Origin of the sequence: Alkalibacterium sp. MB6 (genome assembly GCF_009935905.1) — a bacterium.
In the GTDB taxonomy this organism is placed as follows: domain Bacteria; phylum Bacillota; class Bacilli; order Lactobacillales; family Carnobacteriaceae_A; genus Alkalibacterium.
On the sequence record NZ_PREX01000001.1, the window covers coordinates 115344 to 217741 of the forward strand.

Annotated in this window: 108 protein-coding genes and 3 other annotated features (1 of these 111 only partly in view); of the genes, 13 read left to right on the plus strand and 95 right to left on the minus strand. The window is 38.5% G+C overall.

Annotated features, from left to right (window positions below):
* Window positions 1-630 carry the end of a replication-associated recombination protein A gene (locus C3945_RS00530; RefSeq protein WP_161877723.1) on the plus strand. 636 nt of this gene lie to the left of the window's left edge, so only the last 630 of its 1266 coding nucleotides appear in the window; the start codon falls outside the window, past its left edge; it ends in the stop codon at window positions 628-630.
* 385 nt (window positions 631-1015) lie between these two features.
* Window positions 1016-1474 carry a universal stress protein gene (locus C3945_RS00540; protein WP_161877724.1) on the plus strand — a complete coding sequence of 153 codons (459 nt, stop codon included), beginning with the start codon at window positions 1016-1018 and terminating at the stop codon, window positions 1472-1474.
* A gap of 122 nt (window positions 1475-1596) precedes the next feature.
* On the opposite strand, the gene C3945_RS00545 is transcribed toward C3945_RS00540, so the two are convergent.
* The 18 genes from C3945_RS00545 to C3945_RS00630 form a co-directional block, all read right to left on the minus strand.
* Window positions 1597-2796, minus strand: coding sequence for an acetate/propionate family kinase (locus C3945_RS00545; RefSeq protein WP_161877725.1), 1200 nt, complete (start codon window positions 2794-2796; stop codon window positions 1597-1599).
* A gap of 16 nt (window positions 2797-2812) precedes the next feature.
* On the minus strand, window positions 2813-3823 hold the full coding sequence (locus C3945_RS00550) for a class I SAM-dependent methyltransferase (RefSeq protein ID WP_161877726.1): 1011 nt from the start codon (window positions 3821-3823) through the stop codon (window positions 2813-2815).
* Window positions 3824-4057: 234 nt separating this feature from the next.
* Entirely contained in the window at window positions 4058-4342 is a 285-nt protein-coding gene (gene rpmA, locus C3945_RS00555; RefSeq protein WP_161877727.1) for a 50S ribosomal protein L27, read from the minus strand.
* 22 nt (window positions 4343-4364) lie between these two features.
* The gene (locus C3945_RS00560) at window positions 4365-4700 is read right to left on the minus strand and encodes a ribosomal-processing cysteine protease Prp (RefSeq protein WP_161877728.1); all 336 of its coding nucleotides are present in this window, start codon (window positions 4698-4700) and stop codon (window positions 4365-4367) included.
* 23 nt (window positions 4701-4723) lie between these two features.
* Window positions 4724-5035, minus strand: a complete 312-nt coding sequence (gene rplU / locus C3945_RS00565) for a 50S ribosomal protein L21 (protein WP_161877729.1) — start codon at window positions 5033-5035, stop codon at window positions 4724-4726.
* Between the two features lie 46 nt (window positions 5036-5081).
* Window positions 5082-5154: a sequence feature (ribosomal protein L21 leader region), on the minus strand.
* A gap of 52 nt (window positions 5155-5206) precedes the next feature.
* Entirely contained in the window at window positions 5207-5998 is a 792-nt protein-coding gene (gene minD / locus C3945_RS00570) for a septum site-determining protein MinD (RefSeq protein ID WP_161877730.1), read from the minus strand.
* Complete coding sequence (locus tag C3945_RS00575; protein ID WP_161877731.1) at window positions 5998-6675, minus strand: septum site-determining protein MinC; 678 nt, start codon at window positions 6673-6675, stop codon at window positions 5998-6000. Before C3945_RS00575 ends, minD begins: the two co-directional genes overlap by 1 nt.
* Before the next feature lie 16 nt (window positions 6676-6691).
* Window positions 6692-7258, minus strand: coding sequence for a rod shape-determining protein MreD (mreD, locus tag C3945_RS00580; protein WP_161877732.1), 567 nt, complete (start codon window positions 7256-7258; stop codon window positions 6692-6694).
* The gene (gene mreC, locus C3945_RS00585) at window positions 7258-8109 is read right to left on the minus strand and encodes a rod shape-determining protein MreC (protein WP_161877733.1); all 852 of its coding nucleotides are present in this window, start codon (window positions 8107-8109) and stop codon (window positions 7258-7260) included. The genes mreD and mreC overlap by 1 nt, the downstream gene beginning before the upstream one ends.
* A gap of 177 nt (window positions 8110-8286) precedes the next feature.
* The gene (locus C3945_RS00590) at window positions 8287-9297 is read right to left on the minus strand and encodes a rod shape-determining protein (protein ID WP_161877734.1); all 1011 of its coding nucleotides are present in this window, start codon (window positions 9295-9297) and stop codon (window positions 8287-8289) included.
* A 304-nt stretch (window positions 9298-9601) separates the two neighbouring features.
* On the minus strand, window positions 9602-9802 hold the full coding sequence (locus tag C3945_RS00595; RefSeq protein ID WP_161877735.1) for a cold-shock protein: 201 nt from the start codon (window positions 9800-9802) through the stop codon (window positions 9602-9604).
* Between the two features lie 149 nt (window positions 9803-9951).
* Entirely contained in the window at window positions 9952-10635 is a 684-nt protein-coding gene (gene radC, locus C3945_RS00600; protein WP_161877736.1) for a RadC family protein, read from the minus strand.
* Window positions 10636-10707: 72 nt separating this feature from the next.
* Window positions 10708-11364 (minus strand): HAD family hydrolase, encoded by a 657-nt coding sequence (locus C3945_RS00605; RefSeq protein WP_161877737.1) that lies wholly within the window; start codon window positions 11362-11364, stop codon window positions 10708-10710.
* Complete coding sequence (locus C3945_RS00610) at window positions 11365-14016, minus strand: valine--tRNA ligase (protein ID WP_161877738.1); 2652 nt, start codon at window positions 14014-14016, stop codon at window positions 11365-11367.
* 50 nt (window positions 14017-14066) lie between these two features.
* Window positions 14067-14300, minus strand: a binding site (T-box leader).
* 8 nt (window positions 14301-14308) lie between these two features.
* Window positions 14309-14812 carry a thiol peroxidase gene (tpx, locus tag C3945_RS00615; RefSeq protein ID WP_161877739.1) on the minus strand — a complete coding sequence of 168 codons (504 nt, stop codon included), beginning with the start codon at window positions 14810-14812 and terminating at the stop codon, window positions 14309-14311.
* 89 nt (window positions 14813-14901) lie between these two features.
* Window positions 14902-16119: a tRNA uracil 4-sulfurtransferase ThiI gene (thiI, locus tag C3945_RS00620; protein ID WP_161877740.1), complete on the minus strand. Its 1218-nt coding sequence runs from the start codon at window positions 16117-16119 to the stop codon at window positions 14902-14904.
* A gap of 13 nt (window positions 16120-16132) precedes the next feature.
* Window positions 16133-17290, minus strand: a complete 1158-nt coding sequence (locus C3945_RS00625) for a cysteine desulfurase family protein (RefSeq protein WP_161877741.1) — start codon at window positions 17288-17290, stop codon at window positions 16133-16135.
* 192 nt (window positions 17291-17482) lie between these two features.
* A complete protein-coding gene (locus C3945_RS00630) occupies window positions 17483-19198 on the minus strand; it encodes a septation ring formation regulator EzrA (RefSeq protein ID WP_161877742.1) in 1716 nt (571 codons plus the stop codon).
* Between the two features lie 137 nt (window positions 19199-19335).
* On the opposite strand from C3945_RS00630, the gene C3945_RS00635 reads away from it, so the two are divergent.
* On the plus strand, window positions 19336-19794 hold the full coding sequence (locus tag C3945_RS00635; protein ID WP_161877743.1) for a GAF domain-containing protein: 459 nt from the start codon (window positions 19336-19338) through the stop codon (window positions 19792-19794).
* Between the two features lie 110 nt (window positions 19795-19904).
* On the opposite strand, the gene rpsD is transcribed toward C3945_RS00635, so the two are convergent.
* From rpsD to C3945_RS00690, 11 genes are all read right to left on the minus strand, one after another.
* Window positions 19905-20510: a 30S ribosomal protein S4 gene (gene rpsD / locus C3945_RS00640; protein WP_161877744.1), complete on the minus strand. Its 606-nt coding sequence runs from the start codon at window positions 20508-20510 to the stop codon at window positions 19905-19907.
* 318 nt (window positions 20511-20828) lie between these two features.
* Entirely contained in the window at window positions 20829-21965 is a 1137-nt protein-coding gene (locus C3945_RS00645) for a baeRF6 domain-containing protein (protein ID WP_161877745.1), read from the minus strand.
* 128 nt (window positions 21966-22093) lie between these two features.
* Window positions 22094-22654: a sugar O-acetyltransferase gene (locus C3945_RS00650; RefSeq protein ID WP_161877746.1), complete on the minus strand. Its 561-nt coding sequence runs from the start codon at window positions 22652-22654 to the stop codon at window positions 22094-22096.
* Window positions 22655-22674: 20 nt separating this feature from the next.
* Window positions 22675-23316: a DUF1054 family protein gene (locus C3945_RS00655; RefSeq protein ID WP_161877747.1), complete on the minus strand. Its 642-nt coding sequence runs from the start codon at window positions 23314-23316 to the stop codon at window positions 22675-22677.
* Window positions 23317-23604: 288 nt separating this feature from the next.
* Window positions 23605-24591 (minus strand): siderophore ABC transporter substrate-binding protein, encoded by a 987-nt coding sequence (locus C3945_RS00660; RefSeq protein ID WP_237585431.1) that lies wholly within the window; start codon window positions 24589-24591, stop codon window positions 23605-23607.
* A gap of 20 nt (window positions 24592-24611) precedes the next feature.
* Window positions 24612-25373 carry an iron ABC transporter ATP-binding protein gene (locus C3945_RS00665; protein ID WP_202623254.1) on the minus strand — a complete coding sequence of 254 codons (762 nt, stop codon included), beginning with the start codon at window positions 25371-25373 and terminating at the stop codon, window positions 24612-24614.
* Window positions 25374-25395: 22 nt separating this feature from the next.
* A complete protein-coding gene (locus tag C3945_RS00670) occupies window positions 25396-25671 on the minus strand; it encodes an iron chelate uptake ABC transporter family permease subunit (RefSeq protein ID WP_161877748.1) in 276 nt (91 codons plus the stop codon).
* The gene (locus C3945_RS00675; RefSeq protein WP_161877749.1) at window positions 25668-26645 is read right to left on the minus strand and encodes an ABC transporter permease; all 978 of its coding nucleotides are present in this window, start codon (window positions 26643-26645) and stop codon (window positions 25668-25670) included. Before C3945_RS00675 ends, C3945_RS00670 begins: the two co-directional genes overlap by 4 nt.
* A 192-nt stretch (window positions 26646-26837) precedes the next feature.
* Window positions 26838-27527: a 5'-methylthioadenosine/adenosylhomocysteine nucleosidase gene (locus C3945_RS00680; protein WP_161877750.1), complete on the minus strand. Its 690-nt coding sequence runs from the start codon at window positions 27525-27527 to the stop codon at window positions 26838-26840.
* 24 nt (window positions 27528-27551) lie between these two features.
* Window positions 27552-27797 (minus strand): hypothetical protein, encoded by a 246-nt coding sequence (locus tag C3945_RS00685; RefSeq protein ID WP_161877751.1) that lies wholly within the window; start codon window positions 27795-27797, stop codon window positions 27552-27554.
* The gene (locus C3945_RS00690) at window positions 27797-28360 is read right to left on the minus strand and encodes an NUDIX hydrolase (protein WP_161877752.1); all 564 of its coding nucleotides are present in this window, start codon (window positions 28358-28360) and stop codon (window positions 27797-27799) included. Before C3945_RS00690 ends, C3945_RS00685 begins: the two co-directional genes overlap by 1 nt.
* A gap of 172 nt (window positions 28361-28532) precedes the next feature.
* On the opposite strand from C3945_RS00690, the gene C3945_RS00695 reads away from it, so the two are divergent.
* The 3 genes from C3945_RS00695 (at window position 28533) to C3945_RS00705 (ending at window position 30847) form a co-directional block, all read left to right on the plus strand.
* The gene (locus C3945_RS00695; protein WP_161877753.1) at window positions 28533-29243 is read left to right on the plus strand and encodes a 5-bromo-4-chloroindolyl phosphate hydrolysis family protein; all 711 of its coding nucleotides are present in this window, start codon (window positions 28533-28535) and stop codon (window positions 29241-29243) included.
* Between the two features lie 57 nt (window positions 29244-29300).
* Entirely contained in the window at window positions 29301-30506 is a 1206-nt protein-coding gene (locus tag C3945_RS00700) for a toxic anion resistance protein (RefSeq protein WP_161877754.1), read from the plus strand.
* A gap of 98 nt (window positions 30507-30604) precedes the next feature.
* Window positions 30605-30847 (plus strand): GlsB/YeaQ/YmgE family stress response membrane protein, encoded by a 243-nt coding sequence (locus tag C3945_RS00705; RefSeq protein ID WP_161877755.1) that lies wholly within the window; start codon window positions 30605-30607, stop codon window positions 30845-30847.
* A 71-nt stretch (window positions 30848-30918) separates the two neighbouring features.
* Here the strand turns inward: C3945_RS00705 and C3945_RS00710 are convergent, their stop codons facing one another.
* The 31 genes from C3945_RS00710 to C3945_RS00860 form a co-directional block, all read right to left on the minus strand.
* Window positions 30919-31119, minus strand: a complete 201-nt coding sequence (locus C3945_RS00710; protein ID WP_161877756.1) for a cold-shock protein — start codon at window positions 31117-31119, stop codon at window positions 30919-30921.
* A 260-nt stretch (window positions 31120-31379) separates the two neighbouring features.
* The gene (gene ileS, locus C3945_RS00715) at window positions 31380-34157 is read right to left on the minus strand and encodes an isoleucine--tRNA ligase (RefSeq protein WP_161877757.1); all 2778 of its coding nucleotides are present in this window, start codon (window positions 34155-34157) and stop codon (window positions 31380-31382) included.
* Window positions 34158-34433: 276 nt separating this feature from the next.
* Window positions 34434-35093: a DivIVA domain-containing protein gene (locus C3945_RS00720; protein WP_161877758.1), complete on the minus strand. Its 660-nt coding sequence runs from the start codon at window positions 35091-35093 to the stop codon at window positions 34434-34436.
* An 83-nt stretch (window positions 35094-35176) separates the two neighbouring features.
* On the minus strand, window positions 35177-35962 hold the full coding sequence (locus C3945_RS00725; RefSeq protein WP_161877759.1) for a YlmH family RNA-binding protein: 786 nt from the start codon (window positions 35960-35962) through the stop codon (window positions 35177-35179).
* Window positions 35963-35969: 7 nt separating this feature from the next.
* Complete coding sequence (locus C3945_RS00730) at window positions 35970-36269, minus strand: YggT family protein (RefSeq protein ID WP_202623255.1); 300 nt, start codon at window positions 36267-36269, stop codon at window positions 35970-35972.
* A 33-nt stretch (window positions 36270-36302) separates the two neighbouring features.
* Window positions 36303-36782, minus strand: coding sequence for a cell division protein SepF (locus C3945_RS00735; protein WP_161877760.1), 480 nt, complete (start codon window positions 36780-36782; stop codon window positions 36303-36305).
* A gap of 29 nt (window positions 36783-36811) precedes the next feature.
* Window positions 36812-38044 carry a cell division protein FtsZ gene (gene ftsZ, locus C3945_RS00740; protein WP_161877761.1) on the minus strand — a complete coding sequence of 411 codons (1233 nt, stop codon included), beginning with the start codon at window positions 38042-38044 and terminating at the stop codon, window positions 36812-36814.
* A 31-nt stretch (window positions 38045-38075) separates the two neighbouring features.
* Window positions 38076-39389 carry a cell division protein FtsA gene (gene ftsA, locus C3945_RS00745; RefSeq protein ID WP_161877762.1) on the minus strand — a complete coding sequence of 438 codons (1314 nt, stop codon included), beginning with the start codon at window positions 39387-39389 and terminating at the stop codon, window positions 38076-38078.
* A 304-nt stretch (window positions 39390-39693) separates the two neighbouring features.
* Window positions 39694-40530, minus strand: coding sequence for a cell division protein FtsQ/DivIB (locus C3945_RS00750; RefSeq protein ID WP_161877763.1), 837 nt, complete (start codon window positions 40528-40530; stop codon window positions 39694-39696).
* Between the two features lie 24 nt (window positions 40531-40554).
* A complete protein-coding gene (murG, locus tag C3945_RS00755) occupies window positions 40555-41661 on the minus strand; it encodes an undecaprenyldiphospho-muramoylpentapeptide beta-N-acetylglucosaminyltransferase (RefSeq protein WP_161877764.1) in 1107 nt (368 codons plus the stop codon).
* 28 nt (window positions 41662-41689) lie between these two features.
* Complete coding sequence (gene murD / locus C3945_RS00760; protein ID WP_161877765.1) at window positions 41690-43063, minus strand: UDP-N-acetylmuramoyl-L-alanine--D-glutamate ligase; 1374 nt, start codon at window positions 43061-43063, stop codon at window positions 41690-41692.
* 126 nt (window positions 43064-43189) lie between these two features.
* The gene (gene mraY / locus C3945_RS00765) at window positions 43190-44152 is read right to left on the minus strand and encodes a phospho-N-acetylmuramoyl-pentapeptide-transferase (RefSeq protein WP_161877766.1); all 963 of its coding nucleotides are present in this window, start codon (window positions 44150-44152) and stop codon (window positions 43190-43192) included.
* A gap of 36 nt (window positions 44153-44188) precedes the next feature.
* Complete coding sequence (locus C3945_RS00770) at window positions 44189-46375, minus strand: penicillin-binding transpeptidase domain-containing protein (protein ID WP_161877767.1); 2187 nt, start codon at window positions 46373-46375, stop codon at window positions 44189-44191.
* Entirely contained in the window at window positions 46372-46773 is a 402-nt protein-coding gene (gene ftsL, locus C3945_RS00775) for a cell division protein FtsL (protein ID WP_161877768.1), read from the minus strand. The genes C3945_RS00770 and ftsL overlap by 4 nt, the downstream gene beginning before the upstream one ends.
* A gap of 24 nt (window positions 46774-46797) precedes the next feature.
* Window positions 46798-47754, minus strand: a complete 957-nt coding sequence (gene rsmH, locus C3945_RS00780) for a 16S rRNA (cytosine(1402)-N(4))-methyltransferase RsmH (RefSeq protein WP_161877769.1) — start codon at window positions 47752-47754, stop codon at window positions 46798-46800.
* An 87-nt stretch (window positions 47755-47841) separates the two neighbouring features.
* Window positions 47842-48273 carry a division/cell wall cluster transcriptional repressor MraZ gene (gene mraZ / locus C3945_RS00785; RefSeq protein WP_161877770.1) on the minus strand — a complete coding sequence of 144 codons (432 nt, stop codon included), beginning with the start codon at window positions 48271-48273 and terminating at the stop codon, window positions 47842-47844.
* A 185-nt stretch (window positions 48274-48458) separates the two neighbouring features.
* On the minus strand, window positions 48459-48833 hold the full coding sequence (locus C3945_RS00790; protein ID WP_161877771.1) for a DUF3397 family protein: 375 nt from the start codon (window positions 48831-48833) through the stop codon (window positions 48459-48461).
* A 141-nt stretch (window positions 48834-48974) separates the two neighbouring features.
* Window positions 48975-49154 (minus strand): 50S ribosomal protein L32, encoded by a 180-nt coding sequence (rpmF, locus tag C3945_RS00795; RefSeq protein WP_161877772.1) that lies wholly within the window; start codon window positions 49152-49154, stop codon window positions 48975-48977.
* 59 nt (window positions 49155-49213) lie between these two features.
* Window positions 49214-49783 carry a YceD family protein gene (locus C3945_RS00800; protein ID WP_161877773.1) on the minus strand — a complete coding sequence of 190 codons (570 nt, stop codon included), beginning with the start codon at window positions 49781-49783 and terminating at the stop codon, window positions 49214-49216.
* 102 nt (window positions 49784-49885) lie between these two features.
* A complete protein-coding gene (locus C3945_RS00805; RefSeq protein WP_161877774.1) occupies window positions 49886-51091 on the minus strand; it encodes a nucleotidyltransferase in 1206 nt (401 codons plus the stop codon).
* 62 nt (window positions 51092-51153) lie between these two features.
* Window positions 51154-51876 carry a class I SAM-dependent DNA methyltransferase gene (locus C3945_RS00810; protein WP_161877775.1) on the minus strand — a complete coding sequence of 241 codons (723 nt, stop codon included), beginning with the start codon at window positions 51874-51876 and terminating at the stop codon, window positions 51154-51156.
* Window positions 51876-52235, minus strand: a complete 360-nt coding sequence (gene rsfS, locus C3945_RS00815; protein ID WP_161877776.1) for a ribosome silencing factor — start codon at window positions 52233-52235, stop codon at window positions 51876-51878. The genes C3945_RS00810 and rsfS overlap by 1 nt, the downstream gene beginning before the upstream one ends.
* Window positions 52216-52863, minus strand: a complete 648-nt coding sequence (gene yqeK / locus C3945_RS00820; protein ID WP_237585432.1) for a bis(5'-nucleosyl)-tetraphosphatase (symmetrical) YqeK — start codon at window positions 52861-52863, stop codon at window positions 52216-52218. The genes rsfS and yqeK overlap by 20 nt, the downstream gene beginning before the upstream one ends.
* Window positions 52847-53473 carry a nicotinate-nucleotide adenylyltransferase gene (locus C3945_RS00825; RefSeq protein WP_237585436.1) on the minus strand — a complete coding sequence of 209 codons (627 nt, stop codon included), beginning with the start codon at window positions 53471-53473 and terminating at the stop codon, window positions 52847-52849. The genes yqeK and C3945_RS00825 overlap by 17 nt, the downstream gene beginning before the upstream one ends.
* Window positions 53474-53518: 45 nt before the next feature.
* Window positions 53519-53836, minus strand: coding sequence for a ribosome assembly RNA-binding protein YhbY (yhbY, locus tag C3945_RS00830; protein WP_161877778.1), 318 nt, complete (start codon window positions 53834-53836; stop codon window positions 53519-53521).
* Between the two features lie 30 nt (window positions 53837-53866).
* On the minus strand, window positions 53867-54982 hold the full coding sequence (yqeH, locus tag C3945_RS00835) for a ribosome biogenesis GTPase YqeH (RefSeq protein ID WP_161877831.1): 1116 nt from the start codon (window positions 54980-54982) through the stop codon (window positions 53867-53869).
* Window positions 54975-55520 (minus strand): YqeG family HAD IIIA-type phosphatase, encoded by a 546-nt coding sequence (locus tag C3945_RS00840; RefSeq protein WP_161877779.1) that lies wholly within the window; start codon window positions 55518-55520, stop codon window positions 54975-54977. The genes yqeH and C3945_RS00840 overlap by 8 nt, the downstream gene beginning before the upstream one ends.
* A 128-nt stretch (window positions 55521-55648) precedes the next feature.
* The gene (locus tag C3945_RS00845) at window positions 55649-55900 is read right to left on the minus strand and encodes a YkuJ family protein (RefSeq protein WP_161877832.1); all 252 of its coding nucleotides are present in this window, start codon (window positions 55898-55900) and stop codon (window positions 55649-55651) included.
* A gap of 203 nt (window positions 55901-56103) precedes the next feature.
* Window positions 56104-56970, minus strand: coding sequence for an NAD(P)-dependent oxidoreductase (locus C3945_RS00850; protein ID WP_161877780.1), 867 nt, complete (start codon window positions 56968-56970; stop codon window positions 56104-56106).
* A gap of 152 nt (window positions 56971-57122) precedes the next feature.
* Window positions 57123-58847 (minus strand): phosphoenolpyruvate--protein phosphotransferase, encoded by a 1725-nt coding sequence (gene ptsP / locus C3945_RS00855; RefSeq protein ID WP_161877781.1) that lies wholly within the window; start codon window positions 58845-58847, stop codon window positions 57123-57125.
* Window positions 58847-59113, minus strand: a complete 267-nt coding sequence (locus C3945_RS00860; RefSeq protein WP_161877782.1) for a phosphocarrier protein HPr — start codon at window positions 59111-59113, stop codon at window positions 58847-58849. The genes ptsP and C3945_RS00860 overlap by 1 nt, the downstream gene beginning before the upstream one ends.
* A gap of 354 nt (window positions 59114-59467) precedes the next feature.
* On the opposite strand from C3945_RS00860, the gene C3945_RS00865 reads away from it, so the two are divergent.
* A complete protein-coding gene (locus tag C3945_RS00865; RefSeq protein ID WP_161877783.1) occupies window positions 59468-61729 on the plus strand; it encodes an ATP-dependent Clp protease ATP-binding subunit in 2262 nt (753 codons plus the stop codon).
* Between the two features lie 126 nt (window positions 61730-61855).
* Here the strand turns inward: C3945_RS00865 and C3945_RS00870 are convergent, their stop codons facing one another.
* From C3945_RS00870 to C3945_RS00880, 3 genes are all read right to left on the minus strand, one after another.
* Entirely contained in the window at window positions 61856-62485 is a 630-nt protein-coding gene (locus C3945_RS00870; RefSeq protein ID WP_202623256.1) for a cell wall hydrolase, read from the minus strand.
* A gap of 328 nt (window positions 62486-62813) precedes the next feature.
* Window positions 62814-64406 carry a peptide chain release factor 3 gene (locus C3945_RS00875; RefSeq protein ID WP_237585433.1) on the minus strand — a complete coding sequence of 531 codons (1593 nt, stop codon included), beginning with the start codon at window positions 64404-64406 and terminating at the stop codon, window positions 62814-62816.
* A 33-nt stretch (window positions 64407-64439) separates the two neighbouring features.
* Complete coding sequence (locus tag C3945_RS00880; protein ID WP_161877784.1) at window positions 64440-65549, minus strand: AI-2E family transporter; 1110 nt, start codon at window positions 65547-65549, stop codon at window positions 64440-64442.
* Between the two features lie 140 nt (window positions 65550-65689).
* Between C3945_RS00880 and C3945_RS00885 the strand changes: the two genes are divergently transcribed.
* Window positions 65690-66127 (plus strand): GNAT family N-acetyltransferase, encoded by a 438-nt coding sequence (locus C3945_RS00885; RefSeq protein WP_161877785.1) that lies wholly within the window; start codon window positions 65690-65692, stop codon window positions 66125-66127.
* Between the two features lie 4 nt (window positions 66128-66131).
* On the opposite strand, the gene C3945_RS00890 is transcribed toward C3945_RS00885, so the two are convergent.
* The 5 genes from C3945_RS00890 to C3945_RS00910 all read right to left on the minus strand — a co-directional run bounded on the left by C3945_RS00890 (window position 66132) and on the right by C3945_RS00910 (window position 70003).
* Window positions 66132-66383 carry a hypothetical protein gene (locus tag C3945_RS00890; protein ID WP_161877786.1) on the minus strand — a complete coding sequence of 84 codons (252 nt, stop codon included), beginning with the start codon at window positions 66381-66383 and terminating at the stop codon, window positions 66132-66134.
* A gap of 1 nt (window position 66384) precedes the next feature.
* Window positions 66385-67404 carry a ComEC/Rec2 family competence protein gene (locus C3945_RS00895; RefSeq protein ID WP_161877787.1) on the minus strand — a complete coding sequence of 340 codons (1020 nt, stop codon included), beginning with the start codon at window positions 67402-67404 and terminating at the stop codon, window positions 66385-66387.
* Between the two features lies 1 nt (window position 67405).
* Window positions 67406-68305: an RluA family pseudouridine synthase gene (locus C3945_RS00900; RefSeq protein WP_161877788.1), complete on the minus strand. Its 900-nt coding sequence runs from the start codon at window positions 68303-68305 to the stop codon at window positions 67406-67408.
* A 240-nt stretch (window positions 68306-68545) separates the two neighbouring features.
* Window positions 68546-69358: an NAD kinase gene (locus C3945_RS00905; RefSeq protein WP_161877789.1), complete on the minus strand. Its 813-nt coding sequence runs from the start codon at window positions 69356-69358 to the stop codon at window positions 68546-68548.
* 27 nt (window positions 69359-69385) lie between these two features.
* A complete protein-coding gene (locus C3945_RS00910) occupies window positions 69386-70003 on the minus strand; it encodes a GTP pyrophosphokinase (protein WP_161877790.1) in 618 nt (205 codons plus the stop codon).
* Window positions 70004-70109: 106 nt separating this feature from the next.
* Here C3945_RS00910 and C3945_RS00915 point away from each other — a divergent pair, with 106 nt between their 5' ends.
* Both C3945_RS00915 and C3945_RS00920 read left to right on the plus strand, forming a co-directional pair.
* Window positions 70110-70694 carry a CYTH domain-containing protein gene (locus C3945_RS00915; RefSeq protein ID WP_161877791.1) on the plus strand — a complete coding sequence of 195 codons (585 nt, stop codon included), beginning with the start codon at window positions 70110-70112 and terminating at the stop codon, window positions 70692-70694.
* Window positions 70695-70895: 201 nt separating this feature from the next.
* Entirely contained in the window at window positions 70896-71519 is a 624-nt protein-coding gene (locus C3945_RS00920) for a DsbA family protein (RefSeq protein ID WP_161877792.1), read from the plus strand.
* A 65-nt stretch (window positions 71520-71584) separates the two neighbouring features.
* Here the strand turns inward: C3945_RS00920 and pepF are convergent, their stop codons facing one another.
* The 21 genes from pepF to pepA all read right to left on the minus strand — a co-directional run bounded on the left by pepF (window position 71585) and on the right by pepA (window position 94824).
* Window positions 71585-73402, minus strand: coding sequence for an oligoendopeptidase F (gene pepF, locus C3945_RS00925; RefSeq protein ID WP_161877793.1), 1818 nt, complete (start codon window positions 73400-73402; stop codon window positions 71585-71587).
* Window positions 73403-73495: 93 nt separating this feature from the next.
* Window positions 73496-74578, minus strand: coding sequence for a competence protein CoiA (locus tag C3945_RS00930; RefSeq protein WP_161877794.1), 1083 nt, complete (start codon window positions 74576-74578; stop codon window positions 73496-73498).
* A gap of 89 nt (window positions 74579-74667) precedes the next feature.
* Window positions 74668-75303: an adaptor protein MecA gene (locus tag C3945_RS00935; protein ID WP_161877795.1), complete on the minus strand. Its 636-nt coding sequence runs from the start codon at window positions 75301-75303 to the stop codon at window positions 74668-74670.
* A gap of 209 nt (window positions 75304-75512) precedes the next feature.
* Window positions 75513-75920, minus strand: coding sequence for a transcriptional regulator Spx (spx, locus tag C3945_RS00940; protein WP_161877796.1), 408 nt, complete (start codon window positions 75918-75920; stop codon window positions 75513-75515).
* Between the two features lie 382 nt (window positions 75921-76302).
* A complete protein-coding gene (locus C3945_RS00945; protein WP_161877797.1) occupies window positions 76303-77322 on the minus strand; it encodes a lipoate--protein ligase in 1020 nt (339 codons plus the stop codon).
* A 15-nt stretch (window positions 77323-77337) separates the two neighbouring features.
* The gene (locus C3945_RS00950; RefSeq protein ID WP_161877798.1) at window positions 77338-78081 is read right to left on the minus strand and encodes an MBL fold metallo-hydrolase; all 744 of its coding nucleotides are present in this window, start codon (window positions 78079-78081) and stop codon (window positions 77338-77340) included.
* A gap of 147 nt (window positions 78082-78228) precedes the next feature.
* On the minus strand, window positions 78229-79626 hold the full coding sequence (hemG, locus tag C3945_RS00955) for a protoporphyrinogen oxidase (RefSeq protein WP_161877799.1): 1398 nt from the start codon (window positions 79624-79626) through the stop codon (window positions 78229-78231).
* A 279-nt stretch (window positions 79627-79905) separates the two neighbouring features.
* Entirely contained in the window at window positions 79906-80265 is a 360-nt protein-coding gene (gene rplT, locus C3945_RS00960; RefSeq protein ID WP_161877800.1) for a 50S ribosomal protein L20, read from the minus strand.
* A 41-nt stretch (window positions 80266-80306) separates the two neighbouring features.
* The gene (gene rpmI, locus C3945_RS00965) at window positions 80307-80507 is read right to left on the minus strand and encodes a 50S ribosomal protein L35 (protein WP_161877801.1); all 201 of its coding nucleotides are present in this window, start codon (window positions 80505-80507) and stop codon (window positions 80307-80309) included.
* 77 nt (window positions 80508-80584) lie between these two features.
* Window positions 80585-81088, minus strand: a complete 504-nt coding sequence (gene infC, locus C3945_RS00970; protein WP_161877835.1) for a translation initiation factor IF-3 — start codon at window positions 81086-81088, stop codon at window positions 80585-80587.
* A 255-nt stretch (window positions 81089-81343) separates the two neighbouring features.
* Window positions 81344-83278 carry a threonine--tRNA ligase gene (gene thrS, locus C3945_RS00975; RefSeq protein WP_161877802.1) on the minus strand — a complete coding sequence of 645 codons (1935 nt, stop codon included), beginning with the start codon at window positions 83276-83278 and terminating at the stop codon, window positions 81344-81346.
* A gap of 74 nt (window positions 83279-83352) precedes the next feature.
* Window positions 83353-83584: a binding site (T-box leader), on the minus strand.
* 86 nt (window positions 83585-83670) lie between these two features.
* Complete coding sequence (dnaI, locus tag C3945_RS00980) at window positions 83671-84603, minus strand: primosomal protein DnaI (protein ID WP_161877803.1); 933 nt, start codon at window positions 84601-84603, stop codon at window positions 83671-83673.
* Window positions 84603-86006, minus strand: coding sequence for a replication initiation and membrane attachment family protein (locus tag C3945_RS00985; RefSeq protein ID WP_161877804.1), 1404 nt, complete (start codon window positions 86004-86006; stop codon window positions 84603-84605). The genes dnaI and C3945_RS00985 overlap by 1 nt, the downstream gene beginning before the upstream one ends.
* A 95-nt stretch (window positions 86007-86101) precedes the next feature.
* A complete protein-coding gene (nrdR, locus tag C3945_RS00990; protein ID WP_161877805.1) occupies window positions 86102-86566 on the minus strand; it encodes a transcriptional regulator NrdR in 465 nt (154 codons plus the stop codon).
* A 36-nt stretch (window positions 86567-86602) separates the two neighbouring features.
* Window positions 86603-87223: a dephospho-CoA kinase gene (gene coaE / locus C3945_RS00995; RefSeq protein ID WP_161877806.1), complete on the minus strand. Its 621-nt coding sequence runs from the start codon at window positions 87221-87223 to the stop codon at window positions 86603-86605.
* A gap of 14 nt (window positions 87224-87237) precedes the next feature.
* Window positions 87238-88059 (minus strand): DNA-formamidopyrimidine glycosylase, encoded by an 822-nt coding sequence (gene mutM, locus C3945_RS01000; protein ID WP_161877807.1) that lies wholly within the window; start codon window positions 88057-88059, stop codon window positions 87238-87240.
* Window positions 88060-88184: 125 nt separating this feature from the next.
* Window positions 88185-90848: a DNA polymerase I gene (gene polA, locus C3945_RS01005; protein ID WP_161877808.1), complete on the minus strand. Its 2664-nt coding sequence runs from the start codon at window positions 90846-90848 to the stop codon at window positions 88185-88187.
* Between the two features lie 162 nt (window positions 90849-91010).
* Complete coding sequence (gene murC, locus C3945_RS01010) at window positions 91011-92339, minus strand: UDP-N-acetylmuramate--L-alanine ligase (RefSeq protein ID WP_161877809.1); 1329 nt, start codon at window positions 92337-92339, stop codon at window positions 91011-91013.
* A 139-nt stretch (window positions 92340-92478) separates the two neighbouring features.
* Window positions 92479-93072, minus strand: coding sequence for a hypothetical protein (locus C3945_RS01015; RefSeq protein WP_161877810.1), 594 nt, complete (start codon window positions 93070-93072; stop codon window positions 92479-92481).
* Between the two features lie 29 nt (window positions 93073-93101).
* Window positions 93102-93713 carry a YtpR family tRNA-binding protein gene (gene ytpR, locus C3945_RS01020; protein WP_161877811.1) on the minus strand — a complete coding sequence of 204 codons (612 nt, stop codon included), beginning with the start codon at window positions 93711-93713 and terminating at the stop codon, window positions 93102-93104.
* A 40-nt stretch (window positions 93714-93753) separates the two neighbouring features.
* Window positions 93754-94824 (minus strand): glutamyl aminopeptidase, encoded by a 1071-nt coding sequence (gene pepA / locus C3945_RS01025; RefSeq protein ID WP_161877812.1) that lies wholly within the window; start codon window positions 94822-94824, stop codon window positions 93754-93756.
* A 191-nt stretch (window positions 94825-95015) separates the two neighbouring features.
* Here pepA and C3945_RS01030 point away from each other — a divergent pair, with 191 nt between their 5' ends.
* Window positions 95016-95369, plus strand: coding sequence for a hypothetical protein (locus tag C3945_RS01030; RefSeq protein ID WP_237585434.1), 354 nt, complete (start codon window positions 95016-95018; stop codon window positions 95367-95369).
* A gap of 82 nt (window positions 95370-95451) precedes the next feature.
* Here C3945_RS01030 and trmB read toward each other — a convergent pair whose 3' ends face one another.
* The 4 genes from trmB to C3945_RS01050 all read right to left on the minus strand — a co-directional run bounded on the left by trmB (window position 95452) and on the right by C3945_RS01050 (window position 99079).
* The gene (trmB, locus tag C3945_RS01035) at window positions 95452-96093 is read right to left on the minus strand and encodes a tRNA (guanosine(46)-N7)-methyltransferase TrmB (protein ID WP_161877813.1); all 642 of its coding nucleotides are present in this window, start codon (window positions 96091-96093) and stop codon (window positions 95452-95454) included.
* 100 nt (window positions 96094-96193) lie between these two features.
* Window positions 96194-96982, minus strand: a complete 789-nt coding sequence (locus tag C3945_RS01040) for a phosphotransferase family protein (RefSeq protein ID WP_161877814.1) — start codon at window positions 96980-96982, stop codon at window positions 96194-96196.
* A gap of 157 nt (window positions 96983-97139) precedes the next feature.
* Window positions 97140-98342: an ABC transporter permease gene (locus C3945_RS01045; protein WP_161877815.1), complete on the minus strand. Its 1203-nt coding sequence runs from the start codon at window positions 98340-98342 to the stop codon at window positions 97140-97142.
* On the minus strand, window positions 98339-99079 hold the full coding sequence (locus C3945_RS01050; protein WP_161877816.1) for an ABC transporter ATP-binding protein: 741 nt from the start codon (window positions 99077-99079) through the stop codon (window positions 98339-98341). The genes C3945_RS01045 and C3945_RS01050 overlap by 4 nt, the downstream gene beginning before the upstream one ends.
* A gap of 142 nt (window positions 99080-99221) precedes the next feature.
* Between C3945_RS01050 and C3945_RS01055 the strand changes: the two genes are divergently transcribed.
* Window positions 99222-99653 (plus strand): HIT family protein, encoded by a 432-nt coding sequence (locus C3945_RS01055; protein ID WP_161877817.1) that lies wholly within the window; start codon window positions 99222-99224, stop codon window positions 99651-99653.
* A gap of 14 nt (window positions 99654-99667) precedes the next feature.
* On the plus strand, window positions 99668-100024 hold the full coding sequence (locus C3945_RS01060) for a YtxH domain-containing protein (protein WP_161877818.1): 357 nt from the start codon (window positions 99668-99670) through the stop codon (window positions 100022-100024).
* Window positions 100025-100100: 76 nt separating this feature from the next.
* On the opposite strand, the gene C3945_RS01065 is transcribed toward C3945_RS01060, so the two are convergent.
* The gene (locus C3945_RS01065; RefSeq protein WP_161877819.1) at window positions 100101-101102 is read right to left on the minus strand and encodes a peptidylprolyl isomerase; all 1002 of its coding nucleotides are present in this window, start codon (window positions 101100-101102) and stop codon (window positions 100101-100103) included.
* Between the two features lie 149 nt (window positions 101103-101251).
* A complete protein-coding gene (locus tag C3945_RS01070; RefSeq protein ID WP_161877837.1) occupies window positions 101252-102220 on the minus strand; it encodes a 3'-5' exoribonuclease YhaM family protein in 969 nt (322 codons plus the stop codon).
* Between the last annotated feature and the right edge of the window lie 178 nt (window positions 102221-102398).

The following is a 102398-nucleotide window of genomic DNA, read 5'->3' on the forward strand; positions in this document are numbered from 1 at the left end:
GGAACGGTTGTGATTACCTTGGATATAGCAGAAGAATGCTTGCAACGTAAAGCCCTCACTCACGATAAAGACGGTGATGGCCATTACAATGCGATTTCTGCTTTTCAAAAATCGATTCGAGGCAGTGATGTACACGCTGCCCTTCATTACTTAGCTCGCCTTTTAGAAGCTGGCGAATTAAAAGTAGCTATAAGGCGACTCATTGTGACGGCTTATGAAGATATCGGATTAGCCAATCCTGCCGGTGTCGCCAGAGTAGTGACTGCCGTCGAAGCTGCTGAAAAGATTGGCCTTCCAGAAGCGCGTATTCCTTTAGCTAACGCGGTTATAGAAATGTGCCTGTCTCCTAAGTCCAATAGCGCCATATCGGCTATAGACGAGGCCTTAAGTGACGTTAGACAAGGGATCAGTGGAGATGTGCCTAAGCATTTGAAAGACACTCATTATAAAGGAGCGACAACGTTAGGTAGTGGCGTGGGCTACCAATTCCCACATGATTTTGACCATCACTGGGTCAAACAACAATACTTACCAGAAAGGTTAAAAAAGCGTACCTACTATAATCCTGCCTCCACTTCCAAATTTGAAGATGCCTTATCTAAGCAGTTAGATAAGTTTAATAACAAATAAACTTTTTTACGGAGTGTAAGCGTCTGTATTGACGAAGAGACCTACCTGTGCTATTATAAGGATAAGAATTCTGAGGTGTGCGCATTGCCAGCCTACAGTGTTGACCGAACATTTTATTAATACATTGGGATTCTGATGGAAGATATCCAAGACATGCCTTATCACTTGGTAGTCGGGATAGATTCCTGTGAAGCCCACCTGCTTAGTAGCGGGTTCAACCTAACTTGGCATTAACCGGCACCATCGGAATTTCTTATACTTAGATACTAATTGAGCGGAGACTTTATGTCTCTGCTCTTTTTTTTGATGAAACCTTGTTATTATTACTAAACGACCACCTTTTGAGTTATAATAACTATAACAACAAGAAAGGACGTGTTTATTCATGTTACAAGAATATACAAGGATTTTAGTAGCTGTGGACGGATCTGAACAGGCAAAAAAAGCTTTTACAAAAGCCATCGAGGTGGCGAAACGTAACAATGCTGTCTTAGTCTTAGCTCACATCATTGATACCCGAGCGTATCAGTCGTTCTCCACATTTGATGGAACAATTGCCGATAATGCTCGTGTTGAGGCAAAAAATACCCTTCAAGACTATAAGGCGCACGCTGAAAAAGAAGGCGTGCAAGAAGTAAAAGTTGTACTGGAATACGGATCGCCAAAAGTCATGATAGCCAAACAAATTCCTGAAGCTGAACAGATTGACCTCATCATGCTAGGAGCAACTGGCTTGAACGCTGTCGAACGAATCTTTGTTGGTTCTGTATCAGAATACGTTATTCGTCAGGCACGTTGTGATGTGATGATTATTCGTACTGATTTAAATAATAAACTGAATTAACTCAGTCGAGTCGCATTCACTATCCCAATTTCTTTGGGTTTCTATGATACACATAGGCAAAAACAGCTCCCTTATCGACCGTAATGGTCAACAAGAGAGCTGTTTTTCTTATCTAACTCATATTAGTTAGATGAGTTTTTGAACTTCTCAACATCACGAGTAATTACTAATTCCTCGTCCGTTGGTACTAATAACACTTTAACTTTTGAATCGTCAGTAGAGATAAATCGTTCTTTTCCACGAACATTGTTCGCTTCTTCGTCAATGTCTGCTCCTAAGAAAGACAGGCCGTCAATCACGTTTTTACGTGTATCCACACCATTTTCTCCAATTCCAGCAGTAAAGACAATCGCGTCAACACCATTCATTGTCGCAGCGTAAGATCCAATGTATTTTCTAACACGGTCTTCAAAGATACGTAGAGCTAACTCTGCTCTTTCGTCCGTTGCTTCTGCATCTTCTAAGTCTCTCATGTCACTTGAAATGCCAGATAGACCCTTCAAACCAGATTTGTTGTTTAACACATAAATCATTTCTTCAATTGTTTCAATGCCTTCTTTTCTCATTAAGAAAGGTAAAAGTGACGCATCGATGTCACCAGAACGGGTACCCATTGTGACACCAGCTAAAGGAGTGAAGCCCATTGACGTATCAACAGATTTTCCGCCTTCAACAGCTGTGATAGATGCCCCATTACCTAAGTGGCATGTAATAATTTTTAAATCTTCAATGGGTTTACCCATCATTTCAGCTGCACGTTCAGCAACAAATTTGTGGCTTGTTCCGTGTGCGCCATATTTACGAGCGTTATACTTTTCATAGTATTCTAAAGGGATACTGTACAAGTAATTTACTTTAGGCATAGTCGTGTGGAACGATGTATCGAATACAGCAACGCTTGTAATATCTGGTAAAATCTTACGGAAAGCACGGATACCCGTTGCATTCGCTGGATTGTGAAGTGGCGCAAATTCGGCCAAGCCTTCAATTTGATCGATGACTTCATCAGTTACTAAAGCAGAATCTTCGAAGATTTCTCCACCAGCAACGACACGGTGCCCGACACCAGTGATTTCGTTAAAGTCTGCAATAATTTCCAATTCGCTTAGTTGTTTTAATAGCATTTCTACAGCTATTTCATGGTCAGCAATATCAACAATTGTTTCGTACTTTTGACCCTCACCGTATTTAATAGTAAAGATAGAATCGTTTAAACCGATACGTTCAACAATTCCTGATGCCAATACCTTTTCTTCTGGCATTTGGTATAATTTCCATTTTAAACTGGAACTCCCAGCGTTAATGGCCATTGTTTTTGTCATATAAATCGCTCCCTTTTTAAATAATTCCTTGTTCTGTTTTCCAGTGACGTATATCTGCAATAAACTTATGGTACGCTTCTTTGTCACTTGAAAGTGGTGCATTAGCAATCAGGACTTCTTGAGCCTGCTTACTGTTCTCACTCTTCTTCTGGACAATAAAGATTGACTTCTTGGACTGTTCATTTTTGAACCACTCACTTGGCAAATGGATAATCCCTTGAACGTGTCCTACTTTTTGTACATAAGACAGGAGGCTTTTTACTTCCTCTGCTTCAAAGGTACTGGTAGGCAAGAGATAAAAACCAAAGCCCCCATCCTTCATATAATTGATGGATTGTTCAATTAATAAGTAATGGCTGAAGGAATGTCCCTCTTCAAAGCTCGTTTGAAAGGACTCCTGGTCAATCGGTTTAGGGTAATAGCCAATGGGAAGATCCATGACCATGATGTCAGCCGGATTAATCAACAACGCTTGCAAGGAATCCTGCAGCTGAAGTTCAATCGGTATGCCTAGTAGGGCTGAAAATGTTGACGCTAGAGCAATGAGACTGTCATCATTATCTACACCCGTCAGCGTTAACGACTTGTCTCGTGAGACCAATGACGTATAGATAGTAAATAACAAATTCCCCGTGCCTACAGATAAATCTGTGAGGTGTAGGGATTGTTTGCCTTCAAAGAATAGTTCAATCATCATTGCGACCAATACACCGATGGCATCTGGAGTTGGCTGATGGTTTGGCTGAAGTAAATCTTCTTTGGCTGCCTTAATGAGTGCCAGTTGAACGACTTGCTTCTTTTCCTCAGGAGTTAAAGACATCCAATCCATTGACTGGTACAGCTTCGTTAACTGTTCTACTGTTTCGGGTCCAGGAAGTCCGTCTTCAACATGGACCTTGCCTTCATCGACAATGTTCTCACCCGTTTCTACGAGTCCTTCAATGAAAGTGCCATCCAAGTCCTGCTGAATAAGTAACGCTGATTGATTTAAAAGAGTATAAAACTGTTCTACCTTTTCAATGTTCAAGCCCGATAATCCTTTCGTCCGATGAATTGTAATCCTATCATGTGATAAAGCACGTTTGTGCAAAACGACTGTAAACAACAAGGCTTACTTCTTTTTATTTTAACCTATTTATGACCCGTTCACAAGTTGTAACCTGTTTGACCAGGGAGGACTAACCTATGACAGGTTGTCATATCCCAAGGCATAAAAAAAAGGAATCACAATCAATATAGATTAATGATTCCTTTGACTATATTAGTTTGCTACTGGATATACAGACACTTGCTTTTTGTTTTTCCCTTTACGTTCAAAACGTACAACACCGTCTATTTTAGCAAATAAGGTGTCATCTCCACCTCTGCCCACGTTTTCTCCTGGGAAAATCTTCGTTCCTCTTTGACGGAATAAGATTGATCCACCAGTTACAACCTGGCCATCTCCTCTTTTAGCTCCTAAACGTTTGGATTGAGAATCACGACCGTTTGAAGTCGATCCTCCTCCTTTTTTAGTAGCGAAGAATTGTAAATTCATTTTCAACATACTCGATGCACCTCCATTACTTTTAGGTTAACGTAACGACTTTGACATGTTTACCGTACTCTTCTTCTGTACTTATCAATGATAAATACAGGCTTTCAAGTAGAATATCTGCCGTTACTGCTTGTTTCTCGGTTAATTGTTTCGGTAAGGCAAATCTGAGATAACCACCATCTTCACCAGTTGTTTCCACATCCAGTGACAATTTACCGATTTGAATGAGACTGTTGACTGTTCCAATGCTTAAAGCAGAAACAGCGGCACAGACCAAATCGTATCCATAAGGTCCAGACTCAGCGTGTCCAGAGATCTCAACAGAGACGATTGTTGAATCTTCTCGAGTAAATTGAATGTTAATCATATCAGATTGTCTTCCTTCATCAATTAGTTAGCTTTAATAGATGTGATAGTCACTTTTGTATATGGCTGACGGTGACCTTTTTTGTTGTGAGAGTCTTTTCTACGACGATACTTGTAAGTCGTTACTTTTTTAGCACGACCTTGTTTTTCGATTGTTGCTTCAACAGAAGCTCCATCGATAAACGGGGCACCTACAGTAGTAGTTTCTCCTCCAACAAACAATACTTCGTCAAATGTAACCGTGTCACCAGCTTCGCCATTCAATTTTTCAACAAAGATCTCTTGACCTTCTTCAACTTTGAATTGTTTTCCACCAGTTTTAATGATTGCATACATGTTTGCTGCACCTCCTTTAATGATTGAATAAAACACGTGGCTTTATTCTTGCACTTAGACTCGCCGCTATGAGTGACCAATCGGTTCTTTAACTCATTAACGAGCGGTTGTAGCTGTGGTGCTGCACAAATACAACATTAGTATCATACCAAATTAGGCAAGCATAGTCAATTATTTTTTTCCAAATATCTTCTGCCAGATGGTTTTCTTCTCTTCTTTAAGGGTCATCAGTGGAACAGTGTCCCCTAATATACGACGAGCGATGTTACGGTAGCCTTGAGAGGAAATGTGATCAGGATCGAGAACAACCGGATTTCCTTTATTGGATGACCGAACAACTTCGTCATCTTCAAAAATAATACCGAGTAATTCAACGGATAAATGACGGGTAATTTCGTCAATATCCATGACATCCCCTCTCTCCATCATTCCTTTACGAATACGGTTAATAATTAATCTAGGCGCTTTAATAGGCGTTTGTTCAATCAAACCAATGATTCTATCCGCATCTCTTATGGCTGAGATTTCTGGTGTGGTAACTAAAATGGCATCATCGGCTGCAGCGATAGAGTTTTTAAACCCTTGCTCAATGCCGGCAGGGCAATCAATTAACACATAGTCATAATCCTTTTTCAATTCACCTATTAACTCTATCATCTGTTCTTCATTAATGGCATTTTTATCAGCATGTTGAGCAGCAGGTAGGAGAAACAATTGATCATTAAACCGTTTATCTTTAATAATCGCCTGATGTAATTTAGCACGGCCTTCTACTACATCAATAATGTCATAGATGATTCTGTTTTCTAATCCAAGAATAACGTCAAGGTTTCTTAGTCCAATATCCATATCGACTAAGCAGACTTTTTCACCTTGGAGAGCAAGGGCTGTGCCTATGTTAGCTGTTGACGTTGTTTTACCTACTCCACCCTTACCAGATGTTACTACTATTGCTTTTCCCATTATGTTAAACCTCCTGCGTATTTCCCAATTTCAGGGCGAATCACTTTCAACTGTTCTAGGGGCGATATTTCAATTATATGTAAGTCATTGACATACACGAACTCACTTTCATCGGTATGCCCCTCATCAGATTCCTTCTGTTCAATAATATGAACGTTGTCTCCAACTCTCACTTGAGCATTGTAGCGGAAATTGGCTACCACGACAGCATTTTCTTTTCCAGCAAACCCTGCATGAGCAATTCCCTTAAATTGCCCGATAATAAAAATACTTCCTGTAGCCCTAACAGTCCCTCCTGGATGAACATCACCTATTAAAAGTAAGTCTCCTTCGGTTTGCAGAAGTTGTCCACTTCTAACATTGCGTACTTCAAGCGTAGGGCTTGACTGGTTATGCCATTCCAATGCCTTCTCAATTGATACCACATTAGATTCAAACGAGTCTATTTTAAAATAATCATCTTCAACAATCTGAATGATTTGCTTTTGTTCTTCTTCATTTAACCTTCTGTCGCCAGTTTTTACAAAAAAACGAATCTGATGGTTAGCATGCGCATCTTTCTTCAATTGAGTCTTAAGTTCTGTTAACTCTTCCAATACACTGCGCAATGAGGCAGACGCTGGTATAATTAATTGATAGCCTTCTTTTATCCCCTTGAGTGATACCGCCTGTTTCAATTGATTCACCTCACCATTATTTTCTGATGTTTAGCATACGCTGTGTTTTTTTACTGTTTTCTTTTTCATCTTTATTAATGAATTGAACTGCTTTGATTAAAGGGTAACCTAACACTAACATGAGAATAGCATTGAATGTTAACGTGGCTCCCAATCTTTCGGCCATAAAGGTCTGAGCACTTATTGCTGTTAAGTCAATCACTCGATAAATAGCAAAAACGAAAAATTCATTTATCGTCAATAAAATAATACTTAGCAAGACCAGTATGAGCAAATGGGGCTCTATAACCCGACGAATGTGCAAAATGACATAGGTTAAAATCATAAGCACTGCCATGTAAATACCCAACACACCTGAATAATAACTGTCATAAATAAAGCCAAACAGTAGGCTTAAACTATACATGTGCCGAGGTTCAAGATGAAAGGCTAATATAATACTAGAGAGTATAAACAGCCTAGGAATCATCAGGCCGAATGAGGTCTGTAATTGATTCATCATGAAAGAAGTGATGGTTCCATCGACTAAAAGTGATACATATAGGATCACAATGGGTATGATAACTTTTTTCCATTGGTTCATTAGTCAGCCTCACTCTCCGCTAAGCGATGAATGATCGTTACAAACCGGATATTATTAAAATCTGCGGCTGGGGTCACATAAACTTGCTGTGCTAAGCCGAACGAGTCCATACTGACTTCATCCACTTCACCAATGACTAAGCCTCGAGGAATCGCTCCACCAAGACCGGACGTGGATACTAATTCTTCTTCTTCAATCTCAGTAGTCGACGTAATTTGTGACATGATTAATCGATTGGTTTCTCGGTCGTACCCACTAATCAGCCCGTAAACAACTTCATCCATTACAATCTCAGAAGACACTCGATTTGATGTTTGGTCGACATTCGTCAACAAAACAACTTTCGAACTGGTCGGATTCACTTCGGATATTCGTCCAATTAATCCATTACCTGACATAACCGGCATACCAACTTCCACTCCGTCCTGGCTACCGCGGTCAACAATGATTTGGTCAATCCATGTATCTGGGCTTCTGGATATGACTGTACCCGATATCGTCCGGTAATCAGTGAGTGAGCTTTGAAGATTCAACTCTTCTTCTAAACGTTTATTTTCATCTCTTAATACATTCAATTCTGCTTGTCTTTCATAAATTCGATCAATTTCTACTTTCAATCGCTGGTTTTCTTCGTACGTGTTTTGAAGGTCACTGACAGAGTCAAATAAACCCGTTACTGCATTGATTGGTCTGGAAAAAGCTCTACCCATAACAGCAGACACGTCATTCGTTACTTGTTGAAGAAAGGGATTGGATTCAGAACTTCTCAACGAAAGGGATAAGACCGATACAAACAAAATCACGCTGATAAGCAATATGATCATTTTTTTATTTGTAAAAAATTGGTTCAATTCGTACACCTCATAACCTTTAACTTTGCTTATTCTACCATACTTTCTTCTGTTATCGAAGAGGCATTTCACATTACAGAATAGGGGGTAAAAATAAATTGTATACGTTACTGTCTGCTTACCGATTTAATTCCATTCAAGAAATAAGCGGGAAGGTATCCTCCCCGCTTAACTCTCTTATCTAGATTGCTTTTTATAAAGGTCCATGTGATTCAGTGCCTCGCCTGTACCGATGGCTACACATTCCAATGGGCTGCTGGCCACGAAGACAGGGACATCTGTTTCTTTGGCGATAACGTCACTTAAATGTTTAAGCATTGCTCCTCCGCCTGTTAAGACAATGCCTCGATCAATCACATCAGCAGATATTTCCGGTGATGTGTCTTCAAGAGTGCCTTTAATCGCTACGAGGATGGCATCAACGACTTCTTTAATCGCTTCTGCTACATCCACTGCTTGAATCGTAATTGTTTTTGGTAGACCTGTCAGTAAGTCACGCCCTCTAATTTCCATAGAGTCCATATCTTTAGCTGCCTCAATTGAAGCACTACCCAATTCCATTTTAATGGCCTCAGCTGTTCGTTCACCAATTAAAAGGTTATAACGGCTTCTAATAAATTGGATAATCGAATGGTCCATTTGATCGCCAGCCATTTTAATGGTTCGGCTACTAACAATGCCGCCTAGAGAAATAGTCGCAACATCAGTCGTTCCGCCACCAATATCAATAACCATGCTACCCGTTGGTTCGTTTACAGGTAAACCTGCTCCAATCGCTGCTGCAAATGGTTCTTCAATTAAATACGCTTCTTTAGCGCCAGCCATTTTAGCTGCATCAATAATCGCTCGTTTTTCAACTTCTGTTCCGCCACCTGGTACACAAATCACGACTCTTGGTTTTGAGGCGCGCTTACCTACCGCTTTTTCTATAAAGTATTCAATCATAGACGCTGTAATATCAAAATCAGCAATCACGCCATCTTTCATAGGTCGAATTGCTACGATACTGCCTGGTGTTCTACCAATCATCTTTTGAGCGTCTTCCCCAACTGCTACCACTTCATCATTCGTTTTATCAATAGCTACAACGGAAGGTTCGCCTAAAACGATTCCCTTTCCTTCTACATACACATTCGTATTGGCAGTACCTAAGTCAATACCAATCCCTTTTTTTCCAAATAATGCCACTAGTCTTTCCCCTTTCAACTTGCGTTTCAACAGTCATTTTATATTAATTAAAACGTACCATTTTTTAATTGTACCTTTTTATTACGCTCGTTGCACTATTTCGAGCGCACTTTATTTGAATTTTAATATTTGCAACCTTATCTTAAAGGAAATACGCTAAGAAAAGGCTTTTATCACAAAATAAATGTGAATGAGATTAAATTAACTCTAATTAAAGGCAGCTATTTTTATTATTGCCTCTTTACAACACTAAAAAACCGAGTAGACATAGTCGTCTACTCGGTTGAAGGTTTAAGTTAAGTTATTACGCTTTTTCTACGTTAGCTGCTTGTGGTCCACGTGCGCCTTCTTCGATATCGAAAGTAACTGCTTGACCTTCTTCTAGAGATTTAAATCCTTCTTCGTTAATAGCTGAGAAGTGTACGAATACGTCTTCTGCACCTTCACGCTCGATAAACCCAAAACCTTTTTCTGCGTTAAACCATTTTACTGTACCTTGTTCCATGTTTCTTGTCCTCCTAGTGCCTAAGCACAATATATTTCACATATTGCTATTGGTTCGCTTGAATCCTCTAACAAAGTGCTAAATCTATATTATCATGGGAAATAGTTTAATTCAAGTGAAACCCCTTTTCTATAGGTATTTTATTCTCTTTAAATGGCACCATACTCTTTCAAACTGATATAAGACTCTTCACCGATAATAAAATGATCCAACAGCTCAATACCGATAATATTTCCTGCCTCTACCATTCGCTTAGTAAACGAAAAATCGGCCTCAGAAGGCTCGGGATTACCAGATGGATGATTATGAGCAATTATTAATCGGGCCGAAGAATACTTAATGGCTGCTTTAAAAATTTCTCTGGGATGTGCGACACTTGAGTTAAGGGAACCCTTGAAGATAACTTCTTTTTTAATAATTTGGTTTTTCGTGTTCAAAAATACACCCACTACTAATTCTTGCTGCAAACCTGATAGTTCTTCAAGTAACAATTTCCCGACATACTGACTGGAAGTGACCGTTCCTTCTTTTAACTGTGTGGTCTTAGCCATCCGTTTTCCCAGCTCTATCGTGGCTAATAATTCAATAGCTTTCGCTTTGCCAATCCCTGGAATTGTCAGCAACTCTTCCATCGATGCATGTTTAAATGTAAACAGATCGTCAAAGTAAGAAAAGACCTGCATACTTAATTGCAACACATTGTAGTCCTTTGTTCCTGTTCTAAGTAATATAGCCAACAGCTCATGATTAGCTAAGGCTGATGGGCCAAATTCTTCCATTCTTTCTCTTGGTCTGGATTGCTGTGGTACGTGAACGAATTTCTGATTTAACATAATACGCCTCCTAAAGATTTTTTCTAAAAAAAAGAAGAGGAGAAAAATCCCCCCCTCTATATATATTACCTTTTAATCTCGAAAAGCACTTTTTATCTCAGAAATAACTTCAAACAAATCCTTGCATATGGCAATTGTCTTGCTTTCAACTTCCTTGTCTGGCGCAATTAAATCAGGAACCATGATCACTTTAAAGCCGGCTGAATAACCCGCTCTGATTCCGTTTAATGAATCCTCTAAAACCATGATGTCAGAATGGTCTGGACCGGTTAATTCTGCTGCTTTTAAAAATATCTCAGGATTGGGTTTAGACTCTTCAACCTCATCCCCACCTACTATGGCATCAAAGTAAGGCGTTAATTCAGCCTTTTCTAATAACGTGTCAATCAGCTCATGGTGAGAACTGGATGCCACGGCAAGTTTCACCTTTTCTTCCTTTAAAAAGTCCAAGAGTTCTCGTAAGCCTGGTTTTAAAGTAGGCACTGTTGAATAAAATAAATCTCTTAAATCCTTTCTGCTTTCTTCTATAAACAAGTCTGCTTTTTCTTTAGAAACGGTTTGGTATATCGCGTCAAAGAAATCAGCATCACTTGCACCGATAAATTGTTTATAAAAGGCATAATCAAAGGGAATGCCTAACTTATCAGCCGTCCGTTGGTTCGCTTCATAGTACAACGGTTCCGTATCAAACATCAAACCGTCCATATCGAAGATAACTAATTTAGACATTTATCCATCATTCCTTAGTGAATGTAGTTTTTCAATTTGATTCTTAACAGAATTGTATTTATCCTCATATTCCTTGCCTTTATTTCTCTCTTCTTCAACAATGGCTTCTGGTGCGTTTTGAACAAATCGTTCATTGGATAGCTTTTTACTCACGCGGTCCATCTCTTGCTGCCACTTCTCTTTTTCTTTTTCGAGACGTTTGATTTCTTCACCGATGTCAACTAAGCCAGCAAGAGGAAGGTACACTTCTGCTCCTGTTATGACTGCTGTTTTTACTTCAGCTGGAACATCGACTTCTGTATCAATAACTAAATGGTCTGGATTGCAGAAACGTTCAATGAAGGATTGATTTTCCAGTAAGAAAGCTTTTTCTTTTTCACTCTTCGCTTTAATCATCATATCGACTTTCTTAGACAGTGGGCGGTTGGCCTCTAAACGGATGGAACGAACCGAACGAATGAGGTCAATCAGCATAGCCATGTTCTTCACTGCTTCAGGATTGTCAAAGGCATCATTCACTGTTGGGTAGTCTGCTTGAACCAGTGTTTCACCCTCGTGTGGAATATGCTCCCAAATCTCTTCTGTCACAAACGGAATAATCGGGTGTAATAGTCGCAAGAACTGATCCAAAACATGAATCAGAACAGATTTAGTCGTCAGTTTTTCTTCATCTGTTCCTTGCATGAGGATTTCTTTACTCATTTCTATATACCAGTCACAATAGTCATCCCATATGAAGGTATAAAGGGCACGGCCTGCTTCACCGAATTCAAACTTTTCAGTTAAGTCTGTGACTTGTTTTACTGTTTCATTTAATCGGGCTAAGATCCATTTGTCAGCCAACGATTGTTTTCTGCTTAAATCAATATCCTCGTATGAGAAATCGCCTAAATTCATTAAGACATAACGGCTAGCATTCCATATTTTATTAATAAAATTCCATGCAGCATCCATTTTCTCATAACTGAAACGAACATCTTGTCCTGGAGCTGATCCATTGGATAAGAACCATCTCAACGCATCTGCACCATATTTATCAATCACTTCCATCGGATCAATCCCGTTACCAAGAGACTTACTCATCTTACGCCCTTTTTCATCACGAATTAAGCCATGAATCAAGACATGTTTGAAAGGTGATTTGCCTGTAAATTCCAAACTTTGGAAAATCATTCGGCTTACCCAGAAAAAGATGATATCGTATCCTGTCACCAATGTGCTAGTCGGGAAGTATTTTTGGAAATCTTTACTGTCTTCATCTGGCCAACCCATTGTTGAAAATGGCCACAGAGCTGAACTGAACCATGTATCTAACACATCGTTGTCCTGAGTCCACTGGTCACTATCTTCTGGTGAATGTTCGCCTACATAAAGTTCTCCCGTTTCATTGTGAGACCAAGCTGGAATACGGTGTCCCCACCACAATTGTCTAGAAATAACCCAATCGTGAACATTTTCCATCCAGCGCGTATAGGTCTGTTCAAAACGATTCGGTACAAAATTAACTTTGTCTTCTGTTTCTTGGTGCTTTAACGCTTGTTCTGCTAAAGGTTGCATCTTAACGAACCATTGAGTAGATAAACGTGGCTCCACAACAACTCCTGTGCGTTCTGAATGCCCTACGCTGTGTTGCATCGGTTCAACTTTAACCAAGTAACCTTGATCTTCTAAATCCTTTACTAACGCTTTTCTCGCTACGAAACGGTCCATGCCTTCATAAGCACCAGCTAAATGGTTCATCGATCCATCGTTGTCCATAACGTTAATCTGTTCAAGTTCGTGACGCTGACCGATTTCAAAGTCATTTGGATCGTGAGCCGGTGTAATTTTTACTACTCCAGTTCCGAACTCCCTATCTACATAATCATCAGCGATAACATCTAATTCTCTATTCATAATAGGTAATAGGACTTTTTTCCCGATAAGGTGTTGGTAACGCTCGTCATCAGGGTGAACAGCAACGGCAGTGTCGCCAAGCATGGTTTCTGGTCTCGTTGTCGCAATTTCAACGGAACCTTCCCCGTCAACTACTGGATATTTAATGTGATAAAAGGCACCGTTTACTTCTTTGTGGTCCACTTCAATGTCTGATAAAGCCGTTTGTGCTTTTGGATCCCAGTTGATAATGTATTCACCGCGGTAGATGAAGCCTTTATTATATAAATCAACAAAAACTTTATTCACCGCTTTGTTTAAGCCTTCATCCAAGGTGAATCGTTCTCTTGAATAGTCGACAGACAAGCCAACTTTAGCCCATTGCTGTCTAATGTTATCAGCGTATTCTTCTTTCCAATCCCATACTTTTTCAAGGAACTTTTCACGCCCTAAATCATGTCTAGAGATATTGTCTTGAGCCAGTTTTTCTTCTACTTTAGCCTGAGTCGCAATGCCGGCATGGTCCATTCCTGGAAGCCATAACGTGTCAAAGCCTTGCATGCGTTTTTGACGGACAATAATATCTTGCAATGTCGTATCCCATGCATGACCTAAGTGCAATTTACCCGTCACGTTTGGTGGCGGAATAACCACAGAATACGGCTCTCCTCCTTTTTCATTCGGCTTGAAATAATCCTTCTCGAGCCATTTGTCATAACGGCCTTCTTCAACTTTCGTTGGTTCATATTTTGTTGACATATTTATTTCTTTATCCATTTTTATACACTCCTTTTCTATCGAACAAAAAAAGCACCCATCCTCTTGTGTAAAAGGACGAATGCTTCGCGGTACCACCTTAATTATCAATAAAACCTATGATAGTCTTATCAATCTCTTAAAACAGATATAATGGTCTGTTAGTCCAGATGTGGCTACTGTTTAGTTCCTGTTCACCACACAGCTCCCAAGCTACCTTCTGACAATCACTTGCAGGGTTTTCCACCAACCACCCATTCTCTTTAGCAAGCTTTTGCCATACTCCTCTTGTTCATTGCTGTTTATTATTCAACTAGTTTAATTCTGCTTCTTCATGTCTCGCAGCGGCTAAGGCTTCTTCGTAGTTTGGATCCTCAGCCATCTCTTTGACGACTTCTTTGTATACGACTTGCCCTTTACGGTTAACGACAAAGACGGCACGTGCCACTTTATCAAGGTCTTCAATATATAAACCATACGCTTTTGCAAAGGAACGGTCGGCGTCGTGCAAGAGTTCAGTATCCATATCTTTTGCCTGAGACCATTCTTTTTGCTGTTCAACTGTGTTGGCAGAAATAGAAATGATCTTTGTATTTTTCAGCTCGCCTGCTCGTTTGTTGAAGGTATCTGTCTGTCTTGAACACGTACTTGTTTCAATATCTGGGAATGTACTGATCAATAACACGTCACCTTCAAAATCTGATAGGCTGACTGTTTCATTATTTATATTTTTCACTTCAAAAGAGGGTGCTGTGTCGCCAATCTGTGGCACCGATCCATTTGTTTGGAATGCTTCACCTTTTAACGTTACGTCCATGTAAATCCCTTCTTTCTTCATAGTACCTCTAGTGTACCTGTTTATGAAGGGTTTATGCAACTATAAGATCATGAAAGCATCTGCAGGTATTATAAAAAGGTTTCAAACAAGTCACTTTGTTGATCCAATGTGTTGTCCGTTTCAGTGATTCGCTCTACATTCAAACGTGCCATCGCTCGCTCGATTAATCCATCAACGTCAATAGCGGCTTCAAATTCTTTCACCTTAGCTAATTTTGGTCTAGTTTTTGGTTTTGCTGGAGCAAAAATGGTACAACAGTCTTCAAATGGCTGAACAGCTAAGTTAAAGGTATCAATATCTTTTGCAATGGCAATAATATCATTTTTATCCACTGAAATCAACGGCCTCAAAACAGGTGTCGTAGTGACTTCATTTATAGCAAACATGCTGTCCATTGTTTGGGAAGCGACTTGTCCGAGTGATTCACCATTAACGATGGCCAACCCTTTTCTGAGCACTCTAATCTCATCAGTCAGTCTAAGCATCATCCGTCTAGTAACGGTCATGGAATACTCGTCGGGCACCTCTCGCTTAATTGTTTCTTGAATTTCTGTGAATGGCACTTCGATAAACTGAATCGGTCCAGTAAAACGAGCCAATTTCGCTGCTAAATCTTTTGCTTTTTGAAGGGCTTGAGGGCTCGTATAAGGCGGACTATGGAAATGCACTGCTTCTATTTCCATTCCTCTCTTCAAACTTAAATAGCCTGCTACAGGTGAATCTATGCCGCCTGACAGCATTAACATGCCTTTTCCAGCGGTCCTAACAGGTAAACCTCCACGACCTTGAATAGTTTGAACGGATAGGTAAATGCCGTCTTGTCTAATTTCCACGCGTGCTGTTAGGGAGGGTTCTTTCATTTTTACTGAAATACCCTCAAAGGCTTCTTCTACTGCAGATCCGAGAATACGATTCACCTCGTTCGTGTCATACTCAAACTCGTGATCGGCTCGTCTCGTATTGATTTTAAAGGTCATCCCCTTTTCAATATGGCGACCCATTAGACTAATGACAGCTTCCTTGGCACGGTCAATTGATTTATCTACCTTAATAACAGGTGAAATCGATTGAATTCCAAAGACATCGGTCAACGACTCAATCACTGCGTCCGCTTCTTCCCCATTTAATAAAATGTATAGTCTGTCTCTATTTGCGTCTACTTTTAAATTTGGGAATGGTGCCAATTTTTCTCTAACAGACTTCAGTAATTTTTTTATGAAATACTTTTTATTCTTACCTTTAGTTGATAATTCGCCGTAGCGAATCATGATTTCAGTTACCTGCAAGGGTCTCTTCCTTTCAATTTCCGAGAGTATGATCCGTATAAATCGATGCTAATTGTTGGTAGATTGGAGCAAAAGCTTGCTTGAACGCTTCAATATCGTTTAAGTTATTTTGATAACCAAGACTGATACGTACAACCGTTTCAGCGTCCTCTTTTGCATAACCCATTCCCATAATAGAATGAGTCTGTTCTTTTCGTTTACTAGAGCAAGCGCTAGTTGTTGAGACATAAATGCCTTCTTTTTCTAAAGCATGCACGACGACTTCTCCTTTAATCTGTTTCATACCAAAACAAATAATATGAGGTGAGCTGCCTTTTGGACTAAATAGTGAAACTTTATCAAAACCAGTTAAATAGTTGACCAGTTGATCTTTCAAATGACTTAAGTGTTGTTTCTTTTCTTCTGTATTTTCTAAGGCGAGTCTCAATGCTTTTGCCATGGCTGCATTTCCGGGTACATTTTCTGTTCCACTTCTTCCGCCTTTTTCCTGTCCACCACCGCTTAATAATGGTTGGATTTTGCGACCTTTTTTAATATACATAAAACCTGTTCCTTTAGGAGCATGAAACTTATGTCCTGAAAAAACGGCTAAATCAATTCTCGAGTGGTTTAAGTCTAAATCCATGATACCAACTGATTGAACGGCATCAACGTGAAAATGAATGGTTGGATAGTCTTTTAATACATCACCAATAGCTTTAAGTGGTTGAATGCTCCCCATCTCATTATTAACGGCCATGATGGAAACGAGAACGGTGTCAGGTCGGATGGATGCTTTTAAATCTGACGGATTGATTACCCCTTCTTGATTAATGGGTAGATAAGTCACGTCCCACCCCATCTGTTCCAACTGTGCCATTGTCTTTAATACAGCAGGGTGCTCAATAGCCGAGGTAATTAAATGCTTACCAAATGATTCTTTTTCAAAAGCGGTCCCTTTGATTGCCCAGTTGTCTCCTTCTGTTCCTCCACTTGTAAAGTAAATTTCTTCTGGATAAACGTTCATGAGGTCTGCAATTTGTTTTCTTGATTGATTAAGTAAACCCGAACTCATCTCACCTAGTTTATGAAGACTTGAGGGGTTACCGAATAGTTGTGTGCTGATATCCATATAAGAGGATAAAACCGATCCGTCTACTTGTGTCGTTGCTGCATTATCTAAATAAATCATATGCGTTCCTTTCTATACATGAACCCTTTAAAAACCTTTTTTATTATACCAGAATCAGCTGATGCTTCAAGGTAACTTTTTGATCGTTAGCTCTTTTCATGTAAAAACACGAACGGTCATCAAGTAGTCACATTAAGTCTACTTGTTGATCGTTCGTGTTTCATTCATAATGGTTTAACCTTGCGTCATTAGTTAGACTGCTTTTTCTTTATTGTATCTTTCTTGAACTTCTGAGTAAGCACCAGGTTCAATTGATTCCAATTTTTCTTTCACCATTTTTAGTGCTGTTTCGTAATCGTACTCATCTATAAATAGGTTTTCACTATACTTGATGGTTTCCATCACAGCTGGGTGCTCTTCTTTGTGTCTATACAAACGTTGACTGGTTAACTCAGTTAATAACGCCTGATCGACTATTTCTTCAGTTGCTTCTGCCAAATGATTTAAATCCTCTTCACACATATCATACAGTTTAACAACTTCCTCCATATTCAAACGAGGACGAGCCATTTCACTTGAAAGAGATTGAAGGTGGTTAGTTGTATAACGAAACAATTGCAAATACTCTTCCGGCAATCCAGGTAAATGCTTCGCTTCCACGTATCGCTTCATGTCCCTTAAGTCTTGTTCCATCTCTTCCAACTCATTTTTAATACTCAGCTCTTTCGTACGATAGGAATACAAAATGTCAGATAATGACTCGTATGATCGAGACAATTCTTCTAATTGATCGAATGCTTTTTCTAATAAATCATGAGCCTCTGAATAAGGAATTGACTGTTCTTCTAACTGTTCATCTATCCTGTCGACAATAACCTTTTGTTCTTTTAGATGACTAAATAGTTCTTTGTGGAGGTCTTCTTCATTTTTAAACAAGACATAACTTTGACTGATACGATCAAGTTCCAAAGAAAACTCTCTGTCCTGATTGGCTAAGAAATAGAAAATCTTAGTCAATTTATTCATTAACGTCGTCACTTGGGTCTTGGCTTTTATTTCCACTTCCATGACGTCAAACAACTCATCGATAGTCGATTCAATATTAGTTTTGTAACTATCCATCTCTTTCAAGTGAAGTTGATTGATAGCTTGTTTCATTCTTTCGATTTCTTGGTTAACCTCTTGAATATTCTCCTCCATATTGACATCTTCTGGGAAAATATACTTTTGGTTCAATAACGTCTGATAACCTTCCTGGACGTCTTCCATTTCGACAGAATAAACTGTATCAATCGTATTGAGAAGCTCAGGAATTTGCTCCATATGTGTTTCCATTTCAGTTAGTCGGGCATCTAGTTTATTAACAATTTTCTTCGCTTCTTCATGATCCCCTGAAGCTGTTAAATCTGAGAATGATGTAAAGTGATGCTCCATATCGCCAAGCTTTTCTTCCAATGCTTGAATCGCTTCACCAAATGAAAAGCTTTTTGCTAGCAATTCTTTTCTCATTTTATGGTATCTTTTTTTAATGCTGTCAATTTTCTTTAAGTTCGCTTCTTCTCTTTGCAATAACTCATCAATGGTTTGTCCAAGTCTGTTACTGTCTTCTTCAAGAGCCGATAGTTCTGCGTCTGCTTGCTCTTGAGCAGCTGTCGCTTGTTTAAATCGATACCGATCTGTTGCTTGTTCCGCATCAAATAACAAACTTTCAACGCTTGGCAGTCGTTTGACTTCAACATCATCAATCTCTTTTAATACTTTATCTGCCTGCTCTTTTGATTGCCCAGTCGTCATCATGCGATCAAGCGAATTGGCTTTATCAACCGGCACCATGGACTGCAGTTTTGTTTTGCGCTCATCCAACTCATCTATTTTGTTGTAATGCTTCTTTTTAATATAATATACGCCGATGTAAACACTAATAACCAGCAGAATAATAGCTAGTACTATATATAGTTCTGGTGCCATCTTTTCCCCTCCAAATATGAGCCCGAAATTGCTCTTCGAGTATCTTCTTTTACAGTATATCAAACTTATGAGAATTATGTTATACTAGCAAGCAAATTCAATCAATTAATTGCAAAGAAAAAAGAGAGGGTTGTATCATGCAAAGAGAAACGAAACATTTATTAAGCAAACAACTGCGTGCCATCATTGAAGATGAGCCAAATCGTATAGCTAATTTGAGTAATGCTTCTGCTTTGTTATTTGAAGAATTAAAAGATATTAACTGGGCTGGCTTTTATTTGTGGGATCAAACCGATGAGGAATTAATTCTCGGCCCTTTCCAGGGTAAAGTCGCTTGTATCCGTATCGAAAATGGAAAAGGTGTCTGCGGTACTGCATTTAAAACAGAGGAAACAATCGTTGTTCCAGATGTTCACGAGTTCCCTGGACATATCGCTTGCGACGCAGCGAGTGAATCAGAAATTGTTATTCCGTTGATTAAAGATGGCGAAAAAATTGGAGTCTTAGACATCGATGCGCCTATCAAGAATCGATTCTCAGACGATGACAAAGAACGGTTAGAAGAATTTGTCGATGTGTTACTTCAATACATCTAAAATATAACGAAAGACACGATGATTAGGTAGTTAACCTAGTATCGTGTCTTTATTTTTTTCTTATTAAAAAAGCCACCTGCGTAAGCAAGTGGCTTTCATTGTGACTATAATTATCTGTTGTAGAACTCAACGATGAATGATTCGTCGATTTCTGCAGGCATTTCTTCACGCAATGGTAAGCGAGTTAGAGTACCTTCTAATTTTTCATCATCAAATGATACGAAATCTGGACGTCCGAATAAAGATTCAACAGAATCTTTAATTAATTGAACGTTTCTAGATTTTTCACGAACGCCGACTACATCTCCAACCGCTACACGGTATGAAGGGATGTCTACACGTTTACCATTTACAGTGATGTGACCGTGGTTTACTAATTGACGAGCTTGACGACGAGTAGTAGCCAAACCAAGTCTGTAAACAATGTTATCTAAACGTTGTTCTAGTAAGACCATGAAGTTAACACCGTGTTTACCTTCACGAATTTTACCAGCTTGTGTAAATAGATTAAAGAACTGACGCTCGCTTAATCCATACATGTAACGTAGTTTTTGTTTTTCTTGTAATTGTAGTCCGTATTCAGACAGTTTTGTACGGCTTGTAGGTCCGTGTTGTCCAGGTGCATACGGGCGACGAGCTAATTCTTTACCAGTACCGGTTAAAGAAATGCCTAAACGTCTTGATTTTTTCCATGATGGTCCAGTATATCTTGACATTGGGTAATTCCTCCATTAATTTGTAATATGGAGTAAAATAACGGGTGGAAGTTCAGTAATACGTGCAGTGTCTTTTCAATCTTCGCCTGTTGCAGCCGCCGGTTACAAATTGCGCTCATAGATTATCTATGGCAAGAAACTGTTGACGCGGTTACCACTTCCTGCTGCATTATTTTACACAACTTCTAGTATACCCAATCACGGTTTAATAGTCAAGGAAATATCCGTTTCTCTCTAAAAAAAACACGAGTGATCCCCCCTTTAAATAGGAGAATCACTCGCGCTTTTAATTTATACCAGTCGGCATTAACAACATTTTTAGAATCTCAAGATAGCAGCAATACCGGTATCTGAAGGCATGCTTGCTTTTTCAAGAACATAGACATTCCCGTTCGTTTCAAGAACTTTATGAACCAGTTGATTGACGTAGACGTTGTTTTCCGGACCATGGTGATATTGTCCGTTCTCGTCCATCGTACCAAACACTTGGTAATCATCTTCCAGTAAAAGAACATCAATTTTCCCTTGAATACTCGCCATGGCTAGATCATCGTATTGGGCTTCTAAGCGGAATTCCGGTTTTGTTTCATTGAATCGTTCAACCAATGCTTTATAGCGGCGATTAATAATCTCATCCACCACTTCTTGCGTTTGCTCTTGAATCTCATTAAATGACAGTTGAGCTGGCGAAGCTTCAATTCGTGTTTCATCTAAATAGTCATTCTTAGAGAAGCGTTCAAAGTCAGCAATGTTTTTAGGCAATGCAAAGAGTACAAGCGGTAATTGAGATGGTTTAGAGAAATTCTCGTAAACGTATCGATCGACTTCTCGGAAGTAGTTCTCCTGGTCAATCTCCACTTCGCCACTCTTCTCATTATGTCCATGGAAGACACCTTGCCCCCCACCAACTTCTCCTCCATTGTAAGAGGCAACGTTTATTTGGCCACCTGTTAATTCATCACCCAATGCTTTTGTCAAAGTATCTGGCGCATCTTCAGGAAGATCAACTTGTTGCAGTTTGTTTTTACGACCATTATATAAGCTAAACTTGTCATGGTTTAAGGCTAACAAGTGGTAATAGCTAACATATTGGAAGTTTGAAATTAATGGTAAAATATAAGGACGTTTAGACACCACTGTTCCTGTGTGAATCGGCACACTTAAGCGGTAGTAATACACTTCTTCAGGTGTAATATAAAAAACAGCACTTTCAGTCATTGTTCTCCAAAAGTCCGTATGATCAACGAGTGTTTGGACCTTTTCCAATAAGGTGTTACAATACTTCTCGTCATATAATTCGCAAAGTTTTTCCTTTGCTTCTTTTAATAAATTAGAGAATTGAATCTGATTTGCATCTGTTTCAATGGGGTTGGATTCGTTACGCTGAGAAATCGAAACGACAACCTCGTATTCTTTGAGAAGTTCATCCGTTGGAAATGTTAACAATTCTTGCATATGCTTCACCTTCCGTACTTTATTTCTCCATAATCATACATTAATTGCTACAATCATGAAGAGGACTATATATACATGATAGCTAATCACTCAATAAAAGTCTAAAGATATGCAAGGGTTCTCTATTATTATGGGTGCTGATCAATCTCTTTGACCACTCGTGCCGGAACACCAGCCAAGAGGACATTATCTGGAAACGACTTCGTCACAACCGCTCCCGCAGCAACGACCACGTTATTCCCAAGAGTCACGCCTCCGACAATGGTGGCCCCCGTTCCGATCCAACAGTTATCACCTATGGTAATCGGGCGACCAAATTCATAGCCGGAATTTCGGCCCTTTGCATCCAATGGGTGTTCAGGTGTCACAATACTGACCCCGTTCCCGAGCATCGCATTATCCCCGATACGGACCGGACAGACATCTAAAATAACGGTGTTGAAATTGGCAAAGAAATTCTCTCCTACATGAATATTGTAGCCATAGTCTACTCTTAACGTTGGCTCGATATGAATGGAGTTCCCTGTTTTACCGAATAAGGATTTAAGGAGTGCCGTCCGTTCTTCTCTAGATACAGAGTGGTTAAACTGGTGAATCACGTCACGTGCGTTTGTTCTTTCTTTCATCAATAACTCATCAGAAGGGTCGTACATCTCACCCTGTATCATTTTATCTTTCTCAGTGCTCATCTTCCAAACCCCTTTCCTCATTAACCTCTATCCTTACCATCTTGATACACATGCTCATCAAGTAATTGTTTATATAATGGAAGCAGTGCGCGAATGGTATCTGTAAAAAAAGCTTTCTGCTTGTCTTGTTTATCAAGGAGATCACTGTCATGCGGAATGATTCGTCCAATCATGAATTCTGCTTTTTTTACCGAAAGCAACCTGTTTAAGGTATCAGTCACCACTTCTTCGCTGAATGGCTGAACGACCTCTTTTGTATGATCCCCAGAAATGTACATATCCTCAGGCAGTCCCTTCCACTGTTCTGGTTTGTCCAGTAGCAGTTGGCCCATTTCTTTTTCGTACACAGGATTATCAATAATAGATATAAAGATAAATACATGGTCGCTATTTATTCCTACTTGTAAATGAGGGTATTTTTTATACCCGCGCTTATTTCCACCAAACGCACTCCACGTCGACTCGGGTGCATAAGCCGTTCGTCTTCGGTGTTGAGCGATGTGAAAGTTCCCATTAAAACCCGTATACTCATTAATCTCTTCTATGTAGGTATCTCCAATCAATTGAAAGACTGGCTGAATGCGTTCTCTAATCAGTGCCATTCGCTCATCCAAACCGTCAACCTGGAATAAATTAAAATCGTCTTTAGTAAATAAGTTCACTGCAACATGTCTCCTCTATTAAACTGTCTTATCACATAAACATACTTGAACGACCTAACTGTTGTCAACTAGAGACTAGTGAGTTGGGGATGGGAAAAAAGTCACCTTTTAGTAATAATTTATAAATCTGAGTAATTAAAAACACCGTCAAATCAAGGATCATTTTTCCTAGATTTGACGGTGTCTTCTAATTCAGCTAGTTATTTCCCAGCCCCAACTTCTAAAACTATTAAAAAGCTGATAACAAAAAAGCGGACACGTATAGTAGTCCGCTTTTCCTAAGCACAATTAGTCAGTTGTCGATAAAGCTTCTTTTACTTCATCCATCATAATGTGGAAGGTTTCCACTCCACCTTCTGATAAATACCAAGCAGAAGGAGATAAATAATAAATATCATCTGTTGAGTAAGCTTTTGTTTCTTGAATGAGTGGATTATCGTTTAACGTCTCACTTGTCACGTCTCCACCAATGGCGGCCGTGCGGTCTAATATAAATAAGACATCTGGATCTTTTTCCAATACATATTCAAAAGATACTTCCATTCCATGATTGGATACCTCGATGCTGTCGTCAATTGGGGTAAATCCAAAGGCATCGTGAATCACTCCAAACCGTGACCCTGGACCATAAGCAGATAAGGAGCCTTCATTGAATAGAGTCATTAGCGTTGTCAATTCAGAGGCTTGAGCTTCCTCTTTGAGAGTGGTCATTTTTTCTTCTAGTTCAGTTAATAATGTCTCTGCCTGCTCTTCTTTTCCAAATATCGTTGCCAAACGGTTTAAATTGGTGTCAATAGATTCATAATAATGAGCGGTGTCATTGCTCAAATCAATCGTTGGAGCAATCATAGCTAAATCATCATAAGCTGTACGTGAACGACCGGCTACAATAATCAAATCAGGTTGCATAGCATTCGTCACTTCTAAATCAATCTCAAAAAAGCTACCGGCTACTTCTCTGTCACTAAAACCACTTAAATGCTCAGGTAAGTTGGGGGAAGCGGTCAATACGACTCGATCACCAAGCCCTAATGCATTCAGATTATCTAATTGCCCGTTATCAAACACTGCAATCGTTTCAGGATTAAATGGGACCTCTACCTCGTGCCCAGCAGAATCCGTTATAGTGACCATTTCGGGTTCAGCGTTCTCTGATATGATTTGTTCCGCTGTAGCATATTCCGCTTCTTTTGTTGTGCTACTAGCTTCCGCACACCCTGTTAATAAAAAGGCTGCTGTTAACACACTGCCTACTATCCATTGTTTCTTCATCATCAGTAACTTCCTTTGCCTATTTAATTTTTATAATATAAACAATACTTGGTTCCATTTTTTTCGATGATATCAATATCCATCTCATACAGTTCAGATAATACAGGTTCTGTTATGATTTCTTCTGTTGTTCCAGCAGCAAACAATTGACCATTTTTCATCGCAATAATATTATCTGCATAAGCAGCCGCAAAATTGATATCGTGAACAATTGTGATCACTGTCTTACCTAAGTCATCGGTTAACTGTCTTAATGTTTTCATCATTTGAACACCGAAGCTCATATCTAAATTGTTCAATGGTTCATCCAATAAGATATAATCCGTATCCTGACACAAAACCATGGCAATCATGACTCGTTGAAGCTGTCCGCCAGATAAGGTATCAATATAGCGCTCTTCTAATTCTTTTAGCCCTAGATAAGTAAGTGATTCATCAATCATCTTCAAACAATTGGCATTTAACCGCCCTTTTGTATAAGGGAAGCGTCCGAAAGACACTAATTCACGAACTGTTAGCCTCACATTCATATGGTTCGTTTGCCTAAGGACTGCTAAACGCTTAGCCAAGTCCCCATTCTTCCAGCTTTTCACTTCCCCCCCATCAATATAAATTTCGCCTGTATCATGAGGAATTAAGCTACTAATCATTTCAAGGAGTGTGCTTTTCCCTGCTCCATTTGGTCCGATACAAGCGGTCATTTTCACTTTTTCAACAGGAAGCGTAACGTTTTGCACGACCACTTGATCGCCATAGTGTTTGGATACATTTTCTATCGTCATCATGAATGCATCGACCTTTCTTTCATTAGAATAAAGAGGAAATAGATTCCCCCAACAAAAGGGAATCCAAGCCAATTATGCTTGGTGTAAGTATCGTATTTTGGGTCATCGTTTGAAAAACGATGGTAGCAACGGTTGTGGTCACTCCTGTCAATATAAAAGGAATCAGCCGCTTTCGCCTAAGCATAAAGGCAAAAGCCCAGTTACCTCTCGTATTGATGGTCATATAAAGCACGAGCGAGAGGACGACTGCTACTGCAAGAATAGATAATAATTGCGTGTGAGATCGTTTTTTACTCATCCTTTTCCTCCCTTTAGTAATAAATAAATGAACAAGACACTCCCCACTGCCCCTGTGACGACGCTTATAGGAATTTCATAAGGAAAGACAATCGTTCGTGCTAAGATATCCATCACCAGTAAAAATATGGCTCCTGCGAAAGCCGTTGGGAAAAGTGTATTGCCAAAATGATCTCCCAGCTTTATCGATATTAAATTAGGAATAATAATACCAACGAAAGGAATGCTTCCAGCTGTCAAGATAACCAGGGTTGTTCCTAAGGCTACTAAACTAATCCCCAAGAGTTCCATAACTCCATAAGGGATACCCAATTTTTCAGATGTCTCTTTTCCAAGTCCCATAATAGAAAAATAATGGCCAAATAGAGCAATCAGAGCTAATAGTGGTAAAGTGAGCAAGAGTAACGAGACATTCCCTGAATGGATTAACGAAAAATTCCCTTGCATCCATGAGGAGACGTTCTGTACGACTTCATATTGAACAGCTGCAAAGGTACTAATGGACGATACAATATTTCCAAACATCATCCCAACAAGTGGTACCATAATTGAATTCTTTAATTTTACAGTTCGTAAAAACAAGGTGAAAGCAATGGTACCCAGAGTTGCGAATAGAAAGGCTATAACCGTTTTATGTATAAGCGCTGACTGACTGAAAAAAATAATTGCTACAATAATCCCTAGTCGTGCACTGGCCATGGTGCCTGCCGTTGTAGGAGAGACGAACTTATTTTGAGTTAAGTGTTGCATGAGCAAGCCACATACTGACAACGTACTGCCAGCCATTATTAAACTTATTGTTCGAGGGATTCTCGAGTGCCATAAAATCATCCGCTGACTATCAGTCAATGAAAATAAATCGCCCAAATGTAATTCCTGAACACCGATAAATAGTGAGAGGACCGCTATTACAACAACAAGTAGAGCAAGAAAAAGTGGGTTAAACACCTTTCCCTTTCTTGCTGAGTGTGTCATGTGTATCATCCTATTCCTGATCATTCTCTTAATTGAGAATGATTATCATTCTCTACTACAGATTATACCGGGCTATGTTAACAAACACAATCATTCACATGAATAATTTCTAAAGCACGTTTACATAAAAAAAGCCTCTACTCATCTCTCGATTTGAACGAGATAAGTAGAGGCTTTTCAATAGCTACTATATTAAAGAGACTGGACAAATGTCAGCACTGTTTCAGCTGATTGCTTGCCTGCCAATTCAATAAATTCATCGAATGACATGCCTGCTTCTTCGTCTGCAGAATCAGATACTGCGCGGATCACTAGAAACGGTACATCAAACTGGTAACAGGTTTGGGCAATAGCCGCCCCTTCCATCTCAGTGACTAAAGCTCTTGGGAATTCCTCTTTTATCCTATTTAATTGGTCTTGATTACTTATAAAGGAGTCCCCTGTCACGATTAACCCCCGTTGAATACTCCATTCGTTTTTCTTTGCTGCTTGAGCAAATTGTTCTGCCAACACTTCATCGGCTTGATAACTGACTGGCATTTGAGGAACTTGTCCGAATGTATAGCCAAATGTTCGTGCATCCACATCGTTATAACTCAGCTCAGTAGATAAAACCAAATCTCCAATAGCTAAACCTGATTGAACTCCTCCTGCTGAACCGGTGTTGATGACAGCTGAAACGTTAAACTGATTAATTAAAAGAGTGGCAGCTATTGAGGCATTCACCTTACCGATGCCGGATTTAACTAAGATAACCTTTTGATTATACAAACGTCCCTCGTAAAAGGTTTGGTTTGCTTTTTCATAAGTTTTTACGTCACTCAATTCATTTACTAACCGATTAATTTCTTGTTCCATTGCTGCAATAATCCCTAATGTCATTCCTTTACCCCACTCATTAATAAATTATATGAAGAAAACAGTCGCTAAAACAATCACTAACAAAAGGACGACAATCACTATCGCCAAAGTGAGTTGCTTTTCAACACGTCTGTATTTCTCCATCTCTTCTTGTCTTGATTTTGATGTCTTTCCTTGCTTGGCAAGCTTTCTTTCGTATGTGCGTTCTGTACGTTTACGCCTAAATTCTTCTTTGCGCTTACGTTTTTCTTCTAATTGTTTTTGTTTTTGTATTTCACTTCTACTAGACATTATTCTACATCCTTATTCATCATAAGTCGCTTCATTTTCCAATAAAATAAGGCAAAGACACTCTTGGAGTCTCTTAATTCTCCTTTTTCATAGAGCTCCCATGCTTCATCGTACGAGGCTTCAATTAACTCAATCGTTTCATCTTCATCTTGATCCAATGGGCTATCTACTTTACTTAAATCTTTCGCTTCAAAAATTTCCAAGTATTCATCCGTAAAGCCAGGTGTACTGTAATAAGAAGTCACAGGTGACCACTCTTTTGCTTGATAGCCCGTCTCCTCTTCAAACTCTCTCTTTGCAGCTGATAAACCATTATCGTCCGTCTCATCTATAAGTCCGGCTGGTATTTCGACACTAACTTGTTCAATAGCCTTACGGTACTGCTTGACTAAGACAAGTTTATCTTCCTCTGTAAAAGCTATAATGGCTGCTGCTCTATCATGGCGTACTATTTCTCTTTGAGCGAGTTTTCCATTAGGTAATCTCACTTGTTCAACAACATATTCGGTGACATTGCCTTTAAAGACTGATTTACTTTTAACTGTCTCTTCATAAAAATCCATCTCATCTCTCCTCTCACACTCTTCTCTACCCCTATTATAAAGGTTCTTCATTTATATTACAGCTTAAAAAACGGGAAAGAAATCCTTCTTAAGTCCTATGTTAATTTTTTTATGATTTGTGATACTATATAACTATACTAGCAGATGCAATCCATAGACAGGGGGATTTACAATGAAACGAACACCATTAGCCACTATTCTCATATATGCTACTGTTTTATTTACAACACTTTTTCTATTTTTAATTATGATTGGCCTTGATGTTAATGCCTTTTTTGGACTGGTTTTAAGTATCGCAGCAGGTGTCATCTTGCTTTTAGGCGTGAACAAGCACAGCAGTGGTACAGCTCGATTGAAAGGACAAACCAAGCAGCGTCTACCAAAACTGACTCCTAAAAAAGATGCTTTTTATCAGTCTAAAGGATTATCTAAAGAAGACATTCACTACTTTAGAGAAACCATGCAAAAAGCAAAAGAACAAATCATAACTATCGAAACCAATATGAAGCAATCAGGGAAATTGCGTGCCATTGAGCATCGCAATAACACGGTCACTCTTTCAAAATCACTATTCAAAGAAATCACGAACGAGCCACAACGATTGCACGAAGTTGATAAATTCTTATACGTCCACCTCTCTTCTCTAGCCGATTTAGTCGTCAAATATAGAGAAATTGAGAATCACAAAGCGAAAAGTAAAGCGACCTATGATATCTTGGAAAAATCTGCTCGCACAATAGATAGAATGTGTGGACAAATTGCTGAAGATTATGTCAATTTTAAACAAGATGATATTGAAGATATGGATATTGAAGTCGAATTAGCTAAGCGATCAATCCACAACGCAAAAGCTAATGATGATTCATTTAATGAAGCTTTATAATAAACGTTACTCATTATACCAATGATTAGAAATTGAATAGAACAAGGAGTCTAAACTATGGCTAACAAAGAAAATGATTCATTTGATATAAATAAGCAAGCCTCAATTGATGATTTACTGGCCGATCCATTTGGCCATCAAAAAAATCCGTCTTCTATGACGTCGGATCTGCAAACTAAGGAAAAAGATGTCCCGGCAAGAAAGGTTATTGACACGTTAAGTGAAACGAGAAAGCAACAAGCCTATGAACTAGCTAAGCAATTGGACGTAAACGATAGAGAGTCTATTTTATCTTACGGTGCCCAAGCTCAGCAAAAGCTCGGGGAGTTCTCTCATTCCGTATTGAACCACGTCCAAAATCAAGAAACCAGTCATATCGGTGAAACCTTGAATGATTTGATGTTCCGTTTAAAAGAAGCAGATACCAATGACTTGAAAGCAGAAGATCAAAATATCTTCAAGAAAATGTTCCGTAAAATCAACCGATCCATTTATGAAACAACAGCCAAATACCAGAAGATTGGCGCCCAAGTGGATAAAATTGCTGTCAAGCTTGATAAAGAAAGAGATCTTCTTTTAAAAGATAATTACATGCTAGAGGACCTTTACGATAAAAACTATGAATACTTTGAAGCACTTAATGTGTATATCGCTGCTGGCGAAGTTAAAATGGACGAATTAAAGAATGAGATTATCCCTAAAGCGATTGAACACGCTGAATCTAGTGATAATCAGATGGAAGTTCAAAAAGTGAATGATTTAAATCAATACCTTAACCGTTTAGATAAACGTGTGTATGACTTGAAAACAGCTCGTCAAATGACGATTCAGCAAGCACCACAAATTCGGTTAATTCAAAACACGAATCAAGCTTTATCAGAAAAAATTCAAACGTCAATTAACACGGCTATTCCCCTTTGGAAAAACCAAATTGTTGTTGCCTTAACCTTATTGAGACAAAAAGAAGCGGTGACCGCACAAAGACAAGTGTCTGAAACAACGAACGAACTATTGACGAAAAACTCTGAGATGTTGAAACAATCATCTATTGAAACGGCCCGTGAAAATGAACGTGGAATTATTGATATTGAGACTCTTGAGAAAACTCAAGCTGACCTTATCGAAACCCTTCAAGAAACGTTGTCTATTCAAAAAGAAGGTCGTTCGAAACGTAAAGAAGCTGAAGTTCAGTTAACTCAATTAGAGTATCGATTAAGAGATCAACTTTTAGAATTAACAGATCCTGCCGATAACACTAAATAAAATCCGAAATGAATCTTTAAGCATATTACTTGAATAATGTATGACTTTTCTTTAATGTTGTAAGTGTAAGAAACATAAACACGAAGGAGAGAGATAATATGTTAGCATTTATTTGGTCATTAATTATCGGTGGCGTTGTGGGAGCAATTGGTCAAGCTATTGTAGGCGCTGATGTTCCAGGCGGCATTATTGGTAATATTATTGTAGGGTTTATTGGAGCATGGGTAGGTCATGCATTGTTCCAAATGGGACCTGAGTTAGGCGGAATTTATATTATCCCCGCTATTGTCGGAGCCATTTTAATCGTCTTTATTTACGATTTAATAGCTAGCCGTCTATAAACGTTCAAAATTAAAACACTCCAGTCAGATTATGACTGGAGTGCTTTTTAATTATGTTGTTTATACTACTCTTAAAGCTTAGTAACGTTAGCTGCTTGTGGTCCTCTTTCACCATCAACGACGTCAAATTCAACTTCTTGTCCATCGTCTAATGATTTGTAGCCTTCGCTGTCGATTGCGCTGAAGTGTACGAATACATCTTCTTGTCCTTCTACTTCGATAAAGCCGAAACCTTTCTCAGCATTAAACCATTTTACCTTACCTTGTACCATCCTATTTCCTCCTAATAGTGAACTTGCAACAGAACACAAACCGTTGATAATGATTTTACATATGTATAATGTGAATCGGTGAAACGCATTCATTCTCTGCTACACAGTTATTATACAAAAGTAAACGCTTTAAATCAAGGTCGTTCATCATTATTACTCATTATACATCTCTAATAGAGTGATGACATCCTTTATATAAGTCATAACTTTACAGAAAAAGACCTGACTGCTCTTCTCCCGAGCAATCAGGTCTTTTATGATTATTTAGTTAACGCTTCAGGGTAATGTGTTTCCACTATATCGTGGCAACGATGACACAATACCTCTTCTTCGTTCAGTTCGACATACTCTTCTGTGGTAATACGGCAACGTGTGCAGACTTTTCCTGGCATTCTTTCAACTTTTACAGAAAGACCGTCAAAGTCAAGAGTAGAATCATCTTCAGGTTTCTCACTTAAATCAGCAAATCGGATGTCTGAGGCAATTAAAATTTGGCGAATATCGCTGTTAAGTGAATCAAGTAACGCTCTCTTTTCTTGTGAGAGATACAAGGTCGTTCTTGCTTCAAAATCCTTACCAATAATCTTATTCTCTCGTGCGACTTCATTTGCCTTCAATACGTTATCACGTAATGACATGAAGGCTGACCATTTACTTAGAACCTCTTGTTCATTGCTGTAGTCTTCTACAGTTGGCATCTCAGCAAGTTGGACATACTCTTCTTCTTCCTCTAAATAGTTCCAGATTTCTTCTGAAGTATGTGGAAGAATTGGTGTTAATAGCTTCGTTAAATCTCTAACGATGTGATAGAAAACAGTTTGCATCGCACGTCTGTCATAAGCATCAGGTGCATCTATATATAACACATCTTTTGCAAAGTTAGCATAGAAGTTAGAGACGTCAAGGGTACAGAAATGATTAATTTCTTTAAAGATATCTGAGAAGTCAAAGCGCTCATAACCATCAATCACTTGCTTAACCGTCTCATTTAATCGATTCATCAAGTACTGATCAACTGGACGCAAGTCTTCGTATGCAATTCCATTTTCTTCAAGAGAAAAATCTTCAGTGTTTTGAATCAAGAAACGAAGTGTATTTCTGATTTTTCGATAAATTTCAGATACTTGTTTCAAAATATCCATACTGACCCGAACATCCGCTTGAGCGTCAACGCTTGATACCCATAGACGAATTAAGTCCGCCCCCATTTGCTGCATCACTTTGTTGGGATCAATGACGTTACCAATGGATTTACTCATTTTCTTGCCTTCACCATCTAAAACCATTCCTTGTGACAGGACAGCTTTATATGGTGCTTCCCCATTAATGGCAACAGACGTTGTGATACTGGAGTTGAACCATCCTCTGTACTGGTCTGATCCCTCTAAATACAAATCGGCTGGGAACGATAAGTTTTCTCGTGTTTTAAGCACAGCATGGTGAGAAGAACCTGAATCGAACCATACATCCATAATATCTGTTTCTTTTGTAAAGATACCATTAGGACTTGATGGGTGCTCGAAACCTTCAGGAAGAAGTTCAACCGCTTCTCTTTCAAACCAAATATTCGATCCATGCTCAGCAAATAAACTAGCCACATGTTCCACTGTTTCAGGAGCCATGATTGAATCGCCGTTTTCTCCGTAGAAAATAGGTAATGGAACTCCCCATGCACGTTGTCTGGAAATGACCCAATCACCACGGTCTCTAACCATATTGTAAATGCGCTGCATGCCCCATGGCTGTAACCATTCGACTTCTTCAATAGCGTTTAACACATCGTCTCTAAAACGGTGAATCGAAGCAAACCACTGAGGTGTTGCTCTAAAAATAACTGGCTTTTTCGTACGCCAGTCGTGTGGGTAGCTGTGAGTAAAGAAGTCTAGTTTTAATAATGCATTGTTTTCTTCCAACCACTCCGTAATGGTTTTGTTTGCTTTATCATAAAATTGACCTTCAAGACCCGGTGCTTCTGCTGTAAAGTGACCTTTCTCATCCACTGGAGATAAGATTGGCAACTCATACTTCTGACAAACAATGAAGTCATCTTCCCCATGTCCAGGAGCGGTATGAACTAAACCGGTTCCGTCTTCAAGAGTAACGTGGTCTCCAACGATGAGTAACGATTCTCTGTCGTAGAATGGGTGTTGGGCAGTCACACCTTCTAAATCTTTACCTGCTACTTCTTTTATCAATTCAACCTTTTCCCACTCAAGGGTTTCAGCTACTTCTTCAGCCAATTTCGATGCCACTACAAATTTTCTGCCGTCAGCATTTAAGACTGCATAATTCGTGTCTGGTTTCACTGCAATAGCCAAGTTAGCTGGCAGTGTCCAAGGTGTCGTTGTCCAAATGATAAATGATGTATCTGTCTCCAATACAGATTTGCCATTTTTTACATTAAAAGCAACATAAATACTTGGTGAACGGACATCATGGTATTCAATTTCTGCTTCAGCTAGTGTCGATTCACTAGATGGAGACCAGTAGATCGGCTTTAACCCTCGGTAAATATAGCCTTTTTCAGCCATTTTACCAAAGACTCGAATTTGTTCAGCTTCATAGTCTTTAGTTAAGGTAACGTAAGGATTGTCCCATTCTCCGGCAACACCTAGTCGTTTAAACCCTTCTCTTTGTCCTTCAATTTGTTCCCAAGCAAACTCGGCACATTTTTGTCTAAATTCGGCAACAGACATTGACTTTCTGTCTACGCCTTTGTTAGTTAAGGCCTGTTCAATTGGCAACCCATGTGTATCCCAACCCGGAACATATGGTGCTCTGAAACCAGACATTGATTTATAGCGAACAATAATATCTTTGGAAATCTTGTTTAGTGCATGCCCCATGTGAATAGCCCCATTAGCAAATGGAGGGCCATCATGCAACACAAATGACGGTTTGTCTTTGTTTAATTCTTGTCTTTTGTTATAAACATCTGCTTCTTCCCATTCTTTTTGTCTCATCGGTTCTTTATTGGGAAGTCCTGCACGCATAGGAAAGTCTGTTTTTAGTAAATTAAGTGTTTCTTTAATTTCCATACTCTCACCCTTTTCGTATTTTTTGTAAAAAAAAGAGACTTCTCCTGTAAAAGGACGAAATCTTCGTGGTACCACCTTAGTTTAGAAAGTATGAACTGTCTACTTTCCCTCATAGCCTTTAACGCAGGCACACGCCTTCAGTTACTTTTTTTCACTGCCGGGCTACTTGAATGATCAAGATCCTTTTTCCCTTATCAATGTCTCAGCTGCCATTGATTCTCTGTAAAGGGTTAAATAGGACAAGGTGTTTCAAGTCTTACTTATTGTATTATAAATTTAAATTGATGGCAATTCTACTGCTGGTGTCATACCTTCTTCGTACTCTTGTGACTCAACAACTTTTACTGAATCATCAGCGTCAACAGCTTGTTCATCTGTTTTGCTTTCCAAATCTTCATGCACAGCTTGAATCGTTTTTGTCTCAACATGTTCAGTGACAGGTGGCTGTAGGATATCATCCCACTCATCTTTCTTTACCAATTCCAACTGAGATTCTATCATTAATTGAAGTCTTTGTCTAAAGACACGGCTTTGTTTTCTTAGCTCTTCTGTCTCTTGTTCAATCTTTCTCGCTTTAGTCACTGCATCTTTTAGTAAGGCATCCGCATTGTTTTCAGCTTCATGTTTAAGATTAACTGCTTCATTATTAGCTTCTTTTGTAATCATTTCAGCTTCTTTTTCAGCATTCTTCTTCAATCGATCGGCTGCATCTTGTGCAACAATAATTGATTTATTCAAAGAGTCGTGCATTTGATCATAATTAGCTAGTTTTTCTTCAGCAAAGCTCAATCGTTTTTCGACTTCTTTTTTCTGTTTCAACAGCATCTCATAATCTTTTATAATTTGATCAAGGTAATCATTTACTTCATCTTGATCGTACCCTCTCATTTTGACAGGAAACTCTTTATTATGTATATCCATTGGAGTCAAAGCCATGGAAAACACCTCCATAATTATTTACCTGTTTAAACTGCTCCAGGCTCTCCGCTTTCTTACAAAAGCGTCAAGCCTAAATCAGTCTACTTGTTTCTGTCTAATACACCCAGGTTTAAGCGTATTTTTTCTTTTTTTGTCTTACCTTCTATTGATTGAACTCTTATTCGGCCGTACCCCCTGATGGAGATAATATCATAGATATCTAAAACGACATCCGGCCTATCAGTCTCATTCCAGTTTACTTTTACTTTTCCAGCAGCGATTAACTCTTTCGAGCGTTGCCTGGACACATTGAAAACACCTGATAACACTGTATCTAAACGTAGTGATGAGACGATTTCTGAATGTTCTTCCCATGTGTCTTTAGGGATAAGAATATCGGTATAGGGTGTTTCTTCAAGTTGAACGGCTATATTGCCAATCTTCTCAACGGATGTCAGTAAAAATGGCATAATTGATGTCTCTGTAATAAACTGCCATCTGTCGCCATCAGTAATAATATCGCCTATTGTTTCTCTCTTAATTCCTGCACCCATCAAGGTTCCCAAAATTTTCCCGTGGGATAACTCTGCGAACTTTTTGGGATACCTGACTTCTACGATCTCAATTTGAAAGTCATCCTGTTGAGGTTCAAAGTATGGTGGATAGAAAAAAAGTCGTTTTCTTTCGGCTGCTTCATAACCTCCGTACCCTTTAGACTCCACTTCAGGAAATTGCCCTAATAATGATTCAACAATATACTGTTCACGTGGATCTAAAAAAGGTGATAAATACGGTGCATAGTGAGACTCAACTTGATGCAACCAATCCAACACTTGATCGATGAACTGTTTTTCATTTTCTCTAAAATGTTGATACAGATTTTCCATATCTACCTCATCCAATAATCATTAATAAGTTGTAAAGTATATTAAAGACAGCTGCCACACCATATTCAATAAAATTCAATGCGAAAAACGCAACGAGTCCAGCTAGACTAATCATGCCTATCGGTGGAACGAATTGTCTGAATACACTAACGTATGGCTCACAAATCCGAGTAAGAAATTGACCGATTCCAGATTGATATCCACCAGGCATCCATGATAGCAAGAAATAGATGACGAGAGCATAGCGGTACAGAACTAGCCCTTGCATGACTAGGTTTTGAATAACTTGAAGTATTGAGACTATCATCTTGTTTTTCGTATCTCCGTTCTAAAATTATAATTAGAAACTATAATCGTTATTTTTTATAGCTTGTAAATCTGTTCCGTCCACTTCAAAAGACTGCGGTGTGCACATGAATATCTCATCACCTAAGCGTTGAATATCGCCCTTAATTGCATAAGTGGTGCCCATTAAGAAATCGATCATCTTTTTAGCTTGCTCTTTTTCCATTCTTCTGAAATTTAATACGACAGACTGATTGTTTAGTAATACATCCGCAATGGCTTGAGCATCAGAATACAGTCGCGGCTCCATAATTTTAATTTTAGGTTTTTTCATAGCCTGAGACTGATTGATAGCAACAACATTCTGACCTCCAACCGGTTTTTGTTCATTATAGGTATATGACGGTGTCGACATCGATTCAGCTGCTTTCTTTTTCTCTTTTTTTACTGGCTTTTCAACCACTACTTCTTCTTCATTATCAGTATCTGTATCATTCAAAGAAAAGTAATCGTTAAATTTCTGTTTGATACTCATAGTCACTCTTCCTTTCCGTCAGTTACTACTTATTTACGACGTCTTCTGAAGAAAGGTGGTGTATCCATTTCTTCTTCACTTGCATCAGTAGATGATGCGTCTTCTCTTGAGAAAAGATCCCCGGAAGCATTATCTTTTTTGTTTTCAACAATGTCATCTAAATCGGCATTGTGTCTGTCTCTTAAATTAGGTTCTTTTCTAATATCCCAGTTACCAAATGGATCATTTGATTTCACTGAATCTGTACTCGTTTTTTTGCCGGCCTTTACTTTACTAGGCTCGCTCTTTTTAGTTGCTGTTTTCTTCTCAGCGTCTATACCTGTAGCGATGACTGTTACAATAACTTCGTCGCCCAAGTCTTCGTTAATTGATGTACCGAATATGATGTTCACATCACTTGTAGCTGCCGCAGAAACAATATCAGATGCATCTTGTGCTTCGAATAAAGTTAAGTCTGACCCACCAGTAATATTTAACAGTACATTTTCTGCTCCATCAAGTGAGATTTCCAATAATGGTGAAGAAATGGCTTTTTTGGTTGCTTCTACTGTTCTGTTCTCACCTGTTGCCGTACCGATACCCATTAAAGCAGAACCTTGATTTTCCATGACTGTCTTCACGTCTGCGAAATCTAAGTTAACGTAACCAGGGTTCGTAATGAGATCAGATATTCCTTGAACACCTTGTTTAAGGACATTATCAGCTTCTCTGAACGCTTCCATCATAGGGGTTTTCTTGTCGACGATTTCAAGTAACTTATTATTAGAAATCGTAACTAAGGTATCAACGTGTTCACGCATAGCAGCGATACCTTCAGCAGCAAAGCGGCCTTTCTTAGGTCCTTCAAAGGTAAACGGTCGAGTAATAACCCCTACTGTTAATGCCCCTTGTTCTTTTGCAACTTTTGCTACGATACCAGCAGCACCTGTTCCCGTTCCGCCACCCATACCAGCAGTTACAAAGACCATGTCAGCGCCCTTAAGTGCTTCAGCAATAGCTTCTTCACTTTCCTCAGCTGATTTTCTTCCCACATCAGGATTAGCTCCAGCACCCAAACCACGAGTTAACTTTGGCCCTAATTGAATTTTTGTCTCAGCATTCATCATATCTAATGCTTGTAAATCTGTGTTAGCAACAATAAACTCAACACCTTGAACATCATCAGCGATCATTCTATTTACAGCATTTCCACCAGCACCGCCAACACCGATTACTTTTAATACGGCTCCATTGTGTCTAACGGAATCAAATTCTAAATCCATTCTTTTTCCTCCTGTTATAACTTATCAATAGTCAGTCAAAAAAACTACCAAATAACTGTTTTATACTATCCATAAATGACTTGTTTTTCGTTTCATTTTGATGGGTTGAATCTTGTTTATGTTCTACCTTTGCTGGAGAATAATTAGTTGGTGCACTGCTTGACACCGGTGAGATGTCACCAAACAATATTAATTGATTCATCACTTGGTGAATATCATCCATGTTTGCTTTATAAAAGACTAACGCTATCGCATTGGTAAAGGATGGATAACGAACACCCATAAAATCAGGTATGTACGTTTTGATGTTCACATTGAAAATCTCTTCAGCTAAGTCTGTTAACTTAGGTATAGCTGAGGTCCCTCCTGTTAGAACAATTCCACCAGGCAAATCAAGTGCGCCTATATCATCCAGCTCTTCTTTTACCTGTTCGAATATTTGAGCTAAGCGAGCTTCAATAATCTCAGCTATATACGATTCTTTCACTTTTATAGTGTGATCCTGACCAACTACATCTATTGATATGTTTTGGTCGTTTTCTGGTTCTTCGTTTCCTACAAACGCATAGCCGACTTCGCGCTTTAGCCTCTCTGCATTTTTTATAGATGTATTTAATACTACAGAAATATCTTTAGTTATATTGCTTCCGCCTTCTTTTATGACAGAAGAGAATTTAACTTGGTGATCATGAACAGCTGATACCGTTGTTTGACCGCCACCCAAGTCAATTTGAACCGTGCCAAAGCCTCGTTCATCTTCTGACATCACTAATTCAGACATCCCTTTAGGTTGGAAAATCAAGTCATCTATTGCATAACCTGCATTATTAACACTTCTTTTAATGTTGTGAAGAACCGTTTTTGATACAGATAATGCTGTTCCATACAGCTCGATTTGCTCACCGACCATCTTTCTGGGATCTTTGATGCCATCGAAACCATCCACTATAAACTCTTCTATCATGACGGATAGAAGCGTCTTGTCGGATGCAATTTTTTTATTTACTATATGACCGATCATCTTTTTTAGTACGGATTCATTTATTTCCTGTCCCGAATGCTCAATAGCACTTACAACATGAAATGGACTAATGTCAATATTTAAGGCTGGTACACCCACTATTAATGAAGCAATAGTCAAGCCTGATTTTTCTTCTGCCTGTTTTACTGCTTTACTAATTGATTGAGCTGTTTCATCTATATCTATGATTAACCCTTTATTGATACCATTTGACCGTTCACTGCCGACTCCAATAACATTCATCTGACCATTTAATACTTCAGAAACAATGACTTTTATCGAAGTGGTTCCAATATCCAAACTGGTATAAATCCCATCTTTCAATTTATTGAAACCTCCTGTCTACACTGGCAATTCTTTCTCTAGTCTAAACACTTATACATAAGAGAAGAGCTGCTTATTTTTTTACTGTTGACAATTCTCATTTTACCATAAATGCTTAGGTATAATGAATAGTCTTTAGTGATTTATCCGTTTAATTCAATTACTATTGTGTAACAAAGTAAAGCTATTCGTACATATTCGCTTTATTTACATCTTTCCCGCCTTTTTCTAGAGATATTTACTCAAGGAGCAGTCCAGAAACCTTAACTATTTTTGGAGCAACAGCATACAACAGCTAAGGTTATTATTCTTCGTCTTCGGATTCATCAAATTCTTCTAGTTCCAAACTTGCTTCTTCACTTTCAAATGGAACAAAAAATGCTCCTGCTTCTAAATCGAACGTTCCTTTCACACCATTTACAGCTTCAACCATATCAGGGTAGTAATTAATCCGTTCAGGAAAGGTAGGAATGGATGCAGTTACCTGATTTCCATCAGTCATAAACAAACGAATAAGTAAAGGATTCTCAGCATCATTGATGTGTTCAATTTCAGAAATCATCATTTTTACTTGCTCGTCCACTTCAGGATACAGTTCAAGGATTCGATCCAACTCAGGTCCCTCACTAAATCCACTCAATATGGCTTGCTTAGAATCTGGTCTTGGAATCACCTCGTCTAGAATGACACCATTTTCTAGAATTTTGCTGTAGCGATTATCATGTAACAAATAAGCTACTGCGTCATATTCATCTATTGTAATGGTGATCTCCTGAAGTCCAGATAGGGTTATCTTTGCATCTGACACTTGGGGATTTTCCTCTACAATTCGTTTTTCGGCTTCTCCTTTATTTACGTATTCTTGCCAAAGTGAGCCCCCCGAACTGATTAGACTTGCATCTAGTACGTCTTGGACATACACTTCATTCGTTCCTTCGACTGTCACTTCTTCAACTAAACTGTAAGGTGATATAACATAAAGGGACAAACCTATACTGATTAAAAAAATAGCCATAATAACTAGCCATTTTCCGATCCTTTTTTTATCCGAATGCGTGCCTTTGCTAGAGGAGCTGTTTTTTCTATTGTCATTTTCTTTATAATCGCTAGTAAAAGCGATTTTATCCCCTACTTTACCCATACTTAACTCCTATTTCTATAGACTCTAACGGATCGTTTCTACAATTAATTTGATTAGTAAATCTGATGCGTTTTGCTTGCCTAACTTTTTCGATTCCGTCGCCATAACAACCCGCTTATCTTCATTTAACATCAAATCATCTAACTCGTTTAATAATGTTGTTGGATTTAAACTATCTTCTTTAATTAATCTTGCTGCTCCCGCTACTTCCAGACTTTGGGCATTTTTTGTCTGGTGATCTTCAGTTACAAATGGACTGGGAATCAAGATACTTGGTACACCCAATGACGTAATTTCTGATAGGGTCGTCGCACCACTTCTACATACTACCAAAGAGACCGAGGCAAAGACTTCTGGCAGCTGATTGATGTAGGGTACAACTTTTATTCGTTTGGAATCTAATTCGCCAATCTCTTTAGCTACTTTTTCATAATGGTCTTCTCCAGTGACGAATAATATCTGGTATGGTCGTTTAATTAATTCGCTCATACTGTCTGTTACGACTTCATTTATTTTTTGAGCGCCTCTACTTCCTCCAAAAAAAACTACTGTCTCTTTCGAAGGATCTAAGTTATATTGATTCAAGATATCTGTTTTCTCAAGTAAAGCCACTTCTTGAGCTCTGGGATTTCCAGTAAAATGCACCTTGTGTTCATTGCCTTTAAATTGATTAATGGCTTCTTGGAAACCAACAGCAATAGCAGAAACATGTTTGGCCAGGAATTTATTCGTTACTCCTGCTACACTATTTTGTTCATGAACAATCGTCGGTATAGATAATTTAGACGCTGCATAACAGACCGGTGCACTAACATAGCCACCTGTTCCTATAACCGCATCCGGCTTAAAGTCTTTAATGATTTTTTTTGCTTTACTCATAGATGACAAGAATAACCTCACTGTTTTTAAGTTATATTTCAGTCCAGCGAAAGATAGGTCTCTCTTAAACCCTTCTACGTTAATGGCTGTAAATGGAACACCGTGACGAGGAACTATGCGACTTTCCAAGCCTCTTTCCGTTCCTACATACAAAAATTCTGTATTGCTATGAAGGTCACTTATTCGTTCGATTAAAGCAAGAGCAGGATAAATGTGTCCACCTGTTCCGCCGCCAGTTACTAATATTTTCATGGCTGATGCACGCGTGTGCCTATCCTCCTCAGTTCTCCTGTTTTATTCGTTCAATTTGTTCAAGGAAGTCATTTCCTCTTAACTCAAAGTTATCATATTGATCCCAACTTGCACAAGCCGGCGAGAGAAGAATGGTGTCTCCTTCTTCGCTTAATTGAAAGGCAGCTTGTGTGGCTTCTCTTACTGTTTTAACTTCAACAACTTGATTTACACCTGCTTGCTTAGCCACTTCAGCGAGTTTAGCTGCAGACTCTCCAAAGGTTACCAATCCTTTTACTCGCTCTGATAAAACGGGCATTAAATCTTGGAAGGTCTCTCCTCTATCAAGTCCGCCTGCAATTAGCACGAGTGGTTTATTGAAACCTTTCAACGCATGAACGGTTGCTAATGTATTGGTTGCCTTTGAATCGTTATAAATATCTCGTCCATATACTTGATCAACATATTGCATACGATGAGGGACACCTTTGAACTGATTAAACACTTTACGAATTGTCTCGTTAGTCACGCCTTTTAATTTTGCAACGGCGATAGCTGCCAGTGCATTCTCCAAGTTGTGTTCGCCAGGTATAGTCACGTCAGCCACTTTCATGACCGTTTCCCCATTAAAGACGATAGTATTGTTCTTCAAATATACTCCGGTTTCCAGTTGTTTTTTTCTGGAAAAAGGGAGCCGTTTGGCTTTACTGTTGTTCATTACCCAGTCAGACAATTCGGATTGATCCGCGTTATAAATAAGAACATCGGCTTCTGTCTGATTTTTAGTAATTGCTAATTTAGCTTTAACATACTCATCTCTCGTTTTATGATAATCAAGATGAGCGGAATAAATGTTTAAAATAATGGCAATGTGTGGTTTAAATTGTTCCGTACCCATCAATTGGAAACTGGATACTTCCATAACAATGTCATCTTCACTAGTAGATGTTTGAGTCAATAAACTGGCAGGTGTACCAATATTTCCTACAGCATACACTTGTCCAGATGAACGCTCAGCATCCAACACAGCTTCGATCATTTTAGTTGTTGTCGTTTTTCCATTGGTTCCTGTAATAGCAACAATGGGGCTTTCAGAAACCAAGTAGGCCAATTCTATTTCTGTATAAATAGGAATAGACCGTTTGATTGCTTCTCTTAATAGACTATTGCTATAAGGTATGCCTGGATTTTTAACAATATAATCAACCTGTTGGTCTAATAACTCCAACGGGTGGCTCCCTGAAACGACGGTGACACCGCGGCTTTTTAATTCGTTAGCTTGATCATCATCGTCTAAGTTTTTAAAGTCGTTCACGGTTACTTTTGCACCTAGCTTTAATAACAGATTAGTTGCACTGTATCCACTAACAGCTAAGCCTAGTACGAGAACGTGTGTATTATTGAATTGCTGAATAGCTTTCATATATCTCCCTCTATATCTTGTCGATTTCGCTTTTTTTTTATAAAAAGGTGCGGTTAATAGACTTTTTACCGCAATATAGTTGAAAAAAACTGGAAGCAGAAAGCTACTACCAGTTTTTCGAGGTATTTAAATAGTTAGTAACACAAGTAGTGATGCAATCAATGTGATGCTGGAAAAGATGATAACAATCTTCCATTCACTCCAACCGACTAGTTCAAAATGGTGATGAATTGGACTCATTTTAAACACGCGTTTATCTCTTGTTTTCATTGATGTGACTTGAATCATCACACTGGCCGTTTCAAAAACAAAGATTATACCAATAAGCAGCAGAGTCCATTCCTGATTCAACACAATGGATACCCCAGCTAAGCCAGCGCCTAAAGCTAAAGATCCGACATCACCCATAAAAATTTTGGCCGGTTTTTTATTAAATAGAAAGAATGCCAGCAAGGCTCCCATAGCAGATAATGTAAATAGTGCAACGTCATATTGAGATTGCCATATAGCAATAACCGTGTATGCTCCATAAGCTAAAAAACCAGTCGAAGCCAATAAGCCATCTATTCCGTCGGTTAGATTTGTTGCGTTTGAAAAGCCCACCATCCAAAATAAGACAAACAAAATATAAAAGATGCCAAGGTCAAGTTCAATACCGAACGGCAATTGAACGGTTTGCAAATCGATAAGTTGATTTAAGCCAAAATAAAAGATGACGGCACCAACGATTTGTCCCATTAATTTCTGAAGACTTGTTAAACCTAAATTTCTCTTCATAACGACCTTTATATAATCATCAACGAATCCAATAGCTGCATAGACGACAAATATAAAGGACAATAATAATGTCGTTCCAGAATGATAATCAAACAGCAAGGCGAATAGTATACTTGAAAAAACAATCCCTACAAGAATGGATACTCCACCCATAGTTGGCGTACCTGATTTAACACCATGCCACGTCGGACCTTTTTCTTTCGTTATTTGTCCTAATTGCTTTCTCTTAAAATAATTGATAACAGCTGGCATTAAACCGGCTGTCACTAACCCACCCAGTAAAAATGGATAGAAAAGATTCGTTTGTTCCATAGACTATTCCTTTCTATTGCATAGCAAAATATAATGTTACTGCGGTGGACTTAGAGTGATGAACAGTTCCATCCCCGTTTCAATGTATGCATTTTGGGACAGACTCTGTTCACTAACATACCCTTCTCCCTCAAAGCTGACATTTATGCCAGTCAATTCGGCCAGTCTTAATACATCGCTTCTAGACCACCCAGTCAAATCAGGCAAAGTCATCGCACCATTTGTTAAAAGCATGATTCGATACGAATCGTTCACTGAAGAGTCTGGAAGTGGAAATTGTTGAACAATGGTATCGCCAGAACCAATCACCTCAAACACTTTACCTTCTTGGGTAAACTGCTGTATCACTGATTGAGTATCCTCTTGAACGACATTTTCCATTTTATTTCCTTCGATTTCAGTTTGCGCAGATGAGCTTCCCTCATTGACAACATACTCCAAAGCACGTTTCATAAATGGATTATATATTTTTTGAACGACTTGAGAGCCATGGAAGGTACCATTTAATTTCGGCTGCTGAACTGTTACATATAATATTAATTCAGGGTCATCCAAAGGCGCCATTCCGACAACGGAATAGAGGTAGTCTGACCCACCGGCTATATATTTTCCAGTTTCTGGATCAACTATTTGTGCAGTTCCTGTTTTGGTTGCCGTTATATGTCCTTCTATCTCAAAGCCTTTCGCATTACCTTCTTCACTGTATACTGTCTCTTTAAGATATTCAAGTGTTTTGTCAGCCGTTTCTTTAGTAATCAATGTCTCTGTTTCATTTACTTTTGTTTCTTGGACACCGCCAGTGGCTGTATTAGACAATTTGCTGACTAAATGGGGCTCAACCATTTTCCCGCCATTCGCAATAGCAGAAAATGCTCTCAACATTTGAACTGGAGTTACGGTTATCCCTTGACCAAAGCCTGTATTGATACGTTGCAATGGCCATTCATAAGGATTGCTTCCCGTAGTTTCATTCGGGAGAGATATACCAGTACGTGTGCCAAAGCCAAAATCATCCAAATAAGTCTTCCATGTATCGTGACCCATTTCTTCAATCATGTGTACAAATCCGACGTTACTAGATCTCGCCAGGCCTTCTAAATAAGTAATGGTGCCCCATCCGTCTCGATTAACATCTCGAACGAGACCTCCAGCTACTTCAATCCGTCCAGATTTAAAATAATCATACGGACGAAACGTCCCTTCTTGTATAGCTGCAGCTAAAGTCATGACTTTCATAGTTGATCCTGGTTCTATAGCATACTCTACTAACATGTTTTGCCATGACTGTTCAATACCTTCTTTAGTAATCGGATTAAATGTTGGACGTTGAGAACTGGCTAATATCTCACCCGTTTTTGCATTCATTAAGTTAGCTGTCATAGCCACAGGTTCGTGCATCTCTTCCACTTCTGACATGATGCTTTCCAAAAATATTTGAAGGCGTCGATCAATGGTTAAATGGATATCCTGACCATCTATTGGATCTTGTTGTTCAATATCTTGCCCTGGTATGACATAACCAAATCGATCACGTTGGTACTTCATCCAACCATTCTGACCACTCAAGGTATCATCGAATTCCTTTTCCAGCCCCAGTATACCCTCTAATTTCTTATCCTTTACCTCTTCATCGTCATTGTTTTGTTGAGCCAGACCAATCGTGTGAGAAGCAAAAATACCATTAGGGTAAAAGCGACTTTGTTTCTCTTCAAAGGTAATACCTGTTAATTCTTTTTCTTCCAATTCTTCCTTAATCGTACTCATGACTTCATAAGTTAAATTATTTCCTGCTTTACCAAATTCGACTTGGTTGTTATCACGAGTTAATCTATCCAAAAGTTCTTCTTCACTCATCGATATGTGCTTCGCCAGTACAGAAGCAACCTCATTCGCCTCTTCAATATGAATCGGTCTATTTGGTGTTGACCACTCGTCCGTTAACACGGCAATCATCTTATAGGTTGTGGCATCCAGAGCTATAGGATTACCATTTGTATCATAAATAGTGCCTCTTTTAGCAGGGAGAACCGTATTGCGTGTATACAAACGCTGGACATTTTGTTCTAAGTTTTCCCCATTCACTTCCCCTTTTACCATAATCCAGGTAAAACGGAAAAACACACTTAAAAACAAGAGAATGCTCACAACATATAAAACAATGGCCATATATTTCCGGTTTCTAAGAGGTTTTGTTTCCTTAACCTTTTTTTGCCACTTTTTCATTTAAATACATTCCTAATTTGTTCCTCGTTCATCTCCAGTCCGTGATCCTTTGCGATGGAGTAAACTCTGTCGTATCTAGACAGTTCATGAATTTTTTGTTCATAGTTTTCATTTTGAATTTGAACGGTTACAGCTTGTGTTTCAAGATCTTGAATGGTTCGATTCATAGTGGATAATTGCATGGATAAGGCGATGTGCCCGACTGCAATCGCTAATAAAATGATGCCAAACAGACTTAATACAGCTATTTCTAACTGCGTAAAAACCTTATGTATGGGTTTAGTCTTCTGACCTTTTTTAGGTTCACCTGAGGGAGTTATAGAAGGTTCTCGTAACGGTTGAGCTGTTAAAGGTTCTGCCTCATTGACGAGTTGGCGTGCTAAATTATCATTCATCATGTTTAATGCTCTCCTTCTTTTTTTCTAGTCTATTTCCTTTTGCTTTTCTGCTATACGCAGTTTCGCACTTCTTGCCCTGTTATTGGCTTCTAATTCTTCTGCATTAGGTAAGATTGGCTTCCTATTAATGAGCTTTAAAAGTGGTTGATACTCATCAGGTATGACAGGTAAGCCTCTTGGCAAGTCAGGCAGTTGAGAGTAGCTTTTGAAGAGTTGCTTTACTATACGATCTTCGAGAGAATGGAAAGTGATGACACTCAAACGCCCATTAATAGCTAATAAAGCAATTGCTTCTTCAAGAGACGCTTCTAATGCTCCTAATTCATCGTTTACTGCGATTCTAATCGCTTGAAAGGTACGTTTGGCCGGATGGCCGCCTTTGCGTCGTGCAGGAGCTGGTATCGCGTCCTTTATTATCTCAACCAATTCTTGTGTGGTTTCAATGGGCTCAACTTCTCTTCTTGCTTCGATTTTTCTAGCTATCTGTTTGGAAAACTTCTCTTCTCCATAGCGGAAAAATATTCGCACTAAATCGTTAAAGTCCCACTCATTCACCACCGTACGAGCTGATAATTGCTGCTCTTGATTCATTCTCATGTCTAAGGCTGCATCGTTATGGTAACTAAATCCGCGTTCAGTGATGTCTAGTTGTGGAGAGGATACCCCTAAGTCGTAAAGAATCCCATCTATTTTTGTTACACCGTGCTTTTTCAACGATTCTTTTAGGTAACGGAAATTAGAATGAATAAAGGTTACTTTGCCTTTTTCTACTTCCTCTTTCAGTACTATTTTTGCATGTTCAATAGCTGATATATCTTGATCAAACGCATATAAGTGACCTTTATCATTTAACTGGCTTAAAATTAAAGCACTGTGCCCTGCTCCACCTAATGTGCCGTCAACATAAATGCCGTCAGGTTTAATATTTAAACCGTCAACCGTTTCATGGAGCAGTACAGTTTCGTGATTGAATTCCGACACATCTAGTCCCCCTTTTTATTCATTTCTTTTTTAGTTTATTTATTAACTTCTTGTTTTTATCTTAGTGTTCCTTTTAAAGGTGATGAATTAGAACCCAAAATCAATCATTTCTTCAGCAATGTCCTCAAAGGTTTTATCGGCATCGTCTGCAAATGCTGTCCATCGCTCTTCGCTCCATATTTCAATACGATCAGAAACGCCGATAATGTAACAGCCTTTAATTAGTTCTGCATGTCCAATAAGTGTATTCGGTATATTGATTCTTCCTTGTTTATCTAATGAGCACTCTGTTGCTGCAGAATACAAAAATCGAGTAAAGGTTCTGGATTCTTTTTTTGCTAATGGGAGTTGCTTTAGTTTTTCTACTAAAACTTCCCACTCTTTCAATGGGTAGCCGAACAAACAACCGTCCAGCCCGCGGGTTACAATGAATCGTTCCCCCAAATCATCTCTGAATTTGGAAGGAATTATTAAACGTCCTTTAGCATCAACTGAATGTTTATACTCGCCTAATAACATGTCATTGCCCCCTTCCCCACTTATATGGCATAGTCTACCACATTCCACCACTTTCCACCACCGCATTTTAGAAAATAACACACAACTGTAACCTAAGAAAACTGCATAGGAACAAGCGTTTCCTTTAAAAAAAGAACCACCAATCACCATGCGAGCAGCAAGTGATTGATGGTTCCTATTTTAAACTAAATGAGGTAATTCATGAGTAACCATCCTGATCCAAATAGATGGAGTGTTATAAGAATAAGAAACACCACTCGCCACCACTTACGAAAAAACAAATAAAACGTAAGCGTTTGTGTTTTAAATGTAAAATAAGTGGCCATTAGGATGCCGGGAATGGATAGTAATATAATCAAGTGGGGAATGATATTGCGTTCTAAAGCGATATTTCCAATGATCATCAGCATGATGAACAAATAAGGAATCAGAAGGTCCACGACTCTAACTGACAAATGAAGCAGGCGAAATTGACGATTTATCTTTTTGGAAAACAAGAGCACGATATAAGGAATAATATAAAACAGGAGAATCATTCCACTCTCAGTTATAATATTCATAGATTCACTTCCATTTCTATGTACAAAGCAGACTATAGTTTCTTCCATATAATAACAGAAAAAGTGTTCATGGCAATAGCCACAAACACTTTTTGAACTCAATTGAAATCTGCCAAAGGCATATCAATGAATGAGTTAGTATTATCCTTCTTTGCTTACTACCTCTTTACCTGCGTAAAATCCACAAGATGGACAAACATGGTGATTACGTTTCACTTCACCACAATTTGGACAATCACTCATGTTTGGAAGGTCCAATTTTAAATGAGTACGTCTTTTTGCTTTTCTAGTAGTAGATGTTCTTCTTTTAGGTACTGCCATTTTCCAACACACCTCCTTAAAAGGATTCGATTCTGGGATTCACATATCATTATTGTCAATTAATTTTCGTTATCTTCTTCAGGAAACAAATTTTTCAGTGCAGCAAAACGAGGATCGCCTTCTTCATCATTGGAATGAAAAGCTTTCTCTTCGTATATGTCTTCTGTCAGGACTTTCCAATTCTTACCGCTAGGCAATTGATTGGATTTTAGTTCCTCTTCAGTAAATACTTGAGTCGGTTTATTGGTTAAGATAGCATCTTCAAGAGGCTTCCTCAAATCAAGTATCGGATCAGACAATTGCTCTACAATCTCGTCGTCTTCAAACTGTTCGGGTTGAACAGAGGATTCTGGTCCCAGATATATTTCTGAAAAGAAAAAATTTAAGGGAGTTTCCACTGGTTCAAGTGAGCGGGATGACGGTAAGGTAATCTGAGTAGAAACAGTCAGATTTACCAAAAAGACGGAATGTTGTTCGACTTTTATCGTTCCATTCAATTCAACAGGATTAACAGATAATAATTCGCTATCGCGCTTTTTTAATGATTGTTCCAAATCAATCGTCCCATTCAATGATAGGGAATCACCTTGATATTTCTTCAATTCATTTAATGCCCATTTAATTTTCATGATTTCACCTCAGGTTGATCATACTTAAAACAAATGGTTATCAGCAAGGATGGCTATCTATGTTTCGGTTAGCCTCTTACTTGGGCAACAAAAATTATTATACTAGTAAGAGGGATGAATGTCAATAAATTTAATAGGTTTTCGCTTATAATCTTGACTCTTTATTGATTTTTGGTCGGCTAATTGATACACATTGCCAGCCAAAATAGTCAAGTCCATCTGTTCACTCGTTTTTTGGTTAACATTAGTAATAAACGGAACGGATGATTCATGCTTTATTTGACTCAAGTGTTGCTGCCCTTTCGAAGTAAAACCGAGTACCCTTAAGCCTCTGACGTCATTCACCTTGCTTAAGACACTTTGTTTGGATTGCTTTAACAAAATATACACACACAACCTTTGCAACCTTGCCCAAGTCAATTGTTTTGTTTTCAGCTTTGTTAAAAACTCTTCCATACTAAATGAATGGGCAACGACTTTCTTAAGTCGGTATTCCAGTCCTTTTTCCATTAGATAAACGTCAGCCAATTCCTCTAACGGAGTGACAGTGATTGTGTATTTTAAATAAGCAAAAAAGTCATCCCATGAGATCAAGCGGTTGGTCTTTAGTTCGTGAAGGGTTTCATTCGGCACAACAGCTGCTATATCTTCCCAAACTGGTTGTTGACTCAATGCGGCTTGTCGGATAGCTGTTCCACTGGCGGTCTGGTCATGACGAGCGATACGTTTGTCACTATGCTGACTACCTTTCCTTTGAATAGTCAGCAAGTCCATCCCACTGTTTTGCTTGATGACTTCTCTCGCATAAGAAAACCCCAACATATTATTCGGCTGATTTAAATCAATAGGAAAGTCAGGAATAATTTGCTTAATGATAACTCCCATTGTGTGAGCATAGGTCGATTGCTGTTGATAATGGTTTTTAAATTGTTCATCCAGTGTATCTTCATGTTCTAAATATTGTCGAGCAGCTTCATAAAAATCAGCTCCGGAACCTGTTTCACTTCCGAAGCTGAGCGTGTCACACTTTAATAAATCAAGTATGGCAACCGACCCTTTTGAAAAGAAATCCGCTGGCTGCACACTATATTCAATAGGTAATTCAACTACTAAATCAGCACCATGTTGCAAAGCCAATTGAGCTCTTACCCATTTATTAAGCATAGCAGGCTCTCCGCGTTGAAGAAAATTGCCACTCATAACAACAACCATGACCTCTGCACCTGATCGGTCTTTTGCCTTCTTTAATTGATAGGCATGACCATTATGGAAAGGATTGTATTCAGCTATCACTCCACACGCTTTCATAGTCGCCTCCTTCATGCAGTCTCTCATACTACCACCATCACTCTTTAGGCTTAAGCAAAGGGTTACTTTTTACACGCAAAAAATAGACGTTTGCTGTCAGATTGAACCGTTTGTCCAAAATCAGCCGTGACTTCTATATCAGTAAAGCCGCTTTGATTCAATAGCTCTAAATAGTCTTCAATGGGATAAGTTCTTTCTTTATGCACTTCTTCAAAGCGTTCATAAAGACCGTCCTTATTTTCTACGAAGAAGGTCAAGTCGTGTTCGACAGAATGATCATGTTCGCCTTCGTAACTATCCCACATGAACACAATATCAGACGTCTCTGCATGGAATGAAGTGGCTAAGTACTGCTTAATTTGATACACAGAATGGACATCAAATAAAAATAATCCGATGTCATTAAGATGCTTATAAGCTTCTTTAAAGACAGCTAGTAAATCTGTTTTATTATCCATGTAACACAGGGCATCGCTATAACAGACGATGCTATCATAGGTAGGTAAATCGGAGAGATCTCTCATATCTCTATGGATAAGAGGAAATGTGGACCCCTGATTCATTTGGCGATCATATGCGATACTTAACATATCCTCCGACAAATCCAATCCCGTTACATTGTAGCCACTTGTTTTAAGTTTTAAACCCAATATACCTGTTCCACATCCTAACTCCAACAAGGATGCTCCTTTTGGCACATAAGACAAAGTATACTCACTCCACTGATCATACAAACTGTCATCCATTAATTCATCATAAACTTTGGCGAACCAGTTATAAGTCATTAATCCAACCAGCCACTAATGTCTACTTGCTCAGCGTCAGACCACAGTCTTTCTAATTTGTAAAAATCACGCTCTTCCTGATTAAACAAGTGAATAATTACGTCACCTAAATCAACTAGAATCCACTTCGCACTGTTTCTTCCTTCAATGCGTTTAATCGGTTGGTTGGCCTCGTGTGCTGCATCTATAATGCTTTGAGCGATAGCATCTAATTGTCTATCATTATTGGCATGCATGATGACAAAATAATCGGCCAAAAAAGAGACCTCTTTCATGTCAAGTGCCAATACATCTTGTGCCATTTTTGAATCTGCGGCTTTGATTACGTATTCTAATACTTCAATAGACGAATGAGTCATTATGTTCCTCCTTATGTGATACTGCCCAAGCATTATATGTCTCAATAGCTCTTGGGTATATTTTGTTTTTTCTTCTTAATAAATGTGACAACGTATGGCTCGATATATACGCGATTGTTTGTCTCAAATCTTTATCAGCTAACTCACGAGCTAAATCAACACCCTTAAAGGCTCGTTTTGGCTCAATGAAATCAGCGACATATATAATTTGAGCGACCTCTTTCATTTCTGGAGAACCAATCGTGTGATAGGCAATGGCCTCAAAAATATCTTCCTCTTCAAGCCCAAACTCGTTCCTCATCAATACAGCTCCAATGGGGCCGTGCCAAATATTGGTGCCAAATTGGAGCATGTCCAAGTCCAGGTTTTCACTAATGATTAAGTCACGCATTTCTTCATCTGGTCTTTCTTTGGCATAGTCATGTGCTAAGGCTGCTATACTGACCTTCTCTTTCTCTACACCATACCGTTCGGCTAGCTCTAATGCTGTTTTCTCCACTCGTTGAACGTGTTTAAAGCGGCGGCTACTCATCGACTGATCCATCGTATCCATCAATTCATCTCTCGATAATTGGATGTATTTACCCGTGTACTTAATTGTTCCATTCACTTTATTCTTTTTCTTCATCCTTATATAACCTTTCACTTTCAATATACTTTTCGGTCTCCTGAGTGACTAAATAGCGGATGGAACAGTCATCTAATACTTTTTGTCTGATGATTGTTGAACTGATATCAATATCTGGTACATCCACCATAATGACAGGATAGGGAGATTCTGTTGTGAAATTCGGTCTATTCACACCTACTAGTTGAACTAAAGATACTAACTCTTCAATATTATGCCAATTTGGAAGATCTTCCACCATATCTGCACCAATAATAAAGTAAAATTCAGTATCTGGCTCACGTTCTTTTAAAGCCACAATCGTATCGTAGGTATAACTCTTTCCACCTCTTTGCAACTCTATGGTATCAATCTCGAAGGCTTCATTGTCCATTACCGTTTTTTCAAGCATAGCCAACCGATGTTTAGAGTCTATCGTTTTCTTCTCACGTTTATGAGGAGGTTCTGCAGACGGCAAAAATAGTATCTTGTCTAAACCTAATTGATCTCTAACTTGCTCTGCAATAATTAAGTGGCCGACATGAGGAGGGTTAAATGTTCCACCCAGTAAACCGACTTTTTTTGCAGGAGCGACTTTTTTTATTTCAGTGAGCACTTCAGGATCACTAATAACTGATACGTATTCACTCACTTTATAACACCTTCCTTTAATCGTTTAACCATTAACTTTAGGTAATCTGGATGAGTACCATTGATATTTCTCCTGAGTCGATGGTTTATAAAGTACAAGGACTTTGCCTATTTTTTGAACCACTTGAATTGAAGAGTGCGCTTCAATAAATGCCGCAGCTTCTGTCGTTGTCAAATCAGTGTTTTGCAACAGCTGAACTTTCATTAGCTCTCTTTTCTCAATGGACTCGTCGAATTCATTGACAACTTCTTGAGTCAAGCCATTTTTACCAATTTGAAAAACTGGAGTCAGTTCGTTCGCCTGAGCTCTTAAAAATCGTTTTTGTTTACCCGTTAAACTCATATTTGCCCTCTTTTCTAAAATAACAACCAATTAAATAAGTTGTTTTCTAATTGTCACGTCTACACCTTCAGGTACCCATCCGGCTATTTTTGTATTTGTCTTGTCAATCGAGACCCATCCAAGGCCAGAGAAGACAATATCAGACTTTCCTTTAGTTGTAAACTCATACCTTCTAAGTTTAGGAAATGCTTCTTTGCGCTCTTTTAGTGGTGGGGTTAATAATTCACCAAGATGTTTGTCGTAGAGCTCATCAGCTTTTTCTGTTTTTGTCCGGTGAAGATTCAGTTCATTGGCTGCATAAAAGATAAATGGCTGATTGCCCTCACCGCTAATGTAGTCAAAACGAGCAAGACCTCCAAAGAAGACAGTTTGACCTTCATTTAATTGATAGCCCCGTGGTTTAACTTCTTTTCTTGGAGTCACTAGTTTCAATTCCTCTGGAAGAAGATAATAAGACAATTGGGATCGCTGAATAATTCCTGGTGTGTCAACCAACATGGTCTTATCATCTAAAGGTATTTCAATCTTACCCAAGGTTGTACCTGGGAAGTAAGATGTCGTAATTGTATTTTCTGCTTCAGTGGCAATCTGAATGATTTGATTAATTAATGTCGATTTCCCGACATTTGTCGTCCCAACAATATAAACACTCTTGCCTTCTCTTTCTTCTTCTAAAGCTTCCATAAAGGCTTCTACTGATTGTCTACTTAGAGCGCTAATTAAATGAACATTTTTTGGTCTGATTCCAAAACTGTGTGCTTGTTCAGTAATCCATTGCCTTAGTTTTCCTTGCTTTAGGGATTTAGGTAGTAAATCTGTCTTATTCGCTACAAATAAAACAGGATTGTTCCCTGCAAATCGCTGAATACCTGAAACGACACTTCCATTAAAATCAAAAATGTCAACCACGTTTACTATCAGTGCATCCTCTTGATTCAACTCATGGAGCATATTTAAAAAATCATCATCTGTTAACTCAACATCGTGAAGCTCGTTGTAATGTCTTAACCGAAAGCATCGTTTACAATACAAGTCATCTTCCGCTGTTTTCTTTTTTAAAACAGATTGAGGCAAAAAGCCTGCTTTATCAGGATCATCGCTATGAATCGTCGCTCCGCAACCTATACAAATTAATTCTTCATTCATTGATTCGTTCGTCATGCAAAGAATTCCTCCATTTCATTTCCGGGTTTCTCTTAACGAGCATATTCATTATTCGGAGTTCAACAAAGCGATTAAACCGCGTATTCCACGCATCAGAATCTAAAATAGGCTTAACTAATACGCTTTTAATTCCTGCATTATTAGCCCCTTTTATATCTGTCAATACTTGGTCTCCTACCATGAGCCATTCTTCTTTTGAATAAGGATAGTCTTCAAATGCTCTTTTAAACCCTTTAGTAAATGGTTTTATCGCACTTGGTATAAAATCAAGTTCAAGAATACTAGCCACTTTGCCTACTCTTTTATCTGTATTATTAGAAAGAATAACTACCTTTATGCCGCTTTCTTTCATCCACTCTATCCACTGAATGGTTTCTTCGGTTGCTTCAGGATTATTCCAGGCAATCAAGGTGTTATCTAAATCAGTCAATATGGCTTTAATGTTTTCTTTCCTTAATTCTTCTGGTGTAATTTGGTAAATGGATTCAACCATCCAAGTTGGTTTAAAACTGTTCAGCATCCACTTCCTCCTTTGGTCTTTATTGTTTTTTAGAGGTTTGACAACGAGTACTGATTTGATAGTCTATTTATACATCGTCTATACTAAAAAAAAGGAAGCACACAAAGCACTTCCCTTTTGCGCACTTCTTACTCTTCTGTAGAGGTTGCTGGTTGTACCAGTTCCAATATCTCTACGGCAACGTAATCGATATTATCGAATTCATATGTTTGTTGCGTTGTTCGATCTTCCAACTCGTACATTTTTGACTTGCTGTCGTACCTTACGATACACATCTCTTTACCGTCTCTTTCAAAGCGACGAATTTGAACCTCATCAGACTGATCTTCTCTCATTGCATCAAGTCTACGGACTATCGGTATCAATTGGGATGGTTTCATTGTCATTCCCCTTCCTGCTTGAATATACTTTACTTCACTTATTTTAACAGATTTTGATGTAAATTACAGTAATTGATCCAAGCTTTTAATAAAATGTCTCGATAATGGGCATAAGTATACTTTATTCTGCTTTTTTCTATTCATAACAAAAGACAAAAAGACCTTTTACGAGCCTCTCGACTGATAAAAGGTCTTTTTGTCTTTTATTTATTCCACCATAATTTTACCAATGATTGTGTTCCATCATTTCCGTATCCTGCATCTTTTAGCTGATCATATAATTCTTTGGCTCTTCGAGTAGCAGGCAGGTCTATACCCATTCTTTCAGCTTCATCCAAGGCAATGCCTAAATCTTTAATAAAATGTTTAACAAAAAATCCAGGGGAATAGTCGTCGTTTATAATACGGGGAGCATAATTCTCAAGGGACCAGTTTCTACCAGCTCCCCCGTTGACTGTTTCGGATACTTTTTCTAAATCCAGTCCTGCTCGCTTGGCATAGATCATTAATTCTGTTATTCCTGTCATCGTACCAGCAACCATAATCTGGTTAGCTGCTTTTGTATGTTGGCCACTACCAGATGGTCCGTGCAAGGTCATAGATGCAGAAAAAACTTCCAATATATCCTTCACTTGGTTAAACGTCTCTTCTTCACCACCCACCATAATGGTTAAGGTTCCCTTTTCAGCCCCTAAATCCCCACCAGAAACAGGGGCATCGAGTGTAGCAGCTCCTTTTTCTTTTGCTGTCTCACTTATCTTCATCGCTAAAGACGGTGTACTTGTTGTTAAATCAATCAGCACTTTTCCCTCAACATTACCGTTGAAAATACCTTGTTCACTATAATAAACCTCTTCAACATCTTTTGGGTAGCCTACCATTGTGAATACAATATCTGACTGATTGGTTAATTCCAAAGGGCTTTCAGCCCACCTTGCACCTTCTTCTATTAAAGGTTCCGCTTTAGACTTGGTGCGATTATATACGGTAACTGAGTATCCCTTTTTTAGTAAATGACGAACGATTGACACACCCATGACTCCCGTTCCTATAAAACCAACCTTTTTCATCTGTACGCACTCTCCTCTCAACACGACTAGTTTGATACTGCTTTCATGCTCATTTTCTCATATAACATTGTTTAAAGCAATTGTCGCAAAAATCATAAAGCAATTGAAAAAAGCAGATTGAATACCTAAAGGTCATTCAATCTGCTTAAGCTTTACTTATTTAAATACGATTCAACAAGCTCAACCACTTCTTCAGATGTTGAACAGTCCGTTACAGCTTTTTCAGCTAGTTCGGCCATTTCAACTGAATCAAGAGTTTTTAATAAGCTTCTTGTTTTTAGAATACTTGTCGCACTCATAGAGAATTCATCGAGTCCTAAACCGAGAAGGATTGGCACAGCCGTTTGATCTCCGGCCATCTCCCCACACATTCCAGCCCATTTGCCCTCTTTATGAGCAGCATCAATCACGTTTTTAACTAAACGTAAAATAGATGGGTTGTATGGTTGGTATAGATAAGATACTTGCTCATTCATTCGGTCAGCGGCCATCGTGTATTGAATCAGGTCATTTGTACCGATACTGAAGAAATCAACTTCTTTAGCAAATTGATCCGCTAAAACGGCAGCAGCTGGTATTTCTATCATGATACCGACTTGAATAGAATCTGATATGTCGACGCCATCATTTTCTAGGTTCGCTCTTTCTTCGTCTAAGATAGCTTTGGCATCTCTAAATTCTTGAAGAGTAGCAATCATTGGGAACATGATACGTAAGGTTCCATGAACAGACGCACGTAATAAAGCTCTCAATTGCGTACGGAAAATAGAATCCTGGTCTAAGCTGACACGTATAGCACGGTAGCCTAAGAATGGGTTCATTTCTTTAGGAAGCTCCAAGTATGGCAATTCTTTGTCTCCACCAATGTCCATTGTACGAACAACGACTGGCTTGTTATCCATGCCTTCTAATACCTGTTTATAAGATTCGTACTGTTCATCTTCTGATGGGAGTTCTGTAGAATCCATATATAAGAATTCTGTACGGTACAAGCCAACAGCTTCTCCACCATTATTCTTAACACCTTCTAAATCTTTAGGTGTTCCAATATTTGCAGCTAATTCAACGTGCTTTCCGTCTTTAGTTAAGCTTGGCTCGTCTTTAAGACGGTCCCACTCTTTTCTTAACGTGTCGAATTCATCTGCTTTATTTTGGTAACGATCCTGTTCTTCTTCAGAAGGATTAATGTAAACATCGCCTTCTAATCCATCAACAATTAATTGGTCTCCTTCAGATACCAATTCAGTGATGTTCTTCGTTCCTACAATCGCAGGGATCTCAAGAGATCTAGCCATAATGGCTGAGTGAGATGTACGTCCTCCGATATTTGTTACAAATGCTTTAACATACTGCTTGTTTAGTTGGGCAGTATCACTGGGAGTCAAATCTTCGGCTACAATGATGACTTCTTTATCAATCGTTGCCGGAGAAGGAAGAGTGACATTAAGTAATCGAGCCAATACACGCTTTCTTACATCGCGGATGTCAGCAGCTCTTTCTTGCATATACGCATTATCTTCCATTGCTTCAAACATTGAAATGAACGTATCCGTTACTTGTTTAAAAGCATACTCGGCATTTGTTTTTTCATCATTTATAACTGCATTAGCTTGGTCAATTAAGTCCGGGTCTGAGAGCACCATAACATGTGCATCAAAAACCTGAGCCTCTTCTTCGCCCAAAGATTCTGCAGCAATCGAACGAATCTTGCCTAATTGCTCTTTGGCTTCATCAATAGCTTTAGTTAAACGCTGTTTTTCATTGTCTGTATCAGAAACAGTTGTTTTTTCAACAGTCAAATCAGGTTCTACCAACATATAGGCTTTCGCTTGGGCTATCCCGTCGCTTGCAGCAATTCCGGATACATGTTGAGTCATTAGTTTGCCATTCCCTCATTTTTGATTGTTTGGTCGATTCCTGCGATCGCTTCTTCTTCATCAGCGCCTTCAGCAGTAATAACAACGTCTGCACCTTTACCTACACCTAGAGACATAACGCCCATGATAGATTTCAAGTTAACAGATTTACCTTTATACTCTAAAGTAATATCAGAGTTAAATTTGCTTGCTGTTTGAACAAGTAGTGTTGCTGGTCTTGCGTGGATACCTGTTTCTGCTGTGATATTATATTCTCTTCTTTCCATAATGACTAGCTCCTTTTCAATAAAAAGTATTTTTGATCGAAAGGTATAAAATGATAGCGCTTCATGTTTGTCAAAGTTGTGTACCGTACTTGAACACAAAGAATCACTCTACTCTTTCTTCTTATACAGATTACCATTTTTTTCCCGTAGCGACAACTATTTTCTACTTTTTAGTATTTTTCGCTTGAAAGTCAAAGAAGGTCAGATTATAATAGAATTATCAAAGGTCAAAGTTGGTCAGACTAAACCATGCTTTTTCCTGTTTAATAGAAAGTTGACCCCTTTCAAATGACCTTTGGAATCATTATTAGTATAATAAAATAGAAGTAAAAAGAAGAAAGGAAGGTATATCGTATGATATGTCAACGTTGTATGGAAAGAAATGCAACCATTCACTTAACGACCAGTATTAATGGGAACAGACGTGAAATCGATCTGTGTCAAAAATGCTACCGAGAAATCAAACAACAGGAACAACAAGGGCGTATGAACCGAGTAATGGGTCAAGATCCTTTCGGAATGAATCAATTCGATGATTTTTTCAAAGCTTTGTCACGAGGCATGCAACCCGACCAACAAGGTCAAACACCGCCTAATCAACAACATGCTTCTGGAGGCAACCAGCCCCCTAACCAAGGGACTTCTAGAGGTGGCTTGTTAGGAGAGTATGGGGTTGACCTTACTCAAATGGCACGAGAAGGAAAAGTCGATCCAGTTATTGGTCGAGACCGAGAAATCGAGCGAGTAATTGAAATTTTAAATAGACGCACAAAAAACAACCCTGTATTAACTGGTGAAGCAGGCGTTGGTAAAACAGCCATCGTTGAAGGTCTTGCTTTAAAGATAGTAAACGGCGAAGTACCACAAAAGCTTCAAGATAAAGAAGTTATCCGTTTGGATGTTGCTTCTCTTGTACAAGGAACCGGCATTAGAGGACAGTTTGAAGAAAGAATGCAACAATTAATGAATGAATTAAGAGAGAATAAAAATATTATTTTGTTCATTGATGAGGTTCACGAAATTGTTGGCGCTGGTTCTGCTGAAGGAAGCAGTATGGACGCTGGAAATATTCTGAAGCCAGCTTTAGCCCGCGGTGAATTGCAAATGGTTGGTGCGACTACTTTAAACGAATACCGAAAAATTGAAAAAGATCCGGCATTAGAAAGACGATTACAGCCGGTACGAGTCAACGAACCAACTTTAGAAGAAACTTACACGATTTTAAAAGGTATTCAAAAACAATACGAAGATTATCACCACGTCAAATATTCTGAAGAAGCCATTAAGAGTGCCGTAGAATTATCTCACCGCTACATTCAGGATCGTTTCCTTCCAGATAAAGCCATTGATTTAATAGATGAATCAGGTTCTAAGAAAAACTTAACGATTCAAACGGTCGACCCAGCTGCTTTAGAAGAGAAAATCAAAGAAGCCGATCAAGCGAAACAAGAAGCATTAGAACAAGAAGATTACGAAAAAGCTGCTTTTTACCGTGATCAAGTAACGAAGTATAAAGAAATGATTAATCAACAGACTCCTGAGTCTGAACAGCCAGTCATTACTGAACAAGATATCATTTCAATTATTGAAATGAGAACAGGTATCCCTGTTGGTGAATTGAAGGAAAAAGAGCAAGAACAGTTGAAAGACCTTGATCAATCCTTGAGAAAACATGTCATAGGTCAAGACCAAGCCATAGACAAAGTGGCTCGAGCTATTCGTCGTAACCGGATTGGATTACGCCAGAAAAATAGACCGATTGGTTCCTTCCTCTTCGTAGGGCCAACTGGTGTCGGTAAGACTGAATTGGCTAAAACCTTGGCCTTGGAATTGTTTGGAAGCAAAGAAGCTTATGTCCGACTCGATATGAGTGAGTATATGGAAAAACACAGCACGTCCAAACTCATTGGTTCTCCTCCAGGCTATGTAGGGTACGAAGAAGCTGGTCAGCTAACTGAGAAAGTTAGACGAAACCCATACAGCTTAATCTTAGTCGATGAAGTGGAGAAAGCTCACCCTGATGTGATGAATATGTTCTTGCAAATTCTGGATGACGGCCGTTTGACCGATGCACAAGGGCGAACAGTTAACTTTAAAGAAACCATCATTATTATGACTACTAACGCTGGAACAACGAACGTCGAATCAAGTGTTGGTTTCGGTGCTCAATTAAGCGGTCAGCAACATTCCTTATTAAATCATTTAGGAGACTTCTTCCGTCCTGAATTCCTAAACCGATTTGATGGTATTGTTGAATTCAACTCTCTAACTAAGGAGAACTTGCTGGAAATTATTGAGTTGATGCTAGAAGACATTAAAGAAGCCATGACCCAGCACCATATTACAGTGACCGTTGATCAATCAGCAAAAGAGAAACTGGTCGATTTGGGCTATGATCCTAAAATGGGTGCACGGCCGCTAAGACGAGTGATTGAAGAGCAAATTGAAGATAGAATTGCAGAATTTTATTTAAATAATCCTGAACCGGGTCACATCTTAGCTACAGTTGATGAAAATGGAAACATTATGATTACAAATGAAACAGATGAGTCTGTAACAGAATCCACAAGTGACTCGACTGATGAATCGACAGAGAACACTGAAGAGTCAGAATAAAGTCATTATCAAAAAAACAACCATCACGTATTCATACGCCGATGGTTGTTTTTTTGTTTTATATGACTTTTTGAGAGTTTGTTTCGCTTTAATTTCATTTACTTCGATTTTGTGAACTGTGTTTTCTTACCTTCTAAAGACATGGTTACCAATAGTGGTAACGTATTCTAACGTATCAAACCATTCCTGACCGGCTGCAATAGCTGGGTTGTAGAAATATAAAGCATCTCCTACTGGCCCCTTACCTCTAAGTGCTTCTTTAGCAGCTTGTAAGGACGTCTGTGTAGCCTCGTTATATATTGCCCCATTCATTACTGGTTCAAATTGACACGGCTGGTATATCACTTCTTTAACAGAATCAGGAAACTGTCGATGATTCACTCTATTTAATACCACTTGCCCTACAGCAACTTTTCCCTCATAAGACTCACCTTTCGCTTCGGCTTCGATGATTCTTGCGAGCAAATCAATTAGCTCAGGATTGATAGGTTCTCTTAAATCTAAACTGGTTCCTGATACCGATACGATTAATTCGGTAGGTTCTTCATCTAATAGTGTTGAGAGAGCTTCATCAGTGGATACATCTTCTTCCAGATCAGTAACTAAATCAAGTAAGCTTGCGGGTTCATATTCTATGATAAAACCTAAAGCTTTGAGCACTTTATCATTAGATAAAGATTCAGCCTTTGTTTCAGGCGTTCGTATTGTCACTGCACCTATAAAGAGACAGGCAAGCAACATTATTTTTATTATCATCTTTTCCTCCTCATATACCCTATCGTTTCATACATCAGACACTGGTATACATGCGGTATTCTATAGTTTTATCGTCTACAAAAAGGATGCTGATTGTCCTAAACAGTGAATAATCAGGCTACCTCACTAATAAATACTATAACTGTAAAGGGATGATTCACAAAGTGATACGCTCTTATGGGCCATGATTCTACGGTTTTTATTGGTTAGTCCTTTCTCATTTTGATCATTCTCTCCTTTTTATTAGTCTACTTCATATGAAAAACGACCGGGCCACAGGAGGCAGAAGCCTCTAGTAATCCAGTCGTTTTATTTTTTAGCTTAATGCTTATAATAAAGAGGTTAACTCTACATCGGGATATTTATCACTAAACCATCTCATAGCAAAGGTGTTTTCGAATAGGAATAAGGGTTGATCAAACCGGTCACGAACCAGCATATTTCTACTCGACCCCATATTCTCGTCTAATTGTTTCGGATCAATCCATCTAGCGATACGGCTGCCGATTGAAGTCATCACCACTTCAGAGTTGTACTCATTCTTCATTCGGTGCTCAAACACTTCAAATTGCAACTGACCAACCGCTCCAATAATGTAATCTTCTGTGTGATAAGACTTATATAGTTGGATAGCACCCTCTTGTACCAGTTGGTTAATGCCTTTGTGAAAAGATTTTTGTTTCATGACGTTCTTAGCCTCGACTCTGACGAATAGTTCAGGTGTAAATTGAGGCAAGTCTTTAAACTCAATTTTATCTTTTCCAGAATAGATTGTATCCCCAATTTGGAAATTCCCTGTGTCATAAAGACCAATAATATCACCAGCTACAGCATCTGATACCGATTCACGGTTCTCAGCCATGAACTGAGTAGAATTAGACAACCGCATTTTTTTCCCTTCTCTAGAAAGTGTCACATCTATACCTCGCTCAAAGCGTCCCGAACAAATTCTCAAAAAGGCAATACGGTCACGGTGTTTAGGGTCCATATTGGCTTGGATTTTAAAGATAAAGCCTGAGAAATCCTCATCAGTTGGAGAGACTACTTTCTCATCTTCCGTGTCTTGATCAGTCGGCTCAGGTGCAAACTGTAAAAACGTTTCTAAAAAGGTTTGGACACCGAAATTAGTTAAAGCCGATCCGAAAAAGACAGGTGTTAATTCGCCTTTTGCGATAGCTTCTCTTGAAAATTCATTGCCGGCTTCTTTTAAAAGTAAGGCATCTTCTAAAACTTGGTTATAGAGACTTTCATTTTGGTATGGATGATCGCCTTCTATTTCTCCTTCATCTGTCAAGGAGATGAAACGCTCACCATGATTGTGACTATCAGGACGCAACACTTCTATTCGATTATGAAACACATCATATAAGCCAAGCAATGTTTTTCCTGATCCCATTGGCCAGTTCATTGGGTAAGCATCGATTTCCAACACTTCTTCGAGCTCTTCAATCAAATCTAATGGCTCTCTTCCATCTCGGTCAATTTTGTTCATAAATGTAAATATGGGAATGCCTCTCATGCGGCACACTTTGAATAATTTCTTAGTCTGCTCTTCAATCCCCTTACCACTGTCGACCACCATAACTGCAGCATCGACTGCCATTAATGTTCGGTAAGTATCTTCCGAGAAGTCTTCGTGCCCAGGCGTATCCAAAATGTTTATACGTTTATCTTGGTAATCAAATTGCATGACCGAACTGGTAACAGAAATCCCTCTTTGCTTTTCAATCTCCATCCAGTCTGACTTAGCAAACTTTCCAGTTTTTTTAGCTTTTACTGTTCCAGCCTGTCTAATGGCTCCACCAAAGAGCAATAATTGTTCTGTTATCGTTGTCTTACCTGCATCCGGGTGAGAGATAATGGCAAAGGTTCTTCTTTTTTTAACTTCTTTTTTCAAATCTTTTAGTTGTGTATCGTTCACTATAAAACGTCCTTATAAATAAATTTTCAACCCTTAATGTTGAATCGGTTCAGTTTTTTTTCTCACTTTATTTTCTTTTACCATTCGTGCAACATAGTAGCCGATGGTTTTAATCATAACAAATACAGGTACCCCGATTAACATACCCAACAAACCAGCGATGTTAGCAGAAGCTAACAAAACCAGTATGACGGTCAAAGGGTGAATAGATAATGACTTCCCAACAAAGAATGGGGTGAGTAAATTACTATCTAACTGTTGGACAATTAATACGAATAAACCAGCTAGTACAGCTAAAGTCCGCGATTCAACTAAACCAACGATGATAGCAGGTGCAGCTCCAATAAATGGACCGACAAAGGGAATAAAATTCGTTATTGCAGCGAATAATGATAGTAGCAAAGCTGACGGTATACCAGCAAGTGTATATAAGAAAAACAACAAGCCTCCTACTATAATGGACGCTATTCCTTTTCCACTTATATAGCCGGACATGACTTCGTCGGTCTGAATAAGCATGTCTTTAACATTTTTTCTATACTTAGTTGATGTGTGATCTAATACTAGCGGTACAAATTTCCATCCATCATATAACATATAAAATAAAATGACGGGAATCGTTATCGCCATAAACGCAATTTCGGTATATTTTTGAACCAAGTTACCTACACCAGAAACCAGTCCACTTAGAAAACGAGAACCTATATCTCCAAGCCATACTTCTAAATTTTCTAGTATCGGTGCGATATTGATCTCTTGCATCCACGGTTCTTCCCCTAATCTTAGAGCATAAATTTCCAATTGATTTATAAATTGGGGTATACCGGATACTATATTCGTAGCTTGTTCAATTAGCATAGGAATACCGACAACAACAGCAAAAACGAGGATCCCAACTAACATGAGCATCACTAGTGCGATCCCTATGACTCGTTTAATTTTGATTCTTTCAAGTAATTGAACGATGGGGTTTAATAAATAATATAAAAAACCAGCAATGAGTAAAGGCATGAATAATGCCGTTAATATGCCGACGAAAGGATTTAATATAAAATCAATCTGTTGAAGCACTACTATTAATATGGCCGCTAACAAGAGCCATATAGTCCAAAACATTAATTTTGAATTTTTCCAATTTATCACATTGTCTTCTTCCTTTCGTGCGTATCTCTTACCTATTATAAGTGACACTCGTACAGATTGAAAGGGCTAGTTTCTACAATCTATTGACGGTTTTTCCACTTATTGCTATAGTATGAATACGTTAAGAAATGAGGGATGTTATGAAGTTTCAAATGACGAGAGATATTAACAGTTCTATTTACAATGACTCATTAACTATTCGAAAAACAGTCTTTATAGAGGAACAGCAAGTTGACGAAGCACTTGAGATTGATGAATTGGAAAGTCAGACCTTACATGTGGTTGGGTACGATGAAAAAGAAGAAGCATGTTGTACGGCAAGACTTTATGAAAAAGAAACAGGAATGATTAAAGTTCAACGTGTCGCTGTTCTATCTTCCCACCGAGGTAAATGTTACGGTAGAGAATTATTGAATGCCATCGAGGATATTGCCAAGTCCGAATTTAATGCTCACACATTGGTTCTTGATGCTCAAGATCACGCCATTCCTTTTTACGAAAAAAGTCACTACACCGTTTACGGTGGCCCATTCTTGGATGCCAACATTCCTCACCACCATATGAAAAAAGAGATATAGACACTTAGTCCATATCTCTTTTTTTCGTTCGGTTCAAAAGCGCCTGCCTTTTTGCTTTATTTTCCTTAAGGCGCCTGCCTTTTTCGCTCACATCATTAGAAACAACTACCCAGCCTTCTTGGGTCTTCTCGAATAAAAACACATCGCCCCATTCAAATGGTTTCGGAAGCATATGTGTATCGATAAGTATCTCTTCTTTTGAATCGAGAATAATGACTGCTTTGTCATCGAAAACAGCTTCCACTACACCATACATACTACTCCTCCTCCGTTTTTAATTCCCATTCACCATCCGGAAGAATGGTCAGTGACAGAGTGCCAAAGGTATCCGTTCCATATACAGGAATATCTAAGGCTTCCAACCGGTCTAATACCTCTTGATGTGGATGCCCATATGAATTATCTTGCCCAGCCTGATAAAAGGCCACAGCTGGATCCACTGCTTCAATCCATTCCATTCCTGCGCTGTATCTTGAGCCGTGGTGTCCAATCATCATAATATCTGCACTCACAGCATATGGTCTCTCATGAGCAATCTCAGCTTCTATCGACGCATCAATGTCCCCGGTTTGAATAAATTGGGTATCTCCTATAGACAGTCTCGTCGCGATAGATTCATCGTTTTGATTGCTTTCAGTGGCGTCTTGTTGAGGATGAAGCACATCAATGGTAAATGCTCCTTTAGTATACGTTTCCCCTCGCTTTGCTTCCACATAAGTCACATTTGAAGCTAATAACGCATCCAAGACACGTGTATAAGTCTGTGATGTGTGGTCCATTCCGTTCATCCACACTTCTCCCACTTGAAAATACTCGAGAACCAATTCCCCATTTCCAATATGGTCGGCATCATTATGGGTGAAAATTAGTAAGTCGATTTTACCTCCTACTCCAATTTCATCATTTAAGTAGGTAATAATTCGCTTCTCGCTATCATCAAATCGACCCGTATCAATAAGTATCGTTGTACCATCATACCCTTTTAGTAGCATGGACGATCCTTGTCCCACATCAAATACTCGGATATCAACTACATACTCTTCTTCACTAGGATCAAAGTCGACTGTATTTGACCACTGTCTAATCGAGTGGACGATCTGATCCCACCGTGCTTCTAAGCCATCAAATGGAAGGTCATATCGTTCGACTAACAAGCCTAAGAAAAATGCAGCTACAACAACCAATACTGTTTTTAAAAGGGAATGGTTCCCTTTCTGCCCACTCGGTCTTTTCTTAGAGGCAGTCCTTTTATAAGGTGTCTTTCTTTTTCTATTCACTCTATATCCCTCGCAAATGATTTTTAAGTTCAGTCAAGTCTCCTGGCAGCGGTGCAATAATCTCAATGGTTACTCCAGAGAAAGGGTGGACAAATCGCACTTTAAAGCAATGCAGCGCTTGTCTATCGATAGCAGGCTGTTCATTTGAATCTTTATAAAGGGTTTCCCCGACTAAAGGATGACCGATGTGCGCAAAATGAACCCTGATTTGGTGAGTTCGCCCAGTGTGTAACTGAACTTTCAGCTCTGTCGCTTGTTCATAGTGGTTCTTTACCCAATACTCGGTCATGGACTGTTTTCCCGATTCGTGAACTTTTCGTTTGATAATTGATTCTTCTGAACGACTAATCGGTTCATCAATAAAACCATGCTTGTCTCTTACATGCCCCTCTGCAAAAGCCACATATTCTCTATGAATTGACTTGTCCTTTAGTAAGGCATCCAAATAAGAGTGTGCCAAGGTATGTTTGGCAAATATCATAACCCCTGACGTCTCCCGGTCTAGCCTACTGACTACATGTATCGTTTGATGCAAATAGGCTTGCTCTTCAATGTATCCTTTGACACGATTGGTCATCGTATCTAAACGGTGCACGGGAGACGGTACTGAAGCAATACCAGCTGGTTTATTCACTAGCAAGTAATGATCGTCTTCATACAATATAGATATTGGTTTATAAGAGGGGATAAGTGTTTCATTGCTCTCTTCTATAGGCAAAGTGATACTGATGGTGTCCCCTTCTTCCAATTCTGTTCTCACTCGTGACGCTTGCCCGTTCACTTCGATTCTACCACCTTGGAATTTCACTTTAGCTAGTATGCGTTTTGATATGTTTTTATTTTGTAAAAAAGCTTTCACTGTAGTTTTTTGCTTTTCTTTTACTACCCATTCTATTTTCATATACATGTCGCTCTATTTAGAGCTCTTGCCTCACAATCTATTTTCCTTTAACTAGTTACAATTTATTAGTTTATCATATTTATCTCTTGGTAAATGGAATTAGTCCAAAAAAATTTAAATCCATCAAATGACTAATTGGTTCACTCTATTATACGTCTTTTTCACCGTATTAAAAACCTCCTATATGCAGTCTGTTTAACTGAAATCATAAAGGAGGTTCTCATCAGTAACTCGTTTTCTTTACTCATTTAGTTTTGTTTTAGCCCCTAAAAATGCATCTTCTACTCGGTTCCAAAAGTGAGTATGCTGGTAGCGAGCAAATCGAATACGTTCTTTGGCAATTCTAAATTCTAAATGTTCGACGCCCTCTTCATTAGAAACAAACTGGTCAATTGTTAAAGAAAAATCATCTGTTTCAATGGGTTTAATTTTGATCCACTCGTCAGGGGCAATCACCATCGGAGAACTGAGTGTCCGAAAGATACGGTTATTCAAAGAAGCAATTTCAGTTAATTGAAGGGCTTCTAGTCTTGGATGCAAAACAGCACCACCAATGGATTTATTGTACCCAGTCGATCCTGTTGGTGTGGACACACATAAACCGTCTCCTCTAAAGCGTTCAAATTGCTCTTCTCTTATATAAACGTCCCCTACAAAGGTGCCATCTACTCGTTTAATTGTCGCCTCATTGAGAGCCAAAAAGTGTTTAATTTCATTGCTATTACGGTACTTAACCTCAACATCAAGTAAGGGGTATTCGACAGACTCACCAGTATCTTGCTTTAAACTAGACACGAGCTCGTCTAGAGAGTACTCCCTCCAGTCGGTATAAAAGCCCAGATGACCTGTATGTACACCGATAAAACGAACACTGTCTAACATATGGGCATATCGGTGGAAAGCAGATAGCAAGGTCCCATCTCCACCTACCGATATGACAATGTCAGGAAAACTGGTAACCAGATTGAACGCTTCCTTTTGAAGCATCGTTGTCAATTTTTTAGCTACCTTTTTTGATTCCTCTGTAACGTTGTGTACAATTGCTATATTCACTTCATCTGTCCTTTCCACACTAATCTATTAATCTGGAAAACGGTAATTTTCCTGTATATCTTTAATTTCTTCTCGAATAGTAGACATCTCTTCATCAAGCTGAAAAGCAGATTCTGCAGCTTTTTGAAGACGACCTTTAATAGCCTCCGGAAATTCACCTTGGTATTTATAATTGAGTGAATGTTCAATAGATGCCCAAAAATTCATCGCCAAAGTTCTGATTTGAATTTCTACTAAGACTACTTTTTCTTCATCTATTAATTGAACGGGATACTCACAGATTAAATGATACGATCTGTATCCACTATCTTTTTTATTTGTAATATAGTCCTTTTCATAAACAATGTTTAAGTCTTTCCGCTTCTTTATTATACCAACGACTTGTAGGATATCCTCAACAAAGGGACACATAATACGTATACCAGCAAGATCTTCCATTTCTGTTTCCAACTTATCCAATGGGATGCTTCTTGCTTTTGATTTTACCAATATACTATTAACAGGTTTCACTCGGCCAGTTATAAACTCAATTGGTCCATGTTCCTTTCTTAATCGGTACATGCCACGCAGGCCCCTAAGTTTAACTTTTAGTTCATCTACAGCTTGATTATAAGGTAGCAGGAAAAGTTCCCAGTCTCTATCCATATCCTCAACCTTCTTTGCTTTTTATTAAGCTTCATTCTTGTTAATATTATACCATACTCTATCCAATTTTCGCATAATACTGATTAACAGTGAAGGGACGTTTAATATGGAACACGAATTAGAAATTGAATTCAAGAATATGCTGATAGAGGCTGAGTACACTAGCTTGCTTCACTATTTCTTTCAAGAAAACTCTCAGCCAGTCTCCCAGAGAAACACGTACTTCGATACGAAAACCTTATATTTAAAAGAACATCTTTGTGCTTTCAGAATTCGAGAGAAGGACCATTCCGCAGAAATGACATTGAAAACACCTGTAGATGGCCATCATAACGAGTACACTATTCCTCTAGATAATAGTGAAGCTGAGGCTTTGATTAAGCAAGGTGCGTTCGAACTGCCTGATCAATTAATAACTGCTTTAAAAGAAGAAGGGATAATGATAGACGAACCAGTACAAAAAATCGCCCAATTAAAGACCCTCCGTTACGAAAAAAAAGTAAAGACGGGACTCATTGTTTTGGATAAGAGCTGGTATAATGACACGGTTGATTATGAATTGGAAGTTGAAGCAGCCACTGTTGAATCAGGCGAGCAATTAATGACTGACTTGTTGTCACAATTTGATATCCCTAAAAGGCCAGCAGAAAAGAAAATCACACGAGCTTTCTCGGGCAATCTGAACCACTAATGTGTATATTTGTGACGGAATTGTCACACAACCTTAAAATTTATAAGTAAATCTATGCAGATGATTACTAAAAGTGATAGTTGTTTGGTAGTCTAGGTATTGTAAAAGAGGAACAAAGAAACATGTTCCCTGGATTTCTCTGTAGATAGAAATTCAATTGAAACGAAACAAAACAAAATAAATTTTAGGTGTGTGCTTATTATGTCATTAAATAATGTTATTGAAATTTTCTTATATGTAAACCCACTCGGAAAGCCTTGTTATGAAACCGAAAAAATGATTGAATCATTTTCGACTGAAAGAGAAGAAACAGTACGTGTTCGCTTCATCCCACTGTTGAACTTCCACACGATTGGAACAATCATGAGAGAGAAAAATGACCCCTCATTAGAAAACAGAAACCAATTATATACAGACTCTTTCCAGACCTCACTTGCTTTCCAAGCTGCTTCCATGCAAGGTAAGAAAAAAGGCCGAAAATTCTTAATGTCTATCCAAGAAAAAGTGATTCATGAAGGTAAACACGTTTCTAAAGACTTGTTTTTGCAAGTAGCTATAGCAGTTAAACTCGATATGGAAATGTTCGAAGACGATTTACACTCAGACTTTTCAAAAACGGCCTTCAATAAAGATCAGAAAATTGCTCAGGAAATGGATGTCACTCAGGCTCCCTCTTGTGTGTTGTACTCCGGAAAAAACTCGACATACGGCTACCGCATTGATGCATCCATAACTAAACACTTGTTACATGGGTTATGCAATCAAGAGACTGTTTCAACTGATAAGTTCAGTCACAAACACTTATCTTTACTCCAAATGGTTTAAACACTCACAAATAAATAAATGGTCCACTACTTAAGAATGTCACCTTAAGTAGTGGACCTATTTTGTTAGTTCTCTATTGCTTCTAGTGCTTTTTCTAACTCATTTAGTCTCTCTTCAAAGACCGCCATCGCTCTAACTAGATAGTCTTTATCCGTCATGTCCACTCCGGCTTTTTTCATCACTTCAATTGGGTAGTCGCTGCTTCCCGCTTTTAAATAGGACAAATAATTGTCTAATGCCCCATCTTCTTCTTTCAAAATTTTGTCAGCCAATGCCGTTGCTGCACAAAATCCTGTGGAGTATTGATAAACATAATAATTGTAATAGAAGTGAGGAATGCGAGCCCATTCATATTGTATCTCTTCGTCTTTTTCAACAGCCTCTCCGTAATATTTTGAATTTAAATTACGGTAGTTTTCGCTTAAATAGTCAGCTGTCAATGGAACCCCTTTAGCTGCTTCTTCATGCATGAAATGTTCAAACTCAGCAAACTGTGTTTGACGGAATACCGTTCCTTTAAAGCCGTCCAGGTAATGACTTAGTACATAAGCACGAGCTTTTGGATCAGTTGTTGTCTCTAACAAGTAGTCGGTCAATAAATTCTCATTAGTCGTTGAAGCAATTTCAGCCAAGAAGATAGAATAGTTGCCATATACATAGGGTTGGCTGTTACGAGTAAAGTAACTGTGAGCGCTGTGACCTAATTCGTGAACCAGCGTATACAAGTGATTTAAAGAGTCATGCCAGTTTAATAGAATATATGGATTCGTATCGTATGTTCCAGACGAATAAGCTCCACTGCGTTTGCCTTTGTTTTCAACCACGTCAATCCAGCGGTCGTTAAAGGCTTTGTCTAAAACAGCTTTGTATTCGTCTCCTAAAGATGCCAACCCTTCATAGGTTTTATCCTTAGCTTCATCATATGAATACTTCAGACTTGCTTCCCCAGTAATCGGAGTGTATAGGTCGTACATATGCAATTCATTTAACTTCAGGGATTTCTTTCTTAATTCCATATAACGGTGCAGTAATGGCAAATGTTCATTCACCACTTCAATTAACGTATCATGAACGGCCTCTGATATATGGTTATTGCTTAACGCACTTTCTCTGGCAGATTTAAAGTTGTGTACTTTAGCTTGATAATTATGGTTTTTCACATTTGATGATAGTGTGCTCGCAAAAGTATTCTTAAAGCTCGCATACACCTCATACATTTTCTTGAATGCTTCTTCTCTGACGGATTGATCTGTACTTTCTAATAACTGACCGTACATGCCATGAGACAGTTGCACGTCTTTTCCATCTTCACCTTTTACTTTAGGGAACGTCAAATCAGCATTGTTTAACACACTAAATGTCTGGCTTGATGAAGACAGAATATCACTAGCTCCAGCAAGTAAAGCTTCCATTTCTGCACTTAAAACATGTGCTTTATTCGCCGTCATTTGATTAATGTAATGCTTGTAGTCATTAAGTTTCTCATTTTCATCAAAGTAACTAAGCAGTTTATCTTCAGGTAAGCCAATCACTTCAGGTTCAAACCATGAAGAGGCCTCTTGTGAAAGCGAAGCTAAAAAACGAGCACGGTCATTCATAGCTTGATAGGTACTATTCGCTGTGTCCTGGTCATTTTTTAAATGAGCATAGACATAAATTGAACTAACCTTTCTTGATAAGCCAAGCATTGTTTCAAGAGCGTCTAAAAAGGTATCGGCGCCTTGATCCAATTTACCTTGGAACTCTTTAATCGTTTCAACTTGATCTTTAGTGGATTGGTAATCCTCTTCCCATTTCTCATCCGATTCATATATAACTGATAAATCCCATGATAAGTGAACAGGTACATCTTCTCGGTTCGGTAATGTATTCGCTTCAGACATTTAATTTCCTCCCTTAAAATATGTGAACAATCTAATGATAACATAATTTGAAAATGAATAGAATACACAAATATTAGACCTTTGTACACTCGTTTACCTACTCTGACTTATTTTCCACTTAGCTTCTCCTAATCTATATAAATAGCCGCCAACTGTAAGGTCATGGGCAAACTCAATAAAGGGGCGCAATTGCTCTTCCCGATTTAAAGTGGGTATATAATAATAACTGAGTCTATTTTCATTTAACCAAACTTCTAACTGTCTGCTTAAGTTATGCTTCGTTAATACGAACATCTTAGGCTTTTCTTCTAACCATTTCCACATGGTATACTTCCACAAATAAGGGGAGCTTTGTATCAACCATTCATGGGGAACGTGTCCATAAATAGGCAGTGGAATAGAATCAATGGTTTCTCTATTTAAATAAAGTTGTTCAAAAAACGGACGACTTGATTCCTGCCTAGAGAGACTCAATCGCCTGACCTTTTCTTTTTCTTTTATAAGCGTTTTTGGTGATACTGATCTTTCTTTTATCCGACTAAGGTCATTAACAGGCACATCATGATTACAAAGTAAAAGTGGGCACTCTTTTGAAACAGACGACTTAAATGATACGTTCCTTGATGCTTTTTTGTGAAAACCACTCAGCGTATGGGTCCGACCGTTTTGGCTATCGTATTGATGTAATACATACTGATTGCCTGCTTTATAAAGATAAGCACGATGCGCAGCAGTTAGGCTCGTTTTTACATGGAGTTTCTTCCCCAATACCCACATCACAGCATAGCCGTTCAATAGATACCCTTCTGTTCTGGAACGGATGGTATCAATAGGTATCGGACTGCATTGAAACTCTATCGCTATCTTCATACCATTAACGGTAACCAGTACATCCGGTCGTTGCTTTAACTCTGGTAAATATGCTTCCATTTGAACAGTCATCCCCTGGTTCTCTAAAGACTGATAGAGGCCTAACTTACCTTTTAAGTGTTCTTCAGTCTCACCTTCTGAAAAGGCATCACATGTTGCTTTACTAAGGTGAGCAAAATGAGCTAGTTTAATCTCTCCTCTCTTTAAGGTGACATTTCCTTGACAAGCCGAACAGAAGTAACGTGTTGATTTATTTGCTTCTACTGCTAAGACACTCTGATTATTTTCATTAATAGCTATTAGCATAGTCATCCCTCCTATTATATATATTACCCATAGGAGGTCAAAAGGAATTAAAAAAGTTCGCAAAAGTTTTAACTTTTGCGAACTAATCTTTACTTAAAGTAATATCTGAGGGTTTCCAAAGCATTGGAGTCCATCAATAACTTACCGTACTCATCTAATACATCGTAGGTCATATCACTTTTACTTCCATATTCCAAAGCAATAGCTATCTCTTCTTCACTGGTTCTTCCATGCATTTCTTCCACAAAGAATGATAGCTGAAGGTAGTACTGATCATCCAGTAAATACAGATTCGATAATCCACTTTCCATATACAAACTTTTTGATAGTTGAATCGCATGCTCAAAATCTTCTAAAGCAACGACAGCTTGCTTAACTTGTAAATCGTTGTTAGCATACTCTTCCATCTCATCTAAAAGATTATTGTTTTGTTTTAATGGATTCGTATGATTCTTCAAATCAAGATCGCTTAGTTCATCCTGAAAGTTATTACCTTTACTAATAAACAACTCTAGTCCATTATTATTAGGCATCACTTGAAAGGTTACGGCTTCTGACTCTTGAAACTCTTCATCAATATCAACTTCTTCAAGAATACTATAAAAGAACTTTTCAATTTGTTTTTGATTGCCGAGTAAATCTAGAAAGGTAATCCCACGTTCTTCGAGATCGCTATTTCCAATGACTACTCTTATTGTATCATCGTTAATATGTTCAATTTCCATTATTCCGCACCTCACTCTTCTAATGGAATGACTGACGTTTTCACATTTGTCCGGTAACTAAAAAATGACAATCTTCCTAAAGACTGTACTCCTACCATTATACAAAAGGTAAGTTCCAAATACAAGTAAGCAGGAGCCTTTCCTCAGTCTATTTTCAGTGTGTATAAAAAGAACCGACATGACTATGTCGATTCTTGAACTAATGTGTTTTAAACTTGTGATAAAGCAACGAGTTGTTGTGCTCTTTCCAATTCCATTGCTCTCACTTCTCTTGGCACAAACTGTCTAATCTCATCTTCATTGTATCCAATTTGTAGACGCTTGTCGTCTAAAATGATTGGACGTCTGATTAAAGTCGGGTTGTTTTGAATCAATTCAAACAATTCTCCCATAGACAGATCATCTAAATCAAGATCCAATTCTTTATACACTTTTGAGTGTTTAGAAATAATATCCTCCGTGCCATTTTCAGTTAATCTCATAATTGACCTTATATCATTAAAACTCAGCGGCTCATAAGCCATATTTTGTTCAGAATAAGGAATCTCATACTCTTCCAGCCAAGCTTTAGCCTTTCTGCATGACGTACAACTCGGTGTCGTAAATAATTTAACCATTTTATGTATGTCTCCCTTCAATTATCTATCCGATTGATTATGACTACTTCTTTACTTGCCATATCTTGTTCACATTTATAACTATAACTTATATGTGAACACTTGTAAAGCTTTTTTTGTCAAAGATTAGTCACCTTTATTTTATTTTTAATTATTTCGTTGATTTAATAAGCTTTACCTTCATTGTTTATTTTACTATCATTATATAGATTGTAATTACTATAAACTGAAACAGTTAGATCAAACCTTTGACACATTTTACATCGTTTTTCTAGACTCCATTTCATTTATATACAAAAAAAGAGCTCTCTCTCTATGCGTAGTCACATGGACTAGCTTTGAAAGAACTCTTTCTTATACTTATTTTTAAAGTGTTGGCTTTTTAATACAATAAATCCACTAATTCTTTTGAATCGGCATTTCCAAAGTACTTTTGAATATCAATTTTGTCGACGGCTTCTTCAATAGAGGCTTTATTATAAGAAGTTCCTTGAAGGATCTTTTCGACATCTTCAATTTCTCCCATACCAAAGAAATCTCCAAAGATACGAATGTCTTCGATGACACCTTTTCGAACATTCATTTTTACTTCAACCGTGCCGACTGACAAACGTTCACTTCTCTCCATATCGAAAGCGGGTGATTTTCCGTAGTTCCACTCCCAGTTAGCAGTATACTGTTTGGCAAATTGATCAATCTTCACCCAGTCTTCATCGGTCAATTTATATTCTTTAACGCCATCTTTGTTGTCGGTGTCGAAAATATAAAGCAATAATTTTTCTTTAAAATCCTTAGCATTCATATATTGGTAAGAATCATCAAGGAATGGTTTGATATTAGTTACACGGCTACGAATAGATTTAATTCCTTTTGATTCTAATTTATGTTTTTTCGGTTTGAGGGCACTAACTACCGCTTCTATTTCCGAATCGAACATTAATGTGCCATGAGCTGTTAAGCGCCCATTCTTGGAGTACATCGCATTGCCAGAGAATTTCTTCCCATCAATCACTAGGTCATTACGACCACGCAACTCTGCACCTTCTACTCCCATTTGATGGAGGGCATCAATAACAGGCAAAGTAAATTTCTTGAAATCTCTAAAGGAATTACCATCATCTTTTGTTAGGAAACAAAAGTTCAACACACCCATATCATGATAAACAGCTCCCCCACCTGAGAACCGTCTGACAACTTTCACATCATTCTCTTCAACATATGTGGTATTTACTTCTTCATACGTGTTTTGGTTTCTACCTACGATGATAGAGTTATCATTAATATAGAATAACAAAATCGGCTCATCCAACTCTACTTCATTTAATAAATAGTATTCGATTGCTAAATTAAGTTGTGGATCATGAATTTCTTGCCCATCTCTTTCATTTTTAACGTAATACATGCTCTTTTTCTCTCCTTAAACTGTAATAGTCAAATCTTTTTCTGCTAAAGTAACTTTAGTGTCATCCGCTTGTTCTGTTGCCTGTTCAAGCAAATCCTGCCAGTCTCCTGTTTGAGGTAAATGGGTTAGGATTAACTGTTTCGCACCTGCTTCTCTGGCTAGTTTCCCACATTCACCAGCGGTCATGTGCACTGAATGATTCTCTTTCCCTCGGTAAAAATTGCTGTCAGCTAACAAAACGTCAGCACCTTTTGAGAAAGAAATAAACTCTTCTATATAACCCGAATCAGCAGTGAAAACAACGACCTTACCGGTAGACGTCTCTTCTATTCGTAATGCATAACAAGGAACGGGATGCTTTGTTTTAATTTGAGTCACTGTGAATGGCCCAATAGTTGTAGACGTATGTTGATTGTAGGCATGTCCTTCAGATACACCATCCATAGTTAGCTCTTCAAAATGCGCTTGATCATCATCATGTCCATAAATAGGTAGGAGAGGCAATGCCATGCCGTCCTTATCCTTATTTAGTAAGCGATAAAATTGAAGAACACCTAAATCAGCGATATGGTCATGGTGATAGTGAGATAGCAACACAGCATCTAAATCAGCGGGTGAAACATGCTTCTCTATAGCCAACAGACTTCCACTGCCGACATCTAAGAGCATATGAAAGCCTTCTGACTCTAACAGATAAGCGCTGGTTCCAATTCCATTATGCGGATAGCCACCATAAAAGCCTAAAGTCGTTAGCTTCATCTTTTCTTCCTCACTTTCCATTCTTCTTATTATTCTTCCTTATTATAGAATACGTCATTTAGATAAAAAAAAACAACAGAATCTCTACTTTCAAGAAGAATCTGCTGTTTTTTTGAATGTGTTGAGCCATTGATGTACGCATAAAAACTATTTTGTGTTTTTTAAATAGTCAATGATTTGTGTGCTAACTTTATTTGCTTGTTTAATACAGTTGCTAATTCCAAAACCATCAATGCCGTTGCCGGCTAAATAGAGACCTGGGTATTTTTCATCCAAGAATTCGAAAAGATTTTTTCTTTTTCGTTCATACATTAACTTGAACTGAGGAATGGCATTAGGCCAGCGTTTAATGATTTTGTAGTTAGGCTTAGCATGAATATCAAGCATAGCAGATAAATCTTTTAAAATAGCTTCTTCAATTTGCTTATTGCTTAAAGACATCATGATCCCATCGTTGCTTCTTCCGAAGTAAACACCTAATAACTCTTCATCTCTATGAGCATAGTGTTCCCATTTTTTATTCAACCAAACCACACTTTGAATATACGAGTTATTTAGTCGCACAGACAAGACACCGTTACCTGTTGGTGGCCTATTAATGGACCCTTTCGGGAAGCTGAACAGAATAAAGCCAATGGACCCTGTTTTGATATCTTTGAAATATGAACTCAGCTCTAAATCAGAAAATAGCGGCTTATATGCCTCAGAGTCTGTCGCCACTAATACCGAGTCCACTCGTAGTTGTTCTTTGTTATTAATATCAATGATATACGTGTTATTAATACTCTTTTTGATTTCGGTTACTTTTTTCGAATAACGAATCGTGTTTTCCAACTGATCCGTCAACGCACGAGTTAACGTTTCCAACCCTTCAGTGAATGTAGCAAAGTTACCGTCGCCATCTAATAGTTCTGGATGGGCTTCAATCGCTTTAGTCAATGTCCCGTACTCTTTTTCTTTTTCGACAATGACCTCATTAAATCGATTTATACCAATATCATCGATGTCACTTGCAAAGATTTTAGAAAAATAGGGTTCAGCAACATACTTAGCCATCTCCTCACCAATACGGCTAGCAAGATAATCTTTGGCTGTAACTTCTTTTTTCTGTTTTGAACGTTGAAAGTATGTTTCTCTAAGAAATTCTAACTTCCCTTGAAAAGAAATCAGATCGTATTTCCATATATCCGTTCGCTTTACAGGAATGCCTTTGTAGGTAGGACAATCGAAGTAATATAATGTATTGAAGGCAAAAATATCTTGTTTTACGTGTTTGCTGTACTCCATTTTATCTTGAAGTCCCAGCTCTTCTATCAATGCCTCAGCATCTGGGAGCCTAGTATCAATGGATTCAGCACCAAGGTCTATGTATTGATCCCCGAACTTCATAGTAAATAACTTTCCACCTGAACGGATAGAAGACTCGAGTAAAATGACTTCATAAGGCAGATTTTCAGTTTCTATCTGCTGTTTCAAACGGTAGGCAGTAGTTAACCCAGTTATGCCGCTGCCAATGATAGCTATTCGCTTTTTAGCCTTTTCCATTCACCATTTCCTTTCATCACTATGCTAAAATACTAAGATTGTACTAAGTATAACGTTGTTCTTTATTTTCCCTTTTTAAAAAAGTGGCAGCGCAATGTATCTGGATAAGTATTCGGTTCTTTCATGTGAAAGAATCGGTTCTTCCGGATTCCATCATATTATACCATGATGTTTACATTATTGGGTTAAAACTTTATGTCTTTACTGTTAAGATTATTAAAAAAACACTCTTATAATAATCCACATTATTGTGAATATCTATTATAAGAGTGTTGTCAATTATTTGTTTAATGCGTCTTTAGCTTGGTTAGTTAATGCAGTAAATGCTTCTGCATCAGTAATAGCTAAATCTGCTAATACTTTACGGTTTAAATCAATTTCAGCTAATTTTAAGCCATGCATAAATTTAGAATAGCTTAATCCGTTCATGCGTGCTGCAGCGTTAATACGGGCAATCCATAACTTACGGAAGTTACGTTTGTTTTGTTTACGGTCTCTGTAAGCGTACATGTATGATTTCATTACTTGTTGTTTTGCTACTTTAAACAACTTGTGTTTTGCACCATAGTACCCTTTAGCTAATTTTAATACGCGGTTACGGCGTCTGCGGGTGACGACTCCACCTTTTACTCGTGCCATTATTTTTCCTCCTTGAATGCAATGCTATGATTATGAAATCATTATTTCATTTTAGCAACCATTTGTCTGATACGTTTGAAATCCCCTTTAGAAATTAAAGCTGATTTACGTAATTTACGTTTTTGTTTTTGAGTTTTGTTCGCAAATAAGTGACTTGTTTTAGCACGGCCTCTTTTTAGTTTGCCAGTACCTGTACGTTTAAATCTTTTTGCAGAACCTTTATGCGTTTTTTGCTTAGGCATTCTCAATTTCCTCCCATACGTCTTCTTATCATTTTTCAGTAATAAACAGCCGCCGAAGCGAGCTGCTTGCTACTTCATTATTTCTCACTTTTCGGTGCGAGCATTAAGAACATGCTACGGCCATCCATTTTAGCGTTAGATTCAACTACTGCAATATCAGATGTTTCTGTCGCCATACGTTCTAGGACTACACGACCAATGTCCTTATGTGTAATAGCTCGACCTCGGAAACGGATAGATACTTTTACTTTATCGCCTTTTTCAAGGAACTTACGAGCATTACGCAGTTTAGTATCAAAGTCGTGATCATCAATAGTAGGACTCAAACGTATCTCTTTAACGTTGATTACTTTTTGATTTTTTCTTGTCTCACGTTCTTTTTTCTGTTGCTCATAACGATATTTACCATAGTCCATGATACGTGCCACTGGGGGCTTAGCATTTGGCGATACAAGTACAACGTCTAAGTTAGACTCTTCTGCCATTCTTATTGCCTCGTTACGTGGGACTACACCTATCTGTTCACCGTCTTTTCCGATTAATCGAAGTTCGGTTGCTCTAATACGATCGTTGACAATCATGTCTTTAGCTATGGTGGTCACCTCCAAAGAATTTGCGAGAAAAACACAGAAAATGGCGGGACTTCTATGAAATCATAAAAGTCCCGCCATATTTCCGCATAAAACATACGTCGCCATATGTTTATTATATATACGTCCATATCTGCCCAGGGATGTCAATCCACTCAGGCGAGAAGCGGGGCTTCTGCTTTATTTTCTCAACTAGTACATATTACCATTTATATTGTATCATGTCAAACATTTTTTCGACTTACCTTAATTCTTATTACTTTCCTCAACCATTTTCGAGATAAAGTCTTCGAGTGCAATCGATTCAGTCTGTTTTTCGCCATACTTTCGAACAGTAACTGTGCCCTCTTCCATTTCGTTATCACCAATGACTAATTGATATGGAATTTTTAATGTTTGAGCTTCTCGAATTTTATATCCCATTTTTTCATTTCTAGTATCTACTTCTACACGCAAGCCCTTGTTAGCCATTTTCTCTTGCAACTCTTGAGCAAATTCTCCGTGAGCATCTAAGTTAACAGGAATAATTTTTGCTTGTACCGGCGCTAACCACGTTGGGAATGCTCCCTTATACCGTTCGATAAGGTAGGCTACAAACCGTTCCATTGTCGACACAATGCCTCGGTGAATAACCACCGGACGGTGAGTATCTTGACCATCTTCGCCTACGTATGTTAAATCAAATCGTTGAGGTAGTAAGAAGTCTAACTGTACAGTAGATAAGGTTTCTTCAATTCCCAATGCTGTTTTAACCTGAACATCTAATTTAGGTCCATAAAAGGCAGCTTCTCCTGTTGCTTCGAAATACTCTAAGCCTAAATCATCCAGTGTTTCTTTCAGCATCGACTCTGCTTTTTCCCACATCTCATCATCGTCAAAATACTTTTCAGTGTTTTGTGGATCTCTATAACTCAATCGGAACCGGTAATCCTCAATTTCAAAATCCTCAAATACAGCAAGCATCAAGTGAACGACTCTCTTGAATTCTTCTTTGATTTGATCTGGACGAACAAATACATGGGCATCGTTTAATGTCATTTCACGGACACGCTGTAAACCTGATAACGCCCCACTCTTTTCATAACGGTGCATCTGCCCTAGTTCAGCGATACGAATAGGTAAATCCCGGTAACTTCTCACATCATCCTTGTACACCATCATATGATGCGGGCAATTCATTGGGCGAAGAACAAGCATTTCTCCGTCTCCCATGTCCATTGGTGGGAACATGTCTTCATGATAGTGATCCCAATGTCCTGAACGCTTATAGAAGTCCACATTTGCCATAATTGGTGTATACACATGCTGGTAGCCTAATCTAATTTCTTTATCTGTAATGTAGCGTTCGATGATGCGACGAATCGTTGCACCTTTAGGTAGCCAAAACGGTAAGCCTGAACCGACTTCTGGTGCAATCATAAATAAATCTAATTCCTTACCTAGTTTACGGTGGTCACGTTCTTTGGCTTCTTCTCGCATCTTCAAGTACTCTTTCAACGCTTTTTTATCAAAGAAGGCTGTTCCATAAACACGCTGCATCATTTTGTTATTAGAATTTCCTCTCCAATATGCGCCAGCTAGTGAAAGCAATTTGAATACTTGAATGCGCCCTGTTGTTGGTACATGAACCCCTCGACATAAATCGACAAAGTCTCCTTGTTCATAGACGGAAATAATGTCGTCCTCAGGTAACTCCTCAATGAGTTCTACCTTATAAGGGTCTTGTTGGAATAACAATAATGCTTCTTCTTTGCTCAATTCCCGCCTAGTTATTGGAAGATTTTCTTTGACGATAGCCATCATCTCTTCTTCAATTTTAGGTAAATCATCATCTGTAATCGGTTTTTCAGTATCTGTATCATAGTAAAAACCACGTTCAATTGCCGGCCCTACTCCAAATTTGACGTCTGGGTACAATCGTTTAATGGCATGAGCCATCAAATGAGAAGTCGAATGACGCAAAACTGATAAAGCATCTTCATGATCAGGTGTAACAATTTCTAACACACCATCTTCTAGAAGTGGGCGATCAAAATCAATCAACTCCCCATTCCATTTTGCAGCCAGTCCTTTTTTCTCTAAAGATTTAGCAATGCTTCCTGCAATGTCTTTAGGTGTAGTTCCCTGACTCACTTCTTTAACCGAACCGTCGGGCAATGTAACGGATACTATATCTGACATACCATTTCCTCCTCTTTCTTGTTCATGGAATATAAAAAAACCCATTGAATAGGCCAGTATACAACTAGCGAATTCAATGGGACGTAAATTAATGACGTGGTTCCACCCATGTTTACAGAATAAATCGAACGCACTCATTCTGTCTTCATTTCCTCTTTAACGCAGAGTAACGTCTGCTCCTACTTACGGTTCGAAGCACATCTTAAAAAGCGGTCATATACAGGTATTCTGGAAAGCTTTCAGCAAATGCTTTCCTCTCTATAAGAATAGGGGCTGTATATGGTGTCTTTTTGTCGATAGTTATTTAGCTAGTTTAAAGGTCTCTCTATACTATTAGATACTACCACAGGATAATTCATTAGACAATTAGATTTTATAAAATTATTTATTATCTATTGTTTATTTCGTCTATTCTCGCCCGACATACTGACTTCTTCCGACAACAGTCTGATTCTTTCCATTAGTCGCTTCGCTTTAAGTGGTTCGGTCTCCCCTCTCTGAGAGGTGGTCAAGTGCTCCGATTCCAATTGTTCCATATTAAAATTCGACGTAAAGAAAGTCGGTAACTCCTCTTGCATACGGTATTGTAAAATAACGCCTAAAACGTCGTCTCTAATCCAAGAAGACATGGAGTCTGCTCCAATATCATCCAACATCAAAATCGGCGCTTTTTTAAATGCATCCAACTTGTCTTCTGTCGTATTCTTACCAATGGATTGTTTCATTTCAACAGCTAAAGTAGGAAAGTGGACTAAAGTCGATGGATAGCCTTGCTCAGATAATTCAAAAGCTATAGCTCCAAGTAAATACGTTTTTCCTACACCAAACGGTCCATGTAAATAAAGTCCTTTATGAAAAGCTTTTGGAGAATCGATATAATTTTCCACGAACATCATCGCTTTATCAAGCGCTTCTCGCCGGCTGACAGAGTGATCAAAGTCTTCAAAGGTAGCTGTCTTAATGTCTTTAGGCATATAGACTGATTTAATACGATTTTTAATTTTCTCTTGATTCTGTCTGTTTAACAAACCTGGCGTTGGAACATAGGTGACATCAATCCGGTTATTATTAATAATAAGTTTTGGGTGATACCCAGGCGCCAAACCATCCTCGTCTCTTGCTACTTTTTTCTTTTCGGATACAAACTCGTATAGTTTAGACGCACTTCTCTCTATAGCGGTTTTATCAAGTTGGTCTTTGTTTTCGGAAAGAAACAATTTGACATCCGGATCACGAAAGACAACATTTCTCATGATGTCAGCGTACGTGCTATTCAATTTCTGAGCGTCCATCATCTTTTCCAACTGTGTTCTTAAACTTTCCATTACTGTTCACCACTCTTTCGTTGACGGATGCGTTTCAGTCTTTCTTTAAAGGCTTGTTCAACTTCATTACTAACTGGTTCATCTTTACGTTCTGTTTCATAAGCCCATTCTGGTAAAGTTTCTTTTCTGACGTTTCTATTTGAATACTGATTCCCTTTATGACTTGCTTTTGATTTAGGAGTAGCAGATGCTTGAGTCGACGCATACAACTCTTTGACTTTTTGCATCGCTTCTTCAGGCGATTTCACTTGTTTTTGTGCCCAATCATTGGCTATTTTCATAGCAAAGCCTTTATCCAAGGTTGGTGAGTTTTTAATGATTAAAACATAGTTGATTAAAATATTAATAACTGCTGCTGATAAAGGCGCTTGTTCTATCAGTTCTTTCAACACCCAAGACTCATTGCTTGAAACGAATCCACCTTTTTGTTCTTTAATTGATTCAAGGTAAGCATAGGGTTTCGTTTGTTCAGCATGCAAAATAATTTCGATTTCTTCTGTTGAATACCCTTTTTGCTTCAATTCATTCAGTCGGAAGGTTTGCTCTTTGGCTGTTTTTTCTTCTTCTTCAAATAAATTGCCCCTACTATTAGTCGAATGGAGGTAGTGGTCTTGAATCAATCGAGTCAATTTTGATTCACTGACTTGTCCTGTCCCAACATCAGCAGCCTCCAATACAAATCGCTGCATATCTAACTCGTTTATCCCGTATATTGTATGGAAAGTGAAGATTAATTTCTTAATAGAAGCATCGATTGATGCGGTTGAAACGAATTGCCGATTAATCCCCTCTTTGAAAAATGCCCAATCAAAGTCACTTTCTTTCATCACTTGTTCACTCAAAGAGAGCGGCTTGACATCGCTAGTTAGTCGAGTATCTTTAGTCACGGTTTGACTCATTTTATCCATATTGACATGAACCACATCACCAAAGGACTTAGTTATATCGACGTAATCTTCCAGTTCTATTTTTTGACTAGTAAAGCGATCTTCTAATTCTATAACCAGTCGTTGCCCAACTTTTTCTGTCAAGAGCATGCTAAGCAGCGGATCACTGAAAAACTGTTCCGGTGTCATCGGCGCTTCAATTGCAATTTTATAATCATGACGGTTCTCACTGTGCTGAAAGACGTTTAGTAAACCATAAGCTTCCAGTTTGATACGAGCTTCATAAAATTCCTTAATTCCTATATCAAGTTGACTCAATATGTCAGATAAGAAGACGACTGGAGAGGAGTGAGTCACAACATATTCATTCATTAAAAAATATAAACTGACTGCTTGTATACTGGTTAAGGGTTGGTATAAAGAGACTACTGTCCGTTTATCTAAATCAGACAACAGTCTTGACTGACTTATTTGTAAGGTATCTCTTGGACTAATTTCTTTCCATGGGTAATTCATCGTCTCATATCCTTTCACATACGTTCAGCTGTCAGACTAGTATCTGAGACGATTGACGTCTTTTTCGTTTTACTTGATTGGCATGACTAGTCACCTTAATGATCTTTTCGTTTTTTTTCGAGTTCCTGCATTTCCTGCATGAATACCCCAATATCTTTAAATTGTCTATACACACTCGCAAAGCGGATGTAGGCAACGTCATCTAAATGAGCTAATTCTTCCATGACATATTCACCAATTTTAGTTGATGGCACTTCACTGGCACCATAATCTCTAATTTTATGCTCCACTTTATTGACAATGTTCTCTTGGTCTTCAGCTGCCACAGGCCTTTTTTCGCAAGCTCGTCTAATCCCTCTAAGCAACTTTTCTCTGCTGAATTCTTCTCGGTTTCCATTTTTTTTCACTACAAGAATTGCGCTTTGTTCAACTCGCTCAAAAGTGGTGAAACGATAATTGCATTCTTCGCACTCTCTTCTGCGTCGAATCGCCTTTCCGTCATCAGTCGGTCTGCTGTCTACTACTCGGCTTCCATTATTGTGGCACTTTGGACAATGCATGGTTTTCAGTCCTTTACTATTGAATTCTTACTCTTATTATACCATAGGTATGTCAGGCGCACTAAACCCTTTTTGGATGATCCACTCATGAACTTGTTCTTTCGTTTTCTCTATGGTTCCGGTGTTATCAATAATGGTATCTGCCTTAGCAACTTTGTCCTCCATCGCCCACTGAGAACGAATTCTAGCTTCGGCTTCAGGAACACTCAGTTGATCCCTAGTCATTAACCGTTTGATCTGGGTAGCTTGGTCAACATAAACTAACATCACTTCGTCCACTCTTTGGTCATAACCCGTTTCAAATAAAAGAGGGATATCCATCACAATCAAGTCGTGTCCAGCGTCAATGAGACTTTGCTTCTCCTTTTCCATCAACTGATAGACTGCCCCATGGACGATTTGATTTAAATCACTGAGTTTCTTTGAGTCATGAAAAACAATTGAACCTAATTTTTTTCTATTTAATGTGCCATCTTCTTTTATAACAGATACACCAAAGGTTTCTGATACCTTTTTTAATGTATCCGATCCCGGCTTCATCACTTCTCTTGCTACTATATCAGCATCAATGACCGGTATAGTCAATGACTGAAAAAAACGACTGACCGTTGATTTGCCAGAAGCAATGCCACCGGTTAACCCTAAAATTAATGTCATGTTTATCATCCCTTTTATGTTTGGCACACTGGACAATAGTGTGTCCCTCTCTGTGCTACTTTTCCCTTAACAAAAGGCGTGTGACAATTTGGACAAGGTTCCCCTGTTTTCCCGTATACCTTCAGCTGAGATTGATAGCTTCCTTCTTGACCGTAGGCATTAGCGTAGGTCCGTATAGTGGTTCCACCCGAAGCCACTGCTTGCGTCATAATGGAAACAATCGCTTCTTTTAATAAAGCAATGTCATCCGGCGTTAGCGTATTTGCTTGGCGCTCTGGGTGGACTTTGGCTCGAAACAAGATTTCATCTGCGTAGATATTCCCAATACCAGTAACCATCTTCTGATCCAGTAAGCAGGATTTTATAGAGCGTTGACGTTTCTTTAAGAAACGGTGAAGGTGGTCATCAGTTAAACTAGTCTCGAAAGGCTCCGGACCTAAATCTCGTAATGAGGGATGCTCGAACGCTGATAGTTTTGGAGTCAAACTCATCTTTCCGAATTTCCTCACATCTAAGTACCTTAACTCTGTTCCGTCATCTAACGAAAAGAGGACGTGGGTATGCTTCGTTAATGGAGCCTCTGACGTTTCTACTTTAAATTTCCCTTCCATTCGCAAATGGCTGATAAGCATGTCTGAGGTTAACTCAAACAAGAGAAACTTTCCTCGTCTTCCCACTGATTCAATACGCTGACCTATTATCTGTCGCTTAAATGTATCGACTGACGGATCTTTTATTATATTATCCCATAATACGTTTACTGCTTTGATTCGCTTACCAACAACTAAGTGTTCTAAGCCCTGCCTAACACTTTCTACTTCTGGTAATTCTGGCACCCGTTTCACCTCTCATTAATATTCATACTTTTTTTATTCCTTCTACTCTTCTTGTCTACTCGGTTAAAGCTTAACATGAAAAAAAGCGAGTGAATACCCGCTTTTTTTCTTTCCATTCACTTTCTTTATTTGGCATCGTACCAACTGTCGCCAAAGCTACTTTCCACTTTTAGTGGAACAGTTAGATCGACCGCATGCTCCATGACCTCTTTAACTAATGTTTCCAATTGCTCAATTTCAGACTCTGGTGCTTCAAAGATTAATTCATCATGGACTTGAAGAAGCATGGTTGCTTCCAAACCTTCACTCTTAATCCGTTTGTTCATCTCAATCATGGCCATTTTCAAGATGTCAGCCGCACTGCCTTGAATCGGCGTATTCATGGCTGTTCGTTCAGCGAATGAGCGCAAATTGAAGTTTCTTGAATTAATATCTGGCAAATAACGACGTCTGTTGAATAATGTCTCAACATACCCTTTTTCTTTAGCCTCTCGAATGACTGTATCAATAAACTGTTTAACTCCTGGGAAGCGATCAAAATACGTATCAATATAATTCTGAGCTTCTTTACGAGTGATGTTCAAATTTTGAGATAGACCATAGTCACTAATCCCATAAACGATTCCGAAGTTTACAGCTTTCGCATCGCGACGCATATTTGATGTGATATCTTTCGCATCTTTTACGTCAAACACTCGCATCGCTGTAGTTGTATGAATATCTTCATTATCCATAAAGGCTTTAATAAAGTGCTCATCTTCGGAAATATGAGCTAGTATGCGTAGTTCGATTTGAGAGTAGTCGGAGGCAAATATTTTCCACCCTTTTTGTCTTGGAACAAACGCTTGTCTAATTTTACGCCCTTCTTCCAAACGGACAGGAATATTTTGTAAGTTCGGATCAACAGAACTCAATCGACCTGTACGCGCAACGGTTTGTAAATAGCGTGTATGGATTTTGCTTGTTTGAGGGTCAATGACTTTCAGTAACCCTTCAATGTACGTCGATTGAATTTTGGATATCTGTCTGTATTGTAAAATGTGTTCGACTATAGGCGCTTGGTCTTGTAATTTCTCCAATACATCTTGAGCTGTTGAATATCCGGTTTTGGTTTTCTTGATAACTGGGTAGCCCATCTTTTCAAATAGAATCACACCTAATTGTTTTGGAGAGTTGATATTAAACGTCTCTCCGGCTTCTTCGAATATTCTCTCCTCAATCGATTCAAGAATACCTTTAAACTCTTCTTTCATCGTTTCTAGACGATCAGCGTCTACCGTAATCCCTTGAATTTCCATGTCTGCAAGGACTAATGCTAAAGGCATTTCCATTTCTTTAAGCAATTCATCTTGATTATTCTCAGATATATCTTTAGCCATTTTATCGGCTAACTCTTGAATCGCTAAAACTTTTCTAGCTAAATGGTCATACATTAAGGTTAAGTCTTCAGGTAATTTAATTTTCTTTCCTTTACCGTAGACGACTTCATCTGGCATGACGCCATCGTAACCATGCTTTTTAGCCACATCCGTCACATCGCCCCCACTGCTGTCTTCTGCCGTCAGCAAATAAGAGGCGAGCATCACATCAAAGTTGACACCTTTAAGTACCATGTCTTTGTGATTTAAAGCCACGTACGTTGCTTTAACATCATAGACCTGTTTCGTCATCTTTTCATCTTCAATCCATGACTTAAAAGCATCAGAAGAAAAAGCTGTAGAAGGACTAGCGACGTATACTTTATCTTTATCGCCCCATGCCACTGATACAACTTCCGACTGATGATAGTTTTCAGTAAGCATTTCAAGATATAATGCCATCTCATTCTTAAACATATTTGTTGTTATCTCTTCAACAAAGTCGTAATCGACCTCGACCGCTTCTTCAGCCAGTTGTTCCATGTAGTCTTCCGTGTCCAGCTTTTGAAGATGCGAATTAAAGTCCATTTCTTTATAAAAAGCGATAAGAGCCTCCATGTTGTAGCCTGTGTATCCTAAATCATCGAGTGTAATAGTTATAGGCGCCTTTACATCAATCGTTGCTAATTGTTTACTCATAAAGGCTGTGTCTTTTTCGTTAATCAAATTTTCTTTACGTTTAGACTTCTTCATATCATCTATGTTCTCATAAAGATTCTCAACTGACCCATACTCATGAAGCAACTTCAGTGCTGTTTTTTCACCAATGTTAGTCACACCTGGTATATTGTCGGAAGCATCTCCAGCTAGTCCTTTCATATCAATGATTTGCTCAGGACTAATCCCCATCTCTTCCATGATCGAATCTTTCGTGTATTCCTTTAAATCGCTGACCCCTTTTTTAGTAATATCAACTCTGACAGAATCTGAAGCTAATTGCGTCAAATCTCGGTCCCCAGTTAATATAACGACGTCAAACCCTTTTGTTTCAGCTTCTTTGGCTAGCGTACCAATAATATCATCGGCTTCGTAGTTTGGTAGTTGATAGTTTTTCAGCCCGAAACCCTTTAGTAAATCGGGGAAAAAAGGGAGTTGCTCAGCAAATTCAGGAGGCATTTTTGAGCGGCCACCTTTGTATTCTTTAAATTGTTCGTGACGGAAAGTTGTTTTACCCGCATCGAAAGCCACTAATGCATGTGTTGGTTGTTCTTTGTTAACAATGACTTCCAACATATTGTGAAAGCCGTACATCGCATTCGTGTGTAACCCATTTTTATTTTTCATTCGCTCCAATTGACTGTGTAAGCCATAAAATGCTCTAAAGGCAACACTGTGTCCATCAATTAATAATAACTTTTGTTTATTGGCCAATTTTTTTCATCTCCCAGTTATATCTTCCTATAGCTATAGTATCAAACTTCAACGAATAGAAAAAGAGAAGGTACTCACTTAGAGATATAAATACGTGATGAACATAGACTGTTCTTTAACGTATTTACTTCCAGTGAGCCCCTTCTCTTTGGGTGTCTCTATTTAATTTTGTGCTTCCGTTTGGCTGAGTATTTTTTCAAATGCCAACTCGAACTTCTCAATATCGCCGGCACCCATGAATACAACCACTTGGTTACGGTGCTTAAGCAAAGGAGACACATCTTCTACAGTCACAATGCCTTTGCCTTTTTCCGTTTTATCCAGCAAGTCTTCTATCGTAATATCTCCATCCAACTCTCTAGCAGAGGTAAATATATCACAGAGATAAACGGCGTCAGCTAAATCCAATGCCTCGCCAAATTCGCTAAGCATAGCAACCGTTCGGCTAAAGGTGTGCGGTTGGAAGACAGCTACGATTTCTTTATCCGGGTACTTTTGATGTGCCGCGTCCAAAGTTGCCTTGATCTCTGCTGGATGATGGGCATAGTCGTCAATAATGACTGTATCCATCACATTTTTCTCAGTAAATCGTCTCTTTACACCTTGGAAACTCATCAAACGCTCTTTCACTTTCTCAGCGCTCAATCCCTCATAATGAGCGAAAGCAATGACCCCTAAAGCATTTTGTATATTGTGCTTACCGAAAGATGGAATAGTGAAGCGCCCATAGAAATCGTCTCTCACATAAACATCAAATTCAGATCCCTTTGTCGACCGCTTGACATTTTTAGCCTGAAAATCGTTATAATCATCAAAACCATAAAACACAATCGGCACGCTAGCGTGTAGTTGTTGAAGCCGTGGGTCATCTCCACAGGCAAAAATAGCTTTTTTGATTTGAGAAGAGAATTCTTTAAATGCATCTTCAACATCTTCTATGCTTGTGTAATAATCTGGATGGTCATAATCAATATTCGTTATAATAGCGTAGTCTGAAGCGTAAGCTAAAAAATGTCTTCTGTATTCACATGCTTCAAGCACAAAATACTCAGCATCTCTTTCACCTTTACCCGTTCCATCACCAATTAGATAACTCGTCCCTTTTATGCCACTTAGGACATGAGCTAGTAATCCCGTCGTGCTTGTTTTCCCATGTGAACCCGTCACGGATACACTGGTAAACTCACTGCTCAACTCACCAAGGAAATCATGGTATCGTTTAACAGGCAACCCTAACTCTTTCGCTTTGACAATTTCTTCATGCGTATCAGGGAAAGCATTCCCTGCAATGATAATCATGTTGTCTTTTATATTATTCTCATCAAATAGGTAGATGGGAATGTTTGCATCTTCGATGTTTTTTTGAGTGAAAAAGTATTTTTTAACGTCTGACCCTTGCACTTTAAACCCTTTATCGTGCAGTATTAGAGCTAACGCACTCATGCCGGATCCTTTAATCCCCACGAAATGGTATATTATTTCTTGATTCATTTGCAATAAAGCCTCCATATAATCCTGTGTCGTAAAATTGCGCCATGGTATACTATAATTGAAATGAGGAAAAAAAGCTAGTAGTATTGGCTTCTCAATTTAATCCATAATCAAATTAACGATTCTCTGTCATAAACTCTTATTTCCCATTTTTCCTAGGATGAAAAAGTCCTGGCACTTCGCTTTTCCCACTATTATTGCCACTTTTTTCTTCTTCAATAATGGCTGCTAATGTTCGGTGCAAGCCGTAGCCTCTTTTAATTTGCGGTTTTAGAGCCACTTTAGCTCGATTATCATTTGCTTTTGACAGCTCCTTTGCTGGCTGCACCTTATCTTTATTTACATCCATTTGACGGTTTTCTTCAAATCCCCACTGCGCACTAACCTCAGGAGGCACATGGTCTTCATAAAAGATAAATTCAGCAGGTTTCTTGACCATATCATCTTTTAATTGACTATATTTCGGTTCTTGTTTTTTTGCTTTCGGACGTTTATATCCGTATACAGGTGACGGTACCTTACTCACTTCAAAAGGAGGAGAAATAGTCTTGCGCTCAAAACTATCCTCTTTTGTCGATAAATAATCTTTAAACTCTTTTTCTAATTCGTCCCTACTCTTTAAGTGCTTTGGTAAGTCATGTGATTCATTAAAGGACAATGCTTTTGCCCGGTCAGACTCTTCGTTTCTTCTTTTTAAAGACGATTCAAAAAAATCGTTTTTGTTATTCGACATAGCCTCCCCCTCCTAACTGAGTATGCTGATTACTGTTTAAACTGAAACGGAAATCCAGTTGGTTCACTGTCATCCAGAACCATAATACCACTTGATTCTTGAGGCAGTCCTAATTCTCTAGCTGAACAGATCATGCCTTCGCTCTTGACCCCTTTTAATTCACCCGGCCAAATAACCAGACCATCTGGCATCACTGCTCCGACTTTAGCGACAACTACTTTTTGCCCTTCTGCTATATTGCTTGCTCCACAGACAATTTGTAGGACTTCACCTTTATCGACCTCAGTTTCCGTTACATTTAAATGATCTGACCCTTCGACAGGTTTACACGATTTCACATGACCAACAACAAATGTAGGGTCAGTGTTTTCAGTTAATGTCTTCTCTGCGCCAGCTTCTTCAAGCAATTGATTAACTACTTCAAGATTTTTCCCTTCCAACGTAACAGGACCATTCGTTAATCCTTCCAAATAAGTTGACGCATTAAATACATTCACACCGACAACTTCTTTTGTCTTCTTGTCTCTAATTGTGACGGTGTCATTTCGTCTACCATATGATTGTTCTTGAAGATTGGTTTTTTTAAATAGTATCATTAATACATCATCTAATCCGTTATTATTGTACGTGCTAATATACATCATGTTATCTCCCTTTTTCTATTTTAACCCATTTAATGAATTAAAACTGTTTTAGAGTATCAAGTACTGATTGATCGAAAGCTTTAACAAATTGATAAACCATTTCTTTAGCCGCTTCATAGTCGTCCATTCTGAATAAGGATTGGTGGGTATGAATATATCTGGCAGGTACACCAATCACTGCACTTGGAATGCCTTCATTCATCTGATGAGCCGCCACTGCATCTGTCCCGCCTTTAGACACAAAGTACTGATAAGGAATATTGTTGCTTTCTGCTGTATCTAGAATAAACTCTTTCATTTCTTTTGATAGAATCATTCCTGGATCTTGAATGCGTAGTAAAAAGCCATCTCCTAATCTTCCAAAGGCTTCTTTGTCGCCATTCAAATCGTTGGCTGGCGAACAATCAACTGCCACAAAGGCATCTGGACGAAATTTCACTACTGCTCCTTTTGTCCCTCTTAAACCGACTTCTTCTTGAACATTGGCTCCCGCAATCAAGGTGTTTGGAAGTGTCTCATTTTGAAGTTTTTTTAACAGTTCGAGCACTAAAGTTACACCATATCGGTTATCCCAAGCTTTTCCTAAAAATGTCTTTCCATTTGCCATTTCAATCGTTTCGACATCCGGTACAATTGGATCTCCTGGTCTGACTCCAAACGATTCAGCTTCTTCTTTGGATTCAAAACCACCGTCAAATAAAATACTATCAATCGATACACCAGATGATTCTTTGCCTTTTAATAAGTGAGGAGGAATCGATGACGATACAACTGGGTAATGCCCTTTAGCCGTTTGAATAACAAAGCGCTGTGCAGATACGACATAAGGATTCCATCCGCCCAAAGGCAATACCTTAAATAACCCTTTGGATGTGATAGAAGAGACCATAAATCCGACCTCATCCATATGAGCAGCTACCATTAATTTAGGTGCATCTTGTTTTTCTGACTGTTTAATCCCGAAAATACCACCCAGTCCATCTAATTGAATATCATCCACATAAGGAGTCATGTGCTCACGCATAAAGTCTCTGACCTCGTGCTCAAATCCGCTGACCCCTTTTAATTCAGTTGTTTGTTTAATTAAGTCTCTCGTTTCATTCGTCATCATATTCTGTTGGCTTTGCCAACCTGTCCCCCTCTTTACAGTAGTGTTTCACCTATTCTTAATTATTATACACAAAATCACTCACAAGTTTAAGCTAGTCAACCGTTATTCTTACACTCTTTGTTTGAGTGTGTTAAAATAGGGTTTAGAAAAACTTACTAGTGTCTGACATTAGAATAGGAGGAGTTCCATTGTTTAATACTAAAAAAATGACTCAAAAAAGTTATAGCGGTGAAGATTGGGCTTATTTATCAGGAGCAGCAGTACTGGCTTTCATACTCGGTATGCTGACATTTTCTTTTTATAAAAAGAAAAAAACCTTAAATGCAGATGGTATTTTGAAGTCCATAAAAAAAGAATTTCTAAAAGAGGGACCCATCGATGGGTCGTGGATTGAATTAACAAAAGTACCTTGGAAAAAATTTACTTATGAAACAGACGTTTATTACGGTGGAGTTTCTCGTTACGAAGAAAACTCATTGGTACAGTACGAGTTTATCGCTGATGCTTACACTGGCAGTATCATTGATTTATATAGAGTCTAACTCTTTCATTATTAGTCTTTACACAAAAAAATACGAACGAGCATCTTATCTTTCAGATAAATGATGCTCGTTCGTTTTTAGTTTATGCTTTGAACTGAATAACCGCTTTGTATATGCGGTTTCCTTTTTGAGAAAACTTCTCTTCATATTCTGTCATGACGTTATCTTCTACATCACTGTTGTGAAGATCCAAATACACATGTGTTAACGATGCTGGGTAATGAGAAAAACTCGTTAAAGAGTATTCAAATAAGCCTTGATTGTCCGTTTTAAAATGCAATTCCCCTTTATCGTGAAGAATCGCTTTGTAAACTGACAAGAATGATTTATATGTTAACCGTCGTTTCTCATGACGGTTCTTTGGCCAAGGATCTGAAAAAGTTAAATGAATGCGATCAACTTCGCCTGGGGCAAAATAGTTTGTTAAATCTTTAGCGTCTACTTGCATAAATTGAACATTAGGTAATTCTTCTTCAATTTGTTTTTCTAAGGCAGACACAATCACACTTGTTTGCAATTCTATTCCAATAAAATTAATCGCTGGAAATTGTTTAGCCATATTAATAATAAATTGGCCTTTTCCACAGCCTATCTCAATGTGAATAGGCTTGTCGTTTCCAAATCTTTCTGCCCAACGTCCTTTCCACTCTTCCGGGGATGGGACCACAAAGTGTGGGTAGGCTTCTAGTTTCTCTTTTGCATAGGGTTTATGCCGTAATCTCATTTGCTTGCTCCTTTTTTTATATCTTAGTCAGTAAAAAAGGAACAGATGAGTTAACCTGTTCCTACTTTCAGTGTAGTCATTCTAATCATGTTGAATTAAATTAAGGAAATAGTGCTAATACATGATTTAACTTCAATAAATTTTGATTCATATCAATGAACTGTCTCTTCCCGTGGTTACTCTTAATATCTAAAATTAAATGAACGGTAACATACCAGTATAGTGTTTCCTGTGACGCTGAGGGATCATAATAAGCAAAGCGCTCCAACCAGTCGTTCCAGTCGATAGGTTTAATATAGCGAACGAGCAACTGTGCAATATCATATAGCGGATCTGATAATATAACTGAATCCCAGTCTACTAAAAATAATTCCTGATCTTCTGACAGTAATAAGTTCTTATGCGAAATATCTCCGTGGCAAACCACGCTATCTTCTTGACTTTGAGGTTCAGGCAGATTGTTCTTTAACCAAGCCATTGCCTGTTTGATTAGGGGGTGGGACATTAAATCAGGAGCCAGTTTATACACACAGTCATAGTAAAAATCAGACGGCTTATATACTTTACCACCCAGTCGATGCAGCATTCTTTTCAAGCTCTTTGATCCGTGTACTTTTTGAATAATATCAGAAACGTTTATTGCATCCATTTCTTCACGATGCAAGGTCCTGCCACTACACCACTCTTGAGCAGTCAGAACGTCTCCGTTGCCTATTCTTTTTGTCCAGACCAGCTTAGGGGAAATGCCTTCTAACGACAAGGCAGCCAAAAAAGGTGAAGAGTTACGCTTAAGAAATAAAACTTCTTCATTTTTTGTACCCATATATGCCGTCCCGGTGTCTCCGCCAATAGGATGTAATTGCCACCCCGTTTCTCTTTCAAGTTCCATAATGTCTCAATCCTTTTTTATACTTGCGTTAACTACCTACAGACAACGATGTATCTTCTATTTTAGGAATAAAATACACTTCCGTCAAGCGCATAGGTGTTCTTTTTATTTTGAAAGCAAAGAAAAAGTCACACTCTTTCTATCCTTCCCTATCTCCTTAAGCTTTCTTCCTGAGTCGCTTGGGTACATATACATAAATAAATCCCAAAATAAACACTAGATTAATCAACACTAATACAGTTGCTTCTACGACTCCGCTATTTAGTGCTAGTAGGAAGAACACTAGTCCAGCAGCTAATAGTAAGTAAAGCAACAACTGTTGAATGGCACGCTCTCTAAGTTTATTGGATAAAGGGTATAATCTAAAGGTAATGGATTGCTGAATCATCTGATTTAAAGGCAGTAGTTGAAAGCCAATGAGATAAAGGAACAGTATACTGATTAATAGATTGATTATCAAGCTGTCTGTAAAGACTATCACGATACCACCTATAACTGTTAACCTTAAATATAACCCACTAAATGACGTATTTCTTATAAACACTCTAGCCAAATAAAAGATCGTTGGAGAAGCATCTGTAAATCGCGAGGAGAATAGTCCATCCAGCCATTTGAAACGTCTCACTTTATTAGAATGATAAGGTGTTTCTACGAACAAATTAAGCAACCTATAAAGACTGTTCACACGTTTTGATTCAGATTCAATTAAATATTCAAAGTCCCATCGAGTTGTTTTTTCATAGTAGAAACTGAACCAAATGAGTCCTAAGACAGTTGCTACTGACAGCACAAAGCCAACGACGATGGATAAAAACAAACTGATAATAAGCCCCATACTCGCAAGAAAGATAAATGATTGTCTAAGCACAACATAATCTTTCTGTTTACCTTCATTGTATAAGGACATTAACTGACTCGCCTTCCAGCAAACTAATGTCACCACCCACATCACAGCTTCTGCTTGAGTAATAGCTAGCGTAACTGTAAGCAGTGGCAGAGACATAAAACCCACTAACATCATGAATATGGAAAAAAAACTAACCGAAAAGACTAGATTCCCTTTCATAACCGCTTCAAGTTCTTCTTCCAATGGCAGTAAAAACACACTATCTGCTGGCTCTATTAGCGTTCGTACCCTTCCTATGGTTAATACCCCTATAAGAATCACTAACAAAACAAGCCTAGGTAGTACAGCACCCAAATTGACCGTCTCAACGTATTCAGAATAAGTAAAGCCTAAAGCACCAAAAAGGAGAAGCAAAGCTAAGACAAAGTGGTCATTCAAGACATACTTCAAGTATTTGCCCAGTTTTTTATAGTAAACTTGACGTCTTCTTTTAAATAAATGATCTGTTGTCATTGCGTGAACCCTTCCCTATCTGCTAGGCGAGTATACATGTCATCCAGACTAGCACCAGGCGAGTTAAAGTGAAGACGCAATTCTTCCAGTGTCCCTTGTGCATAGATTATTCCTTGATCTATAATAATAAATCGATCACAAATGCGTTCAGCATTGGCTAAAACGTGTGTAGACATCAAGATGGAAGCGCCTTGAGTTTTCTTTTCTACTATTAAGTTAATGAGGTCTCTAATGGCTAGTGGATCTAAACCTAAAAAAGGCTCATCAATAATATAAAGGGAGGGATCGATAATAAATGCACACACGATCATGACTTTTTGCTTCATCCCTTTAGAAAAATCACTCGGAAACCATTCCAGACGCCCATCCAGTCGAAACATCGATAACAAGGGTTCTGCTCGTTTCATCGCCTCGTCTTTTCCCACACCAAAAGCCATACCAGTAATCTCTATGTGTTCTCTTAGAGTTAATTCATCATAAAGTAAGGGTGTTTCGGGAATAAACCCTATTTTTCTTCTATACTCTTCGGGTGCTTCGTTCAAGCTCTTTCCGTCCAACTTAATCTCCCCAGCAAAAGGTTCCATTAAGCCCATAATATGGCGGATAGTTGTGCTTTTCCCTGCCCCGTTCAATCCAATTAAACCAATCAATTCACCATCGTTAATAGTGAAAGAGATATCCTTTAACACAGGAATTCGACTGTATCCACCAGTTACATTATTTACTGTTAAACTCATATATCGACTAACCTCCATAAACTATGTAGGTTTATTTTACCACAGCTGAACACCTTTAAAACAGCTCCTGTGCTTCTTTTTATTATTTCCACATAATCTATGATAAACTGTGACTATATAGCGAAAAAGAGAGAGGGATAGTATGAGCGACTGTATTTTTTGTAAAATTATAGATGGGGAGATTCCTGGTCGAAAAATATATGAAGATGAGGATGTCTTCGCTTTTTTAGATATTTCTCAAGTCACAAAAGGACACACCTTAGTTATTTCAAAAGAACACGTAAGGAACATATTCGATTATTCTGACGAGTTAGCTGCTACAGTATTCTCTAAAATACCCAAAATTGCCAGAGCAGTAAAAACGTTTGATCCAGAAGTTAAAGGGCTAAATCTGCTGATGAATAATGAGCCTATCGCTTCTCAAAGTGTCTTTCATGGACATGTACACTTACTGCCCCGTTATTCAGAACATAACGACGGCTTTGGCTTGAAATGGGAAGAGCACAGCAGTGACTATTCAGACCAAGAGCTTGATGATATTCAGCAAGCCGTGATTAAAGCATTAGACAATTAAAAGGAGGAAGACACATGAATCATTTTTTACTAGGTAGTCTGTCTGGAGTTGTTTTGGGAGGCATTTACGGCCTTGTTAAAACACCACGTCCAGGGAAAGAAAATCAACAAATGGCGAAAGATTACGTCGATGATGCAAATAAAAATGTTCAAGATGTAACCGAAAAAGTGAATCACCTTAAAGAATCAATCAGTCAGTTGACCGATGAAGTCAAATTTGTTCAAAAAGAATTTGTTCCCGACGTTCAGGCAACCGTCACTGATTTTCAACATCAAACGCAACCTCGTTTAAGACGTATTCAAGAACAAACTGAAAAGATCCAATCAGAAGTAGAAAAAGCAACGACTAACCTGTCCAATCCAACCAGTTAGTTGGTAAACAGTGGCATATAAAAAAGAGGCTGGGACAAAAAAGTCCTAACCTCTTTTTTCTTTACTCTTTTTTCTTTTACTCGTCGTCTTGTGATGTATCTGTATCTTCTTCAGTTTCTGTGTCAGCATCAGTGTCTGTTTCGTCTGTTGCATCTTCTTCTACTGGTTCTTCACCAGGCTCTTCTGTCGGTAGTTCAGGAGTAGCCATGAATTGCTGCATAGCGCCACTCAATTCTTCATCAGTGATTTGAACGTTAGCATTACGTACTAATTCGCCAACGGCTTCTTGTACCACTTGTGGATCATTCAGGTAAGATTCAATAAGCATGTCTTCAATGTTTTCACGCTCTTCTTCAAATGTACCTTTTTCACCGTTGTCTACCAATTTAATGATGTGGTAGCCGTATTCTGTTGCAACGGGCTCTTGAGTAACTTCGCCCTCTTCTAGTTGGTTAGCTGCTTCTTCAAACTCAGGAACGAAACGTCCTTGTTCAAGAGGTAACTCTCCATTAGCAGGAACTGTACCGTGATCGATAGAATGTTCAGATACAAGCTCTCCAAATTCAGCGCCATCGTTTACTTGGCTAATAATATCTTGTGCTAATTCTTCTTCTTCAACTAAAATATGAGCTACTGTAGGAAGCACTTCATATTCGTCATAAGCTGCTTGAATATCTTCTTCAGTGATTTCAACATGGTTTTCTACCGCGCGTCTCACGTGAAGAGTCATTCTCAAACTGTCTTTCACTTCATCTGCACTTAAACCTTGGTTTTCAATTGTATTCTCGAATTCCTCTACGCCACCAAATTGTTCAGCTTCTGCAGTATAAAGTTCATCTATTTCTTCTTCTGTTACTTCGTCATCGTAAGCTTCTGCTAAAATGTCTTCTAACAGAATTTGTTGAAGCATTTGTTCACCAAACGTCATACCGCTTTGAGTGACTTCATTTTTCATTCTTTCGTATAGCTCGTCTTCACGAACTCTACCCGCTTCTGTAGAAGCTACCTCGGGGCTTTGCCCACAACTTGCTAAAAATAAACCTGATGCAGCTACTGCACCTAATAACCATTTTTCCATTCTACTTATTACACATCCTATGTTATATTTTCCACATACTCATTAGTTGTTAGACTAACTGTACCTCAATTAATATAACACAGGTCACTAAAAATTGAAAACCCTTATCAAAAATAATGGTAACATTTCATAAACAATTCGTTAAATAGTCAAGATTCGTGATGGTCAATAGGCGGTTCCATTGTTTTTTTATAAAAGGAGCGATTGCCCATAGCCCAGATCCGTTCGCTAAATTCGCCCGGTTCAGTTTTTCTTAATGCCCCTTGCATCATATTCATTTTTGCATCAATTTGATCAATATAATGAATCATTTCAGCTTCAGGAATTTGCGGCCGTACCGGAGAACCGTACTCTAATTCCCCATGGTGTGCCAAAACTAAATGCTTCAACATTAATACATCTTCATGGTTTTCGTCTATTTTAAGTTCTTGACAGGCTTTCGTTATTTCATTATTAATTAAAACAATGTGACCTATCAACTTGCCTTCCAACGTATACTCAGTGGCCGTCGGTCCAGTCAGTTCGATGACTTTACCTACATCATGTAAAATGATGCCTGCATATAATAATGACGCATTCAAATCTTCATAAATGGTTACAAGAGACTGAGCAATTTTCAACATACATACCGTATGATAGGCTAATCCTCCTAAAAAGGCGTGGTGATTCTTTTTAGCTGCTGGACTTTGGAAAAAATCCCGTTGATACTTTTTCATAATGTGACGGACAATCCGATTTAAATTGGCATTCGTTATATCAAACATCGCTTTATTAAAGGCTTCAATCATTTTTTCTTTTTGTATGGGTGCTCGTTCCACATATAAATCGGGATTCGACGGTTCATCTTCTTTTGCTACCCTTATTGAACCAATTCTCAACTGGGGGTTGCCATTATATTCTTCTCTTTTCCCTTCAACTTTAACGACTATCCCTGCTCTGTATTGCTCCACTTCCTCAGGCGTCACGTCCCAGTAATTGGCGTTGATTTCGCCACTTGTGTCTTGAAACGTAAAAGCTAAATAAGGCTTATTTGTGCGGGTTACTTTTTCAGCTGCCGCTTTAATAAGCAGAAAAATATTGACCTGCTCATCTTTTTGGTAGTCATACAGTTTTTTCATCACTCAACACGTCTCCTCTAAAATCATATTGGGTTTAGTGAACCTCCCATCACTAAAGTGACGGGCTTCTTGGGTCGTAGTCACTTTTACTAGCTGACTAAATATACCAAGCTCAAAGGGGTGAACCCTCCCCGTTGTTTTTTACCTTACTAAATTGAGTAAGTTCTTACTGGCATTA

Excerpts from the sequence above, each read along its gene's own strand:
- C3945_RS00540 (WP_161877724.1), top strand. The coding sequence starts at position 1,016 with ATGTTACAAGAATATACAAGGATTTTAGTAGCTGTGGACGGATCTGAA.
- C3945_RS00545 (WP_161877725.1), bottom strand. The coding sequence starts at position 2,796 with ATGACAAAAACAATGGCCATTAACGCTGGGAGTTCCAGTTTAAAATGG.
- rpmA (WP_161877727.1), bottom strand. The coding sequence starts at position 4,342 with ATGTTGAAAATGAATTTACAATTCTTCGCTACTAAAAAAGGAGGAGGA.
- C3945_RS00560 (WP_161877728.1), bottom strand. The coding sequence starts at position 4,700 with ATGATTAACATTCAATTTACTCGAGAAGATTCAACAATCGTCTCTGTT.
- rplU (WP_161877729.1), bottom strand. The coding sequence starts at position 5,035 with ATGTATGCAATCATTAAAACTGGTGGAAAACAATTCAAAGTTGAAGAA.
- minD (WP_161877730.1), bottom strand. The coding sequence starts at position 5,998 with ATGGGAAAAGCAATAGTAGTAACATCTGGTAAGGGTGGAGTAGGTAAA.
- mreD (WP_161877732.1), bottom strand. The coding sequence starts at position 7,258 with ATGAACCAATGGAAAAAAGTTATCATACCCATTGTGATCCTATATGTA.
- C3945_RS00595 (WP_161877735.1), bottom strand. The coding sequence starts at position 9,802 with ATGGAACAAGGTACAGTAAAATGGTTTAACGCAGAAAAAGGTTTTGGG.
- radC (WP_161877736.1), bottom strand. The coding sequence starts at position 10,635 with ATGTTAAATCAGAAATTCGTTCACGTACCACAGCAATCCAGACCAAGA.
- C3945_RS00605 (WP_161877737.1), bottom strand. The coding sequence starts at position 11,364 with ATGTCTAAATTAGTTATCTTCGATATGGACGGTTTGATGTTTGATACG.
- C3945_RS00610 (WP_161877738.1), bottom strand. The coding sequence starts at position 14,016 with ATGGATAAAGAAATAAATATGTCAACAAAATATGAACCAACGAAAGTT.
- tpx (WP_161877739.1), bottom strand. The coding sequence starts at position 14,812 with ATGGACGTAACGTTAAAAGGTGAAGCATTCCAAACAAATGGATCGGTG.
- C3945_RS00625 (WP_161877741.1), bottom strand. The coding sequence starts at position 17,290 with ATGATTTATTTAGATAATGCAGCAACGACACAAGTAGACGGATCGGTT.
- C3945_RS00630 (WP_161877742.1), bottom strand. The coding sequence starts at position 19,198 with ATGGCACCAGAACTATATATAGTACTAGCTATTATTCTGCTGGTTATT.
- C3945_RS00635 (WP_161877743.1), top strand. The coding sequence starts at position 19,336 with ATGCAAAGAGAAACGAAACATTTATTAAGCAAACAACTGCGTGCCATC.
- rpsD (WP_161877744.1), bottom strand. The coding sequence starts at position 20,510 with ATGTCAAGATATACTGGACCATCATGGAAAAAATCAAGACGTTTAGGC.
- C3945_RS00645 (WP_161877745.1), bottom strand. The coding sequence starts at position 21,965 with ATGCAAGAATTGTTAACATTTCCAACGGATGAACTTCTCAAAGAATAC.
- C3945_RS00650 (WP_161877746.1), bottom strand. The coding sequence starts at position 22,654 with ATGAGCACTGAGAAAGATAAAATGATACAGGGTGAGATGTACGACCCT.
- C3945_RS00660 (WP_237585431.1), bottom strand. The coding sequence starts at position 24,591 with ATGATGAAGAAACAATGGATAGTAGGCAGTGTGTTAACAGCAGCCTTT.
- C3945_RS00665 (WP_202623254.1), bottom strand. The coding sequence starts at position 25,373 with ATGATGACGATAGAAAATGTATCCAAACACTATGGCGATCAAGTGGTC.
- C3945_RS00670 (WP_161877748.1), bottom strand. The coding sequence starts at position 25,671 with ATGAGTAAAAAACGATCTCACACGCAATTATTATCTATTCTTGCAGTA.
- C3945_RS00675 (WP_161877749.1), bottom strand. The coding sequence starts at position 26,645 with ATGACACACTCAGCAAGAAAGGGAAAGGTGTTTAACCCACTTTTTCTT.
- C3945_RS00680 (WP_161877750.1), bottom strand. The coding sequence starts at position 27,527 with ATGACATTAGGGATTATTGCAGCAATGGAACAAGAAATTAATCGGTTA.
- C3945_RS00685 (WP_161877751.1), bottom strand. The coding sequence starts at position 27,797 with ATGTCTAGTAGAAGTGAAATACAAAAACAAAAACAATTAGAAGAAAAA.
- C3945_RS00690 (WP_161877752.1), bottom strand. The coding sequence starts at position 28,360 with ATGGATTTTTATGAAGAGACAGTTAAAAGTAAATCAGTCTTTAAAGGC.
- C3945_RS00695 (WP_161877753.1), top strand. The coding sequence starts at position 28,533 with ATGAAACGAACACCATTAGCCACTATTCTCATATATGCTACTGTTTTA.
- C3945_RS00700 (WP_161877754.1), top strand. The coding sequence starts at position 29,301 with ATGGCTAACAAAGAAAATGATTCATTTGATATAAATAAGCAAGCCTCA.
- C3945_RS00705 (WP_161877755.1), top strand. The coding sequence starts at position 30,605 with ATGTTAGCATTTATTTGGTCATTAATTATCGGTGGCGTTGTGGGAGCA.
- C3945_RS00710 (WP_161877756.1), bottom strand. The coding sequence starts at position 31,119 with ATGGTACAAGGTAAGGTAAAATGGTTTAATGCTGAGAAAGGTTTCGGC.
- ileS (WP_161877757.1), bottom strand. The coding sequence starts at position 34,157 with ATGGAAATTAAAGAAACACTTAATTTACTAAAAACAGACTTTCCTATG.
- C3945_RS00720 (WP_161877758.1), bottom strand. The coding sequence starts at position 35,093 with ATGGCTTTGACTCCAATGGATATACATAATAAAGAGTTTCCTGTCAAA.
- C3945_RS00725 (WP_161877759.1), bottom strand. The coding sequence starts at position 35,962 with ATGGAAAATCTGTATCAACATTTTAGAGAAAATGAAAAACAGTTCATC.
- C3945_RS00730 (WP_202623255.1), bottom strand. The coding sequence starts at position 36,269 with ATGATAGTCTCAATACTTCAAGTTATTCAAAACCTAGTCATGCAAGGG.
- C3945_RS00735 (WP_161877760.1), bottom strand. The coding sequence starts at position 36,782 with ATGAGTATCAAACAGAAATTTAACGATTACTTTTCTTTGAATGATACA.
- ftsZ (WP_161877761.1), bottom strand. The coding sequence starts at position 38,044 with ATGGATTTAGAATTTGATTCCGTTAGACACAATGGAGCCGTATTAAAA.
- C3945_RS00750 (WP_161877763.1), bottom strand. The coding sequence starts at position 40,530 with ATGGGTAAAGTAGGGGATAAAATCGCTTTTACTAGCGATTATAAAGAA.
- murG (WP_161877764.1), bottom strand. The coding sequence starts at position 41,661 with ATGAAAATATTAGTAACTGGCGGCGGAACAGGTGGACACATTTATCCT.
- murD (WP_161877765.1), bottom strand. The coding sequence starts at position 43,063 with ATGAAAGCTATTCAGCAATTCAATAATACACACGTTCTCGTACTAGGC.
- mraY (WP_161877766.1), bottom strand. The coding sequence starts at position 44,152 with ATGGAACAAACGAATCTTTTCTATCCATTTTTACTGGGTGGGTTAGTG.
- C3945_RS00770 (WP_161877767.1), bottom strand. The coding sequence starts at position 46,375 with ATGAAAAAGTGGCAAAAAAAGGTTAAGGAAACAAAACCTCTTAGAAAC.
- ftsL (WP_161877768.1), bottom strand. The coding sequence starts at position 46,773 with ATGATGAATGATAATTTAGCACGCCAACTCGTCAATGAGGCAGAACCT.
- mraZ (WP_161877770.1), bottom strand. The coding sequence starts at position 48,273 with ATGTTATTAGGCGAGTATAAACATTCAGTTGATGCTAAAGGACGTTTA.
- C3945_RS00790 (WP_161877771.1), bottom strand. The coding sequence starts at position 48,833 with ATGAATATTATAACTGAGAGTGGAATGATTCTCCTGTTTTATATTATT.
- rpmF (WP_161877772.1), bottom strand. The coding sequence starts at position 49,154 with ATGGCAGTACCTAAAAGAAGAACATCTACTACTAGAAAAGCAAAAAGA.
- C3945_RS00800 (WP_161877773.1), bottom strand. The coding sequence starts at position 49,783 with ATGAAAATTAAATGGGCATTAAATGAATTGAAGAAATATCAAGGTGAT.
- C3945_RS00805 (WP_161877774.1), bottom strand. The coding sequence starts at position 51,091 with ATGAAAGCGTGTGGAGTGATAGCTGAATACAATCCTTTCCATAATGGT.
- C3945_RS00810 (WP_161877775.1), bottom strand. The coding sequence starts at position 51,876 with ATGACTTATAACTGGTTCGCCAAAGTTTATGATGAATTAATGGATGAC.
- rsfS (WP_161877776.1), bottom strand. The coding sequence starts at position 52,235 with ATGACTCATTCGTCTATTGAAGTATTAGAATACGTAATCAAAGCCGCA.
- yqeK (WP_237585432.1), bottom strand. The coding sequence starts at position 52,863 with ATGAAGAAAAAGAATAAAGTGAATGGAACAATTAAGTACACGGGTAAA.
- yhbY (WP_161877778.1), bottom strand. The coding sequence starts at position 53,836 with ATGAGTTTAACGGGTAAACAAAAACGATTTTTAAGAGCTCAGGCGAAC.
- yqeH (WP_161877831.1), bottom strand. The coding sequence starts at position 54,982 with ATGAATGAAGAATTAATTTGTATAGGTTGCGGAGCGACGATTCATAGC.
- C3945_RS00840 (WP_161877779.1), bottom strand. The coding sequence starts at position 55,520 with ATGCTGAACAGTTTTAAACCAACTTGGATGGTTGAATCCATTTACCAA.
- C3945_RS00845 (WP_161877832.1), bottom strand. The coding sequence starts at position 55,900 with ATGAAACCATCCCAATTGATACCGATAGTCCGTAGACTTGATGCAATG.
- C3945_RS00850 (WP_161877780.1), bottom strand. The coding sequence starts at position 56,970 with ATGAAAAAGGTTGGTTTTATAGGAACGGGAGTCATGGGTGTGTCAATC.
- ptsP (WP_161877781.1), bottom strand. The coding sequence starts at position 58,847 with ATGACTCAACATGTATCCGGAATTGCTGCAAGCGACGGGATAGCCCAA.
- C3945_RS00860 (WP_161877782.1), bottom strand. The coding sequence starts at position 59,113 with ATGGAAAGAAGAGAATATAATATCACAGCAGAAACAGGTATCCACGCA.
- C3945_RS00865 (WP_161877783.1), top strand. The coding sequence starts at position 59,468 with ATGATATGTCAACGTTGTATGGAAAGAAATGCAACCATTCACTTAACG.
- C3945_RS00870 (WP_202623256.1), bottom strand. The coding sequence starts at position 62,485 with ATGATAATAAAAATAATGTTGCTTGCCTGTCTCTTTATAGGTGCAGTG.
- C3945_RS00885 (WP_161877785.1), top strand. The coding sequence starts at position 65,690 with ATGAAGTTTCAAATGACGAGAGATATTAACAGTTCTATTTACAATGAC.
- C3945_RS00890 (WP_161877786.1), bottom strand. The coding sequence starts at position 66,383 with ATGTATGGTGTAGTGGAAGCTGTTTTCGATGACAAAGCAGTCATTATT.
- C3945_RS00900 (WP_161877788.1), bottom strand. The coding sequence starts at position 68,305 with ATGAAAATAGAATGGGTAGTAAAAGAAAAGCAAAAAACTACAGTGAAA.
- C3945_RS00910 (WP_161877790.1), bottom strand. The coding sequence starts at position 70,003 with ATGGATAGAGACTGGGAACTTTTCCTGCTACCTTATAATCAAGCTGTA.
- C3945_RS00915 (WP_161877791.1), top strand. The coding sequence starts at position 70,110 with ATGGAACACGAATTAGAAATTGAATTCAAGAATATGCTGATAGAGGCT.
- C3945_RS00920 (WP_161877792.1), top strand. The coding sequence starts at position 70,896 with ATGTCATTAAATAATGTTATTGAAATTTTCTTATATGTAAACCCACTC.
- pepF (WP_161877793.1), bottom strand. The coding sequence starts at position 73,402 with ATGTCTGAAGCGAATACATTACCGAACCGAGAAGATGTACCTGTTCAC.
- C3945_RS00930 (WP_161877794.1), bottom strand. The coding sequence starts at position 74,578 with ATGCTAATAGCTATTAATGAAAATAATCAGAGTGTCTTAGCAGTAGAA.
- C3945_RS00935 (WP_161877795.1), bottom strand. The coding sequence starts at position 75,303 with ATGGAAATTGAACATATTAACGATGATACAATAAGAGTAGTCATTGGA.
- spx (WP_161877796.1), bottom strand. The coding sequence starts at position 75,920 with ATGGTTAAATTATTTACGACACCGAGTTGTACGTCATGCAGAAAGGCT.
- C3945_RS00945 (WP_161877797.1), bottom strand. The coding sequence starts at position 77,322 with ATGTATTACGTTAAAAATGAAAGAGATGGGCAAGAAATTCATGATCCA.
- C3945_RS00950 (WP_161877798.1), bottom strand. The coding sequence starts at position 78,081 with ATGAAGCTAACGACTTTAGGCTTTTATGGTGGCTATCCGCATAATGGA.
- hemG (WP_161877799.1), bottom strand. The coding sequence starts at position 79,626 with ATGGAAAAGGCTAAAAAGCGAATAGCTATCATTGGCAGCGGCATAACT.
- rplT (WP_161877800.1), bottom strand. The coding sequence starts at position 80,265 with ATGGCACGAGTAAAAGGTGGAGTCGTCACCCGCAGACGCCGTAACCGC.
- rpmI (WP_161877801.1), bottom strand. The coding sequence starts at position 80,507 with ATGCCTAAGCAAAAAACGCATAAAGGTTCTGCAAAAAGATTTAAACGT.
- infC (WP_161877835.1), bottom strand. The coding sequence starts at position 81,088 with ATGATTGTCAACGATCGTATTAGAGCAACCGAACTTCGATTAATCGGA.
- thrS (WP_161877802.1), bottom strand. The coding sequence starts at position 83,278 with ATGTCAGATATAGTATCCGTTACATTGCCCGACGGTTCGGTTAAAGAA.
- dnaI (WP_161877803.1), bottom strand. The coding sequence starts at position 84,603 with ATGGAAAGTTTAAGAACACAGTTGGAAAAGATGATGGACGCTCAGAAA.
- C3945_RS00985 (WP_161877804.1), bottom strand. The coding sequence starts at position 86,006 with ATGAATTACCCATGGAAAGAAATTAGTCCAAGAGATACCTTACAAATA.
- nrdR (WP_161877805.1), bottom strand. The coding sequence starts at position 86,566 with ATGCATTGTCCAAAGTGCCACAATAATGGAAGCCGAGTAGTAGACAGC.
- coaE (WP_161877806.1), bottom strand. The coding sequence starts at position 87,223 with ATGACATTAATTTTAGGGTTAACCGGTGGCATTGCTTCTGGCAAATCA.
- murC (WP_161877809.1), bottom strand. The coding sequence starts at position 92,339 with ATGAATCAAGAAATAATATACCATTTCGTGGGGATTAAAGGATCCGGC.
- C3945_RS01015 (WP_161877810.1), bottom strand. The coding sequence starts at position 93,072 with ATGTCGAATAACAAAAACGATTTTTTTGAATCGTCTTTAAAAAGAAGA.
- ytpR (WP_161877811.1), bottom strand. The coding sequence starts at position 93,713 with ATGTATATTAGCACGTACAATAATAACGGATTAGATGATGTATTAATG.
- pepA (WP_161877812.1), bottom strand. The coding sequence starts at position 94,824 with ATGACGAATGAAACGAGAGACTTAATTAAACAAACAACTGAATTAAAA.
- trmB (WP_161877813.1), bottom strand. The coding sequence starts at position 96,093 with ATGAGATTACGGCATAAACCCTATGCAAAAGAGAAACTAGAAGCCTAC.
- C3945_RS01040 (WP_161877814.1), bottom strand. The coding sequence starts at position 96,982 with ATGGAACTTGAAAGAGAAACGGGGTGGCAATTACATCCTATTGGCGGA.
- C3945_RS01045 (WP_161877815.1), bottom strand. The coding sequence starts at position 98,342 with ATGACAACAGATCATTTATTTAAAAGAAGACGTCAAGTTTACTATAAA.
- C3945_RS01050 (WP_161877816.1), bottom strand. The coding sequence starts at position 99,079 with ATGAGTTTAACAGTAAATAATGTAACTGGTGGATACAGTCGAATTCCT.
- C3945_RS01055 (WP_161877817.1), top strand. The coding sequence starts at position 99,222 with ATGAGCGACTGTATTTTTTGTAAAATTATAGATGGGGAGATTCCTGGT.
- C3945_RS01060 (WP_161877818.1), top strand. The coding sequence starts at position 99,668 with ATGAATCATTTTTTACTAGGTAGTCTGTCTGGAGTTGTTTTGGGAGGC.
- C3945_RS01065 (WP_161877819.1), bottom strand. The coding sequence starts at position 101,102 with ATGGAAAAATGGTTATTAGGTGCAGTAGCTGCATCAGGTTTATTTTTA.
- C3945_RS01070 (WP_161877837.1), bottom strand. The coding sequence starts at position 102,220 with ATGAAAAAACTGTATGACTACCAAAAAGATGAGCAGGTCAATATTTTT.